We start from the raw sequence: 115343 nt of genomic DNA, 5'->3' as shown, positions 1-115343 counted from the left end.
ACCTCTTGAGCAATATGAGCTATCGCAACTGATTTTTCGTGGTGTTGTAATTTCACCTGAAGGTCAGCGATATGCGTTGGTACAACGCCCTGATGGTTCAGTCGCGAGTGTTAAAGTAGGTGATTATCTTGGACTAAATGACGGCCGTATTGTTGAAATCACGCCGACCCAGATTAACTTGATTGAAATTGTGCCAGACAGCCGCGCTGGGTTTGTTGAAAAACCCCAGTCGTTGGTTTCACCCATAAGCTAAGTCGGCAGATTTTTTGAGGAATAAATAATGACAGTACGCAATAACAAGGTAATGATGATGAGCAACCGCGTATCTTCTGCTTTTGCCATTTCAGCATTGGCAATCAGCATGGTAGCAGTGAGTAATAGTGCCCATGCCGCACAGCGCATTAACGAAGTTTCTGTGGTACAAATTGCACCAGCAGTGACGCAAATGCGTTTGGGATTTGACGGTTTACCAGTGTTACCTGCCGCCTATCAGCTTGATAACCCTAGCCGTTTGGTGCTAGATTTTGAAAAAGTGCAGAATGGACTTGCTAGTCGCTTTAATGAATACAATATTGGTATGATTGATAAGGTCACGACGTTGAATAGTGATAGTACCACGCGCCTGATTGTTGAGCTAAAACAGGCAGGTAACTATACGACATCGATTGAGGGTAACGATTTACTATTAACCATTACTGATCCGAATCGTCCAGTAATGACCAATGATCCTATCCAAGACGTACTCAATGACAATAATGCAATCACGACGACAGCAGTCGTTACACCGATTGTAGAAACCAGTAGTGCACCGGCAGTCAATATAGCCAGTAAAACGGTGGTTAAAAACCAAGTGCCTGCTGATACCATGGGGGTCAGAGTTAACCCATTATTAAGCCCACAACTTGCTGCATCGCAAGTGAGTAAGCAATATAGCTATGATGGTTTGAGTGCTGTCAATTTTGCCGCAGGAAATGATGGTGGTGGCAACGTTAGCATCGCACTTACCAATGAAGCCATTCCAGTTGATGTCCAACGTCAAGGCAACAAGTTAGTGGTACGCTTAACGGGTAGCACCGTGCCAAGAAATTTATTGCGCCGTTTGAATATTAATAGTGGTCTGGTTGATAGTATTGATACTAAAAACCAAGGTCAAAATGGTGTAATTACTATTAATGTCAAAGAAGATTATGAGTATCAGGCTTATCAATCAGGCAATCAGCTGAATATTAATATCAGAAAACCTGAGCTACTACGTGAGCCAACACTTGAAGAAAAAGTCTATAGCGGTGAAGCGCTATCTATGGAGTTTCAAGACGTTGAGATTCGTAGTGTCTTAGATATCCTAGCGCAGTTCACAGAAATGAATATTGTGGCTAGTGATTCAGTCGCGGGCAATATCACCTTACGCCTGATTAATGTCCCATGGGATCAAGCGCTAGATATTATTCTAAAGAGTAAGAATCTTGGTAAGCGTGAAAATGGCAATGTAATTTTGGTTGCGCCTTCCACCGAGCTTGCTGAGCAGGAAGCACGTGAGCTTGAAGCACAGCAAGCAGTTGAGTCTTTTGCGCCATTACGCACAGAATATATTCGTCTTAGCTATGCAAAAGCGCCAGATGTTTTGACACTTATTTCTCAAGGCAGTGGCTCATCAGGTGGTAGTAACACGGCCAATTCAAACTCTACGGATAACAATACCTTATTGTCTAATCGTGGAACGGTAACGGTAGATGAACGTACCAATACCTTAATTATTAAAGATGTGGCTGACAGTATCGAGAATATCCATAAGTTGATTGGTAAAATTGATATTCCAGTCCGTCAGGTCATGATTGAAGCGCGTATTGTGAGTGCCACTGATAGCTTTAGTAAAGAGATTGGGGTTCGTTGGGGTATCTTATCAAATGGTGCTGCCAACAACCGTAATTTATTGGTCGGTGGTAGTAATCAAACGTTATGGGATTTAAAAGACTTTGATGTAGAAACGACGACGGTAAATGGTCAAACGGTTTCTTATCCTTCATACGATATTAGCCGCCCTGATAACTTAAACGTCGATTTAGGGGTTGCCAACCCCGCTGGTAGTATTGCCTTTGGTTTGCTCGGTATATCTGATTTTATGTTAGATCTTGAGCTGTCAGCCATGCAAGCGGATAACCGTGGTGAAGTGATTTCTACGCCGAAGATTCTGACAGCAGACAAGCAAACGGCGAAAGTCTCTTCAGGGACGCAGATTCCTTATCAAGAAGCGTCTGCCAGTGGAGCAACCACTACTAGCTTTAAAGAAGCCGCATTGAGTTTAGAGGCCACACCAAATATCACCCCAGATGGCAAAATCGGTTTGCAATTGTTAATCACTAACGGCACACCAGTAAGATCGCTAGATGGGCAAGTTGCTATTGCCGAAGATTCTGTTTCAACCAATGTCATGGTTGAAGACGGTCAGACCATTGTATTAGGTGGCGTCTTTAAGAACAGCAAAAGCAATGGTGTCGATAAAGTACCTTTCTTAGGTGATCTGCCTTATATTGGTCGTGCCTTCCGTAAGGATGTGCGCAACAACTCTAAAGAAGAGCTGCTGATATTCATTACGCCAAAATTAATCAATGATGGTATTAGCCGCATAGATTAATCATTTATTGATTGGTTTTCGCTCAAAAGAAGCAAGCATCAACGCTTGCTTTTTTTATGGGAAAATTTTCATATTGATTGAATTTTACTAACAATAATCAACGCTCATTACTAGCCAGAATATCAATGACGTTGTATCATAGCTAATTTAGCTGAGTAAGTATTATGGTGGAGGAATTGCCGTCGGTGTTTTTAGTAGGGCCGATGGGAGCAGGGAAGACAACCATCGGTAAATTGCTGGCTAAGCAGTTGGGGCGCACCTTTGTAGACAGTGATTGGTACATTGAATCGCAGACAGGGGCTGACATTGCTTGGATATTCGCTAAAGAAGGCGAGGCGGGCTTCCGTGAGCGTGAAACGCGCGCCATCGATGAGTTGACTCAAAAAGACCAAATCGTTTTAGCGACTGGTGGTGGCGCTGTGATGTGTGCTGAAAACAGAGCGTTTTTGCATCAGCGCGGTATCGTGGTTTATTTGAATGCGCCAGTTGATGTGCAAATGGCTCGCACGGCTAAAGACAAATCACGACCACTGTTACAGCAGCCAAATCCTAGAAAAATCTTGCAAGATTTATATAGCACTCGTGATCCCTTATATCGCCAAGTCGCTCATATTATTATGCCAACTGGTCATACTTATCCCCGTCATATGGTCAATCAGCTTTTACAGCAACTAGAGTCATTTACTGACTTGACTGCTATAGCACCAGAAGATAAAGAAAAGTAACCATAATGATAAACTTTATCAAGGCGTGTCCTCATTTAAAAATGGCGATAAAAATCAGGACGCGCCCTAGTTAAGCTCAGCTACTTTTACCTCATTCAAAATGCTTAGGGAGTGTTTAATGGCAACGCCACTGTTTCATGACGGTTTAACGGTTCATACGCAAAGCCATGACTATCCAATCGTCATTACTGAGAAAACAGCGATAGATCATAACAGTATGGCAAAGCTGATCACACCTTATATTCGTGGTCGCCAAGTATTGATTGTCACTAACGATACTGTTGCGCCTTTATACCTAAGCGCTTTAGAGAAAGAGTTAGCAGAGCAGTTCACCGTGAGTGTTTGTATATTGCCAGATGGTGAGCAATATAAGCATCAGGCCAGTATCAATCAAATTTATGATGTATTGATGGCAGCGCATTTTAATCGTGACGTTACGCTTATTGCTTTAGGTGGGGGCGTTATTGGCGATATGACGGGCTTTGCTGCAGCAAGCTTTATGCGTGGTGTAAATTTTATCCAGATTCCAACCACGCTACTGTCACAAGTGGATTCGAGCGTTGGTGGTAAGACGGGCATCAATCATCCTCAAGGCAAAAACATGATTGGCGCTTTTTGGCAGCCGCAAATGGTACTTGCTGATATGAGTACGCTCAAAACTTTGCCAGCGCGCGAGTTGTCAGCCGGGTTGGCTGAGGTTATTAAATATGCACTCATTATGGATGTCACGTTCTTAGATTGGCTGGAAGTCAATCTGCCAGCGATGATGGATTTGGATTTAGCGGTACTTGGTGATGCCGTAAAACGCTGCTGTCAGTATAAAGCCGATATCGTCGCGCAAGATGAAAGAGAGTCAGGCGTGCGAGCATTGTTAAACTTCGGTCATACTTTTGGTCATGTCATTGAAACCCATGAAGGCTATGGCAATTGGCTACACGGTGAGGCAGTCGCTGCTGGCATGGTACAAGCCGCAGAGTTATCACAGAAAATGGGATGGTTAACGGCCGAAGACGTTGCTCGTATTAAGCGTATTTTAACCTTAGCAAATTTGCCTATCACCCCGCCACGCATTGATACACAAACGGTGCTAAGCTTGATGGGACATGATAAAAAAGTGAAACACGGACAAATCCGCCTGATTTTGCTAAAATCACTGGGTCAGGCTGTATTGACCAATGATTTCGATGAAGATCTTTTGCACGAGGTATTGTCACAACACCGCGTATAATGTCTTAAAGCTTTAGTGCTCGTGAATACTCACTGAACGCAACGGTTTAAAGCAGACTGGCTCGCCGCCATTCTACTTACTGCGCATCTCTTGAATGCGGTCAACTTTATTTTCACCAAGGATACTCCCATGGCAGCTTCAAGATCGACGCCGCGTACCGCTAGCCAGTCATATCGCCGTCAAGCGTTGATTTGGCTGATAATGACCTTGCTTTTGGGTGTGGTTACGGCTCTGATTTGGATGTTTAGTCAAACGCCAGCGATGGGTGCCAAAATTGAAAATGCCCCCATATCAGCACAGCAACCATTGAGTGCTGAGCTTGAGCAGCCCTTGAAAATAGAGTCGTTACACGAGCTTGATACCGACGTGCAGCCCATTAGTTTTGATACGACGGTGCGTGATTTGCGCAATTATCCTGCTGAGTTTAAAGACAAACGTTATTTGTTGGCGAATAAAGGCAAATGGACAGTGCAGGTGATGAATGTCGCCGAAAACGATGTGATTGTCAGTTATCTAGAAGGCCGCGCAGACCGTAATAAATTTGCTTATTTTCGTTATCTTGATGATGAAAATCAAGTCCGCTATATGTTAACTTATGGGCTCATGAGTAGTCCACAAGAAGCGGTTGGCGCGGCAAAACTGATAGACTTTAAGTTGCCAGCCAATGTGCGTGTGTTGCCAGAAGAGATCAATCGTTATGTCGGTATCATCGATAATTATGAACGCCCTGATCCAGTTAAAGATTTGAGCACCAGACGCACACGTTCTGTTGATTTAAAACCGACTAAGCGCGAAGTGCCAGTGCGCCAGCCACTGCCAGAAACGGATAATGGGGACAATGCTGGTCGTAGCAGTCAAGAAACTGCCAGTAACAGCGACAATGAAAGTATCCGTCAGTCAGCGGATACCTCTGATACTTTATCGGTCACTGAAGAGCGTATTGTTGGTAATGAAGAGGAAGTCTCCTCTGTTACTACGCCTAAAAATGAAGGTAGTGGAACTAAGTCTGAATCAGAGAATAAAAAACCAGCGACATCAGGCACTGAAAATACCACTAAAAAACCCCCAGTAGTCGCAACACCAAAGCCGCCAAGTAGTACCAGTAGCACAAATTCTGGCGCAAACACTACTAGCAAGAATACCAATCCTCCTAAGAGCAATAACGACAGCATAAAAACACTGATAGAAGACAAAAGTAATTAGAGTGTGTTTGTCCTTTGAACATATCGTTGATAGCTATGATAACCTCGTTACCACTATGATTGACAAAAACCCACTGACAAGCTGGTTAGTGGGTTTTTTTGTGGAGCATCATAAAGCATATAATTAGTGCTAAAAATACGTTTTCAAGAGAAGTTGATCTTAATTAAGCATCTCAACTAAGCCTTGTCACAGATACTATGTATCAAAATTTGCATAGAACATTTAATCATCCTATAACCAATAGTAATAAGTTCTCTTACAAAATATGGTGGGTGAATCGATAGAAAAGACTAGATTTTTTGTCCGTCATTAACTAATATAACTGTGGGCGACGTTCTGTATAGTTATCGTAAAAATTGTTTTTTAACAATGAATTGGTAAATTTCTATCATTTAAAAGATACGTTACTAAAATTTTTTGTCTCAAGCGTTGTCACTTGCTATCTATAATTAAGCTATCGCAAGTGACGCAACCTCTCTTATTATCGCTCTCTTTAGAGTGAATGAAGCGCTTGATTACAGAGCGTCAGATATTCAAAATTAATCAAATGCACGGTTATTACATGCGTAGTCAATCAGTCTGGATTGCTAGGCATGGTGTGATAACAAGTGACACTCAAGATAGCGACATTGCGTTATTGATGATTAGGTAACGGGTATACAGGGCTGTATGTCATTGCCAAGGGCGACCGTTTACTATCTTTTAATATGTTAATGATCTATTGAAACATCATTCAATGACTGGGAGTGCCAGAGCTTTCACCTTAGTCTCAAAGTATGATGTCTATGAGCCTCACACCATTTATTAATTCGGATATACGAATATTAATTATTAGCCCGTTCTGCTTACGGTCTTCAGTTTATGATCTGCATTGGATGCATAAATTGCCCGTTCACCTAAAAGGACTAGCCATGTCAATGATTTCCTCGCAAACCCACCTGGCCACGCCAGATGATTTTTCTGATAACTGTGGTTTTGGTTTGATCGCTCATATTGAGGGACAAGCCAGCCATGATTTGGTAAAAACTGCTATTCATAGTCTAAGCTGTATGACCCATCGCGGCGGTGTTGCTGCTGATGGTAGAACGGGTGATGGTTGTGGTCTACTACTGGCGACGCCTATTGAGTTTTTTAGAGGTATTGCTGCTGAGCAAGGGTTCGCGATTACTGACAACTTTGCCGTTGGTATGATCTTTGTCAATTTAGATGAGACAAAAGCTCGTGATAGCCAGCAAGTGCTAAGCGATGAGATTGTCGCCCAAGGATTAGAGGTTGCTGGCTGGCGTGATGTGCCGCTTGATTTGAGCATCGTCGGTGACATTGGCCGTGAGACTTTACCTGATTTTAAGCAAGTGTTTGTCAACGCCCCCGATGATTTGGCAGCGGATGACTTTAATCGTAAACTGTTTGTCGCACGCAAAAAAGCAGAGCAGCGCTTGGCTAATGATGAGCTGTTTTATGTGTGCTCATTAAGCTGTCAGACGATTATCTATAAAGGTTTGGTGATGCCATCAGACTTGCCAGCATTTTTCTTGGATCTACAAGATGCGCGTTTGGCATCGCATATCGTGGTATTCCATCAACGTTTCTCCACCAATACCTTGCCGCGTTGGCCTTTGGCGCAGCCGTTTCGTTATCTTGCCCACAATGGCGAGTTGAACACCATCACAGGCAATCGCAACTGGTCTGAAGCACGGACGCCAAAACTAAAATCAGAAAAACTGCCCAATTTGAATGAATTGACGCCACTAGTGAACAGTACGGGCTCTGACTCATCAAGCTTAGATAATATGCTTGAAGTCCTCATGTCAGGTGGTATGAATCTATTCCATGCGATGTCGATTCTCGTGCCACCTGCTTGGCAGAATGTCGATAGCATGGATATGGATTTGCGCGCCTTTTATGAGTTTTATTCGCAGCACATGGAAGCGTGGGATGGTCCAGCAGGTTTGGTGATTCAAGATGGACGCTATGCGGTCTGTATGCTTGATCGTAATGGTCTACGCCCATCGCGCTGGGTAACGACCAAGAACGGCTATATCACCGTTGCCTCTGAAGTTGGTGTGTGGGATTACTCGCCAAAAGATGTATTGGCAAAAGGACGCGTTGGCCCTGGTCAAATGCTCGTTATTGATACTTTAACGGGTCAAATTTTAGATACTAAAGCGATTGCGACGTTACTGAAAAAAGCCCATCCGTACCGTAAATGGCTGCGTGAAGAAGCAACCCGTATCCGTGATGATGAGCGTTTAGAGGAAGAGTTAGCAGCGCAAACATGCCGTGGTAATGAGCTAAAAACACTGCAAAAAATGTATCACATCACCAATGAAGAGCGTACTGAAATTATCCGCCCCAACGCCGAAAATGGTCAAGAGCCAGTCGGTTCAATGGGTGATGATACGCCCATGGCAGTGTTGTCGCAGCAAATCCGCCATGTCGGTGACTTTTTCCGCCAGCAGTTCGCACAGGTGACCAATCCACCGATTGATCCATTGCGTGAATCTATCGTGATGTCATTGCAGACCTGCCTAGGCGCTGAAACCAATGTGTTTGCGCCATCAGCGCGAGATGCACACCGTATTATCTTATCGTCGCCTGTACTATCAGCCAGCAAGATGCAGCAGCTTGAGACCTTGGGTGATCCAGCCTTTAAAATGGCGCGTATTGATTTAAACTATGATCGCACCCTTGAGTTATCAGAAGCCATCATGGCTATCTGCGAGCAAGTAGCTAACAGCATCCGAGCTGGTCACACTTTGATTGTGTTGTCTGATAAAGACATCGATGCCGATAAAGTACCAGCCAATGCCATCATGGTAACGGGTGCGGTGCATCATTATTTGATTGGTCAAGGTATTCGTACTGATGCTAATTTAATCATTGAGACTGGTTTGGCGCGCGACTCGCATCAAGTGGCAGTATTGATTGGTTTTGGTGCGACCTGCGTTTATCCTTACTTGGCTTATGATGTTATTGATGACTTAGTAGCGACTGGTGAGCTGCTTGGTGATCCGATTCAAGCGCGGGTTAATTTCCGTAAAGGCTTGGATAAAGGCTTGCTAAAAATCTTATCAAAAATGGGCATCTCGACCATTGTCTCTTATCGCGGCGCGCAGTTATTTGAAGCAGTGGGTCTCTCTGAAGAGGTGGTGAGCCTGTGTTTCAAAGGCGTACAGAGTCGTATTAAAGGTGCGACCTTTGCTGACTTAGCTGCCGATCAAGCACAGCTAGCGGCGAATGCTTTCAAGCGCCGCGCGCCACTCGATCAAGGTGGCTTACTGAAGTTTGTCTTCAATAAAGAATATCATGCCTTTAACCCAGACGTGATTAATAGCCTGCATACAGCTGTACGCACGGGTGATTACGACAATTATCGTAATTATGCTGATTTGGTTAATAGCCGTCCTGTGGCGACCTTGCGTGATTTATTGCAATTAAAAACAGATAACTCTATCGATGTGAATGACGTAGAGGATATCTCATCCATTCTGACGCGCTTTGACTCGGCGGGCATGTCGTTGGGGGCATTGTCACCCGAAGCCCATGAAGCGATTGCCATGGCGATGAATACCATCGGTGGACGTTCAAACTCTGGTGAGGGCGGCGAAGATCCAGTACGTTATGGCACGCTGCGTAACTCGAAAATTAAGCAAATTGCCTCGGGTCGTTTTGGCGTCACCCCAGCGTATTTGCGTTCAGCCGAAGTGATGCAAATCAAGGTTGCACAGGGTGCCAAGCCGGGTGAGGGAGGTCAGCTGCCGGGTGGTAAGGTCAATGCTCTGATTGCGCGCTTACGTTATTCTGTACCGGGTGTGACGTTGATTTCACCGCCGCCGCATCACGATATTTATTCTATCGAAGATTTAGCGCAGCTCATTTTTGACTTAAAACAAGTCAATCCAGATGCCTTGGTGTCGGTAAAACTGGTCTCACGTCCGGGCGTTGGTACTATCGCGACTGGCGTAGCAAAAGCTTACGCCGATTTGATTACTATTTCAGGCTATGATGGCGGCACCGCAGCCTCTCCGCTATCGTCTATCCATCATGCAGGCTCACCATGGGAGCTAGGACTGGCTGAGACCCACCAATCACTACGAGTAAATGGCTTGCGTCATAAAGTTCGTATTCAAACTGATGGTGGTCTAAAGACAGGACTTGATGTGGTAAAAGCCGCTATCCTTGGGGCAGAAAGCTTTGGCTTTGGTACCACGCCGATGATTGCCGTTGGTTGTAAATACCTACGCATTTGCCATCTTAATAATTGCCCGACTGGGGTTGCGACGCAAAAAGCCAAGCTACGTGATGAGCATTTCATTGGCGAAGCAGAGATGCTCATTAACTTCTTTAAATTTGTAGCAACTGAAACGCGCGAATGGCTTGCCGCCCTTGGTGTGCGTAGTATGGAAGAGTTAGTCGGACGGACTGACTTGCTTGAAGTATTAGAAGGTAACACGGATAAACAGCGTCATTTGGATTTAACGCCATTATTATTTAGCCATCCGGCCAGTAGTGGTAAAGCCCAAACCTGTCAGGTTGAGCGTAATGAGCCATTTGATAAAGGCTTACTCGCTGAACAGATGATTAGTGATATGCTGCTCAATATTCGTCAAGGTAATGGCGGCGATTATAGCTATTATGTCGGTAACTGTGATCGCTCTATCGGCGCGCGTATCTCTGGTGAGATTGCGCAAGTATGGGGCAACCTTGGCATGAGTGATATGCCAATTAAACTGCATCTGACTGGCACTGCTGGGCAGAGTTTAGGCGTCTGGAATGCAGGTGGTCTAAATATTGAGCTAGAAGGCGATGCCAATGATTATGTCGGTAAAGGCATGGCTGGCGGTGAGATTGTTATTTATCCACCAAAAGACTCAAGCTTTACGGCGCAAGAGACCGCCATCATTGGTAATACCTGCTTATATGGCGCAACGGGCGGCAAACTATATGCAGCTGGTACGGCAGGCGAGCGCTTTGGGGTACGTAACTCTGGTGCGCATGCCGTCATCGAAGGCACTGGCGATCATTGCTGTGAATATATGACGGGCGGCATCATGACTATTCTTGGTCGTACCGGTCTTAACTTTGGTGCAGGTATGACAGGCGGCTTCGCTTATGTGCTCGATATGGATGGTGACTTCTTTGATCGCTGCAATCATGAGCTGATCGATTTGAACCGTATCTCTAGTGAGCAAACCGAAGAACACCGAATCCATTTGCAACAAATCATTGAAACCCATGTGGATAAAACAGGCAGTGCTTGGGGTCAGACGATATTGGCTGACTTTGAGCATTATGTTCGCAAGTTCTATTTGGTCAAACCAAAAGCGGCGAATATTGCTAGCCTTCTAAAAACCACCATGGCTGACCCACAGTAGCTAACAGTAGGTTTTTATAGACGTTTTAATACATCGGTTTTCAGCAGGTAAGTGACAGTAACGATAGGTATATTAACGATAGATTCATTAATCATAGATACATTTTGCTTTCATGATTAATGCGTCATCGTTGACTGTCACGACCCACTATAGAGAGATAGCATCATGGCAAAACGCTTAGAGAATAGTTTTCAGTTTTTAGATGTACCACGGCTTGAGCCGACAAAAAAAGACATCGCCACCCGTTCAACAGAGTTTGTTGAGATTTACAAACCATTTGAGAGTGAGGCAGTGGCGCAGCAATCACACCGTTGTCTGGAGTGTGGTAACCCTTATTGTGAATGGAAATGTCCAGTCCATAACTATATCCCTAACTGGCTCAAATTGGCCACCGAAGGGCAGATATTTCAAGCGGCTGAATTGTGTCACCGCACCAATACGTTGCCTGAGGTCTGCGGTCGCGTCTGTCCACAAGATCGCTTATGTGAAGGCGCTTGTACCTTAAATGATGGCTTTGGCGCTGTGACCATTGGTAATGTCGAAAAGTACATCAACGATACCGCCTTTGCACTTGGCTGGCGTCCGGATATGTCTGATGTGGTTTGGACAGACAAAAAAGTCGCGATCATCGGTGCGGGACCAGCAGGTTTGGGCTGTGCGGATATACTGGTTAGAAACGGCGTGAAACCAGTTGTGTTTGATAAGCGTCCTGAAATTGGTGGTTTACTGACTTTTGGTATTCCAGAATTTAAAATGGAAAAGGACGTCATGCGTAACCGCCGTGTCATCTTTGAAGGCATGGGCATGGAATTTCGTCTTGAGACAGAAATCGGTACCGACATTAGTATTGATGAACTGTTAAGCGAGTACGATGCGGTATTTATGGGCATGGGTACTTACACTTATATGCGTGGCGGCTTTGCTGGTGAAGAACTAGAAGGCGTTCATGATGCGCTAGATTACCTAATTGCCAACGTCAATCGCTGCAACGATTGGGAAAAAAATCCTGAAGAATATATCGATTTTAAGGGTAAAAGAGTGGTGGTGCTAGGTGGTGGCGATACTGCGATGGATTGTAACCGTACCAGTATTCGCCAAGGCGCTGAGCAAGTAGTCTGTGCCTATCGCCGTGACGAAGAGAACATGCCAGGTTCGCGCCGCGAAGTGGTCAATGCTCGAGAGGAAGGTGTTGAATTTTTATTCAATCGTCAACCGACAGAAATCATTGGCTTGAATGGTAAAGTGAATGGCGTGAAAGTCGTCACGACTCACTTGGGTGCGCCAGACAACCGTGGTCGTCAGCGTCCTGAGCCGATTCCTAATTCAGAAGAAATTATCCCATGTGATGCCGTAATTATGGCTTTTGGCTTCCGTCCTAGCCCTGCTGACTGGTTTGAGTCTCAGCAAGTGGCAATGGACAGCTCTGGTCGCGTGCTGGCAGCGGAAAAGCAAACCTTTAAATTCCAAACCAAAAACCCCAAGATATTTGCTGGTGGTGATATGGTACGCGGTTCTGATTTGGTCGTGACCGCGATTTGGGAAGGTCGTGAAGCTGCTGAAGGTATTTTGGACTTCTTAGAGGTATAATGGGTTTGGTTTACATCCAATTATTGAACACTCTATTTCGATCTCAAACGTCTTTTGCCTTTTAACAGGTAAGAGACGTTTTTTTTTGATATCAGCAGTACATGATGGTTCGATATTACTTTTCATTGACTATATATTCTTCAATTAATAAGAGTACCTGTGCGTGAAACCAAAAATTTGGCAACGATTTACTGCACCATTCATTGAACCTTATGCGCGCTATCAGCACGCTGATATCTTGCACGCCATACGTATCGGTGCAGCCATTGTACTTGCGCTGTTAGCCAATCAAATAAGCCATTTTCCACACGGAGAATGGACGACGATCACCGTCTTTATTATTTTAGGATTGCTACAGTATCAAGGCGCTATTTATACCAAAGCCAAAGAGCGAGTACTAGGCACGGTTTTGGGTATTGTCGTGGCATTTGCAATCTTATGGTTCAATAAAGGGACGGGTGCTTGGCTAGGGATAGAGTACCTGCTTATTGGTATCATTAGTGGGATTATTGGTTATTTTTCGGTCAGGCGGCTAGGATATACTGGGTTACTCACTGGCATTACTATGCTTATGATCGTCTCTAATTTGAATCAAGTTAATATGGCGCAAGATGGTGTCTATCGTGCACTCAATATCTTAATCGGTACAGGTATTGCGGTCATAGTGACAGTGGTCTTACCTCTAAAGTCGACGTTGATGTGGCGATTCTTATTGGCAAATAATTTAGAAGCCTGTAGTACGCTTTATGCTGGTGTCGGACATCATATCGATGCTGAAATAGTGGCTCCCAAGTCGCTTGTCTATACTAGGGCGACAAGCTCAGCTAGCCTATCTTATGCTCAAAGTAGCACTACTGCAGATATGCCTGTTAATAAAGCGTTGATAAAATCGCTGCAGCAAATAAACAAGCGACTACTCGCAGTACGTCCACATATCGCTGCAACAGCAAGCGAGTCCGGCATTCATAAAGAGACGATAGAAACGATTCAGCGTACCCATCGCAATATCATCGGTACCATCGATTTATTGCTCAGTGCAGCACCGCGTTTGGCGAATATCGATATCGACGATGATAATCATACGCTACTGATTCACTATCAACACGAGCTCACCCAAGCCATGCAGCATATCGCGGCAGTATTACGCAGTCCAAGCGATCAGACTTTTCGACCGATTACGCGTATTGCGCTATCAGAATATCCTAGCGTACAGTATGCAACGTTTGAGTGGCAAGGATATTTTTGGTTGACGCAAACGTTGCAAGCACAACTGCAACAGTTAAGTGATCTGCTACAAACGACCAAACCGCAGTGGTATGCCGCTTCTGGTCTGCGCTATCAAAGGCGTGAGCAGCGTAGAATGAAAGAGCAGGGTGGCGAGTCCGATTTACACTTGTAAATATAAGATGTGCTAGCAAGTATTTGTCAGCAGCTTTCAGCATTACCAATAGCCAAATGCTATGTTGGTAGGGTGTTTTTTTGTCGTTATGTGCTAGCATGTTTTGACCTTCAGCGTCTTTTATCTTTTAATAGGTAAAAGGCGTTATTTTTTGATCATGACTTTATCAATAGTTAAGCCAGTAGCTACAATTTAACCGACTTTTTATTCCTTCACTTATAAGAGATGCCCTGCGTGAAACCGACTTTTTGGCAACGATTGACCGCCCCGTTTGTAGAGCCTTATGCCCGTTATCAGCATGCAGATGTTTTGCATGCCATACGTTTGGGTCTGGCTGTACTTATTGCGCTCTTGTTAAATGAGTTTACGCACTTGCCGCATGGTGAGTGGACGACCATTACCGTGTTTGTGATTTTGGGTTTGTTACAATATCAAGGGGCGATTTATACCAAGGCTAAAGAGCGGATATTGGGTACTTTGCTTGGGGTAGTAGTTGGGCTTAGCTTCTTATGGCTGATTAAAGATATCGGTGGCTGGCTGTGGTTGTATTATGGGCTGATTGGCATTATCAGTGGCATCATCGGTTATGTGGCGGTCAAGCAATTGGGCTATATCGGTCTGCTGACAGGTATTACCATGCTGATGATTGTGTCGAGTCCTGACCACAGCAATATTGCCCAAGATGGCTTATATCGCGCGTTCAATATTTTGCTTGGTGCAGGAGTAGCGGTGGCCGCGACGTTAATTTTACCGCTGAAGTCGACGTTGATGTGGCGGTTTTTATTGGCCAGTAATCTTGAAACCTGTAGCAATTTGTATGCAGGGGTTGGCAATCATATTGATGCGGATGTCTTAGTGCCCAAGCCGTTTAAATATAGTAAGGCGACCAGTTCGGCCAGTATTATTTATCCATCGAACAGTTCTATACCAGATACACCCGTCAATAAGTCCTTGGTGAAAGCATTACAAAAAATCAATAAGCGTTTGCTTGCCGTGCGTCCGCATATCGCAGCGACAGCAAGTGAATCGGGTATTGAAAAGGAAACACTAGAGACTATTCAGCGTACTCATCGTAATATTATTGGTACCATTGATTTGCTGTTAAGTGCCGCACCGCGTTTGGCTAATATTGAAATTGACGATGAAAACCATATTTTGCTTATCCATTATCAGCACGAATTGACGCAAGCGATGCAGCATATGGCGGCGGTATTACGTAGTCCAAATGATGAAGTATTTCGACCGATTACGCGTATCGCGGTATCAGAATATCCAAGTGTAGAAAACTTAGGCTTTGAGTGGCAAGGCTATTTTTGGCTGACCCAAACCTTACAAGTACAGTTGCAGCGACTTAGTGATTTATTGCAAATGACTAAGCCGCAATGGTTTGCCGCCTCCGGTCTGCGCTATCAACGCCGCGAGCAGCGCCGTATCGAGCATAAAGGTAGTGAAACCGATTTGCACTTATAAATTAGTCAATCCTATATAAATCAGATACGGTGTCAGGCTCGCTTAGTCTACTATTTGTAGTACTTTCGCTTGCCTTACTTGTATCCAAATTATATTGAACCGACTATAAAAGCTAAATAACAGCCAAATAAAGAATAAATAAAAAAACGCTGACTTTATTGAGTCAGCGTTTTCTTGCGGTAACAGCTATCAACAAACAGTGATTAACGACCAGTTTTTAGCTTATCCCAATACTGCTGATAGACTTGCAATGCTTCATCGCCCACATCTTCTTGGAACTCAGCTTTTGCCAGTACGTCTTTACTCGGATAAATGGTTGGATTGTTGCGCACTTCTTCTGGCATCATCTCACGCGCAGCCATATTAGGCGACGCATAACCAATCTCTTCGCTGACGATTTTAGAGTTCTCAGGACGCAGCAAGTAGTCAATAAACTTGTGGGCTGCATCGACTTGTTTGGCGTTTTTCGGAATCACAAAATTATCCATCCACAAGATAGCGCCTTCAGTTGGATATTTATAAACCAAGCTGGTCAAGCCTTCGTTATTGGCGATGATAGCTTCACCATTCCAACTCATACCAACCGTGGTTTCGCCTTCCATATAAGGCATGCGCGAGGCATCCGAGTTAAAGGTCTTCACATTTGGCATCAAGGTCGTGAGCTTCTCATAAGCGGCTTTGATTTCGTCAGGATTTTTACTATTACCTGAATGCCCAAGGGTCAATAGCGCCATGCCAAACACTTCGCGCATATCGTTCATCAGCATCACTTGCCCTTTATACTCAGGACGCCATAAATCGTTCCAGCTATTTACGGTTGCAGGATCGACCTTGTCACCATTAATGGCAAGACCGGTGCTGCCCCACATATAAGGAATCGAATATTTGTTCTCTGGATCAACCTTGGTATTGGTAAAAGACGTATCAAGATTCTTAAAGTTGCTTAATTTAGATTTATCGAGCTCTTGCAGCAAGCCTTCTTTGGCCATTTTTTCGACATAATAGGTCGATGGGATGGCTAAGTCATATTGGCTAGAGTCATCGAGCAATTTAAGCTTGGCGTACATAGCTTCGTTAGAATCAAAGGTGGTGTAATTGACCCGAATGCCTGTCTCTTCAGTAAAGCCGTCAAGGATTTCTTGCGGCATATACTCTGACCAGTTATACAGATTGAGCGTTTCAGCACTCGCCGCTGTACCATCAGCCGCCGTATTATCTGACTTACTACAGCTAGCAAGTGCTAGCCCAACAGCTACGGCTAATAGTGCTTTTGGTAGTATACGAGCGCTACGAGCAATGTTGTGGGGCGATAATAAATGAGTCAAAATATCTCTCCTAAATAAGAATGATGCAAATGAGTAAAAAGTTAAATGATAGATAATGGAAGCTAAGGGCTAAATACTAAGTGCTGAATATAAGGTATCGAGCCAGTTGTGAAACTATTATGGCTATGATTGTTAAGAATTTAAAGGGCAAGGAAGACGTTCGTTCTTCATAATATTGTTAAAAGTGGCGCTGATGAATGGCTGAAGAATCTATAGAAGCACAAATATGAGATTTACTGCTGAATTTGAGTAAGATAATAAGCGTAAATAATCATGCTATGATGAGACCTGCTTTATCCTTAAGCCATGAGTTTACAACGTGGTTTTTATAAGATACAAAGGTTATCGATAAAATAAAAATAATCGAATTTTGATTAAATGGTTCGAATTAAAAGAGGCAAAAGATGAATAATCGTAAACGCGCTGGACTGATTACTGCTGTGCTTGGCATAATTGCCTTTATGACCATGTTTAACGCTGGCTCGCCGACACCTATCGTTAATTGGCCGGTTGAGACGTACATGGGTTTGGCATTTACGATTGGCTGGTTGAGTAATGTGCCTGTTTGGTTGGCCTATGTGCTGGCAGCGGTGGTGCTTATTTTGATTGTTGTTGGATTTTATAAAATCGGTAGTTGGGTTTATAGTTTAATGACGAAGCGTGGTTAGATCTTGCTAGGACGTGTCCTTATTTTAAAAATGAGGACACGTCCTAGATAAATAGCAATTTGCAAAGTCTGATTACTAAGACGCAATATGAAACTGCTCAAGCACCGACTGAATACCGCGCTCCTCAATCGTACCTGTGACAAAGTCTGCACGCGCAATCAATTCTTGCTTTGCATCACCCATCGCCACCGCATAGCCGACCAAGTCAAACATCTCTAAATCATTCATCCCATCACCAAACGCCATACACTCACTGGCATCTACCCCATAGTATTGACAGACGTCTTTAATGCCTCGCGCCTTGGATGCCTCTATCGGTAAGATATCTGCGCCGATATGATGCCAATGGACGAGCTTTAAATCGTACTGGGCAAAATCGACGTCTTGCATTTTCTCTTGTTGATTGTTAAAAAATACTGAGCATTGATAGACGGTATTTCCTTTATGATATTCAGGGTCAACGATAGAGTTTGGCGTGATGGCATTAAACTCGCGCAAGCGCTCATTTTCACCTGACCATGCGATATGGGTGGCAGAGTCAAACTTATGAATCAACTCGCTCTGCTGGCACAGACGCACGATGGTATCCGTTTGCTCAGCGGACAACGGATAGTGGCTAATCCGACCCTTTTTATCAAAACTATACTGTCCATTCATACAAATAATCGCATCTAAGACATCAGCTTCGAGCAAGGCTAAAATATCTGCTGGCAATATGGCTTTGGAGCGTCCCGTTGAAATCACCAGCTTAATATCAGTACCTGCAAGCTGCTCAAGGGTCGCTTTGTTGTGTTCGGCAATGATGCCATTGCGGCTCAAGGTATCATCGATATCAAAAAAGATGATCTTGGGTGTCGGAGTCTTGATAGTCATACTTTCTGTGGCGATTTTGTCTTCGATAAACATGATGATCCTATTGTTTTTTAGTCGTTTCAATACCAATGATTTAGATACTACTACAACACACCCAAAGAGATAAATACCTATAAAGTAACCTGCGATGATGCAAATTTGGCTACTGCTGCGGTATTCGCTTTGCTGGCATTGCGATTGATTTGCGCTTATTTGAAAGATTAACAAAAACTCTAAACGATATAATTAACTTAATAGTGGCTATTTATTATAAGGTTAAGATTAACGATCAATATCAGTTAACAAAATGATGAACGGTTTTTATCAGTGTATCCGCTATCTAAAGGAGCTAGTATGAAAATTTTTACCTTAAAATCAGTCACCACTTTGACAGCTTTAGCAACATTGGCACTATCTGCCAATGCCTTTGCAATGGATGTTAAGTTTAACGATGCTGCTTGGAATGGCAAAAAAATACCTGAAGGGCAGCAGTGTCTAAACTATGATGGCAAAAATCCAGCCACACCGAGCATGACGGTCTCAAACATACCGATGGGCGCGGAGAGCTTGGTTTTCGTTTATAACGATGTGAGCAATAAACGTATGCAACATGGTGGACATGGCATTGTAGAATTTAACCTACCAGAAGGTGCTACGAGCGCAGAAATACCACGCGTGTTTGGACATACTTATGAAGTGCCAGTCGGGATTGAGATGGTCGCGGAATATCGTAGCCGTGCAGGGGAAGCGGGAGGGGCGTATAAACCGCCTTGTTCAGGTGGAAAAAACCATCTGTATACGGTAGATGTGCAGGCTTGGCAAGGCGATAGTGTGCTTGCTGAGACAACGGTTGAGATGGGTCGGTATTGATGCCTTGGTCATTTTAATGAGCGTAAAAAAGCCGTCTATGCAGTGTGTATAGACGGCTTTTTGGTAAGAGTAAGTGATGTTTGCAACGTCTGAGCTATGAGATGTTTGCAACGTCTGAGCTATGAGTAGGCGTGGGTTAGGCATCTGTTAAGGTTGAGACAGCGCTATAGGAAAATACAGATTAGACTTGTTAGTTATTAGAATAATGATATCGCGGTAATTGTGCCAAGTTTTATAGTACAATTGTACTCCGAGAAGTGTCAGCGTCCTAACTCATTAAAATTCCAATGCTTATTTCTAGAAATACAATGATGCTAGATGACAAAAAACCACTAAGAAAAAATTTTTTATTGATTATACTTTATCTTAAATTAGATCAGGTTTTTATAAATAAGGTTTCTCATGACTATAGCGACAAGCCATACGCCAGAAAGCAAAAAAATAAATGGCGAGCATATTCTTATCAACATGATATATATCGCCAAAAATGTCGACCTAGATTCGGGAATCGAGCTGACTCGCGCGCTTGAGTATTGGCGAAGGTATTTTGAAGAAAATAATATAGCTTCAGCTTTAGTCATTAGTGAAGGTTATTTCGTTCAAAGTTTTCAAGGGACAAGGCCCGCTATCAATATTGCCTTAGAAAAAATACTTGACGAGCATTCAACCATTTTTCCCAATATTGTTAATATAGAGGAAATAGAGTCGCGTCAATGGAATGGGTTTTTAGTGAAACATCTAACATCAAGCGCTGAAGATGAAGAGTATGCCCTCAAAAGCTTCTCAGCAGGTTCTGACTATAATCCCTATCTAATGACAAGTGCTCAGATTAAAAGCTTTTTGAAAGCGATTTTTAAAGATGCTGAATCCAATAAGCCTTAGATGAGTTCTCTATTATAACTAGCGTAAAAAAGCCGTCTATATTGATAGATTTTTTAGTTGATATGATTATGGTTCTTCATGATAAAGTTTATTGAAAATCCGTTATTATACATATATTTATTTATTTCTACAGATATCTTATAAAGCTCATGATTGATTTCAAAATTTTGGACGCTTAAAACTTTAAAAATAATTATGTCCTGTATTTTCTCGTTTGTAGCATTAAAATATAGGTGTGATATCAGCATACAAAACTTATCAATATCTTCCTGTTGGGTGGAAATATCGGTAATGCTGAGTTTTAAGCTTAAGCGAGTAACATAATTTTCAGTTCCAGAAATATAATAAAAAATATTGTTCAGAAAACTACTTAATTCGTAGCTATTAGAGCTTGCGAACCATCCTTCAATGTCTATAGGTTTATAAAAGCTACATTGTATTTCTTTGTCTTTTAAGAAATTAAGAGCTAGATAGGGTGACCAACCTTGTTGCAATGATACTGCTGGAGGATTAGCTTCAAGCTTATTATGCTTTTCAATTAAGCTAATGGCTTCATGAATTCCTTGTAAGGTTATAATATTTTTTGAAGCAACAAGTATTCTGAGTTTGTTTAAATTATTTATTTTAATGTTTACTCTTTTTATTATTGTTATTTTAATATTTTTGGCTCCATTTGAGTGTTTCAGACACTGACTATAATAAGCAAAAAATTCTTCGTATGACTTGACTATGAATAACAACAATATTGAAGGTAGAGAAAGTATTGTCAAGTTGATTGGAGTGATTAGGTTTAGGAAGTTTAAACGATTTAAAAAAAATTCAGGATTATTTATAAATTTAAAAAATGTAATAGTGGAGAGTAGAACGACTATTACAAAGATACACATATTGATAGTTTTATGTGCTTTCACCTCGTTTACTTCCGTACGTCTTTCAGAGAATACAGATAATATTACTAAAAAAGTGGTAATAAACACCAAGAAAATTTCAATTGATAAACTAAAAACGTATAGGTTTATAAAAAACTCAAGAAATATTAGAAGTTTGAGGTTTGTCAGAATAGTGCTTTTTAATAATAATTTATAATTCTGGCTACTAAAAGACTTCCCAATAAATGATAGACCTGTAAATATTATCCATAGGAATGTATTTTTGACTTGAGAAAAATCCCAAAGATTGAGGAACTTGAGAAAATAAACACTACATAAAGTACTGAGTAGTAAAATAAGAAATATTGTTATTAATTTCTTATTAAGTACCGATTTAATTAAAGCTTTAAGTGCCAAAAATATACCAGTACTTTTCCTGTAACTTTGAACTATCATAAAGAGAGATATTGCTAGCACCCAAAAAAATGAAGCAATATCTCTGTTATTAATACCTTTTAATATAGTTTCAATCACATATTCAACTTATAAAAAATAATTAAACCAAAACTACCCAACCTCAACACTCGTCACATTTTGAAAGCCTCTTGGTAGCTGACCACCACGATTACCACGAACACCCATATAGTTAGCCAAGTCATTTGGTTTTAGCGTCACATGGCGTTTGCCAGCAGTAATAATTAGGCTGTCTTGCTGACTGAGAGGCGTGATGGCGAGCACTTCCTCATTTTCTTTCAATTTAATCAGCTTATTACCTTTACCGCGTGCCTGTTCAGGCAAATCATCGAGGGCAAATATCAGCAAATATCCAGCATTGGTCACGACGGCGATATGGTCAGGCGCTACACGTGTATTACTATTCTCACCGTCAGCATTAGCGGTCGTTTCTACTGGCGCATCGATACGCGCAACAGGGAGCAAGCGACTATCAGCCGCTAGGTTAATGATGTTTTTACCCGCTTTTTGATTGCTATCAAGATTACCGATGGTGTTGATAAAACCATACCCTGCGGAGCTAGCGAGGATGATGCGCTGATTGTCAGCACCGGTTAATAGCTGCTCAAAGCTAGCACCTGCTGGTGGTTTTAACACACTGGTCAGAGGATCGCCTTGACCACGAGCCGAAGCAAGGCTATGCGCATCAATACTATAGCTGCGTCCAGTGCTATCGAGCACGTAGATTTTCTCATTTGATTTGCCACGGACGTGCGCTTGATAGCTGTCACCTGAACGATAACTCATGCCAGCGGCATCGACGTCATGACCTTTGGCAGCACGAATCCAACCTGCCTTTGATAGGATGGCAGTGATTGGTTCGCTCGGTACAAGGTCAGATTCTTTTAATGCTTGCGCTTCTTCGCGCTCTGCCAGTGGTGATACGCGCTCATTGCCATGTTCTTTCATATCAGCTGTGAGTTCTTCAATCATTAGATTGGTCAGACTGTCTGGATTGTCCAGATACTCTTGAATGATCGCGCGTTCGGCAGCCAGTTCATCTTGCTCGCGGCGTAGCTCAATCTCTTCTAGTTTAGCGAGCTGACGCAGACGAATATCCAAGATGGCATTGGCTTGGATGTCAGTCAGGTCATAATCTTGCATTAACGATAATTTTGGATCGTCCTCTTCGCGAATGATGCGAATAACTTCATCAATATTAAGATAAGCAATCAGCAAACCTGCGAGGATATGTAAGCGCTTGTCGATTTTATCGAGGCGATATTGTAAGCGACGGGTGACCACTGATCGGCGGCAGACCAGCCATTCATCAAGAATTTCTTTTAGGTTTTTGACCTGTGGTTTACCATTTAGGCCAATCATATTCATATTGACGCGATAATTGCTTTCTAGATCCGTACTGGCAAACAGATGGCTCATGACGCGAGCGACATCGACCCGTGTTGATTTTAGCTCTAAGACGATACGGCAAGCGTTTTCGTGATCTGACTCATCATGAATATCGGTAATCCAAGGCAGCTTTTTGTCCGTCATTAACTTGGCGATTTGCTCTTGAATCTTGTTGCCTGATACTTGGTAAGGCAGCGCGTCAATGATGACGAGATTTTTCTCTTTAGGGTCAACATGGAACGTCGCACGCATTTTATAGCTACCGCGTCCAGTCTCATACATCGCTTGCAAATCTTTTTTGCTGGTTATGATTTCAGCTGGCGTTGGCAAATCTGGTGCTGGTATTGATTGGGTAAGCTGCTTAACCGATAGCTCAGGATTTTTTAGTAACCGAATGGCTGCACGTACTACTTCGTTCAAATTGTGTGGTGGGATATCGGTTGCCATGCCGACTGCAATACCTGTTGTGCCGTTCAATAAAATATTAGGCAGGCGGGCAGGTAGGGTAGTTGGCTCTTGCATCGTGCCATCAAAGTTATCCTGCCAATCGACCGTGCCTTGACCCAATTCTGCGAGCAATGTATTGGCATAAGCGGACATTTTGGCTTCGGTATAACGCATCGCCGCAAAGGATTTTGGATCATCTGGGCTACCCCAGTTACCTTGACCTGTGATGAGCGGATAGCGATAGCTGAACGGCTGCGCCATCAGTACCATGGCCTCATAACAAGCGCTGTCACCATGCGGATGGTATTTACCTAAGACGTCACCGACGGTACGCGCAGATTTTTTCGCCTTCGCCGTTGATTTTAGCCCCAGCTCGCTCATGGCGTAAACAATGCGGCGCTGGACAGGTTTTAGGCCGTCAGCGATATTTGGCAGCGCCCGATCCATGATGACGTACATCGCATAGTTGAGATAGGCCTGCTCAGTGAACTCTGCGACTGAGCGAGTATCCATCGGTTCATTGGGAATAATAGGGTCAATCGTATGATCAATAACATCGGACATAAAATAGGGTTCACTTATCAGTTTTAATAGGTATAAATAATTGGTGCAAGCGTACAAATAGGATAGCGCTATCGTAAAGGATATTGGCAAAATTAAAAAGGCATAAGTCAGAATAGACGACAGGTCGTGACGTGCTGGATAATGATAAAGAGAGTACACAGTGTAACTTTGTGACCTCAACAGAGCTTGCTACTGCCCTTGATAGTAAAGGTGAAAATAGTTAACGATAAAACACTATAAAGAGTATTAATGAATAAATGTTCGCTAATAAATCGCTGAAAGATTATCGATTATCGATATCAAGGTTTTGATAAATATAATATTATTGACCGTCAAGACAGTTTGCGAACTCAAGTAGCAATCTTTTATATTGAGTAGTCTGTATAAAGTGTGTATGTTAATGAACAGAGGGCTATTTACCGCTATATTGTTTGCTCATCACCATATGATTGCCTCACAGCCAAGCTTGCCATTACGATGACAAGCCTGTGCTCTGAGTTGTTATATTTTTATCACACTGTGATTCGCATGGGTTGACGGTAGCGTACTATTACTAGGAGAGAAAAGATTATGGAAAATCACAGTAACCTAATTCGTCGTAACGATAAAGTATGGGTCAAAACTTACGAAAAGCTTGGTATTCAATACGACATTGATATGCCAGCCGCTAATACTTCTTTAATCGATATATTTGAGCAGAATTTTACGAAGCACGCTGGCAAGACAGCGTTTGTCTGTATGGATGCAAAACTCTCCTACGAAGATTTAGATCGTTATAGCAAACAAATTGCTGCCTACTTGCAATCACTTGGGTTAAAAAAAGGCGATAAAGTCGGCGTCATGATGCCAAATATTTTGCAGCTACCGGTTGCCGTATTGGGTGTGCTGCGTGCTGGCATGACCTTGGTTAACGTTAACCCGCTTTACACCTCAAAAGAGCTTGAGCATCAACTAACAGACTCTGATACCAAAGCATTATTTATTTTAGAAAACTTCGCCAAAACCTATGAAGACATTGGTAAGGACTTGGTTGACCATGTCATCGTGACCTCGATGGGTGATTTGATGAGTCCATTAAAAGGCTTTATCGTCAATATGGTCGTGCGTCACGTGAAGAAGCTTGTACCTGACTATAACCTTAAAACCAGCACCAACTTCAAAACGGCGCTGAATCGCTTCTCAGCCAAAAATTACAAACGTCCAGATAACATCTGCCTTGATGATATTGCTGTTTTGCAATATACCGGCGGTACCACAGGTGTTGCTAAAGGGGCGATGCTCACGCATGGTAATTTAGTCGCCAACCTGATTCAGTGTGATACCTATCTTGGCGATGCTTTTGATAAGTTTGAAGGTATGGATGAGCAGCCAGTTATCATGACCGCCTTGCCGCTATATCATATCTTCTCGTTTACCGTTTGCGGTATGTTTGGCTTATATCGCGGCTGTATCGGGCTACTGGTACCAAACCCACGTGACGGCGCAAGCTTAATCAAAGCTTACAAAGATTATCCACCAGCGTTTTTCCCAGCGGTCAATACGCTGTTTAATGCTTTAGCAAATAGCGATCCATTTAAAGCCTTAGATCATAGCAAACTTGAGATGTCGATGGGCGGTGGCATGGCAGTATTAAAAGACACCGCTGACAAATGGCAAAAAATTACTGGTAATGTGATCGTACAAGGCTATGGTCTGTCAGAGACGTCTCCTGTGGCGTCAGCAAACCCAGAAGGTACGGGCGAATTCTCAGGCAATATTGGTCTGCCGATGCCAGCGACAGACATGGCTATCTTGGATGAAGAAGGCAATGAGGTCGCACTGGGTGAGCGTGGCGAGATTTGTGTTCGTGGTCCACAGGTTATGAAAGGCTACTGGAAACGTGATGATGCTACTGCTGAAGTCATGACGTCTGACGGTTATTTCCGTACGGGTGATATCGGCGTGATGGATGAAGAAGGCTACTTTAAAATCGTTGATCGTAAAAAGAATATGATTTTGGTATCAGGCTTTAACGTCTATCCAAACGAAGTCGAAGATGTGATGTCAGGTCATCCAAAGATTTTAGAGTGCGGTGTCATCGGTATCGAAGATGAAAAGAGCGGCGAAGTGCCAAAGATTTATGTCGTGCGTAGTGATGACAGTTTGACTAAAGAAGAAGTGCTTGCTTATAGCAAAGAGAATTTAACTGGTTATAAGCGTCCTCGTTATGTTGAGTTCATCGATGAGCTACCAAAGTCAAATGTCGGTAAGATTTTGCACAAAGATTTGCGCGTGCTGGAAGAACAGAACCACGGTTAATAAACTAGCCTTCAGTGCCAGAGTATTTTTATGAGTGTCTGCTACTGTTTGTTAGGCACTCGTAAAGTCATCATGATAAGTCACCACGATACTAATGATAAAAACTAAAGCTACCAACTAACGCTACGAACTAAATCTGAAAGAAACTATCAGGATGCTAAGTTGTCGTGATAGTGGTGGTTGTGATACTGGGTGTCGTGATCCAAAAATGGTAAGGTTGCTGGTATGCTGCCTTATCATTTTTTGTATTTATTGCTTTTTTTGTCGCTATAACCCAGTCAGGTAGAGATAGAGAATTTTTAGCAAAACTGCTATAGTGCTTACCGACATATTTGTCTATTTATCGACGAGATGACGTTAGTTTTGCGCTATATCTCTGATAAAACTATCAGGGATAAAGGGGTTTTTAATTCGGTAGTGCTGAGTTATTATGCTATTTATCAAGGACTTAACGTTGCGCTTTGATTGACAAAGCTTGTGAATGACAAACCTTTTTTGTTACCACGTTTTTTATTCACAAGCTTCTGCTGTCATTGATCAATCACAAAAAATAATGGTGTTTTCATTAGATTATTCTACGTTTTTAACGGTAACATTTAGGGAAAATTATGACCGACAGTATCAATAAAGAGACCACAAACGATAACGCTGCAATGAATAATAAAGACAGCGTATTTCCTACTATGCCGACGATAGATAGTGACAGCCCATGGTTGAAAACTTATGAGCGTTATGGCATTGATGCGACTATCGATATGCCTGATGACAATACCTCTTTACTTGATGTGTTTGAGCGTAACTTTAGCCGTTATGGGAAAAAAACGGCTTATATTTGTATGGGTGCATCGATTAGCTTTAAGGAATTGGATTTATACAGTCGCCAAATTGCCAGTTACTTACAATCATTAGGATTGGTAACAGGTGATAAAGTTGGGGTGATGATGCCCAACCTCCTGCAATATCCAGTGGTTGCTTTGGGGATCATCCGTGCCGGTATGGTGTTGGTCAACGTCAACCCTTTATATACCAGCCGAGAGTTATCGCATCAGCTGCATGATAGTGGCACCAAAGCCCTATTCATTGTAGAGAACTTTGCGAACACCTATCAAGAGGCAGAAGACAAAGGTCAGGTTGAGCATGTCATCGTTTGTAAGATTGGCGATATGCTAGGAACAGTGAAAGGAGCCGTCGTTAACCTCGTTGCGCGCCATGTCAAAAAAATGATTCCGGCTTATAGTCTGCCAAACAGCGTGAGTTTTAAGCACGCTTTAAATGCAGTATCAGCCAGCAAATATAAACGCCCTGATTTGAATTTAAGCGACGTGGCATTATTGCAATATACGGGCGGTACGACAGGGGTTGCCAAAGGTGCAATGCTGTCGCACGGTAACTTAGTTGCCAATATGCTACAGATTAGTGCATTGATGGACAGTGCATTTGATGATGATGTTGATGCCAATGATGTCATCCTGACGGCACTACCGCTATATCATGTATTCTCATTTATGGTCTGCGGCATGTATGGCATGTACCGAGGTTATGCAGGCTTGCTTATCCCAAACCCTCGTGATTTGGATGGTTTGATTAAAGAGATGGCCAAATACAAACCCGCCTTTATCCCTGCGGTGAATACTTTGTTTAACGGTCTAGTACACAAAGACGGCTTTGCAGACTTAGATTTCTCTAACCTAAAAGCGTCTATCGGTGGCGGTATGTCTGTCTTGCCAAGCGTGGCAAAAGAGTGGCATAAAATCACTGGTCTGCCTATCGTTGAAGGTTATGGTTTGTCAGAAACCTCACCAGTGGCTGCTTTTAACCCGATGACCATTGCTGAATTCACGGGTAAAATTGGTATTCCTGCCTCTAGCACCGATATAATACTAATCGATGATGATGAAAATGAAGTCGCATTGGGTGATCGCGGCGAGATTTGTGTCAAAGGTCCGCAGGTGATGATAGGTTATCAAAATCGTCCAGAGGAAACAGCTGAAACGTTTACTGCCAATGGCTTTCTGAAAACTGGCGATATCGGTATCATGGATGAAAAAGGCTTTATCAAAATCGTTGATCGCAAAAAAGATATGATTTTGGTCTCTGGTTTTAACGTTTATCCGAACGAAATTGAAGAAGCCATGAGCGAGCATCCAGCTGTGGTAGAATGCGGCGCTATCGGTATTCCAAACGATGACCGCGGTGAAGAGCCCAAGTTGTTTGTGGTCAAAAAAGGCGATGTGACCGAGCAAGAGTTGCTTGATTTTGGCAAAAAGCAACTGACTGGTTACAAGCGTCCGCGTCACATACAGTTCGTCGATGAATTACCAAAATCAAACGTGGGTAAAATCCTGCGTAAAGAATTGCGTAAGATGGAAGGGTTAGAATAAAGTTGGTGCTATTTCTTTGTTAAGCCAATGACTGGCTCAAGTAGCGGCGCAATAGCTCGAACGAATCTTGCTATTGCGCCGCTGCCACGTTAGGATATCTCAATATTTACGTCTGCTATGGCATCCAATTATTATTTATTTTAGCTTGTTAATAGTTTGCTAGATAAATGACGGTTAGCCACATAATGACAGACACCTCATTTTATGACACCGCCTTTAAAACATTGTACTAGGGATTTTTATGCGTATTGACAATCGTGAGCTTGACCAACTTCGCTCGATCAGCTTTGAGCGCCATTATACTAAGCATGCCGAAGGGTCAGTGTTAGTCAGCTTTGGTGATACCAAAGTATTGTGTACCGCTAGTGTTGAATCTGGCGTTCCGCGTTGGCTCAAAGGTAAAGGCAAAGGTTGGATCACTGCTGAGTATGGCATGTTGCCACGCGCGACGAATACGCGTAACCAACGTGAAGCGGCACGTGGTAAACAATCAGGTCGTACCCAAGAAATCCAGCGTTTGATTGGTCGTAGCTTACGAGCGATGATTGACCTGAGTAAGCTGGGTGAAAATACCATTTATCTTGATTGTGATGTTTTGCAAGCCGATGGCGGTACTCGTACTGCTAGTGTGACGGGGGCTGCTATTGCGCTTATCGATGCATTAGAGAGTATCCAAAAAAGCAAAAAACTCAAGGCAGATCCACTGATCGGTTTGGTCGCTGCGGTCTCTGTTGGTATGAAAAACGGCAAAGCGTATCTAGATTTGAACTATGAAGAAGATGCCAGCTGTGATACTGATTTGAATGTGGTTATGACCCAAAAAGGCGAATTTATTGAGCTACAAGGAACAGCGGAAGAAAAGCCATTTACCCGCGCTCAAGCCGACGATATGCTAATTCTTGCCGAAAAAGGCATCGCTGAGCTGATTGCTATGCAAAAAACAGCCTTGGGTTGGTAGTCCTATTGATGACTACTTGCTCATCGTATTTTCATTAAATCCTTACTTTCTTATTACTCTGTAACAGGTAGTCATGCATGCTCAAGCTGACCGACGATGGTGCCAAAATCACGCTACAAGATCAGCCAAAAACGACTGATGATGGCATGTTTTGGTTTGGCTCAGCATTATTAATAGGAGCAGTGGCGGTTGCTTTGGCAATGAGTCTGCTGCCTGAGCGCTTAGCTATAGGGGCATTGGCGCTACTGATTATTGGTAGTTTTATATTTAATCGAAAACGCCAACAACAGAAAAAAGCCATGGCTGGTGTCATCAGCAGCGGCATTTTGTGGCTGCGTGCGGGTGAGCTGGTGCATGACAATCAAGGTAAGCGTCAGCATATTCAGTTGACTGACGGTGATAAAGTCATGCTTATTGGTGAGCAATTACAGATTGTTGATTGTGATGATATACGCAAATACCATATTAGTGGTTTTGATAGTATCCAAGAGGCAACCGCTGCCAAAGCTATTTTGCAAGGTCAAGCATTGGGCAAGCGCCATGTGAATATTAAAATGAGTAACGATTAGCTTATTTCTTAGCCAATTATCTACTGGATTGGGCTATAAAAAACCTAAGTGGCTTTCTCTGAGCAGTATTTTATTTCAGCAATTTTATATCTTAGATAGTATTTTATCTGTTCAGCACTCTATCTACGCAGTATTTAATCTAAAACTGCTTATTTTATTTCCTTTTTATTTAGCGCCAGCTCTCCATCGTTTTTCTACGTGCTCTTCTTATCTAACCATTAGTCTGCATTTTTATACCTTTTATCGGCCATTTGAGCCGAATAATGCTTGCAGCGTCATGTCTAAATGGTTTATAAGTAAGATTAGAACATCCTATTATTATGGTTTATGTTGTCATTTATATTTTATTGACAAGGAGTTGGTCATGTCGCGTTTGCCTGTGTCATTGTCTATGTCGTCGTCGGTCACCGCGTCGTGCAGTCTTTTATTGTTTACCGTTGGCTTAGTAGGTCAGGCCCATGCCGATAGTATGAGTGCGCTGATCGCCCAAAAATCTGTGCAATCTGATTTTAGTGCTCGTTATACACCATCGTACTCAGCCGTGCCCTCTGCCAAAGTCAGTACGCGTTCTACCATTCAACGTGCAGGAACTTATCGCTCAAATTCTTCCAGTACTCCACCAGTGATTCAGACATCCTATCGTTATCCTGAAGTAGCGCGTCAAGCACCAGCAGTGATGCCCGCTTTTTTATCGGGTAATTATGATAATGTCGATAGCGAGTATTTACCGTTACTGAGCAGTGCGGAGATGCAGAGTAGTTTGGCTGCCCGTGAAGTGGTTAGCACCGCCCGCAAGATGGCGCTGAATGAGCGTGCGATCATTCAAGGTGGCTGCTGGGACTATCTCAATGCCGTGTTTAAACGCGCCGGGGTGACACGCGATACCATTCATAAAGGTACTTATGGTCAAGGTCCGTATGCCAATAGTGGCGAGATTGAAGTTGGGGATTGGCTCTATTATATCAATCATGGCTATAATGGCGTCGAGCATAGTGGACTGTTCGTCGGCTGGGTTGATGAGCGTGCAAAGCAAGCACTGATCCTCAGCTATGCGGGCGAAAACCGCCGCGAACCTGCGCGTTACCGTGTTTATGATTTGAGTAATGTCTATCAAATCATGCGCCCTAGTGTTTAAGCTTTCATATTTATGATGTCCTAAAAAAAGCGTCCGTTACTTTAATAAGTAACGGACGCTTTTAGTTTAGAAGTGTTCAGATCTAAAAATCAGTTATGGGCATGTTTACTGGATTTTAGAAGGGCTTTACTACTACTAAAATCACAATAATCACCAAAGCAAACACAGGAATTTCATTAAACCAGCGCCAAAATTTATGCGTCTTATAATGCGGATTATCCATTAGCTTTTTACGATAAAATCCACAAGCACCGTGATAGCCAGAGAGTAGCACCACTAATAAGAGCTTGACGTGTAACCAGCCTTGGGTTTTATACACCTCCCAGCCTAGCCCCAACATCCATAGACCGAAGACCCATGTGGCTATCATCGATGGTGTCATGATACCGCGATAGAGCTTGCGCTCCATAATAGCAAAGCGTTCGTGACTGATGCTGTCGTCACTCATCGCATGATAGACAAACAAGCGTGGCAAATAAAATATCGCAGCAAACCAGCAGACCATCGATATAATATGCGCCGCTTTAATCCAATTGAAATAATCTGCCATCACATTCTCTCTTACGATTTAATATTTTATCATCAATAATGTCGGCAAGCTTAGCGCAGATTATCCAATAATGGTAGCGATAAAAAACGCTACTCTGCCATCACCACTTGCGATTGCTGACCACTCATCGCATCCATCACAGGCAATACTTTGGGCGCTCTTGGCGCAGCAAATTGCTTTGTTAGACCAAGCTCACGCATGAGTCTGTCATCGCCTGATTGGCTTGCATTGCCAGTAGTCAGCAATTTATCGCCATAAAAGAATGAGTTGGCACCTGCCATAAAGGCCAAGGCTTGCTCAGAGTCGGATAGGCTTTCGCGGCCAGCAGACAAACGCACATAGCTGGTCGGGCAGCAAATACGTGCTACGGCAATAGTACGAATCCACTCAATCACTGACAGTTGACCTTCTTCCAAGACTTTATCACCAATTGGTGTACCTGCAATAGGGACGAGTAAGTTGACCGGAATTGACTCTGGCGCTTTGGGCATTTTTAGCAGCTCATGTACCCAATCGATACGGTCATCACGGCTTTCACCCATACCGACGATATTGCCACTACAGACATTGATGCCTGAGTTACGCACGTTATCTATCGTATCTAAGCGCTCGTCATAGCTCCGAGTGCTGACGACTTGCTCATAATAACGACGTGAGGTATCTAGATTATGATTGTAATAATCGAGTCCAGCATCCGCCAGTTGCGTCGCTTGATTGGTATCTAGCATACCAAGGGTCATACAGGTTTCAAGTCCCAATGCCTTGACTTCTTTGATCAGCTCAACCACATAGGGCATGTCTTTGGCGCTTGGATGTTTCCATGCCGCACCCATACAAAAGCGTGACGAGCCACTGGCTTTGGCACGTTTGGCCGCAGCAATGACTTTATCGACTTCTATGCGCTTCTCTGCTTGTAATTTAGTCGTGTCGCGGTGGTGACCTGACTGTGAGCAATAGCCACAATCTTCGGGACAGTTACCTGTTTTGATCGACAACAAAGTACTGATTTGCACTTCATTGGCAGTGAAATTCGCCCGATGTATCGTTTGCGCTTGCAACAACAAATCCATTAAAGGTAAATCAAACAGTTCGGCGATTTCTTCGCGGCTATGCTTACGGGTCATTTGTTGGCTGGCGGTGGCATCCGTTGTTAAGTTGTTTAAAAAGTCATTGTCCAAGCCGCTGTGGCTGTTATTTTTATTATTGAATGTGTCAGTGGGGCTACTGGCATTAGGCTCTGAGATGTTAAGTAATCCTGCCATCATATAATTCCTTTTATAATAGTTTTTGAAACAATCATTTTTAAGAGAATAGTGGTTAAAAGAGTTGTGTGTAAAGCCATAAAATTTTAGGTAATAAAAAAGGCTGCGATATAGTATACCGCAACCTTTTTAGAAAATCAGAGCACTGCGAAAGAGTAAAGTAACTGAGCGCTAAATAATCGTGATCTGTTTTCTTCATTTACGTCGATCTATTTACGTCATTATTTGCCAAGTTTGTGCTTAGCAACCCCAATCCAATGGTTGGCAAGTTTTTGTGCTTTATAAGCATAAGGCTTGGCTTTTTGGATATAAGGTTTACATTCTTCTGGAATAGCTGGCACGATATGCTTAGCAAGTTTATTGAACCACATCATTAGGCTGTAATCGCCTTCGATGCTGAGGTTGCCTTCTTGTACAGCAGTCATAAAGGCAGGAAGATTGCCTTTGGTCAAAAGCTTAACACCTGTCATCGAATCCTTGAAATTGATGGTGAGGTCTGCTTTTTTAGCATGACCACTGTATTGGCTGAAGCTACCATTATCAAAGACAAAATAACGGGCGATATCCGCTTCAGTGCTGGCAAGCTCAATCGTAACATTGCGATCAGCGAATAGTGCTTTCACATCTTCGTTATCACTATCAGCAAGCATAGACAAACGATAGCCAATCACAGCCAATAGCACATCTAACGGATCAGATTTAATATCTAATACAGGAACAGTAAACATAATCGAACTCCTAAAGAATGAGACGCAAAATAATGCGTACTTTATAACAATTTTTGTGACAAATATATAACTAGATTATAAACGATAGAGAGGTTGCTATTCTTTAGGAGTTACGTAGAGAGCGTTAAGTATCTTGTAACATCCAAGGACGTCATCTTGATTAAAATAAGTTGTTAATATTTATAAAAATGACAGTAGAAAAGAGAATAGCAACGAAAATGAATGCTCGCACTACCTATGCTAGATTGAGCGAATTTGACGGCAGGTTAATCGTACTTTTTGGACGAGATACAGTCGGATAAAGATAATGTAATACAGGCTATATAAAAGGCAAGTGAAAGTACCGTAAGTAGAGAATGAGGCAACCTAACAGCGTCGCTCGTTGATATAAGCGCGACTCTATCAGTGGAAGCGCGGTTGGTAGTCGTCATCATAAACAGGCGTGTGCTCGATATAGCGTGCCGCTTGCAATTGACGCTGCTGCTGAACGGATTGACTGACATCCTCGTAACGTAGTGCCCGATACAGCACCCAGCCCGCTAAAGGCAACCAACTGATACCCATGGCGATGATATAGCTGTGCCATTCTGACAGCTCTGATAGCATAGGACGACCCGCCACAATGCTTTGAATCGCCTCAACCGCTAGCCAATATGCCATACCACCAAATAGATACCAGAGCAGCCAGCGCTGTGAGGATAAGGCAAGCGCTAAAATCAAGCCTGCCAGCAAGCTATAACCAAGCAGTGCCGCCGTGCTCCACGTTTCTATACCAATAACTGAAAATATAGTCAGTAACATCATTCATCTCGCTATTCATAAGGTGAATTCCAATAGAGTCATTATGAAAGTTTGGGGAACAAAGCTAAAGAGGGGATAGGCGACTTTGCGACAACCGTTGACGTTTGGTTTTTTAGCACATTTTGATGGTTTTGTATGGCAAGGTTTAAGCATAAGCGCCGCAAGGATGGGCGCTTATTATTAAGAGTAGAGAGAAAGATTTTTGGGTTTTAAAAAGAGAATGATGCAGGTTTAAGGTAGGATTAAACGCGATTGCTACGAGTGCCCCACCAAGACAATAGTGAGACTAAAATCGCGCCTAGCAGCATCAGTCCTACAGTGGTTAGCCAATGTGGTCCGGTAGGATATTGCCATGGCATCACGTTGTTTATCGCGTCACTATTAAGCGCGCCTAAAGCATCTACTTTCCATGGCCATACTTTCACAAGCGAGCCTGCGATAAAACCTGTGAGCAAGGCTAAAGTTGCCTGATAGTAGCGAGACAATAGCCATTTAAGTGCGCGAGTAAATAATAACAATCCCGTTGCCATACCCGCAATGACCGTGAAGATTATCGTAAAGTTAAGGCTATGTACGGCTTCTAATACTGCGTCATAAGCACCTAATAGTAATAAGATAAAAGACCCAGATATGCCGGGCAGTATCATGGCACAAATAGCGACTGCTCCTGCAAAAAACAAATAAGGCAAGCTTGGTGTGGTCGTGAGTAATGGTAAGCTGCTAATGACCACAGCGGCAACAAGACCAGTCACGAATAGTGCAGCCCGCCCTATATTCCAACGTTGAATCTCACTCAATAATATAAATACCGTTGCGACAACCAGTCCAAAAAATAACGACCAAATAAATAACGGTTGATTATCTAATAGGTGTTTGATAATACCGGCTAAAGTAGCAAAACTGGTGGCGATTCCCAATAACAAAAACAACAAAAAAGTGGCATCAACTTGTCGCCACACCGCAACCAAACCTTTGATTCCGCCTTCCTGTCGAAATATCTGCCAGAGATTGGGGCCGATGCTACTCAGGGCGTTAATCAAGCGCTCATAAATACCAGCAATCAGCGCAATGGTGCCGCCAGAGACACCCGGTACGATATCCGCTGCCCCCATGGCCATTCCTCTGATATAAACCCCAAATAGTTGCTTTGGACTATCGGAGGATACAGCAGTGCTGCTCTTATCCAGTGGTTGTGGCGCTGACGGCTCATTTTGCCGCGGTGATGGTGATGCCGTCATGGACAATCCTTTTTTATTTGAAAGCACAGTGAAAGTTAATGCGATGCCGCTAAGTATGCTAGGACAGTGATGCGAAAATTGACTGTTGCAATGTTGCAATGTCGCAATGCGATAAGACGTAAAAGCCAGATTAATGTTAAAAACACTAACCTAGCTCCATGGTATGGTATTGCGAGTGTAGTCGTTACTCTGTAGGCGCAAGTGCTGGATAACCAAGGGCATAAAATATGCCTTCAAGCCCTGTGACATTGATGGCGGCATCAGCACGTGCTTGCACAATAGGCTTAGCATGATAGGCGACGCCTAGGTCTGCAATGCCCATCATCGGTAAATCATTGGCACCGTCACCGATACAGACCACTTGTGACATCTCGATGCCTAAACGTTCAGCAGTATGCTCAACGATAGCCGCTTTTTTGGTACCATTGACGATGGGCAGCTGTACGTGACCAGTGACTTCCCCTTCGTCGATATCTAGGGCGTTGGCGTGAACTTCGTCAATGCCCAATTGCTCAGCGATGTAGCGCGCAAAGTAGGTAAAGCCGCCTGATACCAGTACGGTATGGTAGCCCAAAGCCTTTAGTGCACTGATGGTAGTGCGAGCGCCCATTGATAGCGTCAAACGATTGCAGATATCATCTAATACATCGGTCGAGATGCCTTTTAGTAACGCCACACGCTGGGCAAAAGATTCATCAAAATCCATTTCACCGCGCATTGCCGCTTCCGTAATGGCTTCGACTTCTTCGCCGATACCCGCTGTTTTTGCCAACTCAACGATGACTTCTTGCTCGATTAAGGTGGAATCCATATCAAAGCAGGCAAGCTTGTGGGTACGTAGCATATGACCGACTGATAAAATATGGCAATCGACAATATCTAAGCGTTCAGCACTACTCGCTTGATGACTATCGTTATAAGCTTCGGTCAAGTCATGACGCAAGCGCGTAGTCAACTGATCATCAATGATGTGAGCTGCTGCGGTCTTTTTGCCAGGATGCATGAGCGTATCAGTGACTGGTACCAACAAATAGCGGAACACTTGTGCTTGAGTAAAAGGCAAGCGCTGTGCGTTTGCTGCCGTTGGCTCTGTATCAGAAACGGTAATATTGACAAAACTGGCGTCAGTATCTTCAGCGACGGTGACCAAATGCCAGCTTGGCTGTTCATCGACCCATGATTGCACATACTGGTGGATATCAAGCGTCGATACTTTGGTCGGTAGCACAACAATAAGAGCAAAAACTGGCAGGGACTGTAGCGCATCAAAATCTTGTAAGTTCGTGTTATCTGGTAACAGTGACGCAATAGAGTCAACGGCTTGTTGCCATGCTTTGCTGTCTTTTGGTAACGAGTAAGATGTATTGTGTGGCATGGCTCAATGGTCCCTTGTATGCTCATATAAGATTGGGAATAATAGCAGCTTTACTCGGCAGCGCCTATAGATGACGCGCAAAGTATCACCGTCGATTAAAGATGGCAGCAATCATTGAAAAATCATTTGAAATTGAATGTGATTATTATGATAAATTTATAAATCTACTAACGCTATAAGACTTATTATGGTGATATAGTAGATAAGATAAGCGGACTGTATTCATGATGATATCCACAATAATGCTCGCAGTCGCCGCTTACCAAATGTGCCGTAGATTATCCTGAGTATTAGTATTTGAGACAGCAGTTTTTAAGTAACCAAACCTTGTTGTAAATGTTATTTTAGGCAACAACAGAGGTGTCGGGTTATGGTACTTAAGTTCAATACATACTTATTAAGATGCGTACTATTATAGTTTTTTTAAATTCGCCAAAAAATGAGGGATAGCCTTGTTTTTTTAATTTATCTTATCCAAAAAAGTTTACCATATCATGACGTATTTAGCGCCGCGGCAAGGGTTGTTTGCCATTATTCTTCTGGTTAGTTTTTGTTTGCAGACGTTGTTATTGGTCATCAGCACCGATCAACAGCTGAGCAAAAGTCGTGCGTTAAAAGGCGAGCAGATGGTCGCCCAGCTGATTGATGAAGCAAGGTTGTCTTTAGAAAATAAAGACCGTGTCAGCTTAAGTGTCATTGCCAATCGCTATACCAGCGAGCAAGACGTGACGCGCATATTGATTAAAGACAATAACGACGACATCTTGGTGCCTGTTGGCAATGCGCCCATGCAGCAAGGTGATACCATTCGGCAGATTGCTACCAATGGCGATTCGGTGATTGGCAGTGTGTCGTTGACGTTAAAAGATATTAGCAAAGGCGAGATTATCGCTATGCAATGGCCGTTCGTCATCGGTACGATGCTGCTGCATTTGTTGCTTTGGCTGGTTTATGGTTACCTTGCCCGTCCAACCAAAGAGCAAATTAACGCGCTTAGCCGCGATATTCAAGATTTGCATCGTGAGCAGTATATGCAAATCGATCAGCGCAGTTATGATCGGGAGTTTGAACGCCGTGCCACGGATATGGATAAAGAAACATCGGAGCATTCTGTAGAGAGTGCGACGGACGGTCAGCCAGCCAATGCACATAAATTGGATGTACATAGTGAAGTAAACCAGTACTTAAGAACGCAACAGAATCAAGCGGCGACTGATACCACTGGCTCTGATAGTCAGCCTATCGATAGTACGACTGAAGAGCGAGCGGAGCATGATGCAGCAAATGGTGCTGCCCAAGATGAGATAAGCCGTGCTCCTAAATCTGGTAGCGCCTCTCGGTTGTCTGCCACCCGCTCATTTGACAGTGTGAGAGTGCAGATTGTGTTCCATGACGAGTTCAATATGCTTGAGCGTCTGGCACCGGCTCAGCGTTTACCTTATTTGGCATTATGTACGCAGCTATTAAACCAAGCGGTGACCGAGTTACTTAAGCAGCCATTGTTGTTGGGTGTCAGCGCGATGAACGAGCCGCGTTTCGATGACACGGGTGCTAGTGTGTTGTTAAAGGCGGACAATAGCCATGCCAAAGTGGCGTTAGCAGGCGTGATGCTGGGCAAGCTGTATTTGATGCTCAACAAAATCATCCATGACAAGCACATTGAGCTAAGCCGCTTTGCCCTTCCTGCTAAAGCAGGTGTCAGCGATGATGCACAGGCGCAAGCAATGACACAATTATTACACAGCGTCGGCAAAAAAGAGCAAATGCTGATTTTGTTACCCAATGCAGGTCTTAAGCAAATCAGCCACCATGTACAGGTACAGAGTATCATGCGCCCAACCACGGTTTATGAGCGTGAATGTGCCGTGTTCGATGGTGGTAATGATTCGATGATCCAACGCTTAGCGGATGTGCGCAATGCGGTATTGATGATTGAAAGCGCAGATGAGTTGGCTATTTAATGCTGCTTATATTCGCTTATTACTATACAATTGTCTGAGATATTGTCTCTGTCGTTATCTTTAAACAGCCTAAAAATAAGGCAGTAATAATAAAAAGCATTGACAACGTGAAGTAGAGACTTTATAAGGCATATATATATTAATGTATTCTTAATACCCTTGCTAAAAATGATAGGAGCTTGTCATGAGTGACGCTGATATTGACGACGATTTTGATGATGATTTTGTCGACGATGATGATGCAAAGATGGTGGAAGAGGCCGAGACGAGCGTGCGTACGCGCTTAAGTAGTCTTGAGAAGCGTCGACTGATCGATAATCTGCTAGAAGAGAAGCGTTTGGCCAAAGAGCTAAAGGATGATCTAGATGATATAGACAATTTCGATGAAGATGGCGATGATTGGGATGATGACGATCTTTAGTTTTTAAACTTAAGTCATAGCCTAATGTGAAAGTGCTCAGTCATTTCAGCCGACTAAAGCCTTTTAATAACGGCATATTAGCTGACAGTGTAATGCTAATGATATCGCGATCGTTACTTTTTGACGGTTGCTCGCCACCCGCTCTATGCAATGATTCTTATTTTATAAAGATGGTTTGGGTGCTTTACCGAAACCATTTTTACCTTCAAATTATCCACTATTCTGCACTTAACCGATCGTTTATGGCGACTGCCGCACTCTATCTTTCAAGGACAATTACATCATGAGTAACCAATTAAGCTTCGATGAATTATTAGACTATTTGGACAATCAAGAGAGCCCGTTTGTGCTTGATAGTGTCGCCGCGCATGGTTTTTTGACAGCGACAGTCATTGGGCGCCCATTACCGAATTGGCTGGATGCACTGTTTGAAGGTCATGTTAGTGAAATCCCAGAAAACGTCATCGACGGTATCCAGCGCTGGCGCGATTCCATTATCGCTGAGCTAAAAAACGAGACGCCTATTGAGCTACCGTTTGGCGAAGATGCGGGTGATGAAGAAGTGGCTGTCGATTTTTCAGATGAATCAGATATCGTTGCTTGGTCCATTGGCTTTGTCGATGCGATGTATGGCGACGAAGCCAGCGATTGGTTTGAAGATGAAGAAACGGCTGAAGATGTGGCTGTCTTGACCTTACCAATGATTTTGCTAAGTGGTATCGATGATGAAGATCCAGAGCTTGCAGAGATGCGTAAAGATGAAGACAAGCTGGCACAAATGGCCAATAGCATCGAAGGCAATTTGACCGAGTTATTTTTATTGTTCCATACCAACGATTAGCCTTTTTTATCAATATAGGGACAGCGTGGTTTGGTCTATATCCAAGTTGACGCTGTCTATATAACGTCACCGATAAGGTCGTATTATGACTGTGCAACTCTCCAATCTTGAGCATTTGCCCAACTACCAAATCACCGAGCGTTTAGATGTGGTGTACGGTAGTACCGTGCGCTCAAAACATGTCGGCAAAGACTTGTTTGCTGGACTAAAAAATATCGTCGGTGGTGAGTTAACGGCTTATACCGAGCTGTTAGAAGAGTCACGCCAAGAGGCGATCGATCGGATGATTGTCAAAGCAGAAGCTTTGGGTGCAGATGCGGTGGTGGGGTTACGTTTTTCGACCTCTAGCATCGCGCAGGGAGCTTCTGAATTGTTTGTCTATGGCACGGCTGTCAAAGCCATACCGATGCCGCAGCAAGTCTACCAAACCCCACCAAGCGACTCTCATCATCAGTCTGGTCAACAGCCAAATCTACAAAATTCTGCACCGACAGCGACCGATGACTTGCCACGTTTCAACCCTTTTGGTTAGCTAACCAAATCTTAAAGCATCGACGCTTTTTTCTGATAAGTTTATGACAAGAGACGTGCCATGAATAATTCCCTTACCCAAATGCTTATCAATTACGCACCGTTTATTTTACTATTCGCTGCTGGTTGGTTCTTTGGGTCGCGTCATGAGCGCCAACATCTCGCGCAATTAAGCATTGCAGAGCAACAATTAAGCCATATTATGGTCTCAAGTGAGCGCTTTTATGTGCCGAAACTTGTTGCCAATACTGAGGGCGAGCTGGTACTTGGTAGCGTGGTTATTGCCCAAGATTATTTCAAAATGATTATCGCTCGGCTATTGAGCATCTTTGGCAAAAACTTGACCACGTACGAGACCTTACTCGACCGTGCCCGCCGCGAGGCTCTTGTACGTATGCGTACCGAAGCACAAGCCAAAGGCTATAACCATATCTACGGCTTACGTCTAGAAGTCAGCAATATCAATCAATTGGGCAGTATGGTTGAAGCCATCGCTTATGGCACTGCAGTGAACAGCCGTGAGCAACTCTAAAGCGCAATGAATCACTCAGAATTAATGTAATCAATATCTACGATTGAATGCTAGTCATGCGTTTTGATTGTCTCTCATCTATACCGTTTCTTACTTACCTCACCTGTTATTTATAAAGAATAAACCATGCTTGTTCTACAGATTATCGCTGGATTTATGATCTTTTATATCGTCATAAAAGTCGCCAGTTGGTTTGGAAGCCGCGACAATTCACCAATTTCTTTGGACTCTCCTTGGGATCAGGATAATCTTGACGATAGCGATGGTAGTGATTCAAGCAGTAGTGATTCAGGCAGCAGCGACTCAAGTAGCGGTGATTCAGGTGGTGGTGATTGAAGGTTGCTGTTCAATGATATTTCATCGTTCTGTAAACCCAAACACCATATTTGACTGATGAGTCGTTGAATAAAGCAAATAAGGGCGACTTTACCCCTATATACTTGCTTTTACCCTGTCTTATTTTTTGCTGTTTTTTAGTTGATTGTCGGTGTTTAACGGCTATTGATTATGAGGACACGCCTTAGCAAGGATTGCTAATCAGGCGTCATTTAATCAGCATACTCGGTCTATAAAATGAACCTATAAACAGCTTTTATCTACAAGGATGTAGTTATGGAAGGTCTTGCAATAGTCACGTTAGTCAATTCAGTTATCATTCCTATTTGTCTGTTTTTAATCATGATGGGCATGGGTCTGACTCTCGTCACCAACGATTTTAAACGGGTTTTAAAATACCCAAAAGCAGTCGGCATTGGCTTGACCAATCAGTTGATACTGTTACCTATCATTGGCTTTGCCTTGGCCAATATCATGCCATTACGCCCAGAGTATGCCGTCGGGGTTATGCTCCTCGTATTGTGTCCGGGTGGCACTACCTCAAACTTATTTACCTATTTAGCCAAAGGCGATGTGGCGCTGTCGGTGACGATGACCGCGATCGCGAGCGTGATTACCGTCTTTACCATTCCCATTGTGCTGAGCTTTTCATTGATTTATTTTATGGGCAGCGGTAGTGAGTTTGAGTTACCAGTAGTAAAAACGATGCTGACTTTGGTGGTGCTGACGATAGTGCCTATTAGTGTCGGCATGCTGATTAAACGCTATGCACCAACCGTTGCCGATCGCTCACAAGTCTATGTGTCTCGATTTGGGGTGATATTTTTAACGTTTTTAGTGCTATTTTTGGGCTATGTGCAACGCGATATCATTGTCGACGCCTTTATCGCTACGGGTCCCGTATCGGTATTATTAAACCTTTCAACCATGGCGCTCGGTTATTATAGTAGTAAATGGTTCGGTCTCAACTGGGCGCAAAGAACCTCGGTGACGCTAGAAGTCGGTTTGCAGAATAGCACCTTGTCGATATTTATGGCATTGACACTATTGTCTAACTACGACATGTCGATGATGCCAGCCATTTATACCTTGGTGATGTTCTTAAGCGCGGGGATTTTGGTGCGCATATTTAGCGCTCAACACGATAAGCTAAGAAAATCTGAAATAGAAAATAGCGTGTTGGCAGCGCGTATGCTGTAGATGCTGAAAACCCATAACAGGTTTAAATATTGAACCTTGTTATGGGTAATAGGTGAATTATCTATTTATAGCATTTAGCATTAACCAATACCAATCAAGTCAAGGTCGGCGGGTATTTATACTGCTTCTAGCTTCCGCTTGTTCACTAGCCGTTTGTTCTTTTACTTTTTCGATTTGAAATAAGAAAGTACGGTTTTTGAGAACCGCGACAAATACCACGCCGCCGACGGTATTGCCCAATATCACCACCACCAAAAATACCAAGTAGCGCCACAAGCTGACAGTATTGCCATATAGCAATGCTGAAAACACCTCGATGTTGCCCACGATACTGTGATGCAAACCCAAAAATCCGATACTGCCAGTAATGAGAGTGACCAGAACGATACGGCTAAGGGTATCGCGTGCCGAGGTGACGAGCCATGCAGCCACCCCCATCATCCAGCCAGCCAGTACTGCGCTACCAAATATCACCCACCACTCAAAACCTAAGATATGCTCGGCATAAACATCGATAGCATGGTCTGTAAACAGATGCATATGCAGCCCTAAACCAATCATTAACGCTGCAAAGATACAGCCGCCAACGATATTACCAGCGATGACGATGCCCCATAGCCGCAGCAGTTTACGTAGCGGCTCAATTTTATTTAAGACAGGCAGGCTTAATAATGAGGTTTGTTCGGTGAATAATAGCGACTGACCAATGACGACGATGATAAAGCCAATTGGGTAAAGTAGGGAGGCGAGCACGATTGCGTATTGGCTTGGTAGTACGCCACTCAACAGCGCAAAAGCTGATAAAATCATAAAGAAGCTAATGCCAATCTCAAGCCCAGCGGTAAAAGCACTGGTAAATAGCGAGCCAAGCGAGCGCTCAAAGGTTTCTTTGGCATCCATCACTTGCTCAACCAAGATACTGGCATAGCTTTTTGCTTGACTCAAGTTATCATCATTGGCGACTTTTTTGATGGTTTCTTTATCTTCTTCGCTCATATCTTCAGAGAAATCTCCGTCTTCTAAACTTTCTGTCGCCTCGGTATCATCTGACATCTCAGTTTTGCTAACGTCTTTATCTTCAGCAGTAGATGATTGATAAACGCTATCATCAATCAAGCGCTTATCGTCTATTTCATTAGCGTCAGATTCATCAGCTTGAGAGTGGCTGCTATTGTTATAGGTGTGCTCGGTATCTTTGGACACGGTCGGCTCGCTGTTTATAAGATCATGATTTTAGGATAAAGACGCCATTTATATGCTAGTGATGTTATAAAATATATCTCATAGCATGACCCATATTTTATAACATCACTAGCACTTATTTTGTGGGATTCTCATTCGATTGAGGGCCTTTATGGGCTTTTGCGCTTATTAATGGGGCAATGCCACTCTGCAAGTCTGATAAATTGCCTTAGCATCTAACAAAATCTGGCCATCTGCGTTAAAATCACTCTATTCATGATTTTCCTAATTTTTATATTCGCTTTAATCACATTCAATCAATAAAAGATAATGCCATTATGAGTAACCACAACCTCACTACATCTATTCAAGCGGCCTTAAGCCAGTTAGAGAATGCGTACAATCCTGCGGAAGTCGAAGCAGGCATGTATCAAGGCTGGGAAGAAAGCGGCTATTTTAAGCCGACGTTTGACAAAGAAGAGTCATTTTCTATCGCACTACCACCGCCGAACGTCACCGGCTCTCTGCATATGGGTCATGGATTTAACAACGCGATTATGGATGCGCTCACGCGTTATCATCGCATGGATGGTGACAATACGCTTTGGCAACCGGGTACAGATCATGCTGGTATCGCGACCCAAATGGTCGTTGAACGTCGCCTCGAAGCACAAGGACTCAAACGCCGTGATATGACGCGTGAAGACTTCGTCGATAAAGTGTGGGAATGGAAAGAAGAGTCGGGCGGCAATATCACCAGCCAAATTCGCCGTTTGGGCAGCTCGGTTGATTGGTCACGTGAGCGTTTTACCATGGATGATGGTCTGTCTAACGCGGTAAAAGAAGTGTTCGTACGCCTATTCGACGATGGCCTTATCTATCGTGGTAAGCGTTTGGTGAACTGGGATCCTAAGTTCCAAACCGCGCTGTCTGATTTAGAAGTTGAAAACCACGACGAAAAAGGCAGTTTGTGGCATTTCCGCTATCATTTCACGGATAAAGACCTAACCACCCAAGATGGTAAAAATTATCTTGTGGTAGCCACCACGCGTCCTGAGACATTGCTTGGTGATACGGCTGTCGCGGTCAATCCTAGCGATGAGCGTTATGCACATTTAGTCGGCAAAACCATTACCTTGCCAATTACGGGTCGTGTCGTGCCTATCGTCGCTGATGATTATGTCGAAAAAGACTTCGGTACGGGCTGCGTAAAAATCACCCCAGCGCACGATTTCAACGATTATGAGTTGGGTCGTCGTCATAGCTTGCCATTGATTAATATCCTCGATGAGCGCGCCAATATCTTAGCATCGATGGAAGTATATCCTGACTTGCAAACGCGTGAGCCAGAATTAGAAACCACACCTAGCGAGTATGCAGGACTTGAGCGTTTTGCCGCTCGTAAGTTCCTTGTAGCGCAAGCAGGCGAGCAAGGCTGGCTAGAAGATATCGAAGACTATGCACTCAAAGCCCCGCGTGCTGAGCGTGGCGGTACGATCGTTGAGCCATGGTTGACCGATCAGTGGTATGTCGCAGTTAAAGAGCTTGCCAAGCCTGCGATTGACGCGGTAGAAGACGGCAGCATCGAGTTCGTCCCTGCACAGTACAAAAACATGTATATGTCGTGGATGACGGATCTGCAAGACTGGTGTATCAGTCGTCAGCTGTGGTGGGGACATCGTATCCCTGCATGGTATGACGATGCGACGGGTGAAATCTATGTCGCCCGTGACGAAGCCGAAGTCCGTAGTAAATACAGTCTCAGCGATGACGTGATCTTGCGCCAAGATGATGACGTACTCGATACGTGGTTCAGCTCAGGTCTGTGGACGTTTAGTACGCTTGACTGGGCAGACGTCAACGCCGATCCACGCGTGATGGACACCTTCCACCCAACCAGCGTGTTGGTGACAGGTTTTGACATTATCTTCTTTTGGGTTGCTCGCATGATCATGATGACCATGCACTTCGTGAAAAACGAAGATGGCACGCCGCAAGTACCATTTAAGACTGTCTATGTGCATGGTCTGGTGCGTGATGGCAATGGTCAAAAAATGTCAAAATCGAAAGGTAACGTCTTAGATCCGATTGATCTGATCGATGGTATTGATCTAGAAGCACTGGTCGAAAAACGCACCAGCAATATGATGAATCCAAAAGACGCGGCCAAGATTGAGAAGCAAACGCGTAAAGAGTTCCCAGAAGGCATCCCAGCCTTTGGTACGGATGCGCTGCGCTTTACCTTTACATCCTTAGCCAGTACCGGTCGCGATATCAACTTTGATCTAAAGCGCGTCGAAGGCTATCGTAACTTCTGTAATAAAATCTGGAACGCCAGCCGTTTTGTACTCATGAACTGCGTCGATAGCGAAGGCAATGCCAAGCCTATCGATCAAGCGGCCAACCCTGACGTTTGGGAATTACCAGAAAAATGGATCATGAGCCGCCTGAACTCTACCGTTGCCGATATTCATCAGCATTTTGCTCAGTATCGTCTCGATATGGTCAGCCAAGATATCTATGAGTTTATCTGGAATGAGTACTGTGATTGGTATGTTGAGCTTGCCAAAGCCAGTCTAAATGATGACTCGGTGTCTGATGAGCGTAAAGCGCAAATCCGTTATGTGCTACTGCACGTGTTAGAGACGGCGCTACGCTTTAGCCATCCAATCATGCCGTATCTGACCGAGCAAATCTGGCAGACGGTGGCACCGCTACTGGGTCGCAAAAACACGGACAGCATCGTGGTCGCTGACTATCCAAAAACGGATGAGGCACAAATCAGTGAGCAGGTTGAGGCGGATATGGCATGGCTACAAGAGCTCATCGCTAGCGTCCGTAACATCCGTGGTGAGATGAAATTGGGTAATGCCGTACGTCTGCCAGTGCTACTACAAAATATCTCTAGCGATGAAGATGCGCGTCTGTCACGTATCAAAAACCAGTTCAAAGCGCTTGCCAAAGTCGAGAGCTTAGAGATCGTCAAAGAAGGCGATGAAGTGCCGCTATCATCATCAAGTATGGTCGGTCAGCTACGCGTGCTTGTCCCGATGAAAGGGCTGATTGATCCAACAGCTGAGCTGGCTCGTTTAGGTAAGTCATATGATAAGCTGAAAGGTCAAGCCGAAGGCATCGCCCGCAAGCTCGGTAATGAAGGCTTTGTGAGTAAAGCGCCTGCGGAAGTGGTCGATGCTGAAAAGGCTAAACTGGCTGAGCTAGAAGGGCAGTTGACGGCGATGACGGCGCAGATGGAGCAGTTGAAAGCGTTGTAAATAAAGCGTAAATATCTATAGTAATAAAGAACGCTGTCACAATTGTGATGGCGTTCTTTTACTTGGTTACTGGTTGGTTCTCTAATCAACTTTTGATTCTAAGAAATAACTGAATATTTGTGTGCTATTATCTATATCCTATTGAGATTAGCTCGAATATATCTTTATAAGTTGCAAAAACTATCGTCAGTAAAGCCCCTGTAGAAGTGGTCGATGCTGAGAAAGAGAAACTGGCTGAGTTAGAAGGGCAGCTCACGGCGATGATGGAGCAGTTGAAAGCGTTGTAGTTTTTTATGGTCGATTGAGTTGTACGATGGTAGCTTGATTCAATAAAAGAGGATTTAAATATGCAAAATGAAGATATAGAGCTTTCCGTTCAAGTTACTTCTGACTCAATTAAGAAAAAATTTAAAACATTAGAGCCAATCAAAGCCATTTTTGAATTAATCTGGAATGGTTTAGATGCGTGTGCTGATAGAGTTGTTATAAACATTGAACGCAATGAATTAGATGGACTTGTATCCATTACTGTTAGTGATAATGGTAATGGAATCAATTTTGATCAAGGAGAAGAATGTGGCTTTTTGAAATTTGATGATTCAAACAAAAAGGCTGACATAAATACACATGGTAAAGATGGAATAGGTCGTTTCTCATTCCATAAATTAAGTAATAATGCAGAATGGCATACGAAGAATAATGGTAATAGTTATAAAGCAACTATCCATGAGTCTAATTTACACAAGATCATACTTAAATCTACTAAAGATACTGAGTATCCATTTTTAATGAAAGAGAAGTCGGGTACTACAGTTCAATTAACAGGGTTTAATGCTTCAAATGGCTCTCTACCCAGTGATGAGAAGATTTTAAATTTACTTTCATGCGAGTTTGGATGGTTTCTAGCTTACCATCAAACTGCTAAGATACTATTTGATGGAGTTAGAGTTCACGTTCCTAAAAACGACGTAAAACACGAAAGTGCTGAGCTTGAAGGTTATGAATTTAATATCTCTGTATTTCGCTGGCATGACAAGCCAACTTCAGAGAAATCATACATATACTTTACTGATAAAAATAATAAAGTTGTTTATAAAGATCTCAGTAGATTCAATAAAAAGCTAGGATTTTATACATCAGCAGTTATAAGCTCAAAATTTAATAGTAAATTTGACAATGATCTATATGAAATGGACGGTTCACGAAAAGTAATAAGTGCCGTTTCAAAAGTTGTTTATGATATGCAAACTGATCTATATAACAGTTTTCTAAGAGCACGAGCTGAATTTCTAATAGAGAATTATGAAAATAAGGGTTTTTTTGACCATATTTATAGTAATGGTAATGATCTTCAAAAATGGAATTTAGAAAATACAAAAAGAGTAGTTAAAGAGCTCTATATTGCAGATCCTAGAATTTTTAATAATTTAAGTGAGAAGCCTGCTAAAATTTTAGTACGTTTATTGGATAGAATTCTGGTATCAAATGAAAACGGTGCTTTGTTTGAAGTGCTCGAAGGCGTATTAGATTTGGACTCTGAACATGTAGAACGATTAGCAGATTTAATTCAAAATACCAAACTAGAAAATATAATTAGTACAGTTGAAATTATTTCTAGGAGATTACAAGTTATAAAAATGCTTCGAAGCATTATGGTAAATGACTATAAAAACGTATTAGAAACTCCTGATTTACAACAAGTGATTGAGTCAAATAGCTGGTTGTTTGGAGAGCAATACTCGATTTTAGGTGCAGAAGAAGATGATTTTAATAGGACTGCAAAAAATCTAAGAGACTCAATTAGAGGTATCAAAGAAATAACTGTTGAAGACGTTGAAGACGTGACAGTTGAAGGTTCGAAACGTCAAGTAGACTTGTTTTTAGCAAGTAAACGAATGATTTTTGATGAAAACAATAACAAGATATTTAAATGCGTTATCATTGAGATTAAACGTCCTAGTATTTCATTAAGTAAAAAACATTTAAGGCAACTAGAAGATTATGCAGAGATTATTCAAAAAAGCTCAGCGTTTGGTATAAGTGAAAATTTAAGATTTGATTTGATTTTAGTTGGTAGAAAAGTCTCTAATCAAGATACTTCGATTCAAGGTAGCTTAGAAGGTATGAAGCCTTATCATGAAAAAGGTTTAGTGGGACTATCCGATAACAGACGAATTAAAAGTTATGTTAAGGATTGGCTATCACTACTAGACGAACATGAACTTTCAGCAAACTACATTTTAGAAAGACTAAAACCTAAGTTACCTGATTACTCACTAACAAAAAGTAAAGATCTGATTGAAGTTTTACAAGAGCCAGCTTAACTTAGAAGATATCTCTCTCTCGTTATATTTAGATTATTGAGAAACGAAAGCTTTATCCATTCTGAAATGTTAAAATTTAGTTATGATTGGTAACTAAACTTCTTTAAAAGGAATTTTAATGCTTTCTCTCACCGTTGGACAACGCGCGCCTTTAAGCAACCTTGCTATTGACGACACCGCACCCATCACGCTTAAGTTCACCCGCCAAAGTCCGATAGAGATGGACATCAGCTGCTTTGCCTTAGACGCAGCGGGTAAGCTGATTAATGATGATTACATGGTGTTTTATAATCAGCCAACCTCACCATGCGGACAAATCAAGCTCAGCCATTACGAGTCGCAGCCAACGGCGAATAAAGGCATCCAGGCCGAGTTTGAGGTTAACTTATCCAAACTGACGACTAATATAGACAGCTTGTTTTTTGTATTATCAGCCGACACGCCGCTGAATCAAATTCAATCGTTAGAGATTGGCATTTGGCAGCAATCACAAAAGGCGCAGGCAGAATATCAAGCAGCAGACTTTGCCCAGCAGCAAGCCAGTATGCTAATGCAGCTTTATCGTAAGAGTGGTGTTTGGCGAGTATCTAATGTTGCGCAAGGCTTTAATGGTGGACTTGCCGCCATCGTGCAGCATTTCGGTGGTGACGTAGAAGAGGGTAGCCCGCAAACAATAGAGGTAACCGCAACGCCAGTTCAAGCAAAACCATCGTTAGAGAAGGTCATGCTAGACAAAGCCCCAAAACTGGTCAATCTGGCCAAAAAAGCCACGATATCGCTTGAGAAGCGCCAATTGCAGCAATTAACCGCAAAGGTGGCACTGGTATTAGATGCCTCAGGCTCAATGAACAGACAGTATAAACAAGGCCGCGTGCAAGAAGTGGTCAATCGTCTATTGCCATTGGCAGTGAGCTTCGATGATGACCAAGCGCTCGACTGTTGGGCTTTTGCCCGAGATCCGCAGTATTTGGGTGAGATTGGGCTGAGTAACTATGAAGGCTTTATTGACAACGCTCACGGCGGCTGGCGCAAATGGGCACTTGGCCCGCGTGTAAATAACGAAGCAGAAGTCATGAAAGCCGTGACGGAGTTTTATCAAAAGGACGGCTTGGATGTGCCTGTATACGTACTATTTATCAGTGATGGCGGGGTGAATGATAATCGCGGTATCACTAAAGTCATGACGGAAGCTGCGAAATTACCGATATTTTGGCAGTTTGTGGGCTTGGGTGGTCGTGGTTATGGCATCCTAAAAAAACTAGATGATATGACAGGGCGCGTGATCGATAATTGCGACTTTTTTGAATTAGATGACTTGGACGATATCAGCGAAGAAGCGTTATATGAAAACATGCTAGAAGAGTTTCCAAGCTGGCTAAAAGAAGCACGCGAGATAGGGTTGATAGCGAAATAAATAAATTAGGATATTATCTTCAACGATAAAACCGTTCATAGTCTAACTATGAGCGGTTTTTTATTGCTAAAAATTCAGTCAAAGGTTGTGAGCTCACTTACCTAACCACTAACCAAACATACCTATTGATAGCAAAAACCTCGTAAAAATAGCCTTGTACCATTTTGAGTGATATTGCATGCTTAGCTACCTATATAGGTAGGCAGTTCTATCAATGATTATCTGGTTTAACAATTTAGCTGTCTAACATTCATTAAATATTAGCCACTCCATATCATTCAATGACAGTATTTTTATGAGCCAACACAAAAAAGCCTTTTATTATCGACCCAAAACCAATCAGCATAACAGCCCAACGGTGCGTTGGACGTTTGTCATACTGGGCTGGCTATTTTTTGTATTAGGGATTATCGGTGTGTTGCTGCCAGTCATGCCGACTGCGCCTTTTATATTACTGGCGGCAGGTTGCTGGGCGCGTAGTTCGCGGCGCTTTCATTTTTGGTTGATTAATCATAAATACTTTGGGAAATTTGTCCGCGATTGGGAAAATAATCATGCGGTGCCACTCTATGCTAAGTGGTTAGCGACAATAATGATGACTATTTCAACAACGATGTTATTTTTTAATATTCCCGCCAATATGATATGGATGGCATGGCTGGTAGCCGTGGTCTGTACTGGGGTAGCGGTCTATTTGTTCCGTTTGCCAAATGCCTAAAATACGTTGATTTTCAGATCAAAAATCGTAAGAAATGGGCTTTAGTTACATGAAAGCTAAGATAAGACTTGCGAAATCAGGATGTTCCCCCTATAATACGTCCAAGCTTAAGAGCAGTTCTGCACCAAATCATTACCTCGTAGTATTAGTTATAATCCTTCGTTTTAATATTTATCGTTCAGTAGCTATTTGCAAGCGTTATCGGTCACTAGGCCATTAATAAATTTAAAAGTAGGATTATATTATGTCAGACGTTCAAAAAGGTACAGTTAAGTGGTTCAACGAAGCTAAAGGCTTTGGTTTTATCGCTCCAGAAACTGGCGCAGACGTTTTTGCTCATTACAGCGAAATCACTGGTTCAGGCTTCAAAACTTTAGCTGAAGGCCAAGAAGTTGAGTTCACTGTAACTCAAGGTCAAAAAGGCCCACAAGCCCATAACATCGTTGCTATCTAATTTGTCTTTATAGACACTTAGAGCAAGATGAAAAAAAAGCGAACCTTCGGGTTCGTTTTTTTTCGTCTAAAATTTGGTGTAGATTACTCATAACAAAGCCTACTTACTATGTTAATAGTCTTAGGCTTTGTTGATTCTGCATAAGTTTATAGTAGGCAAGCCATCATAGAAATGAGCGTTTTATAAAAAACTGATACCTATATTAATCAATCCACCGCCAACGATCAGCCAAGCAAACATAATCGCCCCCAAGATAAGGGGTTTAACGCCAGCTTGTTTAATAGCGCCCAAATGCGTGGTTAGACCAAGTGCAAACATCGCCATGGTGAGCAGCACATCGTCTAGCATCACCATACTACGCTCAAAGCTTGCGGTCATCGGCACCCAAGTGTGTAGTAAGACGATGGCAATGAATATAAAGGCAAACCAAGGAACTTTGACTTGTTGGACGCGATTCATAAACGATGGTTTTTTGCCATTGTCGCTGCTACCTTTGGTTAAGGCAAACGATAAAATAAGTAAAAAAGGGGCAAGCATCATGACGCGTATCATCTTGGTGACAACCGCTGTGTCACCCACTTCGGGACTGACTGCGTTACCAGCGACGACGACTTGCGCCACTTCATGAATGGTGGAACCCGTATAAATCCCGTACTGCTGAGCATTTAGCCAAGGTTGCAACCAACCAAGATGGTATAAAAACGGATAGAGCAGCATCGCAACCGTACCAAAGACCACCACTGTCGCCACGGCAATAGTGACTTTGTGGGCTTCCGCTTTGACCACTGGCTCGGCGGCAATCACTGCGGCGGCACCGCAAATACTCGCGCCTGACCCAATCAATAGCGTCGTTTGTTTATCGACTTTTAACCATCGGGTACCTATCCAATAGGTGAGTAAAAAGGTCGATGTCAATACCAACGCATCGCTCATCACCGCAGACAGTCCGACACTTGATACTTGTGTTAGGGTCAGCTTAAAGCCATAAAACATGATGGCGAGGCGCAATATTTGACCTTTGGCAAATGCCACGCCGACACTTAAGCGCTCAGCAAGGTTAGGATAGACCGTATTGCCCAATACCATACCAATGAGAATGGCTAAAGTGAGAGAAGACAAGCCAACGATACGTCCATTGGTCCATGTGTTGACACTAGTATTGAGCCACAAACAAAATAAGCTGCCAATCAGCACGACGATGAGCCCTGCTAGATGGCGGCTGCGCGGGAAATAGTTATTTACTGATTGAGTCAAGGCGTACATGACTGACTGTCCTATTATGTATTATCTATAATCGAAATAAGCATAAGCTTATGAATAGACATTATAAGGCAGACCAATCTATAATAAAAACAGATTAATTAGATAAAAACTATAGATTTTTTAGGTTAATAAAAGTCTTTGGGCTAAAAAGATGGTTTTTTAGATCATGGAAGATTTTAAAAATAACAGGTGGTTTTTAGATTGTATCAATAAGATGGGGTGTCAGAGAAATTATGAAAAAAGCCATGCAGGTATTACCAAAGATTACCCTCAAGCAATTATCGGTGTTTGTCAGTATTTATCAAACAGGTAGTACCAGCCGTGCCAGTGAAGCGCTGCATTTATCACAGTCGGCCGTCAGTAGTGCGCTGACAGAATTAGAAGCAAGGCTGCAAATGCCACTGTTTGAGCGCGTCGGGCGTAGGCTCAATCAGCACCCCAATGCCCATCCTATTTATATACAGGCGCAAGCTATCTTGGGGCAGGCATTAACTCTAGAGCATTATCATAAGCATCAAGCAGGGCAGATTCATATCGGTGCCAGTACCACGATAGGCAATTATGTGCTGCCGCCGCTGCTTGCCAAGCTATATGCAACGCTACCCGACGCCCATATCGATATGTATATCGCCAATACTCAAGAAGTGGTCAGCGAAGTTGAACAATTAAATATTGATATTGCGCTCGTAGAGGGTATGCCGCGCCCGACAGATATGAAAGTCATTGAGCAGCGTGCGTGGCGGACAGATACCTTGATGATCTTTACCAAGCGCGATAGCAAATGGTTGACAGGCATGGCAGCGTATAATGATGCGGATAATTGCTACGAGCTTAGCATTGCACAACTGGCAAAACTGCCGCTATTGGTACGAGAGGCAGGGTCAGGTACACGGCAAATTATCGACGAGCAGCTGCTCAAGCATTTGCCTGATGCGGAAATTGTGATGGCGATTCAGCAATCGGAAGCTATTAAGCATATGGTGAGTGCAGATATTGGTCTTGGTTGTTTATCACAGCATGTCATTCAGGCAGAGCTGACAGCAGGAGCGCTGGCACAGGTGAAAGTCGCGGGCATCGATTTGTCACGGACTTGGTGGCTAGTGTGGCATAAAGCCCGCCATCAAAGCCCGATTTGGCAAAGCTTTATTGATATTTTGACGGAAGATTAATTTTAGTGATAAATATAGAGGTATTAGAAATATAGAGGTGTTAGCGAGAATATCTACTATTTTAATGAATAATAAAAAAGCGCAATGTCAGACAATGCGCTTTTTTTAATGTGCTTTTTTAATAGTTTTAACTAACTTGAAAACAACGTTAAGTCTTTTCTTAAACTACTTATTCACAGGCTTATCCAGTCTCACGACCAAGCTATCGCATGGGACGTTAGGCAAAATATTATCTGCCGTCGCGCCACTGAGCCAAGCGGCGATACCATGGCGTTCATGACGACCGATGACCAACAAATCAACGTCATGCTTGTGACAATAGTTGACGATGCCTTCACTGTTAGAGATGGCAGTGGTCACTTCAGAATTCACCGCATGTAGATCATTACGCTCCAAAAACTGTGCCAGTTTGGCACGCGCTTCTTGACAGCGTTCATCGTCAATCTCATCGTATAAGCTGGAGGCTGGCACCAGCTCATAGCCAAAACCAACCATAGTATCTTTGACGATATGTAATACCGATAACTTGGCGTTAGGACGATTCTCGACGATACGTTTGGCCTTTTGGGCGACCACATCAGCATCGGACATTAAGTCGGTGACCAATAAAATATGTTCGTAACTCATGAGCGGCTCCTTGTGACAGATGATTTTAACTATAGCACTACTGATGGCTGCTGTTAAGTAAGCTTTGAGTTCGCTTTGTGAAAATCTGACATTCTGCCATATTGGTCATCTTTATCACTATAGTATCTTGACTTATGAAGGTCCGAACCCCATCTAATTCCGTTAGGCAAATTCTTTTTAATTTATACCAGCGCATTGCTGTCATTTAAAATGATGCACGGGTACATGCCATTAAATTTGAATATTACTCATAGGTTAATCACAATAATACTCACAATATTTTTATATAATTATCATATAAAAAAGACCCTACGATAAGTATTACATACACTATTTATCTATTGTTTACTCCGATTTTATTTTATCGCCACTGACTATATTTAGTCACTAATCGCATATTATTCTAAATAAAATTAGAGCAATCCATAAGGAAAATTATGACCGACACGTTATCTACTACTGATCTAACTTTGCATCCTGCCTTTGAGCTGATTGAGCATCGCCATATCGATGCATTGTCGATGGACGTATTAATAAGCCAGCACGTCAAAACAGGAGCGATGCATTACCATTTGGCACATCCGAGTGACGAAAATGCCTTTTTGATTGGCTTTCGCACTCAGCCAATGGATTCAAAAGGCGAGGCGCATATTTTAGAGCACGTGGCTTTATGTGGCTCTGAGAAGTTCCCTGTTCGTGACCCGTTTTTCTCTATGATTAAGCGTTCGCTCAATACTTTTATGAATGCGATGACCGCTGCCGATTGGACGGCGTATCCGTATGCGACGCAAAATAAAAATGACTACTTTAATTTGCTAGCCGTTTATTTGGATGCCTCGTTTTTTCCAAATATTCATCCGCTGGATTTTGCCCAAGAAGGCATTCGTGTAGAGTTAGACGAAAATGACAAGCCGCAATTTAAAGGTATCGTTTTTAATGAAATGAAAGGCGCAATGAGTGGTGAGATTGACCAGTTGTATCATACGGTCGCCCATCATTTATTCCCAACGACGACGTATCACTATAATTCGGGCGGCGATCCTGCCGATATCCCAGACTTGACGCATACTGAGCTGGTTGAGTTTCATCAGAGCCATTATCATCCGTCAAATAGCGTGATTATGAGCTTTGGTAATATTCCAGTCGCTGAAACCCAAGCTAAAATCCATGAAGATGCCTTGATTCAGTTTGAAGCGGGTAAAAAACATGTCTCGCGTCCTGAAAAACGCCTGTCTGCACCGATTAGCGCAATTGATACTTATACGGCTGACGAAGTAGGTCCTGACCAAACCCATCACGTGATTGCGTGGTTATTACCATCGATTACTGATCCCAAGCAGCGTTTGGCATTGCGTTTATTAGAAGGCGTGTTGGTTGAGCATGCTGGTTCGCCGCTGCGTGCGTATCTAGATAGCCATCCACTCGGTAAAGCGCCAAGTCCACTACTAGGGCTGGATGACAGTCATTATGAAATGGTCTTTTATACCGGTCTGCGCGGTTCAAACCCTGAACATGCCGAAGCGGTAGAGCAAGGCATTATTGATTTGCTTACACAAGTGGCGAGCAAGCCGATTGATGATGAAACGATCGAAACCATCTTGCATCAAATCGAGATTGATCAGCGCCATATCGGCGGCGATAGCATGCCCTATGGTCTAAATCTCATGCTAGAAGGCTTTAGTACTGCTATTCATGACGGTAATCCTATCGATGTCTGGGAAGTTGATGAGCACCTAAAATGGCTACGTGAGCAAGTAAAAGATGCGCAATGGTTACCGAATTTAATCAAGCAGCATTTGCTTGATAATCAGCATCGTGTCCGCGTCACAATGACGCCTGACAGCGAAAAAACTGCCCGTTTGGCGGCAGCTGAGCAGACCCGTCTTGATACCATCGAGATGGATTTGACCGCTGATGATAAAGCCGTCTTAAAACAACAAGCGCTTGATTTGGCAGCACGCCAAGCCGCGCCTGATGATTTAAGCTTATTACCAAAAGTGGGTTTAGAAGACGTACCGACCGATATCAGCTTTAAACAAGGCACGCAAAAGCAGATTAATTTGAGCGGCAAAGAAAGTACGCTATTTGAATATGAAGCGGGCACCAACGGCTTATATTATTATCAAATAATTGTACCGTTGACTGATGCGATTGGTAATGAGGATACAAGCGAGCTACCCGTTAATGAAGTCATTAATCATCCGCTGTTGCCTATCTATTTAAGCTTATTATCAGAGCTAGGTACAGATTCTCTAAGTGCCCATGAAATGCAGGCCAAACAAGCGGCGCATTCATCAGGGGTGACGGCGCGTATCAGCCAACGTACCAATGTCGATGACAGCCAAGCGATTAGCAGCTATTTCGTCGTGGCAACGCGCGCGCTGAATCGTAAACCCGAAGCGATTGATTTGCTCAAAGAAGTCATGGAACACAGTATTTTTAGTGAGCATGATCGTATCAAAGAAATCTTGCAGCAGCGTCAAGCAGGCTGGCAATCAAACCTTGCTGGTTCAGGGCATTCCTATGCGATGCAAACCGCCAGCCGTGGTATGAGTCGCCAAGCGCAATTAGAATATGTACGCAGTGGTTTGCCAGCATTGAACGCGCTAAAAGACTTCTTAACCCATGCCAGTAGCGATGATGCACAGTGGGATAAACTTGCAACCAGTTTGATGGACTTACATCAACGTCTAATTAGTTTGCCTAAGCACGCGGTTATCATCTGTGAAGCGGAGCAAACCGAACGCTTAAGCAATTTAATCGTTGATAGCTGGAAAGACAGTCAAGCGCCAAAAATTGCAGCGCAGTTAAAAAATACCGATGCGAGTATCGACGCCAATATCCCAAGCGAGTTTGCCGAATTGCAACTTGATGCGGCGTTAAATGGTGAGAAAGACGCGGTCAAAGCGCTAGAAAGTGATGTGACGCTCGATGTTGAAGACTTGGCGTGGCTAGTGCCAACCAACGTCTATCATAATGCCAGTGCTTATACCGTGCCAGCCGCTGACCATCCTGATACGGCTGCCCTGATGGTACTCGCGCCTTATCTACGCAATGGTTATCTGCATAGCGCTATTCGTGAGCGCGGCGGTGCTTATGGCGGCGGTGCGGGCTACGATGCCAATGCCTGTGCCTTTAAGTTCTTTAGCTACCGTGACCCGCAGTGTGCTGAAACTTTTGCCCATTTTGATGCCAGTATCGAGTGGCTATTGAATGAGCCACAAACCGATGAGCAATTAGAAGAAGCCATCTTAGGTATTATCTCAGGAATGGATAAGCCAGGCTCTCCAGCAGGGGAGGCGGTTAAAGCCTGCTTTGCTGACTTACATCATCGCGGTGTAGAGTGGCAGCGTAAAATGCGCGCCGCCATTTTAGCGGTGACAGTTGCAGACTTGCAGCGTGTTGCTAAGCAATACCTCCAAGGTCAAAAGCATGTACGTGCAGTACTCGCGCCTTATGATAAGGAAGCGGTAGTGCAAGAGATAGGCTTTAGCGTTTGTAAAATTAAAAGTTAATCTTCTTCAAGTTTGCTGATTTAATTGTTATAAACAAACCGCCGCTTTCACTAAAAATGGAAGCGGCGGTTTTTATTGCTTGATAGCGTTTTTTAAAGGCTTACTTTTTGATTAAGTAATTGGCGACTGCTTTATAGGCAGGTAAAGAAGTAGGGTCGATTTTACCGTTACTGGCGTCTGGGTATGACGCAAAACGCACAATGACCATATCAGCTGCTGGATCTACATAGACAGTTTGACCGTGGACGCCGCGTGCTGCATAGATGGGCGTGGGGTTATTAAATAACCACCACATGCTTGTGTAGCTGCCGTTAGTCAGCTGCTTATAATCGGCTTTCGCAAAAGCCTCTTTATCGCCACCCGCTTCGATATTATCAACGACCGCAGCTGGGAATAAGCGCTTACCATTAATCTCGCCTTTATTGAGCATCAAGCTACCAATGCGTGCCATATCATGCAAACCTGCACTAAGACCGCCGCCAGCAAACGGCGTACCTTTAGCATCGACCGTCATATAGGCGCTTTGTTCAGCACCGATTTTTTGCCAGATGCGTTCCGAGAGTAATTCATTCACCGCTTTACCAGTCGTACGCGAAATAATCCAACCTAGCGCGTCGCTATTAATGGTGCGATAGTTGAAAGCTTCCCCATGTTCGCCGTTCTTCTTAACTGTTTGCAGGTACTCAAAGTAACCATTGGGTCCTTTATAATCTTTTGGTTTTGGTAATGGGCTTGCCGCTTCTGAATACTTCCAGATATCGGCATTAGGATCAGCATAGTCTTCGCTATAATCGAGCGCTGTGGTCATGTCCATGACTTGGCGTACGGTTGCATCACCAAAGCCACTGTTTTTGAGCTCTGGAATGATAGACGCCACCAAAGCTTTATCGTCAAGCTTACCTTCGGTCACGAGGATTTCTGCTAACAGCCCAGTCATTGATTTAGTCATCGACATTGCCGCATGATTGCCCAGCTCATTGAGGCAGCCGTTTTGGCGCTCGTATACCACCTTGCCATGATGCATGACCATAATGCCGTCAGTATAATTGGCATCCAGTGATTGCTTCCAAGTCATCGGGCGCTTACTGTTAGTAGGCATAAAGGTGATGGCATCGATGTTTTTATCTAACGCATAGCTGAGCTTGGAAGGCGCGCCGATACCGCGACTGACGTCAGTGGTGGGCATCAATTCACGGATATGACAGACCGTCCAACGCAGCTTGGGAAAACTAAAAAAATTAGAGGAAGGTTGAGTAATCAGTTTATCGGCAGGCGGTGGAAAACCTTGCATCCAGCCAAGCGTTTGTGGGTCGGATTGTTTGGCGGTTAACCGTGTGTCATCCGCATGGCTGGTGATACTTATACTGGTTAGGGCCATGGCGATGGTCAGTGGTAGTAGCGGTAAAGAGCGTTGCAATAAAGTCAGCATAATATTCTCGCAAGTCGGCTTAAACGATTAACTTCAGACAATAAAAAACCATTGATAAGTGGCTATATTCAAAACTTAGCATAAGACTTATCAATGGTTTTTACCAACCACTTTTGTAAAGCAGTCGATTTTTTATAAGGTTATTTTTTATATGCTTAGAGCTAGTAGCGCTTGATTGCTTGGTCTTTACCGATGATATCCTGATGAATAGGGAAATTTTCATGATTATCGTATTGCTTGCGGTCAGCAAAGTAACTTTTTAGGGTGCGACGTACCGCTTCAAAGGCAAGTTTGTCCCATGGAATGTCTTCTTCGGTAAATAACGCACAATCGAGACTTTCAGAGCCGATGCCATAAGCGCCGTCTTTTAGCTCAGTGATATAGATACTATAAATTTGCCCGATATCAGGAATATCATATAGGCAATATAAATGCGGATTGATGACGACCGCTTCTGCTTCTTCAAAGCTTTCACGAGCGGCCCCTTCTGCCATGGTTTCGCCATTTTCCATAAAGCCAGCTGGCAGTGTCCATAAGCCATACTGTGGCTCGATCGCGCGGCGACATAGCAATACCCGATGCTTATGCACAACGAGTGAGCCACAAATCACTTTTGGATTTTCATAGTGAATATAGTGGCAATTGGGGCATACCAAGCGTGGGATATTATCCGTGGCTGGTATTTTGCGTTCCGCTTCATGACCGCATTGTAAACAATAGCGCATATCAACTGCCTTATTTAATGATAAATAGAAATGATAAAAAGGGTTGTCGTTCTTTGAAGAATTATGATTCTTATTTTATAAAATAGTATGACTTTAGCTTATCAGGAGTTATGTGATCATAGCTGTTAATCCTAAGATAACACAAATTCTCATCACACTGGCAGTGATAATAACAAGCACACAGGTTTGCGCAACTGCTTACGGCTACGGTTGCTATTAATGAATGTATTAGCAGGCAGAGCAGGACAGTCACATAAAGTATATGCAGTCACGATAAGATTGCGCTAGGCTAGACTCACGCTAACTATTAAATGATAGCTTTACCTATAACGAGAGTAATGGCTGCCGCGACTGGTGTTGTTGTAAATAAGGGCAACCAGCAAAGCGTACGCATTTGTCAGAGTAGGGGGTATTAAAAAATGCCACTTTACGTCGCCAAGCATAACGATAAATGAATGGAGGCCAGCATGTAGATGCGATACGCGTAGCAATAATACTGGCGCAAGCGTTGTACATATTGCGAGAGATAAGCTCCACCATTCGATGCTTAATTCTAATAAAAATATAGGGCAATAATCATGTTACTTCCCCCGCAGTCGCTACGTTTTGATGAGTTTTCAGTCGCTGTGCCGGACTTTATTCGTTATCCCACTATTAGAACGCTGGCGGAACGGGTGCAGCATGAGACCTTAAATGCCGTTACCAGTCCTGCGCTGTATGAGGCTAGCACTTCTCGTAGCACTCGCATTCTAGATAGCTTGTATCAAACACCCATTGCCGATGCCTCGGTATTGGTTGCCATTACCCATGAACGCCATCCAAAACTGCTACTGACACGCCGCGCTGCGCACATGAATAGCCATGCTGGCGAGGTCTCTTGCGTTGGTGGTAAACATGACGCAGGCGACGGTAATAATGTCGTCACCGCTTTGCGTGAAGCCTGTGAAGAGACCGCACTACCATCTAGTAAAGTTCAGCTAATTGGTCAATTGCCCATTCAAACCTCTAAAAGCGGTATGAGTGTGCGTCCTATTGTGGCGCTGATAGCACCCGATTTATTGTTAGTACCTGAGCTTGGTGAAATCTCGCGTATTTTTTGGGCAGATTTTGAAACCTTGCTGACTCAGCCTACTGTCGAGTATGCGGTAGAATATGCAATGCAAGATAAGATCGCGACCATTCTCACGCCTAGCTGGCAAGTGGATGGTGAAACGGTTTGGGGTCTGACAGGACGAGTCATTGCCAGCTTGTTAGAAACAGGCTTTGATCGCCAGCTTGAGTGGTATTATCGTATCCAAAATACGCGAAATTAATCCGTAAGGCGACTGACGTCTAATCATTATTCATTTTTTTTATCTACTTTGCTTTATTTATAATTGCTTACTTATAATAATCGTCGTTTTTTTTAAGCCACCAGTTCATATTATCTTGGCGTTTGGCGCGGAAGGCTTCTAATTTTTCAGCCACACTTTGATTGTGCTGACGTGCCGTATCGAGCGCAAAGAGAATCGGCACTGACGATAAGACACCAAAGCGGATTTTTGATTTTGGCAAATCCAGCCCATCGCCAATATCATCGCCGACCAAGGTACGGGTCACGCTAGCATTAACCATCTCAACGAAACGCCCCCGCCGATTGTCTTCGCCCATCAGCTGACGTGGCAAATCATGCAGAGCCTTGGCTAATGGTTGCCCCATTTTAAAATCAAGTTGCTGAATTGATAAATAGGTATAAAGCCACTCCCAACAGGCGGTTTCATCTTTTGGCAGGCGCTCTAAGTCAACCCCCATCCAATAACTGGCAAGATTCCATAGATGCAGAATACCTGCCGCTTCTTCAGTGCTGATGCGTGCGCCAAGCAGCCGTAACCCGCGCATAATCAATAATGAAAACTGCAAATGAGTAGCAATCATATCAGTTTGATTGATAGGAAGACCCCAATAATCAGTATTCCAGCTGCCATCTGGGTTGTGATGTTGGTTGGCATTTGGTATGACGCCTTTAGCAGCATTGCCTTTACCTTTGAGCAAGTTTTGCCGTACTAGGGTATGAATTTGCCGCACCTTGATTGATTGCCGCCAACCTTCAGAAGCAATCGCCAATACTTGCTCGGTAGACTGACGTTGATTATGGGCGTTTGTATTCGACTTATGTAATGGGGGGTGTTCAGAGACGGCTAGGATATAAGCGTAAGTACGCATCAGGCGGGGCAAGGCATCGTGCATCAATGCGCCTGTCTGAATGAGCGGCAGGGAGAGGGCAGGAATGCTGTAGCCTGCCATCAGGGCGACATTACGTAATAGCCAAATCAGCATCAGCGGATAGCGGCGATAGGCAACTGCACCGATTTGGGCAAGCTTGGGATCGAACCAATCGGGATGATGGCTAAATTGTTTAATCAAGGCGTTAAATGCAGAGTTGTTTGCGAGATCCGCGTCGAAGTTATTGCTGCTATCGCTGATAATAAATTGCTGTAAGGGCTTTGCAAAACGAATGCCGTCAGCGGCTAACGTATCTGCCAGTGAATCACCAATATCGTAGCCCGCGACTATTTCATTTAATAAATCTTGTGAGATAACGAAGTCTTTTGGCAATAAATAACACTTGATGCGCTTTAAGACTTGCAAGTCGCTATGGTCATCAATCGCGGTCGTCCGTCCGTGACGCTGATAAGGTTTTATTGAGGGTCGTTGTTGATTCAAAGTAGCAGCCGTCTGTTTATCAGTTATGTTGATTGAATCCATATTTATCAAATGCCTTCTTACCAAATGCTTTCTTACCAAATATTTTCCTATTAGATTATTTCACAAGGCCAATAGTATTAATAGCTATTTGACTGGTTTAGAGCTTCTAATTGTCTTTGCGTGGTGTTCATACGGTGCTTGGCTTTACGCAGCTCGTCGGCTAATGATAGTAGACGCGCGCGTGCTTCTTTTTCATTAGCAAAGTTTAACATCGCCCCACTTTCTAGCTTATCAAATTCTTCTTGGTAGGTTTCTATGAGGCGCTTGTCTTTGTCTAACTGACTTTCTAATGCGTAATAGTCTAAGCCTTTTTGATTAGCAGTTTGTAGTGTATTCGCCAAGGTTAAGGGGCAGACATTATTGAGCTGACGTCCGCGCCGACCGACATTGTAAGCATTACTGGTCGTGCAGTATTGCTTAAGCCCCAGCTGGCGACCGCGCTCCCATGCCAGATAGTTGGGGGCAACACCGGCCTTGGCACAGGCTTTGGCATGCGATGCAAGGCGATCTGATTGGTAACCTGCCACGCCATCGTTGTAGCCAATAGCCTGCCAGTCACCAACAAGGCACTCCTGCTTAGAGAGCGTGGCACAGCTTGATAGTAAAACAATGCTACCAAGGAGCGCCAAGCTTAACGAAGGCTGCAGTACAAACTGTCGCATGATTATCTCTTCTATGGCTATAGATGCAAGTGCTGATATAGTTAATGCAAAATACTTTTAATGAACCATGCTCGGCTGCTAAAGTACGTGAACTATAAAATAATAAGCCACCGATAAGCTAAATCGACTTTAAGTGGCTTATCTTCTTATTAATGAGGGCGAGTCAGATCGACTGAGGTGCCGCTTACATTGTCTTTCAAGCTGACTTTGAGCATGAGGTAACCTGCGATACCAGAGACGATTGAGCCCATAATAATACCTAAGCGCTCATCAAATAAGGCTGTTTCACCAGCAAATGCCAGACCGCCAATGAACAGACTCATGGTAAAACCAACACCACAGAGTAAGGCTGCACCGTAAATCTGCTTATAATTCATGCCTCTTGGCATGGTTGAGATACCAAGCTTAAAGATTAACCAGCACATGATCATCACGCCCAATTGCTTACCGATGAATAGACCGGCCGCAATACCAAGCGGTACCGAATGGAACAACTCAGCGAAGCCTGCACCTTTGAGGGATATGCCTGAGTTGGCAAATGCGAATAATGGCAAGATACCGAAGGCAACGGTGTTATGTAAATCGTGCTCTAGCTCTTCTAGTGGTGAGTGCTCAGGATCCGTACGGTCAAACATAGGAATAAATAGTGCTAAGACCACGCCAGCCAAGGTGGCATGGATGCCGGACTTGAGTACCGCAATCCACATGATCACACCGATCAGCAGATAAGGCGTGATGCTGGTGACGTTGCGACGATTGAGAAGGTATAAGAAGGGTAGACATAGACCTGCCACTGCCAATGACTCTAATGACAAATCACTGGTATAAAATAAAGCGATGATTAAAATGGCGCCAATATCATCAAAAATAGCAATCGATACTAAAAATACTTTTAAAGAGTTGGGGACGCGGTTGCCTAACAAACTCAAAATACCTAGGGCAAAAGCAATATCAGTTGCGGCTGGAATCGCCCATCCTTTCCAAAACTCAGGCTCGTTATAGTTAAAGAGCAGATAGACAATTGCTGGCATAATCATGCCACCGAGCGCCGCACCAGCTGGCAGGATGATTTGCTTAACGTTAGACAGCTCACCGATCAACACTTCACGCTTTAGCTCAAGTCCCACTAAGAAAAAGAAAATCGCCATCAAACCGTCATTAATCCAGTGATGAGCGTCTTTAGCGATAGCGAAATCACCGATTTGAATGGCAACGGGTGCGTGAATAAAGCCCTCGTACCACACATTGAGAGGAGAGTTGGCAATAATCATTGCAGCGATGGCAGCCAATGCTAGGACGATACCGCCCGCTGCCTCAAATTCAAAAAATGCTTTAATCCTGCGTATTGCCATATCATCCTCATTTGCTAAACACGAATTACAAATTAATCCAATAACCTCAAATATCTATGACACGACTCATAAAGACATGATAGACAGCAACAGTTTCTCATACTCTTATTGATATAGACAACAAAATACGTCAACCAAAAGTTATAAGTGCCGCTTGCCACATTAATAATAGCGATATTATAAAGTCGATAGAGCAGACAAAAGCGTGCTCAGTCGTTACATACTTTTAATCAATCGCTGTTTATTTTAGATACTTATTAAGCCGTTAGACAAATCTAGCAGACTTTTTTACGTTTTTGGCTTTTTTTAGCGTTTTATCTTTATAATGATTGGCATTTTGTGATGTTCTGTCACAGCTTTAATACATATCAGCAGTACTATCAGCTACTGAATAGCAAATTTGATAGCAACATTGTTACTAATATTTTATTTCCTGTTCTTAAAGCCAGTTCTTAAAGCCAGTTTTAGGACTTCCTCATTTTCCATCATAAAATTTACAGGTCAGCGTCATGGACTTATCGCTTTCGTTAGAGGTTATATTAATGCTTACCGCTGTGGCAGCGTTGGCAGGCTTTATTGATGCCATCGCTGGTGGTGGTGGTTTATTGACCATCCCCGCCATGTTACTCGCCAATATCCCACCAGTGCTAACGCTCGGTACCAATAAGCTACAAGCTGCTTCAGGTGCGCTAGCAGCCTCTATTACGATGATTAGAAAAGGGGTGGTCAAACCGCAACGTATCAAAGTAGCTATTGTTGGCGCTTTCATCGGTTCTGTTCTCGGCACTATTGCTGTACAGATGTCGCCGCCGGACCTGCTTGAGACACTGATTCCGTTTTTGATTGCGGCTATCGGGATTTATACCCTGTTTGCGCCTCGACTTGGCGAAGTAGAAGCTGCGCCGCGTATCTCAGAAGGCAAATGGCAAAAAGTGGTTGCACCATTAATTGGTTTTTATGATGGTTATATTGGACCAGGTACAGGGATGTTTTTTGCGCTCGGCAACGTGGCGTTGCGCGGTCGGCAAATCATCGAAGCAACAGGTGCAGCAAAGGTATTGAATCTATCGACCAATATTGGCTCGTTAATATTCTTTATTTTGGGCGGTAATGTGTTGTGGAAAGTAGGGCTTGCCATGATGGTGGGACAAACGATAGGCGCGTATTTTGGCTCTCATATGGTGGTCAAGGGCGGTAGTAAGCTGATTCGTCCGATGATTGTAGTGGTATGCTTGGCGATGATAACCAAATACGTTTTTGGTTGATTGTTGTTCAACACGCCCTAAATGTATTTAGTAAAGCAAAAAAACCTCAGCCAATATGACTGAGGTTTTTTATGTATCGTGAATAAATTATCAAAATCTATTCAATATAAGTGCCTAGCGGCGACGATCGATATCATCGTACTCACTGCCCATGATCCCATCACTAAAGACTTCAGAGAATTCACGCTCATTGTCTTCATCAATGTGACCATCAAACACGTCTTTTGCGCCAGCGTTAGGATCGTTATAAATAGCCAAATCCATTTTGCCTTCTGATTTTGCCACAATAGCCGTCACAGCGGCATCGCCACCGACGTTCACTGCGGTACGTAACATATCAAGGATACGATCCACACCTAAGATAAGACCGATGCCTTCGATAGGTAGACCGACTTGGGCAAATACCATTGATAGCATAATCAGACCAACACCCGGTACACCAGCGGTACCGACGGAAGCCAAAACGGACATTAGAATGACAGTCAGATACTCAGTCACGCCCAAGTCAATGCCATAAATATTGGCAATGAAAATGGTCGCCGTACCTTGCATGATGGCGGTACCATCCATGTTGATGGTCGCACCAAACGGAACAGTAAATGAAGCAACTGAGTTATTAACACCCATACGCTTAGTGACCGTACGCAAGGTAATAGGAATCGTCGCGTTCGAGCTTGACGTACTAAAAGCAAAAATCTGAACTTCACGCATTTTTGCCAAAAAGGTTTTGATGGATAAGCCCGAAGAGACTTTGAGTACAATCATCATGGTGACAAAGAAATGGAATGCCAATGAGCCGACCAATACCGCCACATAACCGAGCAGTGACCAAATCAAGTCTAGACCCAGCTCTGCCATTGCTTTGGTCAATAGCGCAAATACACCATAAGGTGCAAGATTCATAATGATGGTCACCATTTTTAAGATGACTTCATTGATTAATTCTAAGCTCTGCACTAAGCCTTTGGCAGGTTTACCCACCATCAAGATACTAACACCGATCAAAATAGCAAAGAAAATAATCGATAACATATCACCATTTGCCATCGCGCTGATGGGGTTTGATGGGATAATATTAGAGAAAACATCAAGCAGCGGCGGTGCTGAAGCTGCTTCAAATGCCGCTTCAGTTTCGATATTCATGCCTTTACCGATACCAAATAGCACGCCAAGCCCAATCGCTGTTGCGATAGCCAGAGCTGTTGTCATCATATAAATAAGAAATGTCTTGGTGCCGATGCGACCAAGCAAACGAATATCCCCAATACCGCAAACACCGCAAATCAGTGAGATCAGCACCAAAGGCACGACTAGCATTTTGAGTGAGTTGACAAATAGCTTGCCGACAATGGCGAGGAAGCCATTGGTAATGTACGTATGAATGAAACCGCCTTCAGCGTTCAGTCCTGAATAGTTTATAAACAATCCCAGTATGATACCGAGTACCATAGCGACAATAATCTTGCCGGTCAGTCCCATATTTTTCCACATAACTTATATCCTTTGTGTACGTGCCCCAGTAGCGAATAGATAGGCTGCTCACATCAATGTGATTGTTGCCATTATTATCACCGCTCTTGCTACGTCTATTAAATTCTTTCAACTTCCACTTAGTGTCACGTTTTCGGGGCACAATATAAAATAATTGTTAAGGATACTGCAACGTTTTTTTATGACTAAGGTAATATAAATCAATAGTTAAGTTATCTGCGCCGAATTTTTCGCGATTAAAATAGGTAAATGATAAGGCATATTGACCAATATTAGGGTGTGTTGAACATTCAAAAATAATCACTACTGATCGCTAAAACTGTTCCAGACAAAGCGTAAAATGACGGTAATGTTCATGCCTTAATTAGTTTTATAACATATTTTTTATATGGAGCTGGGAGAATTTATTATTATTTCCAATATTAATAGAGGGAGACAGGGCTGTTTTTTGCCATTTCATTGTTAAAAGTAGACGCTTAGAATGACTAAACTGACTATTTTTAACGTCAAACTGCCTAAAAAACAGTCTCTGTCAGTGTCATGGTTGAATCATCAAACACGCCTTAACGGTTAAAAATGGCGATTCATAACTAAAAAAAGACTGCTCAAATAGGGCAGTCTTTTCTAAGTGAATGATCAGAATGTATCGTGCAAGGCTTCTAGCAGCCTTAACACCTATTGTTTTTTAAATATTTTAAGCCTGATTCTTTTGTGCCTTGTTATTTCAAAGCCTATTGTTTCAAAGCTTGTCATTTTAAGAATTATCAAAGCTTTTTATTTTAGACTTTGTCACTTTCATCACGGCGTAGACCATCCTGCCATTTAGGATCAGTAGCGGCAGGTTTGTCTATATTATCCTTCACATTCTCTGCATCTTCAGATATTTCAGAAGGCTCTAGGTCGTCAGCATTATGCTGATTCAGACGATGGTTGTTACTCATACGTTCACTTAAGTGTGACTCTGCATCACGGTGGCGATGATCTAGTGCTTCGATCTTAGGCTCAGACTCATCAAAGTTGGTCTGTGCACGTACCTCCTCAATAGTATCTTGCTCTTTGACCATTTCTACATCACCGTCACTCTCATAACCATGATTGGGGTTGGCATCGCCAGTTGGTTTGTCTGTACTGACGGGCGTACCCAAATCATTAGAGTCGACATCATTTTCAGCTGTGATGTTTGTCGCAATACCATTTCTGGCTTGCGCGTCATTTTTTAATTGTGCATAGTCCGTCAGTTGCTGTACGGCATTATCAAGGCTGTGTGGATTGGTGCGCTCCTGAGCATGCAATAAATGTTTATCGAACACGTCAGTCAATAATGAGTCAAAGCGTATGGCGTTGTACTGAATAAGCACTTCAGCTTCTTCTTCGGTAATATCGCCGTTTTGGCTGGCATATACCACATGATCCTCAAAAGTAAGCCCTTCAAAACTGTCTTTGTGTTCAGCCTTTTTAAACCTCTGCCATAATGGTTCGATGCTAAGTAACGTTTGATAAGCGTGTTCCATACGTCCAGTGACATCATCGGCTTCAGTATTATAATAGACCATGGTTTTGAGATAATCACGGAACGGGTTGGCTTCAAAGTCATCCATAAAAGCATCGCCCAACTTGCGTTTGAGCTCATCGCTTGGCGGCGTAAAGATAGAGCCGCTGGGAAAAGTCACAAAACTGACCAAACTGGCCGCCATACGATTAGGGAAGTTTGCAAAAAAGGCTTCAAAAGCTTCTTGAATGGTATATAAGCTATTTTGTAAGGCAACCTCAGCATGCAAGCGTTCGGAAGCTGATTTAGTACCATGCTCATAAAACTGCAAAATAGCAGTGCTAATGAATAAATGGCTATGAATATCAGCTAAGCGTCCAGACAGCATCTCTTTGCGTTTTAAGTCACCAGCGAGCAACCCTAACGCCATATCAGCCGTTAAGGCAAAACTTGCGCTCAGGCGGTTGATGTGTTTGTAGTAGGGATGAGTAAAGCTGTCCGCGAAGCTGGGTACATGATTACTGCCACCGACATAACCTGCGACAAATGCCTTTGCGCCGCGATTAAAGGTATAACCCAAATGTTTAAAAAATAGCGTGTCGAACTGTTTGAGTGCGCCTTCTTTATCTTCGCTTTGCAGCAATTGCAGCTCATCAAAGAGATAAGGATGGCAACGCATCGCACCTTGACCAAATATCATGAGTGAGCGCGTCAAGATATTTGCGCCTTCAACCGTGATAGATACTGGAATTGCCTGATAAGGGGTGGCCAAAAAGTTACGTGGACCCATTTGTACTGCACGACCACCAACGACATCCATACCATCGTTGACCACACTGCGCATGGTCTCAGTCGCATAATATTTTGCCATTGCCGCCATAACCGAGGGTGTGCCGCCTTGATTTAGGCCACAAGTAACCAGATGACGGAACGCCTCTAACATATAAGTGTTGCTGGCCATACGGCTGGTCGCGTCCTGCACCCCTTCAAATTTACCCACAGAGATTTTAAACTGTTCGCGTACTTTGGCAAAAGCACCGACAGACAGATACGTCATTTCACTGGCTGAGGTTGATAAAGCTGGTAAAGAGATGCCGCGACCAACGCCCAAGCACTCCATCAGCATACGCCAACCGCGACCCGCATTTTCGACGCCGCCGATGATGTAATCTAGTGGAATAAAGACGTCTTTACCATCGACTGTACCATTCATAAATGGCGAGCCAATTGGATTATGGCGTGGTCCTATGATGACACCTTCATGGCTGGCAGGCACAAGCGCACAAGTGATACCGTAATCGGTCTTATCAGGATTGCCAAGCAAACCTTCAGGATCGTGCATCTTGAATGCTAACCCCACGACCGTGGCGATAGGTGCGAGGGTAATCCAGCGCTTAGAAAAGTTCATACGCAAACCGAGTACTTGCTCGCCCTCATGCGCACCATAACAAACCACCCCTGTATCTGGAATCGCACCAGCATCGGAACCCGCTTCTGGGCCCGTCAAACCAAAGCAAGGCACCTCGTCACCTTTGGCAAGACCGGGTAGCCAACGCTGTTTTTGTTCGTCCGTACCATAATGCATCAACAGCTCACCAGGGCCGAGCGAGTTTGGCACCATACAGGTAACCGCAGCGGTCGGCGAGCGCGAAGCGATTTTACTCATGATACGGCTTTGTGCATAAGAGCTAAAATCTAAACCGCCAAACTCTTTTGGAATGATTAAGCCTAAAAATCCATTGGCTTTGATAAATTGCCACGCTTCAGGCGACAGCTCTTTGTCTTCATGCTGAATTTTCCATTCATCAAGCATGGCGCATAGCACTTCTACTTCATTATCAATAAAGCTTTGCTCTTCTGCTGACAGCTCTGGATAGGGATATTGAGCAAAAGTACCCCAGTCGGGATTGCCCATAAACAGCTCTTTTTCCCACCAGCTGGTACCCGCATCTAGTGCTTCGCGCTCGGTATCGCTCATGCTCGGCATTGCCCCGCCCAAAGTCTTGTAAACAGGTCTGGTAATCAGTGACTGACGAATAGGGGCGACGAGCAAAACGATGCAAAGTAAAGCGATTGGTATACCCAAAATGAGCGACCAAGAACTGATAAAGGCGGTGACAAGGACGGTAACTAGGGCAACGATACTGCCTGTGACTCGTGATAGGGACAATAAAAAGATGGCCAAAACCATGGCTAATTGAATAATGATTGCCAAAATAAATAAGCCAATTGCCATGACTGTCTCCTTTTATAACGCTAAACCAAAAGCGCGAAAAATGTGTGTATTAAAATATTTGAATAAATCTTGTTGTTGTTTTTGCTGATGTTTAAGGGTCTGGTGACCAAATTAAACCAATGAGCCGTTATGGATTTTGTAGCATATTTTATGATCAATTTTAATTTGTTGAGCATTTTACAAAAGTGGCTTTGATAACTACCTAACCAGTGACAGACAAATAAAAGACAAATTTAGCCATCAATATGAAACAGTTGCCGATAACTATCAATAGCTAAAATGCTACGCTGTGTCGATTATATGTATCAAGATTTTCTCATATAGGCAAAAATAACAGTGGTAATCAGTTATCCAAAAGGCGCTAAGCAGCTTTCGGCATAAGATAATGTCTCATTGCGTCCAACAATGATGTGGTCTACCAAGGATAAATCGATTAAATCGCAGGCTTTCTTTAGCTCGTAAGTTAATAAGTTGTCTGCCGTTGAAGGGGTCGCATCGGTATGCGGATGATTGTGTGCGACGATGAGTTGGCTGGCGGCGTGACTCAAGGCATGACGCAGAACGTGTTTGATACAGACGGAGCAAGAGGAGATGCCGCCAGTAAACAGTATCTCAAAATTAATGAGATTTAACGCATTGTCTAAGCAAAGTACCGCAAAGACTTCGCGATGCTCCCCGCGCAGCTGAGTGCTGATATAGTCTTTGACCATTTGCGAGCGCCCAAGTGCGTGACCAGTTTTAAGCTGACTGTCCAAATAACGCGTGCCCATCTCAAGTGAGGCCAATATCTGCGCGTATTTGGCAGGACCAATACCATGACAAGCCAGTACAGTCTCTTGCGGCGCTGCCAATAATTCTGCCAAGCTACCAAATTGCTCGATCAAATGACGCGCCAATTCGATAGCTGACTGTGACTGCGTACCTGTGCGCAGAAATATCGCTAGTATCTCGGCATCAGATAAATGAGCTGCCCCAAATTTTAGTAGTTTTTCACGTGGTCTATCATCTTCATGCCAGTCTTTAATCGCCATTGTCACTCCTTGAGAATGGATTGCTGTCAGATATATTGCGTAAATACGGAAATTCTTACCCAACTTATCTCATAATTGTTACTATAAGCGCAATTTTATCTTTCAACTTTTTATTGATGCCATGCTTATGTCCAATATTGTGCTTGCTATCACTGGCGGTATCGCCGCTTATAAATCTGCTATCTTTGCCCGCCTATTAATCAAGGCAGGCTTTGAGGTGCGTGTCATTATGACCACAGGGGCACAAGCTTTTATTACGCCACTGACTCTGCAAGCTTTGACTGGTAATGAGGTACATATCTCATTACTCGATGAAAAAGCAGAAGCGGGGATGGGGCATATCGAATTGGCCAAATGGGCAGATTTAATCATCATTGCGCCAGCCTCTGCCAATACGCTTGCGCGTCTCGCGATGGGCATGGCTGATGATTTATTGACAACTGTATGCCTTGCAACGGCGGCACCAGTCATCATTGCGCCAGCCATGAATCAGCAGATGTGGGCGCATCCTGCGGTCAATCTCAATGTCCAAACCCTGCGCGATATGAATTATCAGATTATTCAACCTGCTAGCGGTGAGCAAGCCTGCGGTGATGTGGGAGCAGGGCGTTTGCCTGAACCTGAGCAGCTATTGGCAGAGGTGTTATTATTTAACGCCATGCAAACCACGCCGCAATTATTGGCAGGTAAACGAGTGGTAATTACTGCAGGACCGACGGTAGAAGCTATCGATCCGGTGCGTTACTTGTCCAATCACTCTACTGGCAAGATGGGCTTTGCATTAGCACGTGCGTGCGTGGCTGCTGGTGCAGACGTTATCTTGATTGCGGGCGGCAAAGTGGCACTGCCGACACCGCTGAATGTCACACGTATTGATGTGTTGTCGGCTAAAGAGATGCTGATAGCAGCCCAGCAGTGCGTGGATGGTACGCACAGTGCGCTACAGTATGTGCCTGAAGATGAGCACGACCATTCTCACGATCACGAACACGATCACGATCATAGCCATCAACATGAACATCATGGCGAGTGTGATTGCGGCGATGATCATAGCCATAGTCATAATCACAGCCATGAGATTGATGATAAGGAGCATGCTCATAGCGATAATCAAAATGTAATGGCGGATATCTTTATCGCCACGGCTGCTGTCGCTGATTATCGTACTGAAGAAGCTGCCCCGCAAAAAATTAAAAAAACCCAAGATGCGATGACGCTGAGTTTGGTCAAAAACCCTGATATTTTAGCGACGATTTCGCTTGCGCATCCAGCGCTGTTTGTCGTTGGTTTTGCGGCAGAAACGCAAGATATAGAGCGCTATGCTCGTGGCAAACTGGTGTCTAAAGATCTAGATTTGATCGCTTGTAATGATGTTTCCCGAGTAGATATTGGTTTTGCGAGCGATGATAATGCCATGCAGGTATTTTTCTCAGAGCGTTATGAGCACGATAGCGTCACACTTGAGAAGGCGAGCAAAGATAAGATTGCCGAGCAGTTGGCTGGCATCATTGGCGAGACAATATGGCAACGCCACAATGGTCACAATGCCTAGTTATGTCACTATTAATCCAGGTATTAGGTCTTAATGTTTATGGCTAATATGATGGATAGTGATAGCACCCAGACGTTGTTATTGATGGTAATCTTTGCGCTGGCATCGCTGCTACACGGTATTAGTGGGCTAGGTGTGACGTTGGTGACGACCACTGCGCTTGCTAGTATCTATCCGTTACCACATGCTATTGTATTGGTCATTTTTCCGTCATTATTGCTTAATGCCATGACTTGGCTCGCGGGTGGCGGGCGCACAATCTGGCAAAATTTCATCTATTACGGCAGGCGCTATTGGTTACTGGCGTTGACCAGCTTACTCGGTAGTATTCTAGGTGCGAAGCTCTTACTATGGGTCGATAGCGCCTATATTTTATTGTTATTGGCAGCGGTTATTGGTTTTTACGTCATAAGCAGCTTGCTTGGTAAGCAACTCCGTCTACCTGCTACCAAGCCTGTGTTAATCATCGTTGGTTTTAGTGCAGGGGTGATTGGTGGCTCGACCAATGCTATGTCGACCATATTGATGATGTATCTACTGTCTGCCAGCGATGATAAAAATACCATCGCCAAAGTCGGCAACATGTGCTATTTTTTGGGTAAAATTGCCCAAATTATCGTATTACGTGAGCCTATTATGGCGCTCAGCAGTGGTGAATGGCAGCTGATTACTCTGCTTAGTGTACTATCGATTGCTGCGCTTTTAGTTGGCATCCGCTTGCGTCGCTATTTGCCCCAAGCGCGCTTTCGTCAGCTTATTTTATTGATACTTACCGTGCTTGGTATTCGTGTCGGCTGGCAGGGAGTTATAGCATTTTTGTAAAATAGCTCGCGAGGCATTTGGCTGTTTAGATGCTATTTTATGCGCGCATTATTTTGTTATTTCATTAAAAAATATCTGTTGCGCCAAACGAAAGGTATTACAGTGCGCCTCAACCACATCGTCGATATCTTCTGAATAGCCACCACCCATCACGATAGCGATAGGAATTTTAGCGGCTTTTGCTTGGCGTAACACATATTCATCACGCGCTTTACAACCCTCTATCGTCAGCCCTAACTTTCCTAATTTATCAGTGGCAAGGACATCGACAGCGGATTGATAAAATATCATATCTGGCGCAACGTCGCTAATCAAACGTGGCAATGTCGCCTCTAGTAACTGCAAATACTCCGCATCGCCAGTATCATTGTCTAGCTCAATATCCAAATCTGATACTTGCTTTCGAAATGGATAGTTCTTTGCGCCATGCATGCTAAACACAAAAACGCGTGGCTCATCCATCATAATACTGGCATTGCCATTGCCCTGATGGACGTCTAAATCAACCACCAAAATCTTTTGCGCCTGTCCACGATTTAATAATAAATTACTCGCGATACAAACATCATTAAACACGCAAAACCCTTCGCCATGATCAGCAAACGCATGATGCGTGCCACCTGCGACATTCATCGCCGCGCCATATTGCTGCGCATATAATGCACATTCATAAGTGGCATGAGCAATATAACGCCCACGTTCTACCAGCTCTGGTGTCATTTCAAAGCCAATGGCACGCGCTTCCTTTCGTGGTAATGTCTGAGTTTTCAGCTGATACCAGTAGTCCGCAGTATGCGTGGTCAAAATCTCATCTTCGCTCAAACGGGCAGGGGCAAAAAAGTTGTCGGTACTGATAGTGCCTTCAGCCAATAGCCGCTCGGGAATCATGGTGTATTTTTGCATAGGAAAGCGGTGTTTTTCCGGCACGGAATATCGAAAAATATCAGAGTAAGCAATTTTTAGCATAGTGTTAGAGGATGTCTTTTTTGAAAAGTATTTTAAGGATAAATAGGTTTAAGCGCTTTGAAAGTAAGGTACTGATGAGACATTGTAAAAGCTACGGATAGCTATGATAGTCAGTTCATTACTGCACAAATTGCGTTGGCAAAAAGAAGGTTCTAGAATCTGATTGTTGACGTAGCTCGGTCAGCAATGTCGGTAAGTCTTCCGCAGGGTTTTGATTATCGATCAAATCACTAAATATCTCATTCGCGACCGTGGTCATCGCGATGACACTTTGTAATAAATGCTCGATAACATCATTACCGATGCCTACCGCTTCGACATCGATAGCGTGTTTGTAGCGTATTTCGCCATCATTGACATCCATTTCTAGATTGCCGATTAGCAAGTCATAATTTATTTGAGTAATCAGTAGCATCGCCGCGCTTTGATGACTCTCTGGTATCAAAAATGGCAAAATTCCATAGACGGCCAGCAGCTTGTTGTTTTCTTGCACGCGAAACAAATAGCCGCAATCGAGACTTTTATTGCGCATTCTAAGCGATAAGTGATGCGATTGCTGACGGTCATTGTTTTTGTTGCCACTGCTTTTGGGTCGATAGTGAGTATAGTGCCATTGCTTATCATTAAAGTACTGTTTCAGAAAATCGATAATGGGCGTGTCGCTAGCTTCGTGTTGACTGGCACTCGAGTTAAAGGCGTCAGTTTCTGAATATTCGCCTGTGTTTTTGACATCAGATTGAGAATCGATTTCGGTATCATCATGAGCGTCACTAGTATCCTCATCATCTGTATCACTACTATATGTATCACTACTATACATGTCGTGAGGCTCTGTTTGTATCATATCAATTTCATCAGCCTGCGCTGCTGAACCAGTCAGTAACTGTTTGAGTTTTTGCCACAAGCTGAGTGTATTACGTTGACTCATAAGTATGGTGCTGTCAAATAAATGAATGATATGGAAAATTGAGACAAATACATCAAGACAGTAAATGACTAGGCATTAAATGCTAAGCCTTTTTTGATATTCGGTTGCTCATAAAACGCTTGTAACATTTCACGAGTATGTGCTGTCAACCACTCGCTTTCAATGGCATCGTGCACCACAGGTAATAGCGCTGTACTCAATTGAGTCATGGCTTGCTCATCAATACGAAGACTCGAAACTACCGTCGCAATAGTATCTGACTGATGATTGCCATACCAAGTATCGATGCTCGCTGCCACAAGGCTGTGTAAGTAAGGTGACTGGCGCAGGCGGTTATAGCTTTGCTGAATGCTGGCTTCGATATGACCGATACTGCTGTTGTCAGGTTCATCACGCAGATAAGTCTGTAGATGACTGACAGGCTGGTCTTTGATTCGCGCCCAACCAGTGATTAGTAATCGCGCGACTTCGTCATTTGATAAATGCTCTTGCGCATTGGCTTCTGCGCGGCGTGCTAAATCTTTAATATTACGATGCAAGTACGCCTGCAGTTTTTCATCAAGATTTCTATTGGTCGCTTTTTCAAAAGAGCTGCGCCCAAATTTCATGAGTTTACCAGCAGCGCCTGCTTTATCCAGCGTGGTTTCCATAAAGTCGTTAATGGCATGATATAGTGTTTGGGTTAGCAAATCGGCAAAAGTCTCGTTGCCGACCAGCGTATGAATCAAGATATTACGCTGCTGATCGTGGCTACCGACATAGTTGGCTAGGGTCTGCACTTGAGTGTCATCCACCAGCTCAGACAACGGCACATTGTCATTGACTGGATGATAAATAATCGTATGCAAGATATCTCGAATATCTTTACGTATCACATCCGTCATCGGCTGGTTTAGTAGCCAGTCATTAATCAGCTGTTGCAAATCATCGGCGCTGACATATTTATTCAATGGCTGTGCAGCAAACCATTGCCACGCTTCCATCGACAGCGGTTCAGCTTGTGTGCGTAACCATTGCTGCATAAAGGCAACTTGTGCCTCGATTAAGCCATCTATGGTTAGCGCTGGCATATCTAAATTTTGGTTATCTTTTGAAGTCTGCATAGGTTTTGAGGTCATAATAATCGACAATTTGTTATACTGTGTGGGTGGGGTAAGCATAAAGTATTATGCCATGAACGTCATCTGTGTTTTTGATGAATATTGACTGCCGCTTAATAAATAATGAGAGGTTTTGATGACAGCTCTGAATATCGCCTTACTTGCGCTTGATGAGCTGACCGTTCAGCGCGGCGAAACCCCTCTATGTGAAGGGGTTGTACTCAATCTGGCAGCTGGTAGCATTTGCCATTTAATTGGTGCCAATGGTACTGGTAAGACCACTTTACTGATGCAGCTGGCTGGGTTATTGCCAGTGTTAAGCGGTGAGGTTTATTATCAAGGAACAGCAAGTTTACCGGTTCAGCCTTTGTATGTGTCACACCAGTTGGGTATACATCCAAATCTGACGGTCGCGCAAAACCTGACCTTTTTGCTGAATTTATACGGCATCAGCCCAAGTGTTGCTGATATTGATGACGCCTTAGCTTGGGTCGGATTACAAGGCTTTGAGACGATTAGCTCAAGTCATTTATCTGCTGGGCAAACCCGCCGTATCACCCTTGCGCGATTATATTTATTGACCCCTGAAGTGACACCATTATGGCTACTTGATGAGCCTTTTACTGCCCTTGATGTCGATATGGTAGCGCGGATGGAAGACAGATTGTGCGATTTTGCCAATGCTGGCGGCGCTATATTAATGACCAGTCATCAGGCAGTTGGTGTTGCCAATCAAGTGCTCGATTTGTCCGATTATATGGTTTGAATACTAGTTTGCATACTCTCAGTATAAGTGTCCCAAGCATCCGTAGAAGAGCAAATAAATGATAGAAACAGACGGTCCAGTACAAACAGTGAATAAAAGCTCAAATGCTGACTTAGCTGCGGTGCGTGGTATCAGCTTTATGCAGCTATGGCGGCGCGAGTGGCAAGTCAAACAGCAAGGCGCCGTGCAGTGGCTTTATCCGCTAGTGCTGTTTTTGGTTATTATCACCTTATTTCCGCTAGCAGTGGGTAGCGAGCCTGCGCTATTGCAACGCCTTGGCGTATCGGCGGTTTGGATTGCCGCTCTATTGTCACTGGTCATGGGTGTCGATGGTTTGTTTAAGCCTGCCCTTGATAATGGCACGCTGGCGCAATTGGTCGTTGCCAAAGCATCATTGCCCTTATGGGTATTGATTCGTTTGGTTATCCATTGGATTTTTAGTAGTGGTATTGTGGCAGCGCTTAGTTTACTTGCCGTGCCTTTGTTTCAGCTTAGTTGGTTTGAGGCGTGGATATTGATGGCTTCTATTGTGACGGGCAGTCCGATGTTGTTGATGCTGTCAGCGGTCGCGAGTAGCTTAACGCTATCATTAAAGAATGGTGCGGTGCTGGTACCTTTGATTGCCTTACCGATGCAGTTACCAGTGTTGATTTTTGCCACAGGAGCGGTTGATTTATTTGCCACTGGTCTCAATGGTTTACCTATACTGGCTTTATTATTAGCAGGCAGTATTATCTCGGTTTTGGTGATGCCATGGGTGATTGCCATGACGTTAAAAATGGCGTGGTTGAATTAAAAACGACATAAGTTGTGTACAACTCTCTGTATTGAGAGTTTGTAATAAAAACCCCTATAAAAACCCCTATAAAAAACCTTTGTATTAACAGCATGTTGAAAACTGGCAATTTTGCTATAATAGTCAGTTAACTAAGCAAACAATCACTTGTAGATTCTATCCAGTGTTTAACGCCAGCAGGTTAGCAGGTAGTCGCGCCTATGATGCGCTATATCGGTTACAACCAATACGCTGTGCCAATAGGTTTATTCCCATGCCCAACCTGAATAACGTCTCATCTCCTAGCCTGTGGCAGCGCATCTGGCAAGGCTTTTTGACCACTGTGGGTACCAAGCAGTTTTTTCGAATTTTTTCGCCTTGGGTCAAGTGGCTGGCGATATTAGCCAGTATTTGCCTGTTGATCGGTAGTATCTGGGGTCTCGCTTTTGCGCCGCCTGATTACCTACAAGGTAATAGCTACCGTATTATCTTTATTCACGTACCCGCTGCCAGTATCGCTATTTCCATCTATTTTGCCTTAGCAGTGCTCGGGGTCATTTTTTTAGTTTGGAAAATTAAGACCGCCAGTCTGGTGGCACAGGCGCTTGCTCCGCTAGGATTCTTGCTCTGTGTGATTAGCTTAATCACGGGCTCTATTTGGGCGAAACCCACTTGGGGTACTTACTGGGTTTGGGATGCACGTTTGACCTCTATGCTCATTTTGGCGTTTCTGTATGCGGGGGTGATGGCGTTATTTGCCGCGTTTGAGCATACTGCCAATCGTGGTAAAGCCGCCGCCATTTTGTCTATTGTTGGCGCAGTAAATTTGCCCATTATCAAGTACTCGGTACAGTGGTGGAACACCTTGCATCAAGGCTCGACTTTTACTTTGACCGCCGCGCCTAAGATGTCAGCAGATATGTGGATGCCATTATTACTGATGATTATTGGTAGTTATTTATTAGTGGCAACATTAGCGATTTATCGTACCAATACCCTTATCTTGTATCGTGATCAAGGCAAAGCGTGGGTCAAAGAATACATTCGCGGGCAAGCTAAGTGACGTTAATGACTGTCGCCAAAAAAAATCACGGCTAGGAAAATATTATGCAGCCTTACTTTTATAGCGTATCTGAATTTCTTGCCATGGGTAAGCATGGTGTTTTTGTTTGGTCATGCTGGGCAATTACTGTCGGTATGATGCTAGCTTTTGTTATTTATAGTCGTAGACAACGACAGGCTTTAATCAAGCAGTTGACCATTCAGCAAGCGCGGCAAGCACAGCGTACTGCTAAAACAACTATGCCTGTCACCAAGCAGCCTAATTAGCTAGTAGGTTCGTCCTATCTAGCGTTAGCCGTTAATTTTTAGCCACTCAATCTGTAACTTAGCACTTGATAAAGAGGTGACTGCCACAGAGGTTATTGGGCTTATTGATTTGTCCGAAAAATGCTACCATATAGCCATTAGAAGAGTACGATTAGAAAGACATTTTTAGAACGTTTTTCTAATGGTAGTTTCTTCAAATTTTTCTGTTTTATATATTTGTATGGCATTGACTATAGTTTATAAAACAGTGACTCATCAATGAGGTAGTGGTATGAACGCAGTTCGTCGCAAAAAACTGATGTGGGTTATGTTTACGCTTGCAGGAGCGGCGATAGCCGTGGTATTGGTTCTTTATGCCATTGGGCAACAGACCGATTACTACTTTGATGCTACCGCGATTGCACAAGGTGAAGCACCACAAGATAAGCGTATTCGAGCAGGCGGTATGGTCGTTGCGGGTAGTGTCCAGCGCGCAGAAGATAATCCACTAAACGTTGAGTTTGCCATTACGGACTTTCAATCGACAGTACCAGTGACTTACCAAGGTATTTTGCCAGATTTATTTGCTGAAAACTCAGGCGTCGTCGCGACAGGTAAGATGCAGGGTGACACTTTTGTCGCTGGAGAAGTCTTGGCGAAGCATGATGAAAACTACATGCCGCCAGAAGTGGCCAAATCAATGAAAGAAAACAACCGAAGCGGTGTAGTGCCTCCTTCTGAGCAATATAATCCTGCTGAAAAGGTGCATGAGACGGATACTCTACAGCAGTAGTTATATAGTCCATACCATAGTAAAAGAGCCGCTAATATATTATTAGCGGCTCTTTTTTTACATGAATTTTAGTGCTAATAAGTTTCGATAGTTTCTTACAAGAACTTAGTCGTCCCATTCAGGCGAGTAATCTGGATGCTTAATTTTGCGCCCATCAGCACGCGCTAAGCTGCTGATTTTCTCAATATCATCCGCACTTAATTGTACTTTTATAGCGTCTAAGTTGCCTTGTAAATGATCAGGGTTAGCAGTCTTTGGGATAGCAATACGATGCTTGTCTGCCAGAATCCAAGCCAATGATATCTGTGCTGGCGTGACATTATGTTTGTCAGCGATTTCTTTAATAATCTCATTATCAAATACATCACCGCGAGCAAGAGGTGAATAAGCTTCGAGTAGAATATGGTGATTGTTCAAAAAAGTCTGCAAGGTTTTTTGCTTGATGAACGGATGAAACTCAACCTGATTGACCACAATCGGCACATCAGCATATTTCTCAGCTTCAATGATATTGGCAATATTAAAGTTAGAGACCCCGATATGGCGCGTCAAACTTTGTTTTTGTAGTTCGCACAAGGCAGGAATGGTTTCAGATAAAGGAACACGGTCATCCGGCCAGTGCAATAGTAGCAAATCAACATAATCAGTATCTAAATCTGCTAAAGAGCGTTTAGCGGCTGCAATCAATTTCTCAGGCTCAAACTTCATATCATCAGGAAAAATCTTTGTGGTCAAAAAGAATTTATCCCGAGATACACCTGATTGTTTGATACCTTGACCAACTTCTTTTTCATTGCCATAAGCTTGAGCGGTATCGATGTGCTCGTAACCCATTTTCAACGCTTGGCTGACGACATCAACACAATCTTGACCGGTCGATTGCCATGTACCAAGCCCTAGTACAGGAATATTTGCTTGTCCAGCGGTACGAATATTATAAGTTTTAGCACGCATCTTATTATCCTTGTTATTTATGTATTTATTGATAGAGCATCGAATCATCAATATTCTGATCACCTTCTCTATTTGACCTACCCACTATAGAAAAAATTGGCAGCAAGTAAAAGGGCACGTGACGCTTTCCTACAAAGGACAAACAGGCTGTAACGTCATTTTTAGTAACTGATAGATAGACAGCAGCGAGCGGTTAAAAAATAAAAATCGTAAAATCGAGTCCATAAAAAACGCCCATCACTATCTAGCAATGGGCGTTTACAATCGGGACGAAGACGATATTTAAGTGTTTTGGATTTAAGTGTTTTTGGCTTAAGAGCTTATTGAGCAGCAGCTTCTACAGGGGCAGGTTTTGTTGCGGTATCCGTGTGCGCACTGTGATCAGAGCCCCAGATTTTTGGGTACTTATAGCCTGGGAAAGTTTCATGAGCATACTTTTTAAAGGCTTCTGAGTTATATGCATTGGTCACATCTTCGACCCATTTTTTGCCAGCATCTGCTGATTTGATGGCTGACCAGTTGACATAAGCAAAGCTAGGCTCTTGAAATAGCGCTTCAGTCAGCTTGATACCAGCATCCGTGGCATAGTTGCCATTGATGACGGCAAAGTCGACTTCATCACGAGCACGTGGCAATTGAGCGGCTTCTAACTCAATGATTTCAATGTCGTATTTGCTGTTATCAGCGATGTCAGTTTTTGATGCCGTTAGCGGATCAATATTGTCTTTTAGCGTGATCCAGCCAAGATCATCCATCATCACCAGCGCACGAGCAAAGTTACTTGGATCATTTGGTGCAGAGACTCTCATGCCTTTATAAACATCATCAAGCGTGGTCTTTTTACCTGAGTAAATGCCAAGTGGGGCAGTAGGTACTTGGAAAACTTCTACCAGATCAAGATTGTTTTCTTTTTTGAAGGTATCAAGATAAGGCTTATGCTGGAAGATGTTGATGTCCAAATCACCTTCAGCCAAGGCAAGGTTTGGGCGTACATAGTCAGTAAAAGCAATCAGCTCAACTTCGTAACCTTGCGCTTCCAGTGAGCTTTTCACTTGGTTACGCACCATATCAGCGAAGTCACCTTCGGTGGTACCGATGACGATTTTGGTATGCTCAGGATCGATATCGCTAGCGGCAGTCTCTGCTGTTGAGCCTTCAGTAACAGGCTCTTTAGTTGCTTCTGGTGCTGATGAGTTGTTGCAACCAACTAAGACTAGGCTTGATATGCCAACGGCAGCAAATGCAGTCGCTAACTGACGGCTGATATCTGTTAATTTCATGGAGCTTCCTTAATAAGAGGGATGGGATGGAGGGCAAACGCTGGCCATTAAAAAAGCAACATTAGGGATAGTAATGCTGCTAAGTTAACGACTGTTAAGTTAGTATCAAAATTAAAGGGTCTCAGTAACAAAGTCAAGCATTTTGCTTAGGATGAATCGGCATTAAACCCTGAGTATTATTCATATTAGCGTTAACAGGCTTTGTCTGAGTCTTTTGTCTATCGTTTATCCAACCGGTTAGCCAACCAATTACCCGATGCTTGAATGGAGACGACCATTATTGATAGGACAATAACGATAAAAATCATCACCTCCGTTTGATAGCGATAGTAGCCATAACGAATGGCCAAATCCCCCAGACCACCGCCGCCAATCATACCCGCCGCTGCTGAATAAGAGAGCAGGCTGATACAGAGAATCGTCACGGACAATACCAGTCCTGAGCGTGCTTCATTGAGTAGGACTTTAATAATGGTCAAAGGACGTGCACCCATAGACTCGGTCGCCTCAATGATACCGCGTGGCACTTCACGTAAGTTTTGCTCGACCAAACGGGCAAAATAAAACGAACCTGCAATGGCGAGTACCAATGAGGCCGCAATCGGTCCAATACCCGTGCCAACGATAGCCTTCGTAAATGGGCTCATGGCAATCATCAAAATGACAAATGGGAAAGCACGCATGAAGTTGGTGATACCACCAAGCAGACCATACAATGTTTTGTTTTGCAAAAACTGTCGATCACTGGATAAAAACAAAAATACGCCAAACAACCCACCGATGACAATCGCCACCGTCGTTGAGATGCCAAGCATAATAAATGTATCAATAAACGCATTCACAATCTCTTTGCGCAGGGCAAACAGCTTGTCTATCGAGGCGGACAATTCACTACCAGTTAACATATTTATTTCTCCTGCCTCATTAGTCTTCGTGCACTAAGCCTTTGCCAATCGGGGTGGTCGCCTGAATCAGACCGTCTCTCACATCTGCAACTTCCAAGAGTTGACCTTGATGCAGTAATGCGGCGCGATCACACAGCCTACGGATGACACTCATCTCATGAGTCACAATCACAATGGTGACGCCAAGTTGTTCGTTGATATCGCGTAGACAAGTCAACAAGCTGCGAGTCGTCGCAGGATCAAGCGCACTGGTTGGCTCATCAGCCAATAATACTTTAGGACTGGGGGCAATCGCTCGGGCAATACCGACACGCTGTTTTTGTCCGCCTGACAGCTGCGCAGGGTAGTGACCAGCGCGGTCTGTTAGATCAACAATCTCTAGGCAATCCATGACTCGTTTATGAATGTCGCGGCTCGGATATCCTGAAACGGTTAAATTAAAGGCCACGTTGTCAAAAACAGTACGATTGGACATCAGATTAAATTGCTGAAAAATCATACCAATATTATGCCGGGCGATACGCAATTCACTGGCAGACAATGTGGTCAAGTCAGTGCCATCGACGATGACTTGACCGGCATCTGGACGCTCAAGCATATTAATTAGGCGTAGCAAAGTAGACTTACCGGCACCCGAGTATCCCATTAGGCCGAAGATTTCGCCTTGCTGGACAGATAACGAGGTCGGTTCAACGGCAGTAAACCAATGTGGTTTGCCATCTTTGTCTTTGATTGATCGGTCGCTTAAAAAACTCTTGGTCACATTGTTTAAGACAATCATGTCATTCATGGAGGGCTCAAAATTCAATAATTTTTTTAATAGTCACAAACGCGCTGTCGGGCCTCTTTAACAATGTAAGAAGCCAATTAAGAAACAACCGTTAATAACCGTATAATAAGGGGCGCTAATATAGCATATTATCGAGCACTTTGGATATGAACATCCGTGACAGGCTTATGATTAATAGCTATTAGTAAGAGGGGTTTTGTAGAATGTGAGTCACGATGATCGAGTAGAATGAAGTGTTTGTTCATAGCACCTTATATAGTAGATTCAATTTAAAAGTAGTACTGCGTTAACCTCGCTTGAAGTATTAAATATACATCTACACTCGGTTGCCTTGTACTACTTTTAAATTGAATCTACTATAGCATCGCTGACTAGGTCGTGTCCTTATTTTAAAAATGGTGATAAAAATGAGATAAATCGCCGTCAAACAAGGAAAGTAGCACAAATAATATCGAGATATTGATACGCTATTTGACGATGTCTGGCAAAATTTAGCCATTTTTAGCCATTTTTAGCCATTTAAGGGTTAATAGATTGGACTGAAGGCACGTCCTAGTCATGCTGGTGATAATGTGGGTCGTGCTTGACTGGTATAACAACTAAAAACCTGGTATGTCCATTCAACGTATCAGTAATGATGCGCCCTTGATGGGCGGTAACGATTTGTGATACTAGCGATAAGCCTAGTCCAGAGCCTTTATTTTTTTGTTGCAACCGCACAAATGGGCTAAATACTTCTTCACGTTTGTCTTCTGGAATACCCGTGCCTTCATCAATCACTGCCAATACTGCATATTTCGGTAATGGGCGTACAGGATCGGTCTTGGCTTTTTTTAGATGCTTGGCAAACAAGCCTTCTTTGCGCGGTGTACTGAGTACTTCCGTAGGATTTTGAGTGTTGTTTTGAGCATCACCCTTGTCGCGTGTATTGCCACCTTTATTTATTATGGCACCTTTGGATTTAGGAATTGCATCATTCAAGGCAGTACTCTTAGCGTCATTGATAACTGCAGACAACTCTTCAGTGTCAGGAACTGCTTTCCAAACCATCTTTTTAATTTTGTCAGTCAAATCATTGGTAAAGTTATGATAATTAGCAATCAATGAGGACGCACTGGTGCTTCCAGCTGTATCGTTACGGTGGACTAAGTCTGTTGCAGTGCTTGAGTCAGTTTGAATACTATCCGCATAAGTAGATTCTGTTAAGGTCGCGTGGGCTTCAATAGAGTCAATGTCGCTGTTGGTATTATTAATATCAGCCTTATCGATTTTAGTCTCTATATTCACATCGGCATCGGTATCGGAATTGAGATCATGCTCAACCGCAATATTTTCTCCGTTTCTATATATCGGTGGTGCTGGCAACACAGTCATAGTATTTGGGGCTTCAGATTTAACTTTATCAGTAATATGAGAAGAATCATTTAACTGCGTATGAATATGAGTATCGTTTTCATTGACATCGATTGGTTCGTGATAGGAGTCAAAATCAGAGCTATTATAATCGGCAAAGCTACTGCAGAGTATCGTTTGTAGCAGGTAATCAGGTATGGTATCTGCTTCATCAATAGTTTGCACACCATACAATAGTACCGTCACGGGTGGCTTGCCGTGTAGCATGGCATTAGTTAACAAGTTACGAATCAAATGGGTCAACATTGATGATTGACCATCGATCACAATATGTTCACCAATGAGCGTCGCTTCAGGATAATGTTGCCGCTCTTGATTCACCAGATCGTATAAGTCTAAGCTTTCAACTTGCTGCAAGGCATGACCGGCGTCTAAACGACTCACCAGTAGGATACTCTCTACCAAATCATTGAGCCCTGACAAATCGCGGTTAATCGCTTGCGCACGTTTATCAAACTTTGCTTTGGTATCAGCTGGTAGCGCCCCTGCGAGCATATCCATCATCTCAATCTGTAAGCGAATACGAGTAATGGGGGTACGTAGCTCATGAGAAGCATGTGCTAAGAGCAGGTTATTGGCATCGATAAGGTGTTCGATTTTTTGTGCTGCTTGGTTAAATCCACGCGCTAGTGAGGCGATCTCATCGTTACCACGAGCATTCACCCGTACGGTAAAATCACCATCACCCAGTTGCGCCATCTGCTGGCTCATTTGATTGATGCGCCAAGTGATGGTACGAGCAATCCACCATAGGACACCTGCCATAATAAGTAACAGCAGTAGTGTGCCAGTAAATAAATTCAGCGCAGAAGAGAGTACTGGTTTTTTAGGCGGTAAGCGTGATTCATACAAAAGCGTATAGCCGGTGCTGCTATAAACCTGAGCTTGCTTGGTAGGGGAGGTGTCTGCGAGAGAGGGAAAAACGCGTGAAAATAAAGAGGGCGGTGCGGGCAACTCCAACGGCAAATCGCTGTTATCCGTTTGCATTAGCAATCGACCTTCGCTGTCATACAAGCCCATCTTTGCCTGCAATGACTCATCAAAGATATCAAAGCTCTTTTTGACCACTGCTAGCATAAAGCGCGCTTGCAAGCGATTGTCCTCGCTAACAGAGATATTCAGCTCATGTAAGAAAGGGTCTATTTGTCCTAAAATCTGAGTGGCCAATACTTCTGATCGAATACTTGCATCTTTATCGTGCACAAGTTGCGTCAACAGCACCATCGCCACTGCAAATAAAATAAGTGCCAGCATGACACTGGCAAATAATTTGGCAAATACCGAACGAAATCCCAACTGCTGCATTAAACCATCTCTACTATCAGCCGTTTATATCGACTCATACTTCTAATTTGCATAAAAAAATCAGAAGTATGGTTTTTATCGATTGGTTTGCCGCTTTTGTGATCAAACCTGATCAGTGGCAAATTGATAACCAACACCGCGTACCGTAATAATACGTTTTGGCTGGCGTGGGTTATCTTCAATTAAAGCACGCAAGCGCGAGATATGAACATCAATCGCGCGATCGATATTATCTGAGCTGTCATCATTGGGCATGGCTTGCCACAGTTGCTCGCGATTCAATACTTTACCAGAATGGGTGGCAAAGTAATGCAATAATTGAAACTGATGCGTCGTTAAACGAACAGGCTCATCGTCGATGGTCACTTCATGGCTGTCAGGAAAGACACTCAAACGACCAAAGGTCAAGCTGTCAGACTGGCTATCTGCTTGATTGGGCTGCTCATGACGGCGAATAACAGCACGGATTCGAGCGAGAAGCTCGCGTGGCTCAAAAGGCTTAGATATATAATCGTCAGCACCCATCTCAAGACCTAGCACGCGATCGGTGGTATCGCCTTTCGCTGTCAACATAATAATTGGTACTTTATTGGTCATGTTGTTTTTATTGCCGCGAATTTTTTGACACACTTGCATACCATCCATATCAGGTAGCATTAAGTCAAGCACGACCAAATCAATATCACGCTCTTTGGCATCCAATAAATCAAGCCCTTCTTGACCAAGCCCTGCATGATGGACGTCATAATAATTCATGGTCAGGTAATCGCTGATTAACTCAGCTAGATCAGGATCATCTTCGATTAATAAAATCTGCTTGCTCATGGGTTATCCTCTAGTTGTTGTTATGGTTGGCCAAACGTTTCATCTGTTTTGATATTTTGTATCACGATAAATACATCGCTGATTTTAGGATCTTAAACAGTTAAACGATTAAGCCTCTAGGTTCTCAAACTTTCTAAGATTTCTCAAACTCTCAAGATATTGAATCATTTAATACCAATGATTCAGAATACTCGGTTAATGCTATATATTATACGGTCATATTGCCTAATAACGCAGTTACAAAACAAGAGAGGCTTTGTTAATGTTTCTACACAATGTAACTGTCGGCATGCATAGCTATGAGACATTGACTTTTTTACCTTTAGCATCAGCCGGTAAATCAGCCAAACAAATCAAACTATCGTTGCTAATACCCGCAATTAAATACTGCTTTGTGATAGGGTCATATTCGACTACTTCAATAGGCTGGCGTGTCAGGCGCTGATCCTGTCCAATAATCCACACGTTAGCAGTCAACGGTGACAGAGGCTTATATGGTGACGTTTGTAATTCTGTCAAGTCAACATCGTGCAACGCGCGCTTAGGTACGATAGTGCCCACATCTATTTGACCGTAATTAACCCGCCCCGTGACTTTCATATCTGGCAATAACTTGTCTCGACTTGCTTCATTGTCAATGACGTTAACATAGACCAACAGCTTTTTCGGCTGGCTGGTCGCGGTCAGTTTACTGACTTGTCCTGTGAACTGTTCCGACATACCTTCAACTGTAAAATTGACAGTCTGACCAACCGAAAGTTGCGGTTCTGCTTGAATAGGTAGGGTCGCGATAAAGTGTAATTTAGTTTCATCGCTAATCTGTAATAAAGGCGTGCGCGCCTCTAGTTTTTGACCTGCTTTGGCATATAAGTTTTTTACACGGCCAGAAAAACTGGCACGCACAGTGATCAAATTATACTGATTCTGCTGCGGTTTTGAGCTCGCCGTGCTATTAGCGCTGGTTTGGTAATTGTTTTTAAGGTTGCCGACTGCGTTTTTAGGAGCGCCCACTGTGGCGTTTGCTGCTGCCTCTTCTTTGTTAGCAATTGGGTCGTTTTTAGTGGTTGTTGCACCATTTTCTACTGTAGGCTGATTGGGTTTTGAGCTAGCGTCTGTTTTTTGTGAGTGTGTCTGCTTTACATCAACCGCATCGTTCGTCATCTCAGAATCTGGGACAACGCTGTTCGATTCTGAAGGTTGTTTCTTGGCTGGGTTGGATGCATCTGCTGTTTTGCTTTCTGATTGCACGCGTCGAACAATAAGCAGCGGCATATCTTTTTCTACCCATTGACCCTCAGTAACCAGTATTTCTTCGACGTTAATGGGGTATGCAGCGATAAGCTTAGTCTGTTTGATAGGTTCGATCTTACCTTGTAAACCAAGACTGGGCTGATAACGTGAAGGTTTTATGCTCAATATATGATCTGGCGTCATGGTCACACTATCGTCGGTAATGACGATAGGGGTATCTACAGTCTCACTGTTTTCTGCAGTCACAGGCTCATTGGTAGGCGGTGATGGCTGACAGGCAGCAAGAAGAAAAGCACTCAGTAGATAGGTGCTATTTTTTAAAAATTTAGAAGCCGTCATAGCAGTCACCATAGTAGTCATCGTTTTATTATATAGTGAATTGCAACTGGGTGAAATAAGTGCAGAAAACTTAATAAACAGCTGACATTAAGGCGGCTAAATCCAGTCATTAGCTAAGGTAGGAGTGACAGCAAGTCTGAACAAATTTTTATATTACTGATCAGTTCGAATATTGGCCTACTCATAACTGGAAATTAGTCGTTAACTGTGCTAAAACAAACATAACAAAATACAATGATACATTTTTATCACAAAAGAAAATTATTCAGCAATGTGCCAAGCGTTTCTATATAATGCAGAAATATCATAAGGTTGATGGTTCTTCTGCTTCGGGCTTACCTCTTTTATCGTCAAGGTCATCAGTAATAAAAGGTACTTTACCTTGTTTTAGACCAAATACGGTTGCAGTGGACGATAATAAAAGCAAAATAAGTCGTCTAAAAAGCCATAGGTTTGGCGCAATTTAGTAAGCTTATTAACTAGAAAGTGCGTATAGTAGCCCATGTTGACGCTCTGTTTGACAGGCAGATACTGGCAGATGATATGTCGACTGTCATAACATATGGTAATGCAAATTTAGCGTCTCATATCAGTCCAATAATGGATGATATGACAAGTTGAAATAACCGTTAAATTTTTGCATTGATGGATGGTATTAAGAATAAATAGTCGTTTATAGGACACTGATAATGGAAAATAATTTTGATGGTTTAAAAGTAATGGTGATTGATGATTCAAAAACCATTCGCCGTACCGCAGAGACTTTATTGCAAAAAGCGGGTTGCGAAGTTGTGACCGCCATTGATGGTTTTGATGCTTTAGCAAAAATTGTCGATAACAATCCAGATATTATTTTTGTCGACATCATGATGCCGCGTTTGGATGGCTATCAGACTTGTGCGCTAATAAAAAACAACCCTGATTATGCCAGCAAACCTGTGATTATGTTGTCGTCTAAAGATGGCTTATTTGACAAAGCGCGTGGTCGTATTGTGGGTTCAGATGAGTATCTGACCAAGCCATTTAGTAAAGATGAGCTGTTCGAGGCAATTAATCAGTACCGCTAATATAAATAAGTCCGCTTGTAGATATATCGTTAAATATCGTCTTACAAGTTGGTATGATTTATGCATTGCTATGCTTTATATAGAATCAGATAAATTAGGCTAGGCATTACGGTTAAGAGATTTAGTATTGATAAAATATTACTAATAACGGCTCAATATTTAATCGAAACTGTTAAGAGAATTGCCCTGCCATTCATGGTTGGCGTGCTACTTTCAGTCGGATTGTCTCAATAATATAACAACATATCCTTATGGATACTTTCGAAAATAAAGGAAATTCCTATGACTACAGTTTTAGTCATTGACGACTCACCATCTGAGATGGCGAAATTTCGCGACATGCTTGCCAGACATAATTTTAAAGTATTAGAAGCGATAAATGGTGAGCAAGGTTGCCAGATGGCCATTGATCACTTGCCAGATGTCATTTTAATGGACGTGGTTATGCCTGAGATGAACGGTTTTCAGGCCACTCGCAAAATTACTCGAGGTAAAACCACCGCGCATATTCCAGTGATTATGATCAGTACCAAAAATCAGGAAACCGATCGAGTTTGGGGAAAACGCCAAGGCGCTAAAGAGTATATGGCAAAGCCTGTTGACGAAAATGGATTGGTTAATATCATTCGTAAAGTAATGGAGTAGATTGTGGCTTCCAGAGGGTTTATTGAGCTTCTGCGTTTAGCAGACTTGGCACGCGCGCGCAAAAGTGGTCGCCGCGGTGGACAAGAGTATGACTGGCAAGGTGTGGTATTCGAGATTGGCGGACAGCGGTTAGTTGCACCGATGGGTCAAGTATCAGAAGTATTGGCCATGCCAGAGTATACCAGCTTGCCTCTAGTGAAGCCTTGGATGCTAGGCATCGCCAATATTCGCGGACGCCTATTGCCAATCACCGATTTGTCTCAGTTTCTACAGGTTCCTAGTCGTTTAACGCAAATGAGCCAACGAAAAGTCATTGTCATTGAACATGACAATCTCTTTTCAGGACTGTTAGTAGATCAAGTTATTGGGATTGAACAATTTACGCATGATCAATACCGTGCCGAAGCTATAGAGCCTAATTCGCCCTTTGCTCCTTATAATCACGGTAAGTTCTTTAAAAATGAGCAAGATTGGTATGTTTTTATGCCAAGCCTGCTCGCACAAGACTTGCAGTATACCGATGCTGCAATATAGCAGTCGATAACAGCTATCTGGCTGCTATAACGATGACGAAATAATAGCGAATGACATGATACGGTTGGGTGTCAGTATTCATACAGGCTTTGCTAATCACTGTTGTTTTTATAACAATAAGATTGTCAAAGTCAGTCACGATGAGACTTTGATGATTGTTTGAAAGGAATACGTACGATGAGTGATGTTATAAAGAAACCTGTAGCTGGTACGACCAATACAACAGATGGCAAGGACGCTAATAGCAAGTGGAAGTTATTGTTAGGGTTTTTTGTGCTAATCAGTGTGGCCTGCCTGATTTGGCTGGTCAATTCGTTATCGTCAGTAAGTCAGTACTTGGCTGATTTTAACCAATCCGTTACTTTACCAGCGATTATATTTTTCGTAGGGGTATTAGGCATCCTTTTTGCCCTGTATCAGTTACTGAAGCAGCGTGGGGGATCAGAGCGCCTACTCATTGAAAAAGAAACCTTGCGTCGTCGTCAGGAAGCAGAAGCGGAATCTGAGCGAGCGCGTCAAATTCAAGAAGAAAATGAACGTAACCAGATTGCTATTCTACGCCTACTTGATGAATTGGGTGATTTAGCAGAAGGCGATTTGACGGTTAATGCCACCGTATCAGAAGATTTTACTGGAGCAATTGCTGACTCAGTGAACTTTGCGATTGACCAATTACGTCAATTGGTTTTAGTTATTAACAACACGGCTGACCGCGTTTCGCAGTCTTCAGACCAAACACAGATGAATGCAGTCGAACTTGCTGAAGCATCTGAGCACCAAGCACAAGAAATTGCTGGTGTATCGGCGGCTATTAATGAGATGACAGTATCGATTGACCAAGTTTCGAACAACGCTTCAGAATCGGCGACTGTTGCTCAGCGCTCAGTAGCCATCTCTCATAATGGAGCGGAAGTTGTACAGCGCTCTATTGAAGGTATGAACGTGATTCGTGATCAGATTCAAGAGACCTCAAAACGTATCAAGCGTCTTGGTGAGTCTTCGCAAGAAATTGGTGATATCGTTGGTTTGATTAATGATATTGCTGATCAGACCAACGTTTTGGCATTGAATGCTGCTATTCAGGCATCGATGGCAGGTGAGGCTGGTCGAGGCTTTGCGGTCGTTGCTGATGAAGTCCAACGTCTTGCTGAGCGTTCAGCTAACGCTACCAAGCAGATTGAAACCTTGGTGAAAACCATTCAGGCAGATACCAACGAAGCAGTTATGTCAATGGAATCGACGACCTCTGAAGTTGTGCGCGGTGCACGCTTGGCAAAAGATGCTGGTGAAGCCCTAGAAGAAGTGCAGAGCGTTTCTAATACCTTGGCTGACTTGATTCAAAACATCTCAAACGCTGCTTTGCAGCAGGCAGAATCTGCTGGTCACATCTCTCATACGATGAATATTATTCAAGATATTACCTCACAGACCTCTTCTGGCACAATGGCAACCGCGCGCTCTATTGGTGAGCTGAGCGAAATGGCTGCAGCATTGCAAGAGTCAGTCACTGGTTTTAAAGTATCGAACGATGATGAGCTACTAGAAAACGAGATGTTGGACACCGAAGAAGCGTTATCAGCAAGTGTGTAATGACAAGTGTTAACGTCAAGTAGGTGTTAGACCACTGACCGTCTTTAAATTAATGTGTTAATAATATACTGTGCAGATACGATGATTTGCAGCAGTGACTATAGCAGGTGACGTGAATAATTTTACTCAACCAGACAGCAATTCTATCAAAGCAGCCAAACCCTCGTTGATTAAGGGTTTGCTGCAGGCAGACAGTTTTGATGTGCAGCAGTGGCAGCGATATATAGAACAAGAGATAGGTTTTGTTCTACCCAATGTCCAGCTGCAATGGTTGATAAATGCGATTGAACACACGGCATTATCACATGGATTGACAGTTGAAAAGCTGTGGTGTCAACTACCAAATAATGATGAAATACGCCAACAGTTATTGGATAAAGTACTGATTCACGAAAGTCGTTTTTTTCGCCATATGCCTTCTATCGATTTTGTCACAAAGTGTGCATTACAGCATCAGCGCCAGCAGCTTACTGCCACTAGTACTGATCGTGGTCACAACAATGATGCTAATGATTTATTTCGCATTTGGAGTGTTGGTTGTGCCAGTGGGCAAGAAACATGGTCATTGGCGATGAGCTTGGCTTCTGAACAATTAATTACTTATACGATATTGGGTACAGATGTTAGCCAACAAGCCATTACAAAAGCACGACTAGGGCAGTATGATAAGCGGCAGCAGTCGTTAATTCCAGACCTGTGCCAGCAGTTCGTTCAGCCATTGCGAGCTAAGTGTGATATCAGCCAATCGCACTTTTATAAGGTATCTACCGCAAAAAAGGCGATGACTGGCACTCAGACCGACTGGCAGATTGCGCCAATGTTACGACGCTATGTTAGCTTCGCTTTACACAATATTATTGAGCAAAAACCACCTACTTCGCACCTTCAGCATGTCATTATCTGTCAAAATATGCTGCTATATTTTCGCAAGTTTGATCAGCGTGATATTTTGGCAAGGCTATCAGAGCAGTGTGCGTTAGGTGGATATATTATATTGGCTCCAGGTGAGGCGTTGTTTTGGCGTCCTTCAAATATGCGCCGTATTGCGCACCCACAGGTTAATGTGTGGCAAAAAATTAATGCCTAGATTAGTGCCTAGACAAGTTAGGATAACCCTATGAAAAACCAGCCCAATGACATAGTGACGCTTGAATGGTTATTACCACTGTTTAATCAGCAATTATCACAGATATCTGATGGCTGGCAGTTAGACGCTGATAGCGCTGATTATGAGCAGATGGTGCAACATTATCATCAGGTTGGCGGCGCGCTAACGATGATTCGCCTTAATTTGTTAGCAGATCTTGCCAATAAACTGAGCTTGCTGGCAGATGTGAGCAGTCGCGAGCGTATTTCTGCTAACGACCGCCGCATTGGCCAGTTTTCTCATCGCTTACTACAGCGTGAGTTGAATCAATACGCAGGTATGGGTAATCACAACACCGTTTTAATTGATAATGCTGCTGAGGAGCTTACTCAAGCACTATCGAAACTGGGGGTAGCGCCAGATATCTCGGTCAGCTTGGCGAATACTCAGCATAAGAATCTAAATAATCATGCTATCGATGATCATATTATCGATGGTATCAATAGCATCGAAGTGATGATGCCGGCGAATAGAACGGCGACGCATTTAGCTGATTATCACTATCAACAATTATTACTGGTTTGGCGACAGCAAGTACAAGCGTTATTGAGTGCCAATACCAATCAACCGTCCTTATTGACTACACTAGAAAGAGTCAGCCAATACTTATGGCAGACCACTCAACATGATGACTTACAACGCCTTTGGTACTTAACGGAACTGTGGCTAAATGACCTTGCTCATAATGATACCCCATTACCTGAGCATTATGCGTCATTGCTAAGTCAGCTGGATCAAGTAATAGAGTCTCGCACTCAGCAAGCTGAGTTGTCATCAAGCGTTATTCGAAGCTTAATCATAAGGGTGTATATCGAACTAAATAGCCTTGCTCAAAGTAGCAAGCGCACTCAGTCACTTCTAAATGATTTGTCGCAAACGTCGTCAACGGGATCACGCTTTTTACCACGTATACTCAGCGAACTTGAGACACTTATCTTTACTTTGGATAAGCCAGACACGCTTCTCGTTCCTTTACAGAAAATACAAAGTCAACTCGAAGGTCGAGGTTGGACTTATTATGTGTCGCAAATACATGCAATTGTTACAGACATAGAGCAGGCTCTATCATCAGAAACAGGATTTACACAAGAACAATGGCAGATTGAGCGTCAGCTTCAAGAGCTATATAACGCTATCTATCATACTGAACAGACGATATCTCTCAAGATAGGGGATGCCGCTTCTTTTACGACATTGTCTGCAACGTTTGAAGCTATTGAAACGCAGTCAGAAGAAAGTCCTGCGACGGCTTCTGTTGGTGGAAGTTTACGTGAGCTGCGCATCGCGGTAGAAGATGTCAAACAAAGCTTTCATGAATATGTACAGCGTCAAGACATTGACTTACTGCCCATTGCTGCTGATTTTACCTATATTGGTGATGCTTTTGCCGACATGGGATTGCCATCAATTCGTCAAACCATGAATGATATGGCAAGCATATTTACACAATTGACCATTCATGAGATTGACGTACTCAGTTGGGATGTGACTCAGGCATTGGCTGAAGGGCTAACGTCTATTGAATTGTTGCTTGACTACCTTGCGCAGCAGGTTTTTGACCAGCAGCTATTAATGCGGGCAAATGAGTATACTGCGACTGCCGCCCAACTTCTTACTCATTATATTGCATCGCCAGAGACCATTAAAGACACTTTCCTTACCCAAAAATCCGTAGCGACCAACGTATTGCGTTACGATGATAGTGGCGAGATTACTCCTGCTAATAGTCAAAATGATTTTGCTAACCAAGCTTTGACTGATGTAGATAATGAGCGTGTGGTAGGGCAAGATACGGCTGATGATGATAGTACCGAGAGTGAAACATTAACGCTTGCTCGTGAGCAAGTTAAGCCTGATAATTTTGAGATGGATGCAGAGATTCGTGACATCTTTATCGAAGAGGTGACGGAAGTAATTGCTGATTTAGAAGACTTTTTACCTATTTGGCAGCAAGATTCAAAGGATTTAACCCCACTCACTGAAGTGCGTAGAGGGTTCCATACCTTAAAAGGCTCAGGACGTATGGTTGGGGCTTTTAGCATCAGCGAGATGGCATGGTCGATCGAAAATCTGCTCAATCGTCTTTTAGATAAGACGCTGCCTGTCACAGATGACGTCGTAAATCTGGTAATGGATACGGCAAAACGGCTACCAGCATTAGTGGTAGATTTTGAAGCGCAGCAATCTCCAAGCTTTGATCCTGCTATTACTATTCTACAAAGCCATAATCTCATGACACAGCAACCTATCAATGCTGGGCTGACCATATTAGATGCTGTCACTGCTGATTCAGACTCAGCATTAGAACTATCGCCTCCATTCGATGATGATGCTGAACTGCTAACTGCTCTCGACATGAGCAATGAGTCAAACGAGACAACTGCTGATAGTACAAAGAGCACTGCTGTTGCTTCCTTATCTGCTATTGATATTCCAGCGATACTCGAACCCTTTATGCAAGAAACCGAGCAGCTAGCGGCAGATGCTCATGATGCCGATCCTGATATTAAAGAGATATTTTTAGAAGAAGCTGATGAAGTATTGGCTGAGATTGTACCTTTATATGAAGATTGGCGATTATTGCCAGCTGACTTAAGCGGATTGGTGGATATTCGTCGAGGGTTCCATACCTTAAAAGGTTCCGGTCGTATGGTCGGTGCAAATTATACGGCTGAGCTGGCTTGGGCTATAGAAAATATGCTTAATCGCATTTTGGATCATAGTGTGACTGTCTCAGCAGATATGCGTCAGCTTATTGCTGATGTGCTAGCTGCCTATCCTGCGATGCTAACAGTATTTGAAAATGACAGCCAAAACTATCCGGTGATGGTGCCTTTATGGATCGCATGCGCCAATGCCTACAGCAAACAGCAAGGGGACGAATTTAGCTATTCTGCCTTGTATGAGCAAGCATCAAATAGTTCTGAGGATGAGACCATCCAAGCGTCAGTACTATCGTCTGCTATTGATGAGCATAGCCCGACCCAAGATAATCTTAATACAGCGATAGATACCACGCTGCAGACGATTAATTCTGTCAATGAAATGATAGCAGAAGCGCCTATTTATTTAGCACCGCAAAGCGAAGAAGAAAAAATGTTTTGTGAGATTTTTATCGACGAAGCAGAAGGACTGTTGCAAGATATTGACCAATTCGTTGATGAGCATCAAGATCAGTCTTATATTGAAGTGACGGATGAGATTGTACGCGCGTTTCATACCTTGCGAGGGGCTTCAGGTTCTAGCGCTTTAGCAGCGATCAGCGAGGTTAGCGCAACGATAGAGCATAGCTTAGAGCTACTGCAGCAGCAAGATACTGCCATGAATGCTCAACATCTAGAAGCATTGGCGAAGTCTGCTACGCTAATGGACGGTTATTTAAACAACTACAAGCAAAACGTTCAGCCACAAAATATATCGATCGAAGATGCGCAAAGTCAGCAAGACATAGCCTCATTGCAAGCCATGCTTGGTGATCAATACGTCATTAGCGATGATAAGGTCACGGCTGATAACAAACCAACGATAGAGCAGTTGTTAGATAATAATATTGATGAACTATTGGATGCTGAGTGGGAATTAGATGACGCACTTAATCACTCTGAGACAGCACATGTTCAGGGCTATATATCGCAGCAAATATCGCAAATAGCTTACTTAGCCAATAAAGCAGAAGCGTTTCCAAAATTCACCTATATTCTTAATGAGTTGGGTCACGCTTATGCCTATTTGAAAGATAATATTGATACAGCAAGAAATATCGATACCCAAGCGGTTTTACACGCTGGTCATGCTCAATTGGTTGGTTTGTTCGACGCATTGGCTGGTAGCACGTCATTGAAGATTGACCAACAAGTTATTGAAGATCTACAACGTATTTACCAAGACGATGATAGCAATGGTGATGAGAGTGTCTTTGTCGTGAGAGCCGTTGCAGCACCTGAGCTACAGCTTGAATCTATTGATACTGATGCTGAGCTATTAGAGATATTTTTAGAAGAAGCTCAAGAGCTTGATGCCGCGCTGGATGAGAGTTTTAATAAGTGGCGTACTGATATCAGCAATATAAATGCGCTAAAAGTTTTACAGCGCCATCTGCACACTATCAAAGGTGGTGCGCGAATGGCAGGTATTCGTAGTATTGGTGATCTGACCCATGAAGCTGAAAGTGTCTATGAAGCATTCGTAGAAAATAGAAGAATACCGACAGCACAATGGCTTGAAATAATGCAAATAGTGCAAGACACAATGTCGTTGCAAGTACTGCATATCGTAAATCATAAAAAATCATTTTTTGCCTCAGCGCTGATTGAGCAACTACAACAGTTTGTAAAAGCCCAAGCCTTGCCAGAAATGGTAGAGCTAATCATACCTATACCGAAAACCCACTTCGAACCTGAAGCACAAAGCGGGGTGACTAACAACACTCACCTCAGCGCTGACGTATCGGATACCTTGAGCCTAGACATGATGATTAAACAGTCATGGGCGAATGGTTTGCCAGATCCTGATATATTGTCGGTGTTTTTAGAAGAAGCTGAAGAGCTCACCAATCGTAATAAGTATCTGCAACTGTTCTTAAAAGATACCAATAATACGACAGCATTACAGGCATTGCAGCGTGATTTGCATACCATCAAAGGTGGCGCACGAATGGTCACCGCAGCTGGTATCGCTGATCTGGCACATGAAATGGAATCGGTTTACACAGATTTTGTAGATAATCGTCGTCCTGCTACCAAAAAAGTATTGGAGTTGCTGGTTGCCAGTCATGACTGGCTTGCTGATGCGATCTCTATCCTTAGACAACATGTCAATCCACCGACGCCTGCACTATTGATTGAGGCATTGCAGCAATTTAGTAAAAATCCTGACAGCTTAAAGCAAATCCCTAAAGAATCCCTACAATCGCAGCATGAAGCGCTCTTTATTGCTAGAGAACAGCAAGACTCACAGTATCTGGCAAAAGATATTAGTGAGATGCCTTCTATGCTCAGCAGTACGGGTGAGGAAGATCAGAGTGCCAATAATAACGAGATGATTCGTATCTCAGGTGGTTTGATCGAGCATATGATTAACCTGTCTGGTGAGTCAGCCATCAACCGTGCTCGTATCGATATGGGCATGAGTAGCTTGACCAATAGTATCGAAGATATGGGTATTACGGTACAGCGCTTGGCTGATCAGTTACGCCGAATGGAAATCGAGCTTGAGGCGCAGATCTTGTCGCAGATAGACGATGAGCTGATTAATCATGAAGGGTTTGACCCTCTAGAGATGGATCAATATTCTTCTTTAAATCAGTTATCCAAATCTTTGACAGAGTCAGCCTCAGATTTGATTGATATTAATCATACTTTATTAGAAAAAACACGAGACAGTGAAAGCCTTTTATTACAGCTGTCTCGTACACAGACCGAGTTACAAGATGGGCTTATGAATTCACGTATGGTGCCGTTTACGCGCTTAACGCCACGTCTTGAGCGTATCGTACGACAAACTGCCAATGAGCTGAATAAATCTGTTGAATTAACGATCATCAATGCCGATGATGAGATGGATAGAACCATTCTAGAGCGCATCACTTCACCGCTTGAACATATGCTCCGTAACGCCGTCGATCATGGCATCGAAAATACCTCAACGCGTTTAAAAGCAGGTAAAGAGCGTAGTGGGCGTATTACTCTTGAGGTAAATCGAGAAGGTAGTGAGATTGTCATTCAGTTAATAGATGACGGTCGCGGCATCGATGTAGAAGCCGTTCGTAATAAAGCCATTTCTCAAGGCTTGATTGATGCAAATGATAACAGCCTAACTGATCTTGATATCATGCAGTATATTTTCCATGCTGGACTGAGTACCAGTAAACAAGTGACACAGATTTCTGGACGTGGTGTGGGCATGGACGTGGTCATCAGCGAGATTCGTCAATTAGGTGGCGCTGTATCAGTTGTTTCAGAGCTGGGTAAAGGCTCACGCTTTACGATGCGCTTACCACTGACGGTTGCGGTATCTGATGCATTGGTTGTGCGTGCCGCGGATCGCTATTATGCGATACCTTTGGTACAGATTGAGCGTGTGGTACGGATTAATCCAGAGAAGCTTTATGACTATTACCAGTCAGGCGATGCAACGTTGAACTTTGAAGATGTTGATTATCGAGTGCGTTATTTAAATGAAATTTTGTCAGGCAATGAGCTGAATGAGCTGGTCGTTAATACCAATACCAGTTTGCCACTCATTATCATTAAGAATCGTAGCGGACAAAATATTGCATTGCAGGTTGATCAGATTGCAGGGTCACGTATTGAAGTCGTGGTCAAACCTCTAGGACAACAGTTATCGAATCTACCAGGTATTTCAGCAGCGACTATCATGGGCGATGGTTCAGTAATGCTTATCTTAGACCTGATTGCTTTGATGCGTAATGCGCAGTTGGTCAAAAATATCTCGCAATCTGCTGATTCTAAACGGAGTCGTTTAGAGTTTAAGTCTACTATTTTAGTGGTTGATGACTCTGTTACCGTACGTAAAGTGACGTCACGTTTCTTAGAGCGCCAAGGGTTTACTGTGGCGGTGGCAAAAGATGGTGTCGATGCAATTGAGATATTACAAGACATGATACCAGACATGATATTGCTCGACATTGAGATGCCACGCATGGATGGTTTCGAGGTGGCTACTCAAGTGAGACACAGCAAGCGCTTACAACATATCCCAATCATCATGATCACATCACGTACAGGTGAAAAGCATCGTGAGCGTGCACTGGAGATTGGTGTGAACGATTACATGGGTAAGCCATTCCAAGAACAAGAGCTACTTAATAAAATCCAGCACATACTGGGTCAAAAGGTCAGCTTAACTTATGAAGGATAATGCACGTGTTTTGGCGCTAAGAGGAAAAAACAAGGATGATATTAAGGTGATGGTAGTGGCAGAAGACCATCATCAGCGTATGGCCTTTTCAGATACTGTACGCAGCTGTGGTTTTAGCCTTGTTGGCTGTATGTCACGGGCGCAACTGCAAGAAAAACAGGGGCGCTCTGATACCTCGATTGACATCTGGCTAATAGATAGTGATTACGACGACAGTGTGGTAGCCGCGACCACGGCGTCTAAACCTGCTGCGGTGTTGGTGGGTTTTAGTCAAGCACCTTATCTAAATGAAGCGCCGCAATATGCCAAATGGCAGCGCAAATTAAAGCGTAAGCTGGCACATATGCTGGCATTACCCGTTTTAATGGATGCACCCGTGCACAAACCTGATAATGCTGATGCAGACTGGCGCTATGTGGTATTTTTGGGTGCTTCTATGGGCGGGCCGAGTGCTATAAAAGAATTTTTGGATAACTTATCGGCGACGCTACCGGTGTGTATTTTGCTGGCGCACCATTTTAATAAAACGATGATTGGCACACTGCCACGCATCCTGAATCGCCATAATGACTGGCATTGTCAGGTGATTACTTCTTCGCAGCGTTTAAGAGCAGGTCAGTGTCTTATAGCTCCTATTGATAAGCAAATTGTTTGTGACTCTACCGGTCGAGTCATATTGCTAGAGCAAGCTTGGGAGGGTGAGTATAAGCCCGCGATTGGTCAGATTCTCAAAAACACCAGCGACGTTTATGGTAGCGAGCTTATCAATATTATATTTTCTGGCATGGGTAATGATGGTTCGCAGTATCTGGATCTCATTCAAGAAAATAACAGTCAATTGTGGGTACAAGATCCCAGCTTAAGCGCTTGCCCAAGTCAACCTCAGGCGATTATTGATTCAGGGTATTGTGGTTTTATTGGCAGTCCAGCGGATTTAGCACAAAAACTAACAGATTATATTGATGAAAGATTAGTAGTAGCCTCTTTGCATTAACTGATTGTGAGCGATGTATGAAACAAATTTTAAAACATTCGTTTGAGGCAGTGAGTTTACTGACCACAAATAACGGTATGCTTGATGTCACTATTGTGCCAGCATTTGACCAACCTGACTGGCTTATTCCAAGCAGCCTGATTTTGAGTGTGGATGATTATAATGAGCGCACGGCAACCTATGAATGGCAGCAGCAAAAGGTAGTGGTATGTCACCTGCTACCACAGGATCAAATGCCAGATACCATGATTGTATTAGAGGGTAATACTACCGATCATCGCTTAGCTTTACAAACGGCAGGCGAGCTGCACCAGCGACAAGTGCGTATTTCTGAGGTTAAAGATATTGACGTTCCTGAGCAATTTAATAGCTCTAAGCATGCCGATAATATAGACAGCGACAAAACAGCCCTACCTTTTGATGAAAACGTTATGCTATCCTATCTTTTCCAAATGGTTATGATCGATGATAAAGCTTATTTGGTGCCCGACTTAGACAAAATTGCGCATCAATTGGTCGATTTAGACAGTTAGCTTCTCGCTTATATCAGGGTTTATTTCTACTATCAGAGAAATAGGGTTACCCAATTACTTTGATGATTGCTAATCGTTGAATGAGTGGTTGTTTTGTCAATAACATTGATGATAGATAATTAGTGATGAGGGTAATAGGACAGCTCATGAATAGTAGCAATTCAAATGTGTCAAAGTGGCCAGTCAGCAGCCGGATATTTCACTGGATCAGTGCAGTTTTACTGTTGGTTACTTGGATAATGATTTTGTTGTACGATAATCTGGATAACAATCTTTATATTGGGTTGCATAAAGCGTTTGGTATTAGTTTGTTATGTTGGATGATAGCACGGGTGCTTAATCGTGTATTTATTAAGGCGCCGCCACCTGTACCGATGCCAAAGTGGCAGTTATTAGCCTCTAAACTGTCGCATTTTGGCTTATATGCCTTATTAATTGCAATGCCAATAGCTGGTTTGCTGATGTCCGTTTATGGTGGACGCCCCGTCGATATTTTTGGCTTGTTTCAAATCCCTGTATTTGTCACACCAGATAGAGGGTTGGCACGCTTTTATAATGACCTGCATACTGATATTATTTGGCCGACCATTATTGCCTTCACACTTATTCATATCGTTGCTGCTCTATATCATCAGTTTGTCAAAAAAGACAATTTAATAGCGCGTATAAAATAATAGTATCAAAATAATCGTAGGCTGCTATAGGTAAACTTACTATTTCATGCCATATAAAAAAGCCCTAAGTTATGATACTTAGGGCTTTTTTGTTTTTCTAAGACAGCGCTTATTTTTTGTGTTCAGGTAGACTGATATTCATCTCTAATACGTCTAGGCTGTCCTCAGAACGATGATTGATATTCACATCATCAATCTGTACGCCATTGACGTATTTGTTGACCACTTCTAAAATCTCACGTTTCATTTTTTCGATACGATCAGCTGTTAAGCGGTTGTTTAAGCGATTTTCGCTCGCAACGATAACCTTAAGACGCTCAGTAGCCATATTAGCGCTACCTGCGCTACCACTGTCGTCAGTACCAAATAGGCTACTCCAAAATCCTTTTTTCTTCGTCATCATTGACCTCCAAACCAGCGCTGTAATAGACTCTTTTTCTTCACGTCAATATGACGTAGTGGGCGTTCTTCACCTAAGAAGCGGGCGACGATGTCATCATAACATTGACCAGCAACTGAATCGGTATAATGAATGACAGGCTCACCGTGGTTAGATGCTTCAAGCACTGAGTGACTTTCAGGAACAACCCCAAGTAACGGAACTTTTAGGATATCATTTGAAATGGTATCAATGTCCATCATCTCGTTAGCGGCTGCGCGCTCCGCATTATAACGAGTAATAATCAAATGCTCACGTACAGAGCCTTGGTTTTCTTCAACCTTTTTGGTCTGGCTTTGCAAGATACCGATAATACGGTCTGAGTCACGCACTGAAGAAATCTCAGGGTTGGTGACGATGATCGCTTCATCAGCATGATACATGGCGAGTTGTGCACCGCGCTCAATACCAGCTGGTGAATCACAGATAATATAGTCGAACTGCTTAGACAGCTCAGACATAACCTCTGCCACCCCTTCGTCTGTCAGGGCGTCTTTATCACGCGTTTGACTGGCGGGTAGGATATACAAGTTTTCAAGCTGTTTGTCTTTGACCAGTGCTTGCGACAAGCGTGCGCTACCAGTGATGACATCAACAAAATCATAAACAATTCGGTTTTCACAACCCATGATTAAGTCTAGATTACGTAGACCCACATCAAAATCGATAACGACTGTCTTATAGCCACGCAATGCTAAACCTGCGGCAAAAGAGGCACTTGTCGTGGTTTTGCCCACACCGCCTTTACCTGAAGTGATTACAACTATCTTCGCCACAATGGCACACTCCTATGAATCAATGGGATATCTTTTATATAAAAAAATAGCGCAATTGCACATTATTCACATGCTATATATACACTACCTGCGAAGGTAGCCTAGCATAAATAAACAAAAATTTATAGCACGTCCATAGTAAAGCAGAAAAACAGCTTATATATGGATCACAAAGCGGTGCTACCTAGAATTTTCTGGTCAATATTGCCTATTGTGAATAATAAAATAGACGCTGACGAGTAGTGTAGATAGTGGCAGAGCTAGCGATTCATCATAGAACAGTTTTGTTAAATAAACTTACTATAATATTAAATGCGCTGTCTAAACGTCTACTATTGAGATTTTCTAATAAACGTTTTTTGCTAAGCATCATGTATGATGAAAATCGGCTTAGCCTGTCTACATTTATAAAAATCACGGACGCATCTATTGCTCTTAACGGTAAAAGATTTAAGCGTCATCCATTACCGTAAATACTAAGCCTTCACCTTCTACAAATCTTACTTGTACAGATTTGTCAATCACGTGCTCAGGTAAGTTGTCTCGTAAGCAATAAGTTCCCGCCACTGACACCAAAGAAGGGTTAAAAACTTGACAAAAAATACGGGCATCTTTGTCACCGGTAGCGCCAGCAACCAAGCGACCTTGGGCACGACCGTAAACGTGCAAGCTATTATCGGTAATCGCTTCCGCCCCGCTATTGACACTATTGGTCAAAATCAAATCACCGCCCACGTGATTCAGGCTCTGTCCTGAGCGTAGCATTTGATCGTAAATTAGGCTGGTAATATGCTCAGCGCTCACCAGTGTCTCTGCTGTGGTGGTTGCTATCGTTGTTTCTGTGTTTGACTCGCTGATGGCTGCAGTATCATTGGTACTGGTTGAATTGGTACTGGTTGAATTGGTACTGGTTGAATTGGTGCTGGTTGAATTGGTGCTGGCTGATTCTGTATGTTTATCATCGGGAGCTTTACTCACTTGAGGTGCAGCTTTCTTGCTAGGTAAAATACGCTCAATACGTTTGCCATCAGCAGGGAAGATGGCCAATCGCTGCTCACGGGCTTGCGCATCTAGTGTACCAGTCACGACGCCAATAGGCTGTAAGCCCCACGACCATAAAAGCTCTACCAATGCTGAGAGATCTTGTTCAACCTCGCTATCGATAAGGATAGGGATATTGCTAGATTTATTACTAAGCGTAGCGGCAAGCTGGGCGTCTATCGCACTTAAATCATCTGTGCTAAATTGCAAACGTGAAAAAGTCAGCATCTTGCCATAAAATGCCAATGCTGGTAATGCTGGCGCGGCGCTCGAGCCTTGGCTGTCGTTGTCTGAAACTGTCATATATAAATCCTCAAGAGATAATACTGTCACTGTATTCACGGTGTTGTTTTTATTATCGAGTCATACCATTCATTTGCTTGCCAAGTCTAGTTTTTTGTAGGCAGGGCGTGCTATTAGCAGTATGGATTATAGATGAAGCATCTCTTGATGCTTCCACTGCTGCACTTTTACCTGCGCTTCAAATTCTGTCAAACTGTCATCAATGATACTCGAAATCAAGGTATCTAACGCAGTATTATCCGTATCGATACTGGCAATGCCGTTGGCAATCGCTACCATCAATGAATCGAGGCGTTCAGGGTCTAGAAGGCGTTTATTCAGTGCGTAAACGACGTTTTCGCCTATATTGTGACCGATATGTTGCAACTGTGATTCAATCAAGCTACCGGCAATCGGTATCATGCGTAGGTAGCGACGCAGCTCAGGCGTATTGGCCAAACCCTCTTCAATAGCATTGCCCATCTCGCTGGCTAATATACTGCCGCCACCTGATGATGCTGTCAACTCCTGCAGTTTTGGTGCTAACTCTGTGCGCAGTATCGACAGCACTGCTGCCTCAATCTCGTTACGATTACGAGTTATCGTTGATTCAATAAAAGATTTATGCGTTTTAGGATCGGTCAGTTGCTGCCGAAAGTTTTGGATAGTTGTCAGTATGACGCGGTCGGACAGCTCTTCTAATAGTAAATCGATGTAGAACCTAATTCGATTAATCCATGGTTGCGGCAGTACTTGGTAACCAAGCTGGTATAAGCGTCGCCCAATGATGACCGCTCGGAATAAACGTAAGGCACGCAGCTGCGGAAAGCACCCCAATACTTCATACCAATGTACAAAAGGAAAAAAAAACCAGCGATAATAGACGTTTTGTTTTATCGCAATCGCCCAACGTAGCAGTAGCTCAAAAATCAAAAATAGGGTAAAAAATCCACCAGCGGTACGCAAAGGCTCATGTAAGGTATTTTGATACCAATTGAGAGCATCGCTAATACTGAGCCATCCTGCGGCATTGCTACTAAAGCTACTCATTAAGATAGCATCAATACTAATCAATAATAGATCGATACTGATGGCAATAATCATCACGATATCGTAAGTGAGTTTTAAGCGATTTGGCGTTGGTCGGTTTGGCGGTGGCAGCGTATTATCAGGCGGCTGATTGGATACAGGCGCTGAGTCTAGAGGCATGCTAGTAGAAGAGGAAGCGGGCACAGTCAAACCTTATAAATGATAAATAGCACGAAAAACAAGCGGCTCAAATACTACAGAGCTATCAAGTCACTAACGGTCAAAAAGTCATGGGCTCATGACTATTCACATTATCAATGAATAGAGCCAAAAAACAACCCATCTTTCATTATAATTACGCATTATCATTTACGAGTTGGGATTTACAGTTAGCATTTACGAATTGACATCTAGCATTAGCATTTTAAACAACAGCGCTCAATCGTAGTTTTAAAACGACTTAAATTAATTCACTGTTGTATGCCGTTGCTCTGTTAACGATGTCTCTAAGCGCTCGGAGCTTTAGGGTTTGTTTCAAACTCAGCCAACATATCGGTAATACGCTGATCTTTTTGCTGCCAAATTTGCTCTACCCAATCAAACATTTGAGATTTTACCGCGTCATCATTTTCGTAACCACCATTTTTAATACCGTTAAATAATGCATCAGGCATCTCAATATAACGCACATCGACGCCCAAACGCTTGATGTTGCCTTTCCACAAATCACTATAACTCGGCACACCATCAGGATAAACGATTGTCATATCTAGCATGCCATCGATGTCTTCGCCTAGCGCGTTAATGGCTAAAGATAGGCCGCCTGCCCGTGGCTTCAATAAATGCGTATAAGGAGACTGTTGCTTTGCATGTTTGGCTTTGGTGAAACGCGTGCCTTCTAAGTAATTTAACAAAGTAAAAGGTTTGTCTTTTAACAGGGCACAGGCGCGTTTGGCTTCTTCGATGTCTTTGCCTTGTAGAGCAGGGTTTTTAGCGACGGCTTCTTTAGAATGCCGACGCATCATTGGGAAGTCTAAAAAGTAAAAGGCTTGGCCCACAATCGGAATATAAATCAGTTCAAATTTGGTGAAAAACCGTGTCAATGGCAAGCGTTTTTCACTAATGTACTGCACGATACTGGTATCGACCCAAGACTGATGATTGCTGACCAGCAAATATTTGCCATTGATGTGAACGTCATCGGGTAAGCTGATGCGCCAATCTTTACGTGGCAACATGTCATCGATCAAGGCACTGTTGCTACTGATCCAATAAGTCGCGATTTTGATGACCGCTTTGTCTGCGATAGGAGCACCAGTGATGACTTTGCCGACACCCATTAACCATAAGGGAATACTACCACCGAAGCTGTTGGCTGCAATAACCCCAGTCGCTGTCGCAAGTGAAATGGCTTTGCCTAATTTAGGGTTGCGTTCGTGTATTTTTCGAATAGTAGATGTCAATCGCATGCTAAATCCTTTTCGGTCAGTCTTATTAGTATATAAATGATTCATTGCCAGTTTTATTGCACAATTTTAGCAGAAACGGTTCAGAGTGTACGAGTGTAAACGTGACTTGTGATAACACCTTGCGCTAATGGATAGTTAAAAGTGAGAACACAACGTATCCAATCACTGTGAAAGTCTCATTAAATCATTCTGCACTTCTCATACACAGGTGTGACAAAATATTACACATGATTAGATTGTAATTGCCATAATAATGACGAGTGTATATTAAGCATGTAGATGGAATTAACAGAAAATATTTATAAAAAGCACACTTTGTTTGTCTATAATTTTTTAAACTTAAGAGGAAATATTATGCGTAATACATTAATGATTGCAGCAGTAGCGTCAGGTCTAGCTCTTAGCGGTTGTGCTACTGATCCAAACACTGGACAACAACGCTTGAACAAAACTGCCATTGGTACATTGGCAGGTGCTTTAGGCGGCGGCGCAATTTCAAAAGCAACAGGTGGTGATAACACAGGTCGTGATGCCGCGATTGGCGCAGCTTTGGGTGCTGGTGTTGGTTACTACATGGAGCGTCAAGCCAAGCAGCTTGAGCAGCAAATGGCCGGTACGGGTGTAACCGTTACGCCAAATGCGAATGGTAATATTGACCTAGTAATGCCAGGCAACATCACGTTCTCATTTGATGATGCGTCTTTAAACCCATCATTTAGACCAACGCTTGATAAGCTTGCATCAACGCTAAATGAATATAACCAAAACACGATAACGGTTGCTGGTCATACTGATAGCAAAGGTTCTGATGCTTATAACATGAAACTGTCACGCGATCGTGCTTACGCAGTAGCGAACTATTTAAGCGCACGCGGTGTGGCTTCTAGCCGTATCAATGTCGTCGCTTATGGTGAGTCTCGTCCAGTTGCTGATAACAGCACCGAGTATGGTCGTCAGCAAAACCGCCGTGTTGAATTAACCATCAATGCGCCAAACAACGTACGTTAATTCATACGATGGTTTAGCTGTCATTATAGTGTTAAAAAAGGTCAGTGATAAACTGGCCTTTTTTTATGCCTGATATTTAGATTTCAAATTAAAAATGATTTTAGGTATCAGGATTCCGTTAGCTTCGAATCAATATAGAATATTTCTGATGCTTTCATTTATAAAACAATCGTTAGCTAAATGGTTATATTAATATTAATTAAATATTGATAATGATTATCAATAACACTATAATTTACAAAGCTTTGTTATTGTGGCGATACTAGGGTAGGTTGTCAGTTCATTTGAGGCTTTTCTAAATGGACCAAAAATAGCTAAATTTTGTCTAATAGTATCAAATTCTGGTCAATATCTTGATATTATGTGTGCTGTTTTTCTCATTTGACTGTCATTTATCTCATTTTTATCAGCATTATTTAAAATGAGGATACGCCCTAATGCTCTTTATTCAAAGCCCATTTTTCTTTTGAGATACTTTTTGAGGATATGTATGACGATTACCACAGTAACGAGCCGTAAGATTTTACCAACTACTTTAGCTGCTGCGCTTGCAGGGTTGTTAATGGTGTCGGGTTGTACCAAGCAAGCCAAGGAAGACACAGACTCTACCGCCGATACGCAAACAGCGGTGCAAGACACAACCGCTGCAGATACGACGAAACTATCAGCGGTTGATCAAGCTTATACCGATAGACTTATGATCAGCTATGCCAACATGGCGCATGCGGCTTATAAAGATTCGCTAGATACTGCTAAAGCCCTGCAAACGGCAGTAGAGACCTATGTGACAACACCAACCCAAGCAAACCTTGATGCGGCAAAAGCGGCGTATAAAGCCGCGCGCCAGCCGTATTCGCAAACTGAGATCTTCCGTTTTGATGAAGGTTTTGTGACAGCCAATGATAAACGAGCACTCGGCAGTATCGATGGTTGGGAAGGACAGGTAAATGCTTGGCCACTTGATGAAGCGTTGATTGATTACGTTAGTGATGGCTATGAAGGTGAATACAATAGCCAAGACAATATCATCAATAGCGATAGCATTACGGTCGGTAGTATCAAACAAGATACCAGTACTATCACTCCTGAGCTATTAGCAGAAATGAATGAGATTGGTGGTAGTGAAGCCAATGTGACGACCGGCTACCATGCGATTGAGTTTATGCTGTGGGGACAAGATAACAACGGCGTTGGCGAGGGTGCAGGCAATCGTCCAGTGACAGATTATGTGACTGAAGCAGGTCAATGTACCAGCGGTGAGACGGTCAATGAAGATGCTGGTATATGTGAGCGTCGTGGCGCGTTCTTGAAAGCAGCGACTCAATTACTGGTTGATGATTTGACTGCAATGGAAGCTGAGTGGCAGCCTGAGAGTGAGAATACCTTACGTAGCGACCTGATGGCTCGCAAATACGATAATGGTCTACGCCAAATCATGTATCAGATGGGCAGCCTAGCATTGGGTGAGCTTGCTTCTGAGCGTATACAGGTTGCGTTTGTAACGGGCTCTACCGAAGATGAGCACGAATGCTTCAGTGATTTGACCCATCTAAGCTATGCCAACAATGCCCGTGGTATCCAAAATGTCTTTAACGGCAACTATAAGACAGTCGCTGGTAAGAGCGTTGGTGGCTATGGTGTTAAAAACTATCTAGTCGATACGAACAACAAAGAAGCGGCTGATAAATTGGCGACTGACTTTGCTAAGGTAGAAGCCGCCTTTAATGTGATTGTTGAAAAAGGTGAAAAAGAAGGCATCAAAGTTGATCAAATGATTGCCACCGCTGGTCAAGTAAGTAAACAAGGGATTTCAGCTGAAGAGCAAAATACCCGTCGTAGCTGGATTGAAAATAGTATCACTAGCTTACAAGAGCTGACAGCTGGTATCGAAAATGCGGCAAAAGCGGTCGGTATTGACAATTTAGATGCTGACGCAGGTTCGCAGTTTTAATTGCTCATTAATCTACTGGCTTAACAGCAAGCATAGCAGTGATTGACATAGCAGTAATTGACATAGTATTGATCGATAATGCCTGACAAGTCGTTATAAGCTAATGAGAATTATTTTCATGGAAAAGTAATTTAGGTATAATACACACGTTGTCGACTACCGTTGGCGGCGTGTTTTTTTTACCATATTAAAATAGCCTGATAGGTCAGTACGTCATTACATTGCTGTACCTTATCGACTAGAAGTGAAACACTTTATAGCATGCGATTTTAATGGTTCTAGATTAGAACTAAGGTACTCTTTATGAACACCACGATGAACACCAAAAATATTTTCAAAGCCAAAATCCCTGCCTCTTTTTATGCGTCTTTTGTCAGCAAAACCACCCTGTTAAAGCCAACGCTTGGTATTCTATGTGTGCTATCCCTTAGTGCTTGTCAGCCGACGGACAGTGTGTCTGATGATATTTCTGAAAACGAAAAATCTGCCATTAATAATGCTGACAACCCAACGCTAACACCTGAACGCCTCCAAACCATCGAAACGCTCGCTGGCGTACCAATGCAGCAATTGGCAAGCTTTGATCCGCAAGAGGTCAAGCAAGGTGGTGATACTGGTATTAGTATTAGCAGCGCTGAGAGTTACTCTAAACCTTCATCAAACTTGACGGCATCACGGAAAGGGCATTTTTTTATTGGTAATGCGTTCTTTCGGCAACCGTGGGTGATTGCCCCTGCCAGCACTGACAGCCGTGATGGTTTGGGCGCATTGTTCAATGTTGCTGCCTGTCAATCGTGCCATGTCAAGGACGGTCGCGGTCATGCGCCTATGACCAGTGATGACGATGCCGATAGCTTGCTTATTCGCCTTGCGATGCCAGCAACCACCGATGAGCAGCGTCAGCAACTACAAAACTCACTTATCGAAAAAGTCGTTCATCCTATGTATGGTGGTCAGTTACAAGATCGAGGTATCCAAGGTGTGCCTGCTGAAGCCAGAATTGCGGTGCAGTGGACAGACAAGCCCGTTACTTTTGCAGATGGTCATGTTGAGACGTTACGTGCGCCCACCTTTAATTTAACCAAACCGGGTTATGGTGCATTTGATGATGATTTGATGGTGTCGCCGCGAGTGGCTTTACCGATGATTGGGCTTGGATTACTTGAGCAAATACCGGATGAAGCGATTAAAAAACAAGCGGTTGATAATAAAAACAGTACGAATGTCGATATCAGTGGCAAGTTCAATTGGGTCATGGATCCACAGACTGGCAAGCATGCCCTTGGACGCTTTGGCTGGAAAGCTGGGCAAACCAAGCTGATTACTCAAAACCAAAGTGCTTTTAATGAAGACATGGGCTTGACCTCAAATATACGTCCTCATGAATCCTGTATGCCGACACAGACGGCTTGTATGAATGCGACGACTGGGGCTGATGAGCAAGGCGATGGCAAGCCGCCTGTTGAAGTCAATGATGAAGTGGCTAAGTTTGTGGAGTTTTATACACGCAATTTGGCAGTACCGCATCGGCGTGATGCTGACGATACGCTAGTGCTAGCGGGCAAAAAACGCTTTTATGATATGGGTTGCCAAAGTTGCCATACACCAAGATATCAGTTGCCAAAAACCGACGATGACCATCTTGAGCAGCATGGACAAGTGATTTATCCTTATACAGATTTACTATTACATGACATGGGTGATGATCTTGCCGATCGCACGATTGCTGGGAAATTACCCGCAAAAAATATCCAAGTTGAGTTTTTAGCGAATT

Annotated in this window: 89 protein-coding genes (2 of these 89 running past the window's edge); 52 read left to right on the top strand and 37 right to left on the bottom strand. The window is 43.3% G+C overall.

Annotated features, from left to right (window positions below):
• From Q6344_12755 to Q6344_12715, 9 genes are all read left to right on the top strand, one after another.
• Positions 1-253 carry the 3' portion of a pilus assembly protein PilP gene (locus Q6344_12755; protein WLG13455.1) on the top strand. It extends 281 nt beyond the left edge of the window, so 253 of the gene's 534 nt are visible here — the last part of the coding sequence; its start codon lies beyond the left edge, outside the window; it ends in the stop codon at positions 251-253.
• A 27-nt stretch (positions 254-280) separates the two neighbouring features.
• Positions 281-2632 (top strand): type IV pilus secretin PilQ, encoded by a 2352-nt coding sequence (pilQ, locus tag Q6344_12750; GenBank protein WLG13454.1) that lies wholly within the window; start codon positions 281-283, stop codon positions 2630-2632.
• A gap of 164 nt (positions 2633-2796) precedes the next feature.
• A complete protein-coding gene (gene aroK, locus Q6344_12745; GenBank protein WLG13453.1) occupies positions 2797-3357 on the top strand; it encodes a shikimate kinase AroK in 561 nt (186 codons plus the stop codon).
• A gap of 118 nt (positions 3358-3475) precedes the next feature.
• Positions 3476-4585, top strand: coding sequence for a 3-dehydroquinate synthase (aroB, locus tag Q6344_12740; GenBank protein WLG13452.1), 1110 nt, complete (start codon positions 3476-3478; stop codon positions 4583-4585).
• 129 nt (positions 4586-4714) lie between these two features.
• Positions 4715-5788: a hypothetical protein gene (locus Q6344_12735; protein ID WLG13451.1), complete on the top strand. Its 1074-nt coding sequence runs from the start codon at positions 4715-4717 to the stop codon at positions 5786-5788.
• A gap of 911 nt (positions 5789-6699) precedes the next feature.
• The gene (gltB, locus tag Q6344_12730; protein WLG13450.1) at positions 6700-11163 is read left to right on the top strand and encodes a glutamate synthase large subunit; all 4464 of its coding nucleotides are present in this window, start codon (positions 6700-6702) and stop codon (positions 11161-11163) included.
• A gap of 165 nt (positions 11164-11328) precedes the next feature.
• Positions 11329-12750, top strand: coding sequence for a glutamate synthase subunit beta (locus Q6344_12725; GenBank protein WLG13449.1), 1422 nt, complete (start codon positions 11329-11331; stop codon positions 12748-12750).
• Between the two features lie 163 nt (positions 12751-12913).
• The gene (locus Q6344_12720; GenBank protein ID WLG13448.1) at positions 12914-14149 is read left to right on the top strand and encodes an FUSC family protein; all 1236 of its coding nucleotides are present in this window, start codon (positions 12914-12916) and stop codon (positions 14147-14149) included.
• A gap of 225 nt (positions 14150-14374) precedes the next feature.
• Positions 14375-15619 carry an FUSC family protein gene (locus tag Q6344_12715; protein WLG13447.1) on the top strand — a complete coding sequence of 415 codons (1245 nt, stop codon included), beginning with the start codon at positions 14375-14377 and terminating at the stop codon, positions 15617-15619.
• A gap of 203 nt (positions 15620-15822) precedes the next feature.
• On the opposite strand, the gene Q6344_12710 is transcribed toward Q6344_12715, so the two are convergent.
• Entirely contained in the window at positions 15823-16944 is a 1122-nt protein-coding gene (locus Q6344_12710) for an extracellular solute-binding protein (GenBank protein WLG13446.1), read from the bottom strand.
• Between the two features lie 404 nt (positions 16945-17348).
• On the opposite strand from Q6344_12710, the gene Q6344_12705 reads away from it, so the two are divergent.
• Positions 17349-17612, top strand: a complete 264-nt coding sequence (locus Q6344_12705) for a hypothetical protein (GenBank protein WLG13445.1) — start codon at positions 17349-17351, stop codon at positions 17610-17612.
• A 75-nt stretch (positions 17613-17687) separates the two neighbouring features.
• On the opposite strand, the gene Q6344_12700 is transcribed toward Q6344_12705, so the two are convergent.
• Positions 17688-18518 (bottom strand): HAD family hydrolase, encoded by an 831-nt coding sequence (locus Q6344_12700; GenBank protein ID WLG13444.1) that lies wholly within the window; start codon positions 18516-18518, stop codon positions 17688-17690.
• 300 nt (positions 18519-18818) lie between these two features.
• Between Q6344_12700 and Q6344_12695 the strand changes: the two genes are divergently transcribed.
• The gene (locus tag Q6344_12695; protein WLG13443.1) at positions 18819-19334 is read left to right on the top strand and encodes a hypothetical protein; all 516 of its coding nucleotides are present in this window, start codon (positions 18819-18821) and stop codon (positions 19332-19334) included.
• Between the two features lie 402 nt (positions 19335-19736).
• Positions 19737-20216 carry a BLUF domain-containing protein gene (locus tag Q6344_12690; GenBank protein WLG13442.1) on the top strand — a complete coding sequence of 160 codons (480 nt, stop codon included), beginning with the start codon at positions 19737-19739 and terminating at the stop codon, positions 20214-20216.
• A 53-nt stretch (positions 20217-20269) separates the two neighbouring features.
• Here the strand turns inward: Q6344_12690 and Q6344_12685 are convergent, their stop codons facing one another.
• A complete protein-coding gene (locus tag Q6344_12685; protein WLG13441.1) occupies positions 20270-21619 on the bottom strand; it encodes a hypothetical protein in 1350 nt (449 codons plus the stop codon).
• A gap of 33 nt (positions 21620-21652) precedes the next feature.
• A complete protein-coding gene (gene parC, locus Q6344_12680; GenBank protein WLG13440.1) occupies positions 21653-23959 on the bottom strand; it encodes a DNA topoisomerase IV subunit A in 2307 nt (768 codons plus the stop codon).
• Between the two features lie 570 nt (positions 23960-24529).
• Between parC and Q6344_12675 the strand changes: the two genes are divergently transcribed.
• The 5 genes from Q6344_12675 (at position 24530) to Q6344_12655 (ending at position 31300) form a co-directional block, all read left to right on the top strand.
• Positions 24530-26257, top strand: coding sequence for an AMP-binding protein (locus tag Q6344_12675; GenBank protein WLG13439.1), 1728 nt, complete (start codon positions 24530-24532; stop codon positions 26255-26257).
• A 608-nt stretch (positions 26258-26865) separates the two neighbouring features.
• Positions 26866-28638: an AMP-binding protein gene (locus tag Q6344_12670; protein WLG13438.1), complete on the top strand. Its 1773-nt coding sequence runs from the start codon at positions 26866-26868 to the stop codon at positions 28636-28638.
• Positions 28639-28879: 241 nt separating this feature from the next.
• Positions 28880-29596 (top strand): ribonuclease PH, encoded by a 717-nt coding sequence (gene rph / locus Q6344_12665; GenBank protein ID WLG13437.1) that lies wholly within the window; start codon positions 28880-28882, stop codon positions 29594-29596.
• A gap of 77 nt (positions 29597-29673) precedes the next feature.
• Positions 29674-30165 carry a hypothetical protein gene (locus Q6344_12660; GenBank protein WLG13436.1) on the top strand — a complete coding sequence of 164 codons (492 nt, stop codon included), beginning with the start codon at positions 29674-29676 and terminating at the stop codon, positions 30163-30165.
• 364 nt (positions 30166-30529) lie between these two features.
• Entirely contained in the window at positions 30530-31300 is a 771-nt protein-coding gene (locus tag Q6344_12655; GenBank protein ID WLG13435.1) for a hypothetical protein, read from the top strand.
• 115 nt (positions 31301-31415) lie between these two features.
• On the opposite strand, the gene hemJ is transcribed toward Q6344_12655, so the two are convergent.
• The 6 genes from hemJ to serB form a co-directional block, all read right to left on the bottom strand.
• On the bottom strand, positions 31416-31850 hold the full coding sequence (hemJ, locus tag Q6344_12650; protein WLG13434.1) for a protoporphyrinogen oxidase HemJ: 435 nt from the start codon (positions 31848-31850) through the stop codon (positions 31416-31418).
• An 89-nt stretch (positions 31851-31939) separates the two neighbouring features.
• Positions 31940-32974, bottom strand: coding sequence for a biotin synthase BioB (gene bioB, locus Q6344_12645; GenBank protein ID WLG15218.1), 1035 nt, complete (start codon positions 32972-32974; stop codon positions 31940-31942).
• Between the two features lie 359 nt (positions 32975-33333).
• Positions 33334-33840 (bottom strand): SCP2 sterol-binding domain-containing protein, encoded by a 507-nt coding sequence (locus Q6344_12640; GenBank protein ID WLG13433.1) that lies wholly within the window; start codon positions 33838-33840, stop codon positions 33334-33336.
• A gap of 402 nt (positions 33841-34242) precedes the next feature.
• Complete coding sequence (locus Q6344_12635; protein WLG13432.1) at positions 34243-34644, bottom strand: hypothetical protein; 402 nt, start codon at positions 34642-34644, stop codon at positions 34243-34245.
• Positions 34645-34883: 239 nt separating this feature from the next.
• Positions 34884-35879, bottom strand: a complete 996-nt coding sequence (locus Q6344_12630) for a DUF368 domain-containing protein (GenBank protein ID WLG13431.1) — start codon at positions 35877-35879, stop codon at positions 34884-34886.
• Positions 35880-36063: 184 nt separating this feature from the next.
• Entirely contained in the window at positions 36064-37254 is a 1191-nt protein-coding gene (serB, locus tag Q6344_12625; GenBank protein ID WLG13430.1) for a phosphoserine phosphatase SerB, read from the bottom strand.
• 494 nt (positions 37255-37748) lie between these two features.
• Between serB and Q6344_12620 the strand changes: the two genes are divergently transcribed.
• The 7 genes from Q6344_12620 (at position 37749) to Q6344_12590 (ending at position 43076) form a co-directional block, all read left to right on the top strand.
• Positions 37749-39215, top strand: coding sequence for a hypothetical protein (locus Q6344_12620; protein WLG13429.1), 1467 nt, complete (start codon positions 37749-37751; stop codon positions 39213-39215).
• A gap of 184 nt (positions 39216-39399) precedes the next feature.
• On the top strand, positions 39400-39636 hold the full coding sequence (locus Q6344_12615) for a hypothetical protein (GenBank protein WLG13428.1): 237 nt from the start codon (positions 39400-39402) through the stop codon (positions 39634-39636).
• Between the two features lie 283 nt (positions 39637-39919).
• Positions 39920-40477, top strand: a complete 558-nt coding sequence (locus tag Q6344_12610; GenBank protein ID WLG13427.1) for a YecA family protein — start codon at positions 39920-39922, stop codon at positions 40475-40477.
• Between the two features lie 85 nt (positions 40478-40562).
• On the top strand, positions 40563-41009 hold the full coding sequence (locus Q6344_12605) for a YbjQ family protein (protein ID WLG13426.1): 447 nt from the start codon (positions 40563-40565) through the stop codon (positions 41007-41009).
• 60 nt (positions 41010-41069) lie between these two features.
• Positions 41070-41540 carry a heavy metal-binding domain-containing protein gene (locus Q6344_12600; protein ID WLG13425.1) on the top strand — a complete coding sequence of 157 codons (471 nt, stop codon included), beginning with the start codon at positions 41070-41072 and terminating at the stop codon, positions 41538-41540.
• A gap of 126 nt (positions 41541-41666) precedes the next feature.
• Positions 41667-41876 (top strand): hypothetical protein, encoded by a 210-nt coding sequence (locus tag Q6344_12595; protein WLG13424.1) that lies wholly within the window; start codon positions 41667-41669, stop codon positions 41874-41876.
• A gap of 276 nt (positions 41877-42152) precedes the next feature.
• Positions 42153-43076, top strand: a complete 924-nt coding sequence (locus tag Q6344_12590) for a bile acid:sodium symporter family protein (protein WLG13423.1) — start codon at positions 42153-42155, stop codon at positions 43074-43076.
• A gap of 99 nt (positions 43077-43175) precedes the next feature.
• Here the strand turns inward: Q6344_12590 and Q6344_12585 are convergent, their stop codons facing one another.
• On the bottom strand, positions 43176-44279 hold the full coding sequence (locus Q6344_12585; protein WLG13422.1) for a formate/nitrite transporter family protein: 1104 nt from the start codon (positions 44277-44279) through the stop codon (positions 43176-43178).
• Between the two features lie 317 nt (positions 44280-44596).
• Here Q6344_12585 and Q6344_12580 point away from each other — a divergent pair, with 317 nt between their 5' ends.
• From Q6344_12580 to Q6344_12560, 5 genes are all read left to right on the top strand, one after another.
• Entirely contained in the window at positions 44597-47530 is a 2934-nt protein-coding gene (locus tag Q6344_12580; protein ID WLG13421.1) for a valine--tRNA ligase, read from the top strand.
• A 347-nt stretch (positions 47531-47877) separates the two neighbouring features.
• Complete coding sequence (locus Q6344_12575) at positions 47878-49854, top strand: ATP-binding protein (protein ID WLG13420.1); 1977 nt, start codon at positions 47878-47880, stop codon at positions 49852-49854.
• Between the two features lie 118 nt (positions 49855-49972).
• Complete coding sequence (locus Q6344_12570; protein WLG13419.1) at positions 49973-51268, top strand: VWA domain-containing protein; 1296 nt, start codon at positions 49973-49975, stop codon at positions 51266-51268.
• Between the two features lie 295 nt (positions 51269-51563).
• Complete coding sequence (locus Q6344_12565; GenBank protein WLG13418.1) at positions 51564-51986, top strand: YbaN family protein; 423 nt, start codon at positions 51564-51566, stop codon at positions 51984-51986.
• Between the two features lie 244 nt (positions 51987-52230).
• Positions 52231-52440 carry a cold-shock protein gene (locus Q6344_12560; protein ID WLG13417.1) on the top strand — a complete coding sequence of 70 codons (210 nt, stop codon included), beginning with the start codon at positions 52231-52233 and terminating at the stop codon, positions 52438-52440.
• Positions 52441-52620: 180 nt separating this feature from the next.
• Here the strand turns inward: Q6344_12560 and Q6344_12555 are convergent, their stop codons facing one another.
• Complete coding sequence (locus Q6344_12555; protein ID WLG13416.1) at positions 52621-53703, bottom strand: YeiH family putative sulfate export transporter; 1083 nt, start codon at positions 53701-53703, stop codon at positions 52621-52623.
• A 233-nt stretch (positions 53704-53936) separates the two neighbouring features.
• On the opposite strand from Q6344_12555, the gene Q6344_12550 reads away from it, so the two are divergent.
• On the top strand, positions 53937-54872 hold the full coding sequence (locus Q6344_12550; GenBank protein ID WLG13415.1) for a LysR substrate-binding domain-containing protein: 936 nt from the start codon (positions 53937-53939) through the stop codon (positions 54870-54872).
• 165 nt (positions 54873-55037) lie between these two features.
• On the opposite strand, the gene Q6344_12545 is transcribed toward Q6344_12550, so the two are convergent.
• Positions 55038-55499, bottom strand: coding sequence for a universal stress protein (locus Q6344_12545; protein WLG13414.1), 462 nt, complete (start codon positions 55497-55499; stop codon positions 55038-55040).
• A 437-nt stretch (positions 55500-55936) separates the two neighbouring features.
• On the opposite strand from Q6344_12545, the gene Q6344_12540 reads away from it, so the two are divergent.
• Positions 55937-59014, top strand: coding sequence for an insulinase family protein (locus tag Q6344_12540; GenBank protein ID WLG13413.1), 3078 nt, complete (start codon positions 55937-55939; stop codon positions 59012-59014).
• A 100-nt stretch (positions 59015-59114) separates the two neighbouring features.
• Here Q6344_12540 and Q6344_12535 read toward each other — a convergent pair whose 3' ends face one another.
• From Q6344_12535 to Q6344_12525, 3 genes are all read right to left on the bottom strand, one after another.
• Entirely contained in the window at positions 59115-60443 is a 1329-nt protein-coding gene (locus Q6344_12535; GenBank protein ID WLG13412.1) for a serine hydrolase, read from the bottom strand.
• A gap of 161 nt (positions 60444-60604) precedes the next feature.
• Positions 60605-61168 carry an NUDIX hydrolase gene (locus Q6344_12530; protein ID WLG13411.1) on the bottom strand — a complete coding sequence of 188 codons (564 nt, stop codon included), beginning with the start codon at positions 61166-61168 and terminating at the stop codon, positions 60605-60607.
• Positions 61169-61488: 320 nt separating this feature from the next.
• Positions 61489-61713 (bottom strand): HPP family protein, encoded by a 225-nt coding sequence (locus Q6344_12525; protein ID WLG15217.1) that lies wholly within the window; start codon positions 61711-61713, stop codon positions 61489-61491.
• 33 nt (positions 61714-61746) lie between these two features.
• On the opposite strand from Q6344_12525, the gene Q6344_12520 reads away from it, so the two are divergent.
• A complete protein-coding gene (locus Q6344_12520; protein WLG13410.1) occupies positions 61747-62481 on the top strand; it encodes a CoA pyrophosphatase in 735 nt (244 codons plus the stop codon).
• A gap of 67 nt (positions 62482-62548) precedes the next feature.
• Here Q6344_12520 and Q6344_12515 read toward each other — a convergent pair whose 3' ends face one another.
• The 3 genes from Q6344_12515 to nhaA all read right to left on the bottom strand — a co-directional run bounded on the left by Q6344_12515 (position 62549) and on the right by nhaA (position 65927).
• Positions 62549-63913, bottom strand: coding sequence for an oxygenase MpaB family protein (locus Q6344_12515; protein WLG13409.1), 1365 nt, complete (start codon positions 63911-63913; stop codon positions 62549-62551).
• Between the two features lie 77 nt (positions 63914-63990).
• A complete protein-coding gene (locus Q6344_12510; protein ID WLG13408.1) occupies positions 63991-64575 on the bottom strand; it encodes a DUF2799 domain-containing protein in 585 nt (194 codons plus the stop codon).
• A gap of 149 nt (positions 64576-64724) precedes the next feature.
• Positions 64725-65927: a Na+/H+ antiporter NhaA gene (gene nhaA / locus Q6344_12505; protein WLG13407.1), complete on the bottom strand. Its 1203-nt coding sequence runs from the start codon at positions 65925-65927 to the stop codon at positions 64725-64727.
• Between the two features lie 509 nt (positions 65928-66436).
• On the opposite strand from nhaA, the gene Q6344_12500 reads away from it, so the two are divergent.
• On the top strand, positions 66437-67192 hold the full coding sequence (locus tag Q6344_12500) for a TSUP family transporter (GenBank protein ID WLG13406.1): 756 nt from the start codon (positions 66437-66439) through the stop codon (positions 67190-67192).
• A 114-nt stretch (positions 67193-67306) separates the two neighbouring features.
• Here the strand turns inward: Q6344_12500 and Q6344_12495 are convergent, their stop codons facing one another.
• The 3 genes from Q6344_12495 to radC all read right to left on the bottom strand — a co-directional run bounded on the left by Q6344_12495 (position 67307) and on the right by radC (position 73439).
• Positions 67307-68683 carry a dicarboxylate/amino acid:cation symporter gene (locus Q6344_12495; protein WLG13405.1) on the bottom strand — a complete coding sequence of 459 codons (1377 nt, stop codon included), beginning with the start codon at positions 68681-68683 and terminating at the stop codon, positions 67307-67309.
• Positions 68684-69462: 779 nt separating this feature from the next.
• Complete coding sequence (locus tag Q6344_12490) at positions 69463-72408, bottom strand: acyl-CoA dehydrogenase (protein WLG13404.1); 2946 nt, start codon at positions 72406-72408, stop codon at positions 69463-69465.
• 347 nt (positions 72409-72755) lie between these two features.
• On the bottom strand, positions 72756-73439 hold the full coding sequence (radC, locus tag Q6344_12485) for a DNA repair protein RadC (protein WLG13403.1): 684 nt from the start codon (positions 73437-73439) through the stop codon (positions 72756-72758).
• Positions 73440-73566: 127 nt separating this feature from the next.
• Between radC and coaBC the strand changes: the two genes are divergently transcribed.
• Together coaBC and Q6344_12475 are read left to right on the top strand one after the other, a co-directional pair.
• Positions 73567-74991, top strand: coding sequence for a bifunctional phosphopantothenoylcysteine decarboxylase/phosphopantothenate--cysteine ligase CoaBC (gene coaBC / locus Q6344_12480; GenBank protein ID WLG13402.1), 1425 nt, complete (start codon positions 73567-73569; stop codon positions 74989-74991).
• Between the two features lie 39 nt (positions 74992-75030).
• Positions 75031-75813: a sulfite exporter TauE/SafE family protein gene (locus Q6344_12475; GenBank protein WLG13401.1), complete on the top strand. Its 783-nt coding sequence runs from the start codon at positions 75031-75033 to the stop codon at positions 75811-75813.
• A gap of 48 nt (positions 75814-75861) precedes the next feature.
• Here the strand turns inward: Q6344_12475 and Q6344_12470 are convergent, their stop codons facing one another.
• The 3 genes from Q6344_12470 to Q6344_12460 all read right to left on the bottom strand — a co-directional run bounded on the left by Q6344_12470 (position 75862) and on the right by Q6344_12460 (position 78810).
• Positions 75862-76779 (bottom strand): histone deacetylase, encoded by a 918-nt coding sequence (locus Q6344_12470; GenBank protein WLG13400.1) that lies wholly within the window; start codon positions 76777-76779, stop codon positions 75862-75864.
• A 118-nt stretch (positions 76780-76897) separates the two neighbouring features.
• The gene (locus tag Q6344_12465; protein WLG13399.1) at positions 76898-77707 is read right to left on the bottom strand and encodes a YbjN domain-containing protein; all 810 of its coding nucleotides are present in this window, start codon (positions 77705-77707) and stop codon (positions 76898-76900) included.
• A 68-nt stretch (positions 77708-77775) separates the two neighbouring features.
• On the bottom strand, positions 77776-78810 hold the full coding sequence (locus Q6344_12460) for a hypothetical protein (protein ID WLG13398.1): 1035 nt from the start codon (positions 78808-78810) through the stop codon (positions 77776-77778).
• A gap of 133 nt (positions 78811-78943) precedes the next feature.
• On the opposite strand from Q6344_12460, the gene ccmA reads away from it, so the two are divergent.
• The 5 genes from ccmA (at position 78944) to ccmE (ending at position 82449) form a co-directional block, all read left to right on the top strand.
• Positions 78944-79573, top strand: a complete 630-nt coding sequence (gene ccmA / locus Q6344_12455; GenBank protein WLG13397.1) for a heme ABC exporter ATP-binding protein CcmA — start codon at positions 78944-78946, stop codon at positions 79571-79573.
• 139 nt (positions 79574-79712) lie between these two features.
• Positions 79713-80369 carry a heme exporter protein CcmB gene (locus Q6344_12450; protein ID WLG15216.1) on the top strand — a complete coding sequence of 219 codons (657 nt, stop codon included), beginning with the start codon at positions 79713-79715 and terminating at the stop codon, positions 80367-80369.
• 253 nt (positions 80370-80622) lie between these two features.
• Positions 80623-81411: a heme ABC transporter permease CcmC gene (gene ccmC, locus Q6344_12445; protein WLG13396.1), complete on the top strand. Its 789-nt coding sequence runs from the start codon at positions 80623-80625 to the stop codon at positions 81409-81411.
• 44 nt (positions 81412-81455) lie between these two features.
• Positions 81456-81677 carry a heme exporter protein CcmD gene (ccmD, locus tag Q6344_12440; protein ID WLG13395.1) on the top strand — a complete coding sequence of 74 codons (222 nt, stop codon included), beginning with the start codon at positions 81456-81458 and terminating at the stop codon, positions 81675-81677.
• Between the two features lie 271 nt (positions 81678-81948).
• Positions 81949-82449, top strand: a complete 501-nt coding sequence (ccmE, locus tag Q6344_12435; GenBank protein ID WLG13394.1) for a cytochrome c maturation protein CcmE — start codon at positions 81949-81951, stop codon at positions 82447-82449.
• A 105-nt stretch (positions 82450-82554) separates the two neighbouring features.
• Here the strand turns inward: ccmE and Q6344_12430 are convergent, their stop codons facing one another.
• From Q6344_12430 to Q6344_12400, 7 genes are all read right to left on the bottom strand, one after another.
• Positions 82555-83403, bottom strand: coding sequence for an aldo/keto reductase (locus tag Q6344_12430; protein WLG13393.1), 849 nt, complete (start codon positions 83401-83403; stop codon positions 82555-82557).
• A 320-nt stretch (positions 83404-83723) separates the two neighbouring features.
• Positions 83724-84683 (bottom strand): MetQ/NlpA family ABC transporter substrate-binding protein, encoded by a 960-nt coding sequence (locus Q6344_12425; GenBank protein WLG13392.1) that lies wholly within the window; start codon positions 84681-84683, stop codon positions 83724-83726.
• 218 nt (positions 84684-84901) lie between these two features.
• Positions 84902-85588 carry a methionine ABC transporter permease gene (locus Q6344_12420; protein ID WLG13391.1) on the bottom strand — a complete coding sequence of 229 codons (687 nt, stop codon included), beginning with the start codon at positions 85586-85588 and terminating at the stop codon, positions 84902-84904.
• Between the two features lie 19 nt (positions 85589-85607).
• Positions 85608-86378 carry a methionine ABC transporter ATP-binding protein gene (locus Q6344_12415; GenBank protein ID WLG13390.1) on the bottom strand — a complete coding sequence of 257 codons (771 nt, stop codon included), beginning with the start codon at positions 86376-86378 and terminating at the stop codon, positions 85608-85610.
• Between the two features lie 552 nt (positions 86379-86930).
• Positions 86931-89096, bottom strand: coding sequence for a sensor histidine kinase (locus Q6344_12410; protein WLG13389.1), 2166 nt, complete (start codon positions 89094-89096; stop codon positions 86931-86933).
• A gap of 102 nt (positions 89097-89198) precedes the next feature.
• Positions 89199-89921, bottom strand: a complete 723-nt coding sequence (locus Q6344_12405; GenBank protein ID WLG13388.1) for a response regulator transcription factor — start codon at positions 89919-89921, stop codon at positions 89199-89201.
• Between the two features lie 297 nt (positions 89922-90218).
• Entirely contained in the window at positions 90219-91511 is a 1293-nt protein-coding gene (locus Q6344_12400) for an HlyD family efflux transporter periplasmic adaptor subunit (GenBank protein ID WLG13387.1), read from the bottom strand.
• Positions 91512-92200: 689 nt separating this feature from the next.
• On the opposite strand from Q6344_12400, the gene pilG reads away from it, so the two are divergent.
• From pilG to Q6344_12355, 9 genes are all read left to right on the top strand, one after another.
• A complete protein-coding gene (gene pilG / locus Q6344_12395; protein ID WLG13386.1) occupies positions 92201-92578 on the top strand; it encodes a twitching motility response regulator PilG in 378 nt (125 codons plus the stop codon).
• 282 nt (positions 92579-92860) lie between these two features.
• Positions 92861-93223: a response regulator gene (locus tag Q6344_12390; protein ID WLG13385.1), complete on the top strand. Its 363-nt coding sequence runs from the start codon at positions 92861-92863 to the stop codon at positions 93221-93223.
• Positions 93224-93226: 3 nt separating this feature from the next.
• Complete coding sequence (locus Q6344_12385) at positions 93227-93757, top strand: chemotaxis protein CheW (protein ID WLG13384.1); 531 nt, start codon at positions 93227-93229, stop codon at positions 93755-93757.
• Positions 93758-93934: 177 nt separating this feature from the next.
• Positions 93935-95347, top strand: a complete 1413-nt coding sequence (locus tag Q6344_12380; GenBank protein WLG13383.1) for a methyl-accepting chemotaxis protein — start codon at positions 93935-93937, stop codon at positions 95345-95347.
• A 112-nt stretch (positions 95348-95459) separates the two neighbouring features.
• Complete coding sequence (locus tag Q6344_12375) at positions 95460-96434, top strand: CheR family methyltransferase (GenBank protein WLG13382.1); 975 nt, start codon at positions 95460-95462, stop codon at positions 96432-96434.
• A 30-nt stretch (positions 96435-96464) separates the two neighbouring features.
• Positions 96465-103373, top strand: a complete 6909-nt coding sequence (locus Q6344_12370) for an Hpt domain-containing protein (protein WLG13381.1) — start codon at positions 96465-96467, stop codon at positions 103371-103373.
• A complete protein-coding gene (locus Q6344_12365) occupies positions 103363-104367 on the top strand; it encodes a chemotaxis protein CheB (protein WLG13380.1) in 1005 nt (334 codons plus the stop codon). Before Q6344_12370 ends, Q6344_12365 begins: the two co-directional genes overlap by 11 nt.
• Before the next feature lie 17 nt (positions 104368-104384).
• Entirely contained in the window at positions 104385-104900 is a 516-nt protein-coding gene (locus Q6344_12360) for a hypothetical protein (GenBank protein WLG13379.1), read from the top strand.
• 146 nt (positions 104901-105046) lie between these two features.
• The gene (locus Q6344_12355) at positions 105047-105574 is read left to right on the top strand and encodes a cytochrome b (protein ID WLG13378.1); all 528 of its coding nucleotides are present in this window, start codon (positions 105047-105049) and stop codon (positions 105572-105574) included.
• A 109-nt stretch (positions 105575-105683) separates the two neighbouring features.
• Here the strand turns inward: Q6344_12355 and minE are convergent, their stop codons facing one another.
• The 5 genes from minE to Q6344_12330 all read right to left on the bottom strand — a co-directional run bounded on the left by minE (position 105684) and on the right by Q6344_12330 (position 110610).
• Positions 105684-105974 (bottom strand): cell division topological specificity factor MinE, encoded by a 291-nt coding sequence (minE, locus tag Q6344_12350; protein ID WLG13377.1) that lies wholly within the window; start codon positions 105972-105974, stop codon positions 105684-105686.
• Positions 105974-106789 carry a septum site-determining protein MinD gene (gene minD, locus Q6344_12345; GenBank protein WLG13376.1) on the bottom strand — a complete coding sequence of 272 codons (816 nt, stop codon included), beginning with the start codon at positions 106787-106789 and terminating at the stop codon, positions 105974-105976. The genes minE and minD overlap by 1 nt, the downstream gene beginning before the upstream one ends.
• Before the next feature lie 450 nt (positions 106790-107239).
• Positions 107240-108133 (bottom strand): septum site-determining protein MinC, encoded by an 894-nt coding sequence (gene minC / locus Q6344_12340; GenBank protein ID WLG13375.1) that lies wholly within the window; start codon positions 108131-108133, stop codon positions 107240-107242.
• A gap of 126 nt (positions 108134-108259) precedes the next feature.
• The gene (locus Q6344_12335) at positions 108260-109345 is read right to left on the bottom strand and encodes a hypothetical protein (GenBank protein ID WLG13374.1); all 1086 of its coding nucleotides are present in this window, start codon (positions 109343-109345) and stop codon (positions 108260-108262) included.
• 302 nt (positions 109346-109647) lie between these two features.
• Positions 109648-110610: an acyltransferase gene (locus Q6344_12330; protein WLG13373.1), complete on the bottom strand. Its 963-nt coding sequence runs from the start codon at positions 110608-110610 to the stop codon at positions 109648-109650.
• 354 nt (positions 110611-110964) lie between these two features.
• Between Q6344_12330 and Q6344_12325 the strand changes: the two genes are divergently transcribed.
• The 3 genes from Q6344_12325 to Q6344_12315 form a co-directional block, all read left to right on the top strand.
• Positions 110965-111618 carry an OmpA family protein gene (locus Q6344_12325; protein ID WLG13372.1) on the top strand — a complete coding sequence of 218 codons (654 nt, stop codon included), beginning with the start codon at positions 110965-110967 and terminating at the stop codon, positions 111616-111618.
• A gap of 490 nt (positions 111619-112108) precedes the next feature.
• The gene (locus tag Q6344_12320; protein ID WLG13371.1) at positions 112109-113569 is read left to right on the top strand and encodes an imelysin family protein; all 1461 of its coding nucleotides are present in this window, start codon (positions 112109-112111) and stop codon (positions 113567-113569) included.
• Between the two features lie 315 nt (positions 113570-113884).
• Positions 113885-115343 carry the 5' portion of a di-heme oxidoredictase family protein gene (locus tag Q6344_12315; GenBank protein ID WLG15215.1) on the top strand. Its footprint extends 209 nt past the window's final position, so only the first 1459 of its 1668 coding nucleotides appear in the window; the start codon lies at positions 113885-113887; the stop codon falls past the right edge of the window.

This window comes from Psychrobacter cibarius, from assembly GCA_030686115.1.
Classification (GTDB): Bacteria; Pseudomonadota; Gammaproteobacteria; order Pseudomonadales; family Moraxellaceae; genus Psychrobacter; species Psychrobacter cibarius_C.
The sequence above is the reverse complement of the archived record's forward strand: the minus strand, read 5'-3'. Positions and strand labels throughout refer to the sequence as shown.

Coding starts and splice junctions, on each gene's coding strand:
- pilQ (WLG13454.1), top strand. CDS start 281: ATGACAGTACGCAATAACAAGGTAATGATGATGAGCAACCGCGTATCT.
- aroK (WLG13453.1), top strand. CDS start 2,797: ATGGTGGAGGAATTGCCGTCGGTGTTTTTAGTAGGGCCGATGGGAGCA.
- aroB (WLG13452.1), top strand. CDS start 3,476: ATGGCAACGCCACTGTTTCATGACGGTTTAACGGTTCATACGCAAAGC.
- Q6344_12735 (WLG13451.1), top strand. CDS start 4,715: ATGGCAGCTTCAAGATCGACGCCGCGTACCGCTAGCCAGTCATATCGC.
- gltB (WLG13450.1), top strand. CDS start 6,700: ATGTCAATGATTTCCTCGCAAACCCACCTGGCCACGCCAGATGATTTT.
- Q6344_12725 (WLG13449.1), top strand. CDS start 11,329: ATGGCAAAACGCTTAGAGAATAGTTTTCAGTTTTTAGATGTACCACGG.
- Q6344_12715 (WLG13447.1), top strand. CDS start 14,375: ATGCCCTGCGTGAAACCGACTTTTTGGCAACGATTGACCGCCCCGTTT.
- Q6344_12705 (WLG13445.1), top strand. CDS start 17,349: ATGAATAATCGTAAACGCGCTGGACTGATTACTGCTGTGCTTGGCATA.
- Q6344_12700 (WLG13444.1), bottom strand. CDS start 18,518: ATGTTTATCGAAGACAAAATCGCCACAGAAAGTATGACTATCAAGACT.
- Q6344_12695 (WLG13443.1), top strand. CDS start 18,819: ATGAAAATTTTTACCTTAAAATCAGTCACCACTTTGACAGCTTTAGCA.
- Q6344_12690 (WLG13442.1), top strand. CDS start 19,737: ATGACTATAGCGACAAGCCATACGCCAGAAAGCAAAAAAATAAATGGC.
- parC (WLG13440.1), bottom strand. CDS start 23,959: ATGTCCGATGTTATTGATCATACGATTGACCCTATTATTCCCAATGAA.
- Q6344_12675 (WLG13439.1), top strand. CDS start 24,530: ATGGAAAATCACAGTAACCTAATTCGTCGTAACGATAAAGTATGGGTC.
- Q6344_12670 (WLG13438.1), top strand. CDS start 26,866: ATGACCGACAGTATCAATAAAGAGACCACAAACGATAACGCTGCAATG.
- rph (WLG13437.1), top strand. CDS start 28,880: ATGCGTATTGACAATCGTGAGCTTGACCAACTTCGCTCGATCAGCTTT.
- Q6344_12660 (WLG13436.1), top strand. CDS start 29,674: ATGCTCAAGCTGACCGACGATGGTGCCAAAATCACGCTACAAGATCAG.
- Q6344_12655 (WLG13435.1), top strand. CDS start 30,530: ATGTCGCGTTTGCCTGTGTCATTGTCTATGTCGTCGTCGGTCACCGCG.
- hemJ (WLG13434.1), bottom strand. CDS start 31,850: ATGGCAGATTATTTCAATTGGATTAAAGCGGCGCATATTATATCGATG.
- bioB (WLG15218.1), bottom strand. CDS start 32,974: ATGACCCGTAAGCATAGCCGCGAAGAAATCGCCGAACTGTTTGATTTA.
- Q6344_12640 (WLG13433.1), bottom strand. CDS start 33,840: ATGTTTACTGTTCCTGTATTAGATATTAAATCTGATCCGTTAGATGTG.
- Q6344_12635 (WLG13432.1), bottom strand. CDS start 34,644: ATGATGTTACTGACTATATTTTCAGTTATTGGTATAGAAACGTGGAGC.
- Q6344_12630 (WLG13431.1), bottom strand. CDS start 35,879: ATGACGGCATCACCATCACCGCGGCAAAATGAGCCGTCAGCGCCACAA.
- serB (WLG13430.1), bottom strand. CDS start 37,254: ATGCCACACAATACATCTTACTCGTTACCAAAAGACAGCAAAGCATGG.
- Q6344_12620 (WLG13429.1), top strand. CDS start 37,749: ATGACGTATTTAGCGCCGCGGCAAGGGTTGTTTGCCATTATTCTTCTG.
- Q6344_12615 (WLG13428.1), top strand. CDS start 39,400: ATGAGTGACGCTGATATTGACGACGATTTTGATGATGATTTTGTCGAC.
- Q6344_12610 (WLG13427.1), top strand. CDS start 39,920: ATGAGTAACCAATTAAGCTTCGATGAATTATTAGACTATTTGGACAAT.
- Q6344_12605 (WLG13426.1), top strand. CDS start 40,563: ATGACTGTGCAACTCTCCAATCTTGAGCATTTGCCCAACTACCAAATC.
- Q6344_12600 (WLG13425.1), top strand. CDS start 41,070: ATGAATAATTCCCTTACCCAAATGCTTATCAATTACGCACCGTTTATT.
- Q6344_12595 (WLG13424.1), top strand. CDS start 41,667: ATGCTTGTTCTACAGATTATCGCTGGATTTATGATCTTTTATATCGTC.
- Q6344_12590 (WLG13423.1), top strand. CDS start 42,153: ATGGAAGGTCTTGCAATAGTCACGTTAGTCAATTCAGTTATCATTCCT.
- Q6344_12580 (WLG13421.1), top strand. CDS start 44,597: ATGAGTAACCACAACCTCACTACATCTATTCAAGCGGCCTTAAGCCAG.
- Q6344_12575 (WLG13420.1), top strand. CDS start 47,878: ATGCAAAATGAAGATATAGAGCTTTCCGTTCAAGTTACTTCTGACTCA.
- Q6344_12570 (WLG13419.1), top strand. CDS start 49,973: ATGCTTTCTCTCACCGTTGGACAACGCGCGCCTTTAAGCAACCTTGCT.
- Q6344_12565 (WLG13418.1), top strand. CDS start 51,564: ATGAGCCAACACAAAAAAGCCTTTTATTATCGACCCAAAACCAATCAG.
- Q6344_12560 (WLG13417.1), top strand. CDS start 52,231: ATGTCAGACGTTCAAAAAGGTACAGTTAAGTGGTTCAACGAAGCTAAA.
- Q6344_12555 (WLG13416.1), bottom strand. CDS start 53,703: ATGTACGCCTTGACTCAATCAGTAAATAACTATTTCCCGCGCAGCCGC.
- Q6344_12550 (WLG13415.1), top strand. CDS start 53,937: ATGAAAAAAGCCATGCAGGTATTACCAAAGATTACCCTCAAGCAATTA.
- Q6344_12545 (WLG13414.1), bottom strand. CDS start 55,499: ATGAGTTACGAACATATTTTATTGGTCACCGACTTAATGTCCGATGCT.
- Q6344_12540 (WLG13413.1), top strand. CDS start 55,937: ATGACCGACACGTTATCTACTACTGATCTAACTTTGCATCCTGCCTTT.
- Q6344_12535 (WLG13412.1), bottom strand. CDS start 60,443: ATGCTGACTTTATTGCAACGCTCTTTACCGCTACTACCACTGACCATC.
- Q6344_12530 (WLG13411.1), bottom strand. CDS start 61,168: ATGCGCTATTGTTTACAATGCGGTCATGAAGCGGAACGCAAAATACCA.
- Q6344_12520 (WLG13410.1), top strand. CDS start 61,747: ATGTTACTTCCCCCGCAGTCGCTACGTTTTGATGAGTTTTCAGTCGCT.
- Q6344_12515 (WLG13409.1), bottom strand. CDS start 63,913: ATGGATTCAATCAACATAACTGATAAACAGACGGCTGCTACTTTGAAT.
- Q6344_12510 (WLG13408.1), bottom strand. CDS start 64,575: ATGCGACAGTTTGTACTGCAGCCTTCGTTAAGCTTGGCGCTCCTTGGT.
- nhaA (WLG13407.1), bottom strand. CDS start 65,927: ATGGCAATACGCAGGATTAAAGCATTTTTTGAATTTGAGGCAGCGGGC.
- Q6344_12500 (WLG13406.1), top strand. CDS start 66,437: ATGGACTTATCGCTTTCGTTAGAGGTTATATTAATGCTTACCGCTGTG.
- Q6344_12495 (WLG13405.1), bottom strand. CDS start 68,683: ATGTGGAAAAATATGGGACTGACCGGCAAGATTATTGTCGCTATGGTA.
- Q6344_12490 (WLG13404.1), bottom strand. CDS start 72,408: ATGGCAATTGGCTTATTTATTTTGGCAATCATTATTCAATTAGCCATG.
- radC (WLG13403.1), bottom strand. CDS start 73,439: ATGGCGATTAAAGACTGGCATGAAGATGATAGACCACGTGAAAAACTA.
- coaBC (WLG13402.1), top strand. CDS start 73,567: ATGTCCAATATTGTGCTTGCTATCACTGGCGGTATCGCCGCTTATAAA.
- Q6344_12475 (WLG13401.1), top strand. CDS start 75,031: ATGGCTAATATGATGGATAGTGATAGCACCCAGACGTTGTTATTGATG.
- Q6344_12470 (WLG13400.1), bottom strand. CDS start 76,779: ATGCTAAAAATTGCTTACTCTGATATTTTTCGATATTCCGTGCCGGAA.
- Q6344_12465 (WLG13399.1), bottom strand. CDS start 77,707: ATGAGTCAACGTAATACACTCAGCTTGTGGCAAAAACTCAAACAGTTA.
- Q6344_12460 (WLG13398.1), bottom strand. CDS start 78,810: ATGCAGACTTCAAAAGATAACCAAAATTTAGATATGCCAGCGCTAACC.
- ccmA (WLG13397.1), top strand. CDS start 78,944: ATGACAGCTCTGAATATCGCCTTACTTGCGCTTGATGAGCTGACCGTT.
- Q6344_12450 (WLG15216.1), top strand. CDS start 79,713: ATGCAGCTATGGCGGCGCGAGTGGCAAGTCAAACAGCAAGGCGCCGTG.
- ccmC (WLG13396.1), top strand. CDS start 80,623: ATGCCCAACCTGAATAACGTCTCATCTCCTAGCCTGTGGCAGCGCATC.
- ccmD (WLG13395.1), top strand. CDS start 81,456: ATGCAGCCTTACTTTTATAGCGTATCTGAATTTCTTGCCATGGGTAAG.
- ccmE (WLG13394.1), top strand. CDS start 81,949: ATGAACGCAGTTCGTCGCAAAAAACTGATGTGGGTTATGTTTACGCTT.
- Q6344_12430 (WLG13393.1), bottom strand. CDS start 83,403: ATGCGTGCTAAAACTTATAATATTCGTACCGCTGGACAAGCAAATATT.
- Q6344_12425 (WLG13392.1), bottom strand. CDS start 84,683: ATGAAATTAACAGATATCAGCCGTCAGTTAGCGACTGCATTTGCTGCC.
- Q6344_12420 (WLG13391.1), bottom strand. CDS start 85,588: ATGTTAACTGGTAGTGAATTGTCCGCCTCGATAGACAAGCTGTTTGCC.
- Q6344_12415 (WLG13390.1), bottom strand. CDS start 86,378: ATGAATGACATGATTGTCTTAAACAATGTGACCAAGAGTTTTTTAAGC.
- Q6344_12410 (WLG13389.1), bottom strand. CDS start 89,096: ATGCAGCAGTTGGGATTTCGTTCGGTATTTGCCAAATTATTTGCCAGT.
- Q6344_12405 (WLG13388.1), bottom strand. CDS start 89,921: ATGAGCAAGCAGATTTTATTAATCGAAGATGATCCTGATCTAGCTGAG.
- Q6344_12400 (WLG13387.1), bottom strand. CDS start 91,511: ATGACGGCTTCTAAATTTTTAAAAAATAGCACCTATCTACTGAGTGCT.
- pilG (WLG13386.1), top strand. CDS start 92,201: ATGGAAAATAATTTTGATGGTTTAAAAGTAATGGTGATTGATGATTCA.
- Q6344_12390 (WLG13385.1), top strand. CDS start 92,861: ATGACTACAGTTTTAGTCATTGACGACTCACCATCTGAGATGGCGAAA.
- Q6344_12380 (WLG13383.1), top strand. CDS start 93,935: ATGAGTGATGTTATAAAGAAACCTGTAGCTGGTACGACCAATACAACA.
- Q6344_12370 (WLG13381.1), top strand. CDS start 96,465: ATGAAAAACCAGCCCAATGACATAGTGACGCTTGAATGGTTATTACCA.
- Q6344_12365 (WLG13380.1), top strand. CDS start 103,363: ATGAAGGATAATGCACGTGTTTTGGCGCTAAGAGGAAAAAACAAGGAT.
- Q6344_12360 (WLG13379.1), top strand. CDS start 104,385: ATGAAACAAATTTTAAAACATTCGTTTGAGGCAGTGAGTTTACTGACC.
- Q6344_12355 (WLG13378.1), top strand. CDS start 105,047: ATGAATAGTAGCAATTCAAATGTGTCAAAGTGGCCAGTCAGCAGCCGG.
- minE (WLG13377.1), bottom strand. CDS start 105,974: ATGACGAAGAAAAAAGGATTTTGGAGTAGCCTATTTGGTACTGACGAC.
- minC (WLG13375.1), bottom strand. CDS start 108,133: ATGACAGTTTCAGACAACGACAGCCAAGGCTCGAGCGCCGCGCCAGCA.
- Q6344_12330 (WLG13373.1), bottom strand. CDS start 110,610: ATGCGATTGACATCTACTATTCGAAAAATACACGAACGCAACCCTAAA.
- Q6344_12325 (WLG13372.1), top strand. CDS start 110,965: ATGCGTAATACATTAATGATTGCAGCAGTAGCGTCAGGTCTAGCTCTT.
- Q6344_12320 (WLG13371.1), top strand. CDS start 112,109: ATGACGATTACCACAGTAACGAGCCGTAAGATTTTACCAACTACTTTA.